116 protein-coding genes, 3 pseudogenes and 1 riboswitch (2 of these 120 running past the window's edge) are annotated in these 115343 nt (G+C 40.0%); of the genes and pseudogenes, 39 read left to right on the top strand and 80 right to left on the bottom strand.

Annotated features, from left to right (window positions below; genetic code table 11):
• Nucleotides 1-74 carry the 5' portion of a copper resistance CopC family protein gene (locus BM126_RS16980; protein ID WP_177201471.1) on the bottom strand. 457 nt of this gene lie to the left of the window's left edge, so 74 of the gene's 531 nt are visible here — the first part of the coding sequence; it begins with the start codon at nucleotides 72-74; its stop codon lies off the left edge, out of view.
• A 157-nt stretch (nucleotides 75-231) separates the two neighbouring features.
• A complete protein-coding gene (locus BM126_RS16975) occupies nucleotides 232-2343 on the bottom strand; it encodes a heavy metal translocating P-type ATPase (RefSeq protein WP_090990613.1) in 2112 nt (703 codons plus the stop codon).
• Nucleotides 2344-2853: 510 nt separating this feature from the next.
• Between BM126_RS16975 and BM126_RS16970 the strand changes: the two genes are divergently transcribed.
• Nucleotides 2854-3174 carry an ArsR/SmtB family transcription factor gene (locus BM126_RS16970; protein WP_071351507.1) on the top strand — a complete coding sequence of 107 codons (321 nt, stop codon included), beginning with the start codon at nucleotides 2854-2856 and terminating at the stop codon, nucleotides 3172-3174.
• 47 nt (nucleotides 3175-3221) lie between these two features.
• Here BM126_RS16970 and BM126_RS16965 read toward each other — a convergent pair whose 3' ends face one another.
• The 4 genes from BM126_RS16965 to BM126_RS16950 form a co-directional block, all read right to left on the bottom strand.
• Complete coding sequence (locus BM126_RS16965) at nucleotides 3222-4136, bottom strand: cation diffusion facilitator family transporter (protein ID WP_090990612.1); 915 nt, start codon at nucleotides 4134-4136, stop codon at nucleotides 3222-3224.
• Between the two features lie 543 nt (nucleotides 4137-4679).
• On the bottom strand, nucleotides 4680-4820 hold the full coding sequence (locus tag BM126_RS22535; RefSeq protein ID WP_177201470.1) for a hypothetical protein: 141 nt from the start codon (nucleotides 4818-4820) through the stop codon (nucleotides 4680-4682).
• A gap of 477 nt (nucleotides 4821-5297) precedes the next feature.
• On the bottom strand, nucleotides 5298-6488 hold the full coding sequence (locus BM126_RS16955; protein ID WP_090990644.1) for an exo-beta-N-acetylmuramidase NamZ family protein: 1191 nt from the start codon (nucleotides 6486-6488) through the stop codon (nucleotides 5298-5300).
• 78 nt (nucleotides 6489-6566) lie between these two features.
• The gene (locus BM126_RS16950; protein ID WP_090990610.1) at nucleotides 6567-8639 is read right to left on the bottom strand and encodes a glycoside hydrolase family 3 protein; all 2073 of its coding nucleotides are present in this window, start codon (nucleotides 8637-8639) and stop codon (nucleotides 6567-6569) included.
• A gap of 834 nt (nucleotides 8640-9473) precedes the next feature.
• Here BM126_RS16950 and BM126_RS22530 point away from each other — a divergent pair.
• The 4 genes from BM126_RS22530 to crcB all read left to right on the top strand — a co-directional run bounded on the left by BM126_RS22530 (nucleotide 9474) and on the right by crcB (nucleotide 11218).
• Nucleotides 9474-9617 (top strand): hypothetical protein, encoded by a 144-nt coding sequence (locus BM126_RS22530; protein ID WP_177201469.1) that lies wholly within the window; start codon nucleotides 9474-9476, stop codon nucleotides 9615-9617.
• A gap of 141 nt (nucleotides 9618-9758) precedes the next feature.
• Nucleotides 9759-10259: a GNAT family N-acetyltransferase gene (locus tag BM126_RS16945; protein ID WP_090990609.1), complete on the top strand. Its 501-nt coding sequence runs from the start codon at nucleotides 9759-9761 to the stop codon at nucleotides 10257-10259.
• A gap of 222 nt (nucleotides 10260-10481) precedes the next feature.
• A complete protein-coding gene (locus BM126_RS16940) occupies nucleotides 10482-10856 on the top strand; it encodes a fluoride efflux transporter FluC (protein ID WP_090990608.1) in 375 nt (124 codons plus the stop codon).
• Nucleotides 10853-11218: a fluoride efflux transporter CrcB gene (crcB, locus tag BM126_RS16935; protein ID WP_090990607.1), complete on the top strand. Its 366-nt coding sequence runs from the start codon at nucleotides 10853-10855 to the stop codon at nucleotides 11216-11218. The genes BM126_RS16940 and crcB overlap by 4 nt, the downstream gene beginning before the upstream one ends.
• A gap of 34 nt (nucleotides 11219-11252) precedes the next feature.
• Here the strand turns inward: crcB and BM126_RS16930 are convergent, their stop codons facing one another.
• From BM126_RS16930 to BM126_RS16915, 4 genes are all read right to left on the bottom strand, one after another.
• Nucleotides 11253-11732 carry a DUF4306 domain-containing protein gene (locus tag BM126_RS16930; protein ID WP_256213164.1) on the bottom strand — a complete coding sequence of 160 codons (480 nt, stop codon included), beginning with the start codon at nucleotides 11730-11732 and terminating at the stop codon, nucleotides 11253-11255.
• Between the two features lie 474 nt (nucleotides 11733-12206).
• Nucleotides 12207-12968 carry an alpha/beta hydrolase gene (locus tag BM126_RS16925; protein ID WP_090990605.1) on the bottom strand — a complete coding sequence of 254 codons (762 nt, stop codon included), beginning with the start codon at nucleotides 12966-12968 and terminating at the stop codon, nucleotides 12207-12209.
• A 395-nt stretch (nucleotides 12969-13363) separates the two neighbouring features.
• Complete coding sequence (locus BM126_RS16920) at nucleotides 13364-13690, bottom strand: replicative helicase loader/inhibitor (RefSeq protein WP_090990604.1); 327 nt, start codon at nucleotides 13688-13690, stop codon at nucleotides 13364-13366.
• Nucleotides 13691-14160: 470 nt separating this feature from the next.
• Nucleotides 14161-14970, bottom strand: coding sequence for a Cof-type HAD-IIB family hydrolase (locus tag BM126_RS16915; RefSeq protein ID WP_090990603.1), 810 nt, complete (start codon nucleotides 14968-14970; stop codon nucleotides 14161-14163).
• A gap of 183 nt (nucleotides 14971-15153) precedes the next feature.
• Between BM126_RS16915 and BM126_RS16910 the strand changes: the two genes are divergently transcribed.
• The 4 genes from BM126_RS16910 to BM126_RS22525 all read left to right on the top strand — a co-directional run bounded on the left by BM126_RS16910 (nucleotide 15154) and on the right by BM126_RS22525 (nucleotide 17579).
• Nucleotides 15154-15561, top strand: coding sequence for a (deoxy)nucleoside triphosphate pyrophosphohydrolase (locus tag BM126_RS16910; RefSeq protein WP_090990602.1), 408 nt, complete (start codon nucleotides 15154-15156; stop codon nucleotides 15559-15561).
• Nucleotides 15562-15824: 263 nt separating this feature from the next.
• On the top strand, nucleotides 15825-16064 hold the full coding sequence (locus BM126_RS16900; protein ID WP_090990600.1) for a hypothetical protein: 240 nt from the start codon (nucleotides 15825-15827) through the stop codon (nucleotides 16062-16064).
• 346 nt (nucleotides 16065-16410) lie between these two features.
• Complete coding sequence (locus BM126_RS16895; RefSeq protein ID WP_090990599.1) at nucleotides 16411-17166, top strand: YqcI/YcgG family protein; 756 nt, start codon at nucleotides 16411-16413, stop codon at nucleotides 17164-17166.
• A 203-nt stretch (nucleotides 17167-17369) separates the two neighbouring features.
• Nucleotides 17370-17579: a hypothetical protein gene (locus BM126_RS22525; RefSeq protein ID WP_090990598.1), complete on the top strand. Its 210-nt coding sequence runs from the start codon at nucleotides 17370-17372 to the stop codon at nucleotides 17577-17579.
• A gap of 431 nt (nucleotides 17580-18010) precedes the next feature.
• On the opposite strand, the gene BM126_RS16885 is transcribed toward BM126_RS22525, so the two are convergent.
• From BM126_RS16885 to BM126_RS16850, 8 genes and pseudogenes are all read right to left on the bottom strand, one after another.
• The gene (locus BM126_RS16885) at nucleotides 18011-18220 is read right to left on the bottom strand and encodes a hypothetical protein (protein ID WP_218154478.1); all 210 of its coding nucleotides are present in this window, start codon (nucleotides 18218-18220) and stop codon (nucleotides 18011-18013) included.
• 14 nt (nucleotides 18221-18234) lie between these two features.
• Nucleotides 18235-19854 carry a sodium:solute symporter family protein gene (locus tag BM126_RS16880; RefSeq protein WP_090990597.1) on the bottom strand — a complete coding sequence of 540 codons (1620 nt, stop codon included), beginning with the start codon at nucleotides 19852-19854 and terminating at the stop codon, nucleotides 18235-18237.
• A 230-nt stretch (nucleotides 19855-20084) separates the two neighbouring features.
• Nucleotides 20085-20507, bottom strand: a pseudogene (locus BM126_RS16875) (heme-degrading domain-containing protein); the annotation flags it as partial.
• A 52-nt stretch (nucleotides 20508-20559) separates the two neighbouring features.
• Nucleotides 20560-21609, bottom strand: a complete 1050-nt coding sequence (locus tag BM126_RS16870; RefSeq protein WP_090990596.1) for an oxidoreductase — start codon at nucleotides 21607-21609, stop codon at nucleotides 20560-20562.
• Nucleotides 21610-21628: 19 nt separating this feature from the next.
• Nucleotides 21629-22360: a DeoR/GlpR family DNA-binding transcription regulator gene (locus BM126_RS16865; protein WP_090990595.1), complete on the bottom strand. Its 732-nt coding sequence runs from the start codon at nucleotides 22358-22360 to the stop codon at nucleotides 21629-21631.
• A 175-nt stretch (nucleotides 22361-22535) separates the two neighbouring features.
• Nucleotides 22536-23570: a threonine aldolase family protein gene (locus BM126_RS16860; RefSeq protein ID WP_090990594.1), complete on the bottom strand. Its 1035-nt coding sequence runs from the start codon at nucleotides 23568-23570 to the stop codon at nucleotides 22536-22538.
• A gap of 167 nt (nucleotides 23571-23737) precedes the next feature.
• The gene (locus BM126_RS16855; protein ID WP_071351489.1) at nucleotides 23738-23854 is read right to left on the bottom strand and encodes a YjcZ family sporulation protein; all 117 of its coding nucleotides are present in this window, start codon (nucleotides 23852-23854) and stop codon (nucleotides 23738-23740) included.
• A 125-nt stretch (nucleotides 23855-23979) separates the two neighbouring features.
• Nucleotides 23980-24384, bottom strand: a complete 405-nt coding sequence (locus tag BM126_RS16850; protein WP_141770093.1) for a hypothetical protein — start codon at nucleotides 24382-24384, stop codon at nucleotides 23980-23982.
• Between the two features lie 307 nt (nucleotides 24385-24691).
• Here BM126_RS16850 and BM126_RS16845 point away from each other — a divergent pair, with 307 nt between their 5' ends.
• Nucleotides 24692-24874 (top strand): DUF8096 family protein, encoded by a 183-nt coding sequence (locus BM126_RS16845; protein ID WP_090990592.1) that lies wholly within the window; start codon nucleotides 24692-24694, stop codon nucleotides 24872-24874.
• A 120-nt stretch (nucleotides 24875-24994) separates the two neighbouring features.
• Here the strand turns inward: BM126_RS16845 and BM126_RS16840 are convergent, their stop codons facing one another.
• A complete protein-coding gene (locus BM126_RS16840; RefSeq protein WP_090990591.1) occupies nucleotides 24995-25834 on the bottom strand; it encodes a methyl-accepting chemotaxis protein in 840 nt (279 codons plus the stop codon).
• Nucleotides 25835-26010: 176 nt separating this feature from the next.
• Between BM126_RS16840 and BM126_RS16835 the strand changes: the two genes are divergently transcribed.
• Both BM126_RS16835 and BM126_RS16830 read left to right on the top strand, forming a co-directional pair.
• Nucleotides 26011-26268: a hypothetical protein gene (locus BM126_RS16835; protein ID WP_256213157.1), complete on the top strand. Its 258-nt coding sequence runs from the start codon at nucleotides 26011-26013 to the stop codon at nucleotides 26266-26268.
• A 66-nt stretch (nucleotides 26269-26334) separates the two neighbouring features.
• On the top strand, nucleotides 26335-26568 hold the full coding sequence (locus BM126_RS16830) for a hypothetical protein (protein WP_090990590.1): 234 nt from the start codon (nucleotides 26335-26337) through the stop codon (nucleotides 26566-26568).
• Nucleotides 26569-26613: 45 nt separating this feature from the next.
• Here the strand turns inward: BM126_RS16830 and msrA are convergent, their stop codons facing one another.
• Complete coding sequence (gene msrA / locus BM126_RS16825) at nucleotides 26614-27141, bottom strand: peptide-methionine (S)-S-oxide reductase MsrA (RefSeq protein WP_090990589.1); 528 nt, start codon at nucleotides 27139-27141, stop codon at nucleotides 26614-26616.
• A 513-nt stretch (nucleotides 27142-27654) separates the two neighbouring features.
• Nucleotides 27655-28524 (bottom strand): STAS domain-containing protein, encoded by an 870-nt coding sequence (locus BM126_RS16815; RefSeq protein WP_090990587.1) that lies wholly within the window; start codon nucleotides 28522-28524, stop codon nucleotides 27655-27657.
• Between the two features lie 240 nt (nucleotides 28525-28764).
• Here BM126_RS16815 and BM126_RS16810 point away from each other — a divergent pair, with 240 nt between their 5' ends.
• Nucleotides 28765-29544 (top strand): hypothetical protein, encoded by a 780-nt coding sequence (locus BM126_RS16810; RefSeq protein ID WP_090990641.1) that lies wholly within the window; start codon nucleotides 28765-28767, stop codon nucleotides 29542-29544.
• A gap of 141 nt (nucleotides 29545-29685) precedes the next feature.
• On the opposite strand, the gene BM126_RS16805 is transcribed toward BM126_RS16810, so the two are convergent.
• Nucleotides 29686-30483, bottom strand: a complete 798-nt coding sequence (locus tag BM126_RS16805) for a phosphotransferase (RefSeq protein ID WP_090990586.1) — start codon at nucleotides 30481-30483, stop codon at nucleotides 29686-29688.
• Between the two features lie 281 nt (nucleotides 30484-30764).
• On the opposite strand from BM126_RS16805, the gene BM126_RS16800 reads away from it, so the two are divergent.
• Nucleotides 30765-31292 (top strand): shikimate kinase, encoded by a 528-nt coding sequence (locus BM126_RS16800; protein ID WP_090990585.1) that lies wholly within the window; start codon nucleotides 30765-30767, stop codon nucleotides 31290-31292.
• 842 nt (nucleotides 31293-32134) lie between these two features.
• Nucleotides 32135-32608, top strand: a complete 474-nt coding sequence (locus BM126_RS16790; RefSeq protein WP_090990583.1) for a DinB family protein — start codon at nucleotides 32135-32137, stop codon at nucleotides 32606-32608.
• Between the two features lie 526 nt (nucleotides 32609-33134).
• Here the strand turns inward: BM126_RS16790 and BM126_RS16785 are convergent.
• Nucleotides 33135-33344 (bottom strand): hypothetical protein, encoded by a 210-nt coding sequence (locus BM126_RS16785; protein WP_141770092.1) that lies wholly within the window; start codon nucleotides 33342-33344, stop codon nucleotides 33135-33137.
• Between the two features lie 196 nt (nucleotides 33345-33540).
• Here BM126_RS16785 and BM126_RS16780 point away from each other — a divergent pair, with 196 nt between their 5' ends.
• Together BM126_RS16780 and BM126_RS16775 are read left to right on the top strand one after the other, a co-directional pair.
• The gene (locus tag BM126_RS16780) at nucleotides 33541-34161 is read left to right on the top strand and encodes a LysE/ArgO family amino acid transporter (RefSeq protein WP_090990581.1); all 621 of its coding nucleotides are present in this window, start codon (nucleotides 33541-33543) and stop codon (nucleotides 34159-34161) included.
• Nucleotides 34162-34875: 714 nt separating this feature from the next.
• Nucleotides 34876-35499, top strand: a pseudogene (locus BM126_RS16775) (LrgB family protein).
• 168 nt (nucleotides 35500-35667) lie between these two features.
• On the opposite strand, the gene BM126_RS16770 reads toward BM126_RS16775, so the two are convergent.
• The 5 genes from BM126_RS16770 to BM126_RS16750 form a co-directional block, all read right to left on the bottom strand.
• On the bottom strand, nucleotides 35668-36879 hold the full coding sequence (locus tag BM126_RS16770; protein WP_090990579.1) for an ROK family transcriptional regulator: 1212 nt from the start codon (nucleotides 36877-36879) through the stop codon (nucleotides 35668-35670).
• A gap of 183 nt (nucleotides 36880-37062) precedes the next feature.
• Entirely contained in the window at nucleotides 37063-38826 is a 1764-nt protein-coding gene (locus BM126_RS16765) for a glycoside hydrolase family 2 protein (RefSeq protein WP_090990578.1), read from the bottom strand.
• 16 nt (nucleotides 38827-38842) lie between these two features.
• Entirely contained in the window at nucleotides 38843-39673 is an 831-nt protein-coding gene (locus tag BM126_RS16760) for a carbohydrate ABC transporter permease (protein ID WP_090990577.1), read from the bottom strand.
• A gap of 6 nt (nucleotides 39674-39679) precedes the next feature.
• Entirely contained in the window at nucleotides 39680-40570 is an 891-nt protein-coding gene (locus BM126_RS16755; protein ID WP_090990576.1) for a carbohydrate ABC transporter permease, read from the bottom strand.
• Between the two features lie 97 nt (nucleotides 40571-40667).
• Complete coding sequence (locus tag BM126_RS16750; protein WP_090990575.1) at nucleotides 40668-41933, bottom strand: ABC transporter substrate-binding protein; 1266 nt, start codon at nucleotides 41931-41933, stop codon at nucleotides 40668-40670.
• A 321-nt stretch (nucleotides 41934-42254) separates the two neighbouring features.
• On the opposite strand from BM126_RS16750, the gene BM126_RS16745 reads away from it, so the two are divergent.
• The gene (locus BM126_RS16745; protein ID WP_090990574.1) at nucleotides 42255-42539 is read left to right on the top strand and encodes a hypothetical protein; all 285 of its coding nucleotides are present in this window, start codon (nucleotides 42255-42257) and stop codon (nucleotides 42537-42539) included.
• A gap of 490 nt (nucleotides 42540-43029) precedes the next feature.
• Here BM126_RS16745 and BM126_RS16740 read toward each other — a convergent pair whose 3' ends face one another.
• Nucleotides 43030-43395, bottom strand: a complete 366-nt coding sequence (locus tag BM126_RS16740) for a transcriptional activator HxlR (protein ID WP_090990573.1) — start codon at nucleotides 43393-43395, stop codon at nucleotides 43030-43032.
• A gap of 240 nt (nucleotides 43396-43635) precedes the next feature.
• Here BM126_RS16740 and BM126_RS23000 point away from each other — a divergent pair, with 240 nt between their 5' ends.
• Nucleotides 43636-43767, top strand: a complete 132-nt coding sequence (locus BM126_RS23000; RefSeq protein WP_256213156.1) for a hypothetical protein — start codon at nucleotides 43636-43638, stop codon at nucleotides 43765-43767.
• A 39-nt stretch (nucleotides 43768-43806) separates the two neighbouring features.
• On the opposite strand, the gene BM126_RS16735 is transcribed toward BM126_RS23000, so the two are convergent.
• Nucleotides 43807-44181: a nucleotide excision repair endonuclease gene (locus BM126_RS16735; RefSeq protein WP_090990572.1), complete on the bottom strand. Its 375-nt coding sequence runs from the start codon at nucleotides 44179-44181 to the stop codon at nucleotides 43807-43809.
• A gap of 432 nt (nucleotides 44182-44613) precedes the next feature.
• Here BM126_RS16735 and BM126_RS16730 point away from each other — a divergent pair, with 432 nt between their 5' ends.
• Nucleotides 44614-45162, top strand: coding sequence for a DUF6141 family protein (locus tag BM126_RS16730; protein ID WP_371261470.1), 549 nt, complete (start codon nucleotides 44614-44616; stop codon nucleotides 45160-45162).
• 163 nt (nucleotides 45163-45325) lie between these two features.
• On the opposite strand, the gene BM126_RS16725 is transcribed toward BM126_RS16730, so the two are convergent.
• The 3 genes from BM126_RS16725 to BM126_RS16715 form a co-directional block, all read right to left on the bottom strand.
• A complete protein-coding gene (locus tag BM126_RS16725; RefSeq protein ID WP_071349743.1) occupies nucleotides 45326-45766 on the bottom strand; it encodes a peptidylprolyl isomerase in 441 nt (146 codons plus the stop codon).
• A gap of 163 nt (nucleotides 45767-45929) precedes the next feature.
• The gene (locus BM126_RS16720; RefSeq protein WP_090990570.1) at nucleotides 45930-46907 is read right to left on the bottom strand and encodes a carbohydrate kinase family protein; all 978 of its coding nucleotides are present in this window, start codon (nucleotides 46905-46907) and stop codon (nucleotides 45930-45932) included.
• A 104-nt stretch (nucleotides 46908-47011) separates the two neighbouring features.
• Complete coding sequence (locus tag BM126_RS16715; protein ID WP_177201468.1) at nucleotides 47012-47215, bottom strand: spore germination protein; 204 nt, start codon at nucleotides 47213-47215, stop codon at nucleotides 47012-47014.
• Between the two features lie 523 nt (nucleotides 47216-47738).
• Between BM126_RS16715 and BM126_RS16705 the strand changes: the two genes are divergently transcribed.
• From BM126_RS16705 to BM126_RS16695, 3 genes are all read left to right on the top strand, one after another.
• Nucleotides 47739-48164, top strand: coding sequence for a DUF4064 domain-containing protein (locus BM126_RS16705; RefSeq protein WP_090990567.1), 426 nt, complete (start codon nucleotides 47739-47741; stop codon nucleotides 48162-48164).
• 331 nt (nucleotides 48165-48495) lie between these two features.
• Complete coding sequence (locus BM126_RS16700) at nucleotides 48496-48984, top strand: hypothetical protein (protein ID WP_090990566.1); 489 nt, start codon at nucleotides 48496-48498, stop codon at nucleotides 48982-48984.
• Nucleotides 48985-49628: 644 nt separating this feature from the next.
• Nucleotides 49629-50504, top strand: a complete 876-nt coding sequence (locus BM126_RS16695; protein ID WP_090990565.1) for a proline iminopeptidase-family hydrolase — start codon at nucleotides 49629-49631, stop codon at nucleotides 50502-50504.
• A 61-nt stretch (nucleotides 50505-50565) separates the two neighbouring features.
• Here BM126_RS16695 and BM126_RS16690 read toward each other — a convergent pair whose 3' ends face one another.
• Nucleotides 50566-50895, bottom strand: coding sequence for a hypothetical protein (locus BM126_RS16690; protein WP_090990564.1), 330 nt, complete (start codon nucleotides 50893-50895; stop codon nucleotides 50566-50568).
• A 282-nt stretch (nucleotides 50896-51177) separates the two neighbouring features.
• Nucleotides 51178-52020: an STAS domain-containing protein gene (locus BM126_RS16685; RefSeq protein ID WP_090990563.1), complete on the bottom strand. Its 843-nt coding sequence runs from the start codon at nucleotides 52018-52020 to the stop codon at nucleotides 51178-51180.
• 284 nt (nucleotides 52021-52304) lie between these two features.
• Here BM126_RS16685 and BM126_RS16680 point away from each other — a divergent pair, with 284 nt between their 5' ends.
• On the top strand, nucleotides 52305-53723 hold the full coding sequence (locus tag BM126_RS16680) for an amino acid permease (RefSeq protein ID WP_090990562.1): 1419 nt from the start codon (nucleotides 52305-52307) through the stop codon (nucleotides 53721-53723).
• Between the two features lie 267 nt (nucleotides 53724-53990).
• On the opposite strand, the gene BM126_RS22995 is transcribed toward BM126_RS16680, so the two are convergent.
• The 3 genes from BM126_RS22995 to BM126_RS16670 form a co-directional block, all read right to left on the bottom strand.
• Nucleotides 53991-54191, bottom strand: coding sequence for an STAS domain-containing protein (locus BM126_RS22995; protein WP_256213155.1), 201 nt, complete (start codon nucleotides 54189-54191; stop codon nucleotides 53991-53993).
• 42 nt (nucleotides 54192-54233) lie between these two features.
• Nucleotides 54234-54671 (bottom strand): PAS domain-containing protein, encoded by a 438-nt coding sequence (locus tag BM126_RS22990; RefSeq protein WP_256213163.1) that lies wholly within the window; start codon nucleotides 54669-54671, stop codon nucleotides 54234-54236.
• 252 nt (nucleotides 54672-54923) lie between these two features.
• Entirely contained in the window at nucleotides 54924-55586 is a 663-nt protein-coding gene (locus tag BM126_RS16670) for a phosphatase PAP2 family protein (protein ID WP_090990561.1), read from the bottom strand.
• A gap of 338 nt (nucleotides 55587-55924) precedes the next feature.
• Here BM126_RS16670 and BM126_RS16665 point away from each other — a divergent pair, with 338 nt between their 5' ends.
• Nucleotides 55925-56059 (top strand): YjcZ family sporulation protein, encoded by a 135-nt coding sequence (locus BM126_RS16665; protein WP_090990560.1) that lies wholly within the window; start codon nucleotides 55925-55927, stop codon nucleotides 56057-56059.
• Nucleotides 56060-56113: 54 nt separating this feature from the next.
• On the opposite strand, the gene BM126_RS22985 is transcribed toward BM126_RS16665, so the two are convergent.
• Both BM126_RS22985 and BM126_RS16655 read right to left on the bottom strand, forming a co-directional pair.
• Nucleotides 56114-56968, bottom strand: a complete 855-nt coding sequence (locus tag BM126_RS22985; RefSeq protein ID WP_090990559.1) for a LysM peptidoglycan-binding domain-containing protein — start codon at nucleotides 56966-56968, stop codon at nucleotides 56114-56116.
• A gap of 338 nt (nucleotides 56969-57306) precedes the next feature.
• Entirely contained in the window at nucleotides 57307-58191 is an 885-nt protein-coding gene (locus BM126_RS16655) for a LysR family transcriptional regulator (protein WP_090990558.1), read from the bottom strand.
• Between the two features lie 95 nt (nucleotides 58192-58286).
• Here BM126_RS16655 and BM126_RS16650 point away from each other — a divergent pair, with 95 nt between their 5' ends.
• On the top strand, nucleotides 58287-59333 hold the full coding sequence (locus tag BM126_RS16650; RefSeq protein ID WP_090990557.1) for a YeiH family protein: 1047 nt from the start codon (nucleotides 58287-58289) through the stop codon (nucleotides 59331-59333).
• 334 nt (nucleotides 59334-59667) lie between these two features.
• Here the strand turns inward: BM126_RS16650 and BM126_RS16645 are convergent, their stop codons facing one another.
• The gene (locus tag BM126_RS16645) at nucleotides 59668-59823 is read right to left on the bottom strand and encodes a Fur-regulated basic protein FbpA (protein WP_083392006.1); all 156 of its coding nucleotides are present in this window, start codon (nucleotides 59821-59823) and stop codon (nucleotides 59668-59670) included.
• Between the two features lie 109 nt (nucleotides 59824-59932).
• A riboswitch (SAM riboswitch) is annotated at nucleotides 59933-60040 on the bottom strand.
• Nucleotides 60041-60212: 172 nt separating this feature from the next.
• Between BM126_RS16645 and BM126_RS22520 the strand changes: the two genes are divergently transcribed.
• Both BM126_RS22520 and BM126_RS23395 read left to right on the top strand, forming a co-directional pair.
• On the top strand, nucleotides 60213-60722 hold the full coding sequence (locus tag BM126_RS22520) for a hypothetical protein (protein WP_090990556.1): 510 nt from the start codon (nucleotides 60213-60215) through the stop codon (nucleotides 60720-60722).
• Between the two features lie 494 nt (nucleotides 60723-61216).
• Entirely contained in the window at nucleotides 61217-61399 is a 183-nt protein-coding gene (locus tag BM126_RS23395) for a hypothetical protein (protein WP_371261469.1), read from the top strand.
• 111 nt (nucleotides 61400-61510) lie between these two features.
• Here the strand turns inward: BM126_RS23395 and BM126_RS23390 are convergent.
• Together BM126_RS23390 and BM126_RS16630 are read right to left on the bottom strand one after the other, a co-directional pair.
• Nucleotides 61511-61714: pseudogene (locus BM126_RS23390) on the bottom strand (NAD-dependent epimerase/dehydratase family protein); the annotation flags it as partial.
• Between the two features lie 240 nt (nucleotides 61715-61954).
• A complete protein-coding gene (locus tag BM126_RS16630; RefSeq protein ID WP_090990554.1) occupies nucleotides 61955-62467 on the bottom strand; it encodes a hypothetical protein in 513 nt (170 codons plus the stop codon).
• Nucleotides 62468-62982: 515 nt separating this feature from the next.
• Between BM126_RS16630 and BM126_RS22515 the strand changes: the two genes are divergently transcribed.
• The 3 genes from BM126_RS22515 (at nucleotide 62983) to BM126_RS16620 (ending at nucleotide 65200) form a co-directional block, all read left to right on the top strand.
• Nucleotides 62983-63132 carry a hypothetical protein gene (locus BM126_RS22515; protein WP_177201467.1) on the top strand — a complete coding sequence of 50 codons (150 nt, stop codon included), beginning with the start codon at nucleotides 62983-62985 and terminating at the stop codon, nucleotides 63130-63132.
• Nucleotides 63116-63955, top strand: coding sequence for a prohibitin family protein (locus tag BM126_RS16625; protein ID WP_090990553.1), 840 nt, complete (start codon nucleotides 63116-63118; stop codon nucleotides 63953-63955). The genes BM126_RS22515 and BM126_RS16625 overlap by 17 nt, the downstream gene beginning before the upstream one ends.
• 291 nt (nucleotides 63956-64246) lie before the next feature.
• Complete coding sequence (locus tag BM126_RS16620; RefSeq protein WP_256213154.1) at nucleotides 64247-65200, top strand: TRM11 family SAM-dependent methyltransferase; 954 nt, start codon at nucleotides 64247-64249, stop codon at nucleotides 65198-65200.
• Nucleotides 65201-65237: 37 nt separating this feature from the next.
• Here the strand turns inward: BM126_RS16620 and BM126_RS16615 are convergent, their stop codons facing one another.
• Entirely contained in the window at nucleotides 65238-66161 is a 924-nt protein-coding gene (locus tag BM126_RS16615; RefSeq protein WP_090990551.1) for a metal ABC transporter substrate-binding protein, read from the bottom strand.
• Between the two features lie 315 nt (nucleotides 66162-66476).
• The gene (locus tag BM126_RS16610; RefSeq protein ID WP_090990550.1) at nucleotides 66477-67670 is read right to left on the bottom strand and encodes an MFS transporter; all 1194 of its coding nucleotides are present in this window, start codon (nucleotides 67668-67670) and stop codon (nucleotides 66477-66479) included.
• A gap of 179 nt (nucleotides 67671-67849) precedes the next feature.
• Here BM126_RS16610 and BM126_RS16605 point away from each other — a divergent pair, with 179 nt between their 5' ends.
• Complete coding sequence (locus BM126_RS16605) at nucleotides 67850-68221, top strand: winged helix-turn-helix transcriptional regulator (RefSeq protein ID WP_071349765.1); 372 nt, start codon at nucleotides 67850-67852, stop codon at nucleotides 68219-68221.
• 94 nt (nucleotides 68222-68315) lie between these two features.
• Here BM126_RS16605 and BM126_RS16600 read toward each other — a convergent pair whose 3' ends face one another.
• The 4 genes from BM126_RS16600 to BM126_RS16585 form a co-directional block, all read right to left on the bottom strand.
• Nucleotides 68316-68672 carry a DUF2243 domain-containing protein gene (locus BM126_RS16600; RefSeq protein ID WP_090990549.1) on the bottom strand — a complete coding sequence of 119 codons (357 nt, stop codon included), beginning with the start codon at nucleotides 68670-68672 and terminating at the stop codon, nucleotides 68316-68318.
• A 14-nt stretch (nucleotides 68673-68686) separates the two neighbouring features.
• A complete protein-coding gene (locus tag BM126_RS16595) occupies nucleotides 68687-69241 on the bottom strand; it encodes a competence protein ComK (RefSeq protein WP_090990548.1) in 555 nt (184 codons plus the stop codon).
• 237 nt (nucleotides 69242-69478) lie between these two features.
• On the bottom strand, nucleotides 69479-69859 hold the full coding sequence (locus BM126_RS16590) for a hypothetical protein (RefSeq protein WP_090990547.1): 381 nt from the start codon (nucleotides 69857-69859) through the stop codon (nucleotides 69479-69481).
• Nucleotides 69819-70805 (bottom strand): glycosyltransferase family A protein, encoded by a 987-nt coding sequence (locus BM126_RS16585; RefSeq protein ID WP_141770091.1) that lies wholly within the window; start codon nucleotides 70803-70805, stop codon nucleotides 69819-69821. The genes BM126_RS16590 and BM126_RS16585 overlap by 41 nt, the downstream gene beginning before the upstream one ends.
• A gap of 413 nt (nucleotides 70806-71218) precedes the next feature.
• On the opposite strand from BM126_RS16585, the gene yppF reads away from it, so the two are divergent.
• Nucleotides 71219-71434 (top strand): YppF family protein, encoded by a 216-nt coding sequence (gene yppF / locus BM126_RS16575; RefSeq protein ID WP_090990544.1) that lies wholly within the window; start codon nucleotides 71219-71221, stop codon nucleotides 71432-71434.
• 183 nt (nucleotides 71435-71617) lie between these two features.
• Here the strand turns inward: yppF and BM126_RS16570 are convergent, their stop codons facing one another.
• Nucleotides 71618-73762 (bottom strand): ATP-dependent Clp protease ATP-binding subunit, encoded by a 2145-nt coding sequence (locus tag BM126_RS16570; protein WP_090990543.1) that lies wholly within the window; start codon nucleotides 73760-73762, stop codon nucleotides 71618-71620.
• A gap of 512 nt (nucleotides 73763-74274) precedes the next feature.
• Nucleotides 74275-76197 (bottom strand): endonuclease MutS2, encoded by a 1923-nt coding sequence (locus BM126_RS16565; protein WP_090990542.1) that lies wholly within the window; start codon nucleotides 76195-76197, stop codon nucleotides 74275-74277.
• Between the two features lie 556 nt (nucleotides 76198-76753).
• On the opposite strand from BM126_RS16565, the gene BM126_RS16560 reads away from it, so the two are divergent.
• Complete coding sequence (locus BM126_RS16560; protein ID WP_090990541.1) at nucleotides 76754-76969, top strand: helix-turn-helix domain-containing protein; 216 nt, start codon at nucleotides 76754-76756, stop codon at nucleotides 76967-76969.
• Nucleotides 76970-77038: 69 nt separating this feature from the next.
• Here the strand turns inward: BM126_RS16560 and BM126_RS16555 are convergent, their stop codons facing one another.
• The 8 genes from BM126_RS16555 to BM126_RS16520 form a co-directional block, all read right to left on the bottom strand.
• Nucleotides 77039-77638 (bottom strand): response regulator transcription factor, encoded by a 600-nt coding sequence (locus BM126_RS16555; protein ID WP_090990540.1) that lies wholly within the window; start codon nucleotides 77636-77638, stop codon nucleotides 77039-77041.
• On the bottom strand, nucleotides 77638-78768 hold the full coding sequence (locus tag BM126_RS16550; protein WP_090990539.1) for a sensor histidine kinase: 1131 nt from the start codon (nucleotides 78766-78768) through the stop codon (nucleotides 77638-77640). Before BM126_RS16550 ends, BM126_RS16555 begins: the two co-directional genes overlap by 1 nt.
• A gap of 331 nt (nucleotides 78769-79099) precedes the next feature.
• Nucleotides 79100-80146, bottom strand: coding sequence for a Delta(5) desaturase DesA (locus tag BM126_RS16545; protein WP_090990640.1), 1047 nt, complete (start codon nucleotides 80144-80146; stop codon nucleotides 79100-79102).
• A gap of 316 nt (nucleotides 80147-80462) precedes the next feature.
• Nucleotides 80463-80663: a cold-shock protein gene (locus BM126_RS16540; RefSeq protein WP_071349777.1), complete on the bottom strand. Its 201-nt coding sequence runs from the start codon at nucleotides 80661-80663 to the stop codon at nucleotides 80463-80465.
• 201 nt (nucleotides 80664-80864) lie between these two features.
• On the bottom strand, nucleotides 80865-81095 hold the full coding sequence (locus BM126_RS16535; RefSeq protein ID WP_090990538.1) for a hypothetical protein: 231 nt from the start codon (nucleotides 81093-81095) through the stop codon (nucleotides 80865-80867).
• A gap of 702 nt (nucleotides 81096-81797) precedes the next feature.
• Nucleotides 81798-82451, bottom strand: coding sequence for an RNA polymerase sporulation sigma factor SigH (sigH, locus tag BM126_RS16530; protein WP_090990537.1), 654 nt, complete (start codon nucleotides 82449-82451; stop codon nucleotides 81798-81800).
• A gap of 451 nt (nucleotides 82452-82902) precedes the next feature.
• Nucleotides 82903-85296, bottom strand: a complete 2394-nt coding sequence (locus tag BM126_RS16525) for a YhgE/Pip domain-containing protein (RefSeq protein WP_090990536.1) — start codon at nucleotides 85294-85296, stop codon at nucleotides 82903-82905.
• A 108-nt stretch (nucleotides 85297-85404) separates the two neighbouring features.
• Nucleotides 85405-85977, bottom strand: coding sequence for a TetR/AcrR family transcriptional regulator (locus BM126_RS16520; RefSeq protein WP_090990535.1), 573 nt, complete (start codon nucleotides 85975-85977; stop codon nucleotides 85405-85407).
• A gap of 201 nt (nucleotides 85978-86178) precedes the next feature.
• On the opposite strand from BM126_RS16520, the gene BM126_RS16515 reads away from it, so the two are divergent.
• Nucleotides 86179-87141, top strand: a complete 963-nt coding sequence (locus BM126_RS16515) for a bile acid:sodium symporter family protein (RefSeq protein WP_090990534.1) — start codon at nucleotides 86179-86181, stop codon at nucleotides 87139-87141.
• Nucleotides 87142-87304: 163 nt separating this feature from the next.
• Complete coding sequence (locus BM126_RS16510; RefSeq protein WP_090990533.1) at nucleotides 87305-87514, top strand: hypothetical protein; 210 nt, start codon at nucleotides 87305-87307, stop codon at nucleotides 87512-87514.
• Nucleotides 87515-87721: 207 nt separating this feature from the next.
• On the opposite strand, the gene BM126_RS16505 is transcribed toward BM126_RS16510, so the two are convergent.
• The 3 genes from BM126_RS16505 to BM126_RS16495 form a co-directional block, all read right to left on the bottom strand.
• A complete protein-coding gene (locus tag BM126_RS16505) occupies nucleotides 87722-88471 on the bottom strand; it encodes an SDR family NAD(P)-dependent oxidoreductase (RefSeq protein ID WP_256213162.1) in 750 nt (249 codons plus the stop codon).
• Nucleotides 88472-88802: 331 nt separating this feature from the next.
• Nucleotides 88803-89555: a nucleotidyltransferase family protein gene (locus tag BM126_RS16500; RefSeq protein WP_090990531.1), complete on the bottom strand. Its 753-nt coding sequence runs from the start codon at nucleotides 89553-89555 to the stop codon at nucleotides 88803-88805.
• 13 nt (nucleotides 89556-89568) lie between these two features.
• Nucleotides 89569-90645 carry an XdhC family protein gene (locus BM126_RS16495; RefSeq protein WP_090990530.1) on the bottom strand — a complete coding sequence of 359 codons (1077 nt, stop codon included), beginning with the start codon at nucleotides 90643-90645 and terminating at the stop codon, nucleotides 89569-89571.
• A 521-nt stretch (nucleotides 90646-91166) separates the two neighbouring features.
• On the opposite strand from BM126_RS16495, the gene BM126_RS16490 reads away from it, so the two are divergent.
• On the top strand, nucleotides 91167-91364 hold the full coding sequence (locus tag BM126_RS16490; RefSeq protein ID WP_090990529.1) for a hypothetical protein: 198 nt from the start codon (nucleotides 91167-91169) through the stop codon (nucleotides 91362-91364).
• Nucleotides 91365-91418: 54 nt separating this feature from the next.
• Here the strand turns inward: BM126_RS16490 and BM126_RS16485 are convergent, their stop codons facing one another.
• The 8 genes from BM126_RS16485 to BM126_RS16445 form a co-directional block, all read right to left on the bottom strand.
• On the bottom strand, nucleotides 91419-92153 hold the full coding sequence (locus BM126_RS16485; protein ID WP_090990528.1) for an MBL fold metallo-hydrolase: 735 nt from the start codon (nucleotides 92151-92153) through the stop codon (nucleotides 91419-91421).
• Nucleotides 92154-92192: 39 nt separating this feature from the next.
• Nucleotides 92193-93197 (bottom strand): NAD(P)H-dependent flavin oxidoreductase, encoded by a 1005-nt coding sequence (locus tag BM126_RS16480; RefSeq protein WP_256213153.1) that lies wholly within the window; start codon nucleotides 93195-93197, stop codon nucleotides 92193-92195.
• Nucleotides 93198-93859: 662 nt separating this feature from the next.
• Entirely contained in the window at nucleotides 93860-94261 is a 402-nt protein-coding gene (locus BM126_RS16475; protein WP_090990526.1) for a thiol-disulfide oxidoreductase DCC family protein, read from the bottom strand.
• A gap of 275 nt (nucleotides 94262-94536) precedes the next feature.
• Complete coding sequence (locus BM126_RS16470) at nucleotides 94537-95295, bottom strand: Cof-type HAD-IIB family hydrolase (RefSeq protein WP_090990525.1); 759 nt, start codon at nucleotides 95293-95295, stop codon at nucleotides 94537-94539.
• Between the two features lie 171 nt (nucleotides 95296-95466).
• Complete coding sequence (locus tag BM126_RS16465) at nucleotides 95467-96012, bottom strand: helical membrane plugin domain-containing protein (protein ID WP_090990524.1); 546 nt, start codon at nucleotides 96010-96012, stop codon at nucleotides 95467-95469.
• On the bottom strand, nucleotides 96005-98974 hold the full coding sequence (gene fdhF / locus BM126_RS16460) for a formate dehydrogenase subunit alpha (RefSeq protein WP_090990523.1): 2970 nt from the start codon (nucleotides 98972-98974) through the stop codon (nucleotides 96005-96007). The genes BM126_RS16465 and fdhF overlap by 8 nt, the downstream gene beginning before the upstream one ends.
• Nucleotides 98975-99804: 830 nt before the next feature.
• Nucleotides 99805-101145 (bottom strand): Nramp family divalent metal transporter, encoded by a 1341-nt coding sequence (locus tag BM126_RS16455; protein ID WP_090990522.1) that lies wholly within the window; start codon nucleotides 101143-101145, stop codon nucleotides 99805-99807.
• A 275-nt stretch (nucleotides 101146-101420) separates the two neighbouring features.
• On the bottom strand, nucleotides 101421-102446 hold the full coding sequence (locus BM126_RS16445) for an NADH:flavin oxidoreductase/NADH oxidase (RefSeq protein WP_090990520.1): 1026 nt from the start codon (nucleotides 102444-102446) through the stop codon (nucleotides 101421-101423).
• A gap of 312 nt (nucleotides 102447-102758) precedes the next feature.
• Between BM126_RS16445 and hxlA the strand changes: the two genes are divergently transcribed.
• Nucleotides 102759-103391: a 3-hexulose-6-phosphate synthase gene (gene hxlA / locus BM126_RS16440; protein ID WP_090990519.1), complete on the top strand. Its 633-nt coding sequence runs from the start codon at nucleotides 102759-102761 to the stop codon at nucleotides 103389-103391.
• Between the two features lie 52 nt (nucleotides 103392-103443).
• A complete protein-coding gene (locus tag BM126_RS16435) occupies nucleotides 103444-104160 on the top strand; it encodes a 3-ketoacyl-ACP reductase (protein ID WP_090990518.1) in 717 nt (238 codons plus the stop codon).
• A 71-nt stretch (nucleotides 104161-104231) separates the two neighbouring features.
• On the opposite strand, the gene BM126_RS16430 is transcribed toward BM126_RS16435, so the two are convergent.
• The 10 genes from BM126_RS16430 to BM126_RS16385 form a co-directional block, all read right to left on the bottom strand.
• Nucleotides 104232-105644 carry a sigma-54 interaction domain-containing protein gene (locus tag BM126_RS16430; protein ID WP_090990517.1) on the bottom strand — a complete coding sequence of 471 codons (1413 nt, stop codon included), beginning with the start codon at nucleotides 105642-105644 and terminating at the stop codon, nucleotides 104232-104234.
• A gap of 121 nt (nucleotides 105645-105765) precedes the next feature.
• Nucleotides 105766-106485 carry a 3-hydroxybutyrate dehydrogenase gene (locus BM126_RS16425; protein ID WP_371261468.1) on the bottom strand — a complete coding sequence of 240 codons (720 nt, stop codon included), beginning with the start codon at nucleotides 106483-106485 and terminating at the stop codon, nucleotides 105766-105768.
• A 124-nt stretch (nucleotides 106486-106609) separates the two neighbouring features.
• Nucleotides 106610-108049, bottom strand: coding sequence for a GntP family permease (locus BM126_RS16420; RefSeq protein ID WP_090990515.1), 1440 nt, complete (start codon nucleotides 108047-108049; stop codon nucleotides 106610-106612).
• A gap of 222 nt (nucleotides 108050-108271) precedes the next feature.
• On the bottom strand, nucleotides 108272-108433 hold the full coding sequence (locus BM126_RS22510) for a hypothetical protein (protein ID WP_177201466.1): 162 nt from the start codon (nucleotides 108431-108433) through the stop codon (nucleotides 108272-108274).
• A 74-nt stretch (nucleotides 108434-108507) separates the two neighbouring features.
• Nucleotides 108508-109383, bottom strand: a complete 876-nt coding sequence (locus tag BM126_RS16410; RefSeq protein ID WP_090990513.1) for a carbon-nitrogen hydrolase family protein — start codon at nucleotides 109381-109383, stop codon at nucleotides 108508-108510.
• A gap of 195 nt (nucleotides 109384-109578) precedes the next feature.
• The gene (locus BM126_RS16405; protein WP_090990512.1) at nucleotides 109579-110397 is read right to left on the bottom strand and encodes a hypothetical protein; all 819 of its coding nucleotides are present in this window, start codon (nucleotides 110395-110397) and stop codon (nucleotides 109579-109581) included.
• A gap of 364 nt (nucleotides 110398-110761) precedes the next feature.
• The gene (locus BM126_RS16400; protein ID WP_090990511.1) at nucleotides 110762-112480 is read right to left on the bottom strand and encodes an ABC transporter ATP-binding protein; all 1719 of its coding nucleotides are present in this window, start codon (nucleotides 112478-112480) and stop codon (nucleotides 110762-110764) included.
• 87 nt (nucleotides 112481-112567) lie between these two features.
• On the bottom strand, nucleotides 112568-113833 hold the full coding sequence (locus tag BM126_RS16395) for a glycoside hydrolase family 18 protein (protein ID WP_090990510.1): 1266 nt from the start codon (nucleotides 113831-113833) through the stop codon (nucleotides 112568-112570).
• 290 nt (nucleotides 113834-114123) lie between these two features.
• A complete protein-coding gene (locus BM126_RS16390) occupies nucleotides 114124-114873 on the bottom strand; it encodes a (S)-benzoin forming benzil reductase (RefSeq protein WP_090990509.1) in 750 nt (249 codons plus the stop codon).
• A gap of 147 nt (nucleotides 114874-115020) precedes the next feature.
• On the bottom strand, nucleotides 115021-115343 hold the 3' end of the coding sequence (locus BM126_RS16385) for an aldo/keto reductase (protein WP_090990508.1). It continues 664 nt past the right edge of the window; only the last 323 of its 987 coding nucleotides appear in the window; the start codon falls outside the window, past its right edge — the gene reads right to left on this strand; the stop codon is at nucleotides 115021-115023.

Here is a 115343-nt window from a genome sequence, read left to right as displayed (position 1 = left end):
AAACCCGTATGGGCCGATGCCGCCAGCGGCACCATTAAAAATAATCCTGCCAAAAAGAACAATACCTTTTTCATATGTATTCCACCTTTCTTCCTGCGAAACTGCCATTCCATCATACCATTTAATAGAATAAGAAATTTGTATGTACTTTTAACAACTTTGTGAATGTATCATTTTATCCATAAAGTAAAAATTCCACCAGTGCAGGCATTCCCGCACTGATGGTTAAAGCTAATCTTTTTTCTCCTGTACTCTAAGCAGTCGCAGGCTATTTGCAGTGACAATCAATGTAGCTCCCATGTCGGCAAAAATGGCAATCCAGAGCGTCAGCCAGCCTGGAATGACAAGCAATAGGGCAAGAAGCTTGATACCGATGGAAAATGCGATATTCTGTTTGATCACCCATAACGTTTTTCTGCTTAGTTTAATTGCAAAGGGCAGTTTGATTAAGTCATCAGCCATTAGCACAACATCAGCTGTTTCAAGCGCTGTATCTGTCCCTGCTCCCCCAAGACTGATTCCTACTGCAGCGGCTGCGAGAGCAGGAGCATCGTTCACCCCGTCGCCTACCATGGCAGTTTTTCCAGTTTTTTGCAGTTTATTAATATAATCCATTTTCTCCTGCGGCATCAGTTCCGCTTTGGATTCAGAGATTCCAGCTTCAGCGGCAATAACAGATGCTGCGGAGGAATTATCACCTGTCAGCATTACTGTTTTTTCAATACCCAATTCCTTTAGCTTTTGTATCACTTCTCTGACGTTGTCACGTACTTCATCTTTAGCAGCGATAATGGCTAAAATGCTGGTTTGGCTTCCCATCAGCATTACGGTTTTTCCTTGTTTCTGCATTTTGAGAATCCTGTCTTCCAGCTGTTGTAATAAGCCTTTATGAAATATGTCCGGCTTGCCCGCGATATACTTTTCACCATTTATGGTTCCATAGATGCCTTTTCCTGCTTGTGCAGAAAACTCTTCTACCTCAATGCCCTGAAAATCAAGATTCAACTCTTTTGCTTTTTTCAGGATGGCTGAGGAAAGAGGATGCTGTGACCTGTACTCTAGTGCTGCCAGATTTGAAAAAATTTCATTTGCATCAAATTCTTCGTTCAAGATCATTATGTCAGTAACAGCAGGATGTCCCTTGGTAAGGGTCCCTGTTTTATCAAAGGCTATGCTCTTTAATGATCCCATTTCCTCAAGGAAAACTCCGCCTTTTATCAAAACACCTTTTTTGGCTGCGTTTCCGATTGCAGTCACTATTGCTACCGGGGTCGAAATGACCAGGGCGCACGGACATCCTACAACAAGAACCGATAATCCCTGATACACCCATTCGCCCCATGAACCGCCAGCTATGAGGGGCGGCAGTGTCATTACCAGCAAGCTGATGAACATGATGATTGGAGTGTAGTATTTTGCGAATTTTTCGATAAATGACTGTGAAGGTGCACGTTCGCCCTGGGCTTCTTCTACGAGATGAATGATTTTGGCAATAGCAGTATCTTCTGCCCGCTTTGTAATCTTAATTTCCAGCAAACCTTCACTGTTCAGGGAACCGGCAAAAACTTCATCTGATACGGTTTTGCTGACTGGCAAAGACTCACCGGTAATCGCAGCCTGATTCACTGAAGATGTTCCTTTTAATATGATTCCGTCCATCGGGATTTTTTGCCCCGGCTTGACGATCATCACATCTCCCACTTCAATATCTTCCACGTCAATTGTTATTTCTATATCATTTCTTTTGACAACTGCTTTTTTAGGAGCAATTTCCATCAGGGAACGAATGGATTGGCGTGCTTTTATCATAGAATAAGATTCCAGCACCTCACTGACAGCAAAAAGGATTACCACTACAGCCCCTTCGCGCCAATCTCCTATGACGGCAGCTCCTATAATAGCAATTGTCATCAATGTTTTCATGTCAAAATCCAGCTTAAAGAGATTTTTTAAACCAGCGTTAAAAAGCCTGTATCCCCCTAAAAGTATGCCTGCACCATATGCAGTTACAGCAGCCATGCTATTTTCGCCGTAAATGCCCTGAAAAAAATAACCTATTAAGGCAAATAAAATGGAGAGCATAACAGCAGCATGCCGTTTATAAAAAGGAACTCTTTGATTTTCTGCCTTTTCTCCTTCCGGAACAACCTTTATTTGTTCAAAAGACCCCGCTTTTTCAATTTCTGAAATTGTTGCCTGTCCGTATACGGTAATCTTCAAGGCGCCAAAATTCACTTTTGCATCTTCTACTCCATCAATGCGCCGGACGTTCTTTTCGAATGTATTCGCACATCCAGCACAGGTAAATCCTGATACCCGGTATATCTGTTTTTCAGCTTCCATCAACTTTCCTCCCCTGAAGCGGCAAGAGCTGCATTAACAACGTTCAACTAATAATATTTATATAGATGAATAAAAACAATTGTCGTTTTTTGGTGTCTAAGTCGGCAAAACCTTAAAAAATATAACCTCAGCACTACCAAGGTATATTGCTTTCTAATACCTGAAAACGTATAAGTAATTACAGTTTACTTCAATGCGGTTTGCTTCCTCTCTGCAACAAGCATCTATTTGACTATTAGTATATGAGCTGCCCGTAAAGCGGTCAAATAATTTTTCAGTTCAGCTCTGTTAAGCTCCTTGCTGAAGTTGGCTTGGAATGTTAGATGGTGCAGATATCCTAGCTGGAGGTTAAATACATTTTTAAGTATTCGAGGAAGACTTTATGGTGATGCAGTTTATTACATGATTGCTCAAATAGCTGTTCCCGAGAAGTCCTTAATCCAATCAATTGAGAAAAATACCGGCTTTTTCTATACTATAATAGAAGGAGTATAAGGGAAGGAGCCTGATATGATTGACAAAGATAAAAATATACCCTATGAAGAGCTAGACGAAGAAACTGTATTTATTGTGACACAGACTTTTAAAGCACTATCGGATCCAACACGCCTGCGCATTCTTCAGCTTCTTTTTCAGGGAGAACATTCTGTAAATGAAATTGCAGAAACATTATCGCTGCTTCAATCCACTGTTTCCCATCAGCTCAGGTTTTTAAAAAATCTGCGGTTAGTAAAATTCAGAAGAGAAGGAACCACGATGTTTTACTCTCATGATGATCAGCATGTCATCGATGTCTTGAAGCAAATGATCGAGCATTCACAGCATATGTAAAAAAAGCAGCGAATGCTGCTTTTTTATACATGCTTAAGATTAAATTATTAAATAACATCGTGCGGCGCAAATGAACAGGCAAAGGTCCCTTTTTCAATTTGGATTGTCGGATGCTCAATTTCAAATTTATCATGCAGCTCCTTGTTCATTCTTAGAATTAATTCATCATTATCTTCAATCTTTGAACGCACAAGATGGACTGTCATTGCTGCCTCTGTGGTACTCATGGCCCATACATGCAGATCATGAACATCAATCACATCCGGAAGATTCATCAGATATTTTTTGATTTCCTCTGTTTCTATACCTGACGGAACAGCATCAAGCGACAAATTGACAGACTCCTTTAGCAAGCTCCATGTGCCAATAAAAATGACTGCTGCAATTATCAGGCTCACTGTCGGATCAAGCCATTCCCAGCCAGTATAGATCATGATGAATCCGGCAATGACGACTCCGAGAGACACTAAGGTATCTGCTGCCATATGCATGTATGCTCCTCGAATGTTCAAATCCTTTTTTCTGCCTGACATAAATAAAAATGCAGTAAAACCATTAATAACTATTCCGATAACAGCTACAATAATTACTGTGGCTCCTGCCGCCGGAGACGGTGCAGAAAAACGCTGAACCGCCTCCCAGGCTATGCCGCCTATTGCAATCAATAAAAATACGGCATTGAGCATGGCTGCAAGAATGGAGCTTCTCTTCAATCCGTATGTTCTTGTTTTGCTTGGCGCCTTTTTTCCCAGCCAAACCGCAATCCAGGCAATGGCCAAACCAAATACATCACTTAAATTATGTCCCGCGTCTGCTAGCAGTGCCAGAGAATTACTGGTAATTCCGTACACTGTTTCAACCGCAATAAAAATCACGTTAAGAATAATTCCAACTGCAAATGCTTTGCCGAAGTTTGCAGGCTGATGTGAGTGGCTATGTTCATGGCTATGTGTGTGCCCCATGCTTCCATCCTCCTTTATATGAATATATGCTCATATATAATATTATGTATCAAGCCTCATAGGAACTCAATCTTTATTTACCCTAAATAGCCGATATCATACACGCTAAAGCTTAGCGAGCCAGACCTATTTACAACTGAAGATTTTTAAAAAGAAAATTCGCGTAAATATTCCTCTTCAAGCGTTTTATGTCGTATTCTGCGGTTTCCCAAGAAATAATGGAAATATTCTAATTAATCCACTTTTAGAGTAATAAATAATCTTCACCTATCCAGAATCAATATTTTAAATAAATAGCTATTTTTTAAAAATTGTTGTTTTTAATAAGTAATGTGAAGCGAATCTATTATAAAATGAGGTTGGATGTAGCGAAAGGTGTGACACTCTTGCTTTGCTTAACAGGAGGCGAGACCCCGCAGACATGCTAGAGAATGAGTGTTCACCCCTTGTCCCGCGGAAAGCGAGCATCCTGGAGCAATAATCAACCCCTCTTTCTAAAGCATCAAAGTTTACAAAAACAGCCAATAAAAAACAGTCGTTCCATTAGGAAATAGCTGTAATGTTTACTATATACGATTGTTGCCCCAATAAAGAAGAAACCAGCATCAGTTTGATTAACTCATCCCATTTCAGAAGTTCAGCAATAACATCAAAACTGCCTGGAAGCAATAAAACAAGCTCCATAACTATAAATAGAATTCCAATTATAAAAAGAAAAATAACGATCTAAACTGAGGCTTGGTTAAAGTACATTTTCAGGGTGCTGTTTGGGAGTTGAATTCTCTTGGCGGAACAACCCAAGTAAGTGAGACAGGTTTATCAAAAAATAATTGTTAAAATAAGGAATAATACTGTTATAATAAAAAAAATAATGCTTTTTTTAAGGATGTGAACTTTATCACAAATTCTAAAGGGCTGTTATGGGGACATAGTTTAAAAATCACTGTATGCATTTTATTAATTGTTTTCATACTTAACACCATAAATGAACCCATTATAAAAAATGTGATGGCCGTTTTCCTTGCATTATCGGCAGGCAGCAGCGGAGACAGATTGCTTTTGCTGTACAGTGATAGATAAAAAAAATCAATGCCGCATTTAAGTACTGCTGTTTTCAAGAATGAAAAAATCCTGGCATCAACAGCCAGGATTTTTTCATTTTTACTTATACAATAAATATTTTTCCCTTACTTTCATGAACTCTTTTAATTTCCCTTGCCACTCTCTCTCCATTTGATCCACACTTTTTCCTTGTTCGATTCCCCTTCGTATGTCGCCCGTGCCTGCAAGATTATCAAAGTATGAAATTCCTTTGCTGTCAGGTGTTCTAAATGCAAACTTATCTGGATACATGTCATGTATCGTTTTAACAATATATAATCCGGCTTCAAAAGGCTTAAAGGCTTTTCTGTCGGTCACATGTATTTGGACGCCGTGTGCCAGCTCATTTACATACTTGGAGGTGGTCGGGATAAAGGATGAGGCTCTGAAAATGACTCCAGGAAGTTTTAGGGCATTTAATTTTTCAGCCAAATCATCTCCATTAATAAATGGAGCTCCTATTGTTTCAAATGGCCTTGTTGTACCCCTCCCTTCTGACAAATTTGTGCCTTCTATCAATGCTGCGCCCGGATAGACAATAGCGGTATCCAAAGTTGGCATATTTGGAGAAGGCGGAACAAACTGGAGCTTAGTATCATCATAAAGCATCTTCCTCTTCCATCCATCCATTTTTACTACTGTTAAATCTGCGCCAATATTAAATTCTTTATTAAAAAGTCTGGAAAGTTCCCCAATCGTCATGCCGTGCCTTACCGGGATCGGATATTCACCGACAAAAGACGAATATTTATCTTCAAGAACCGGTCCTTCCACCTTTACCCCGCCAATCGGATTCGGCCGGTCAAGGACAATTATGGGTATATGGTTTTCCTTTGCGGCCTCCATTGCCAATGCCATTGTGTAAATATAGGTATAAAATCTGCTGCCGGCATCCTGGATGTCGAATACGATAACATCCACGTTTTTCAGCATCTCACTTGTCGGTTTTTTGGTCGGCCCATATAGACTGTATACAGGAAGCCCTGTTTTTTCATCTTTATAATACTCCACATACTTTCCCGCCTGCTCGCTTCCGCGGATACCATGTTCAGGACCGAATAATGCAGTCAGTTTCACCTCTGGATTTCTATACATCAAATCAGCGATGCTGTTTAGCTGCTGATCGACTCCTGTTGGATTTGTGATCAAACCTACTCTTTTTCCTTTTATCAGGCTAAGCTTATCCTTTAATAACACATCTTCACCTATTCGCAGCTTTGAATGAGTATTGTTGTAGCCTTTATGGGCCATAGTAATGCTGATAGTCGAAGAAATGAGCAGCACAGCAAAAATAATAGTGAGAAGTTTTTTCACATTTGACCCTCCTCTCTAGTAGCTTAATCCGTGGCCAAAGGCATATAACACACTGCCATTTTGATTATATATTGTTACAGGAAGCTTGCCGGACGGATTCAGGCTTCCGAATGCGGCATTCACAGCCGCTTCAAAGCTTGCTGTTCTAAAGCCATATTGTGCCAGATAAGCATCAGCATCCGGGTAAGACATGATGTCATATGGATTGCGGATACCTATGCCTATGACAGGTATATTTCCTGCTGTCAGCTGATTAGCCAGCATCATTTGATCGCTCGCCGGAAGTCTTCCAGAAACGGTGGATGTATTTGTCCCCAATATAATATATTTAGCGTCCTTGATACTGCTTAATTGCTGTTCAGACAGCGGTTTAGCGGTTTTTATTACCATGACATTTTCATGATGTTTTTTAACCTGCAGCGCCAAATCTTCCACATAGCTGCTGCCTATTACGGCGATTTTGTCTTCCTTAGCTGCTTTTAAAGGAAGGGCACCATTATTCTTTACAAGAGTTACCGATTTTTCTGCTGCCTCCTTTTCGACAGTTTTATGCTGCGGTGATCCTACTACTTTCAATGCGTTCTGAATCTCTGCTTGAACAGAAGCTTTATGTTCAGATTTTAGAATGCCGCGGTTCAGCTTTAAGGCTAAAATCCGCTCATCTGATTTCTCAATGCGCGATACTGGAATTTCTCCCTTTTTCACAGCACTATATAATCCCTCTGCAACATCCTTAAGACCTACTGGCATTAACACAATATCCGTGCCTGCCTTTACAGCCCGGATAGCTGAATCAACTGGTCCAAAATTGTCGCTGATGGCCTGCATGTTCATTGCATCTGTGATGATGACTCCTTTATATTTCATTTGATTTCTCATAAGACCAGTCAGCACTTTTTCGGAAAGGGTAGCGGGTATGGAGATTTCTGTTCCGTCTTTTTTTGAAATTGCTTTTGTAGAATCGATTTTAGGAAATGTGACATGTGCTGTCATAATCGCATCAATTCCTGCGTTCATAGCCTGCTGAAATGGATATAGTTCCACCTTTATCAGCCGGTCCATATCATATGGTACTTCCGGAAGCCCCAAGTGAGAGTCCACTGCTGTATCTCCATGGCCTGGAAAGTGCTTGGCTGTAGCAGCGATCCCGCTGTTTTGCAGTCCCTTAATGTAAGAATTCCCCAAAGAAGATACAAGCTCAGGATCTTCTCCAAAAGAACGGACGCCGATGACTGGATTATCCGGATTGTTATTCACATCAAGATCAGGAGCCAAATTCATATTTATCCCAAGAGCCTTCAATTCTTCCCCGATGGCCTGACCCACTTTTTGAGTTATTTCATTTGACCTTGCTGCGCCTAAGGCCATATTACCAGGCATATCTGTTCCGGACTGAAGTCTGGTTATTACTCCGCCTTCCTGATCAATGCTCATTAACAGCCCATATTTGCTTGATGCTTCCTGATAGTCATGCACAAGCCTTGTGGTTTGTTCGGTATTTACAACATTTTCACGAAATAAGATGACTCCGCCCAAGTGGTAATCTTTTACCTGCTGTTGTATTTCCGGCAGCATGCTTGTCACATCTTTGCCGTTTTGTGTTCTGAAATCCGGCATCAGCATCTGGCCTACCTTCTCCTCCAGGGTCATGTGTTTAATGGCTTGCTCAATTACACGATAGCGACTGCTTTTATTTTTATGAATTTCTATGCTGTCCCCTTTTTTCTGGATGGATATTTTATCAAAGCTATTTCCAGATGTAACGGTAATTAGTGCTGTTCCTTTTTTTCCTGTAAACGTTATTTGCCCGTTTTGGTCAATCTCAGCAACTCTTTTATTGGCCGAAAGCCAGCGCACGTTTTTTTCGGCACTTGTAAAATGCCCGTCCCGATACACGTATAGTGCTTTTAGCTGCAGTTTATTATTGACAAGATCCCTCTTTACCTGAGGAATATTTGCATCTATTATGAGGTGTTTAAGCCCAAAAGATTGTGGCATTTGTGCGTTTACGGTAAAAGTTGAATTCGGCGAAAACATGATTACTGAAACAGCAATTGAAACCAGCATGATTTTAATAATACCTTTCATATGTTCCCCTCCCGTTACTATTATTCCGAGTTTAAGCGCCTTAAAGCAGTTTTTTTAATGTTATCCAATCTTGCGGATCACCTTGATTTTCGATAATGATATCTTTGGGATTACAGTGCATAGCGGTTCCGCACTTTTTTGATGACTGTATGGCTGCAAGCTATACTGCTGTTATTATACATACGTTTTATTTCATATCTGCCCTCCCAATTATAAAATATGTAAACCCTTACATAATCAGGTTATATGGTATACAAACCGCAGTCTATGCACCTTAAGTCACAAACCTGATGATCTCATTGCTATAACACTATCCTTTGTAGGATAACGATTGACTTATTTTTATAATTTTTAGAAATCTTAACTGTTATCGAAGTTTTGAAACAAAAATGTATAAAAGACTTCTGCAGCTGTTATGAAAGGCAAGAAAATGAAGTTTGCTTTCGTTAACTTTGCTGCTATGAAACAAGGTGGCTGATTTCCTCTCCAGGATGCTCAAATCAACCTGACTTGACAATGGGAACGCCTCACATAACAAATTAAACAAACAACAATCTTTAAGAAAAGAGCCTAACAGAAAGACATGTTGTATGTCTGCCACGATGTGCAGCTATTTTAATTTTGTGCAAAGGGACAGTTTAGCGGAAATAATTTATAAAATCATATAATTATCCAGGAGGTTGTATTAAGTTAATTTCGGCATCAAACGAAAAAGCTAGTTCACTATCTCCAGCATATTGAAAATTGAACGCCCACTTCACTAAAATGTGAGCCTTATGGTAGGATTTAAAGGAAAACTATTATGTGATAAAAATGAGGGTGGGGAACATCGGAATGGATATCAAATTTAATGGGTTTACCATTAAGATCAAAGACTTTGCGGAAATGGAAATGCATCCGGGGATTGTGTTTGTAAGTGATTGTGAAATAACAGCCGATGAATTTGATATTTTCATGAGATTTTGGCCAGTGAAGTGAGTGATTTATCTGTTTATCTTAAAACAAACGAAGAAACTTTATATATCTAAGAAATCAAATTGAAAACTTTTAAGGTCTTTTTATAAGGCTTATTTCTTAAAGATTGTTGTTTATTATGCAGTGCACCTGAGGAGGTGAAGTATGTTTACTTTTCGAAATATAGAATTGCCAAATGACAGCAGTACAATAATTTCATTTAGAAAAGATTCTTATGAGGTAAGCTTTGGCGATACCAGCCAGTTCGGTAATGCACGGGATTATTTAAGAAAAATTGAAAACCGGCTTCAGTTATTTCCCGGCGGGCTTGTTATTGTGGAACATAACAATCAAGCTGTAGGGCAAATAGAAATGCAGATCAAGGAATACGAATTTGAAAATATCGGCTATGTTAATTTATTTTATTTAATACCTGAATATAGGGGCAAGGGTATGGGAAGTGAACTTATTGGCTATGCAGAAAGGTATTTTGCTTCCTATAATATAATGGAATACCAGCTAAGGGCAGCCATTACAAATACAGGTGCACTAAATTTTTATAAAAAACATGGCTTCCGCATTCTGCGGACCGAAGAAACTGCAACACCCCATCCACGATACAGGCTAGGCAAAGCACTCTTCAATGAAAATGGGGTAATTTTGTAATACACTGCTGTGGAACGGATATAAAAAATGGAGACTGATTCTTTAAAGCAAATTTTCTAAACTATGGAATTCTATTATCCCCCATCAATTAAATTGAAAGATTTCATTAAAAAGAATTTGGTTTTATAAATAGAAAGACTTAAACGGCCAAACAATTGATGGCTTCTTCCGGTTGGCCCGGCTGGGGTCTTTTTTTTTACATATAAGTTTGGAGGCTAGTAAATGGTGTATTTATACGTGGGGTTCGGCGGAATCTTAGGTGCAATTTTACGATATGTAATTGGCGGATGGATATTTGAAGAAACAGTATTCCCCTTTGCGACATTATCCATAAATCTGGCTGGCAGCTTTTTGTTAGCCTGGCTGACTGCCTCCCTATTCAAGAAAACCAGCATTCCTTCCGAGCTAAAAACCGCTATAGGAACAGGATTTGTCGGATCTTTCACTACATTTTCAACATTAAGCATAGAAACGGTCACATTATTTAAAAATGGCCATGGTTATATGGGAGGTTTGTATATAGCAATAAGCATAATCGGAGGCGTTCTTATGAGCCGCCTTGGCTTCATGGCAAGCGGAGAGGAGCAAAAATCATGACGTTATTCCACTTGGCCATGGTGGGCCTCGGAGGTTTTTTTGGGGCAATATCCCGATATTCATTAAGCAAATTTATTAACGGACAGCACAGCTCATCCATTCCTTATGGAACAATGGCGGTAAACTTGGCCGGGGCCTTTTTGCTTGGTTTCATAACAGGCTCACAAGCAAATCTTACTCTTACTCTCTTATTAGGAACAGGCTTCATGGGGGCATTTACCACCTTCTCAACCCTTAAACTTGAAATCATTCAGCTACAGATGAAGAAATATATAAAAGTACTCATCCTATACATTGTAATCACTTATGGAGCGGGTATTTTTCTTGCATACCTGGGCTATCACATCGGCAGCCTGATTTAGAGCTAAAGTACAATAGGGCAGAGCATGACCATATTTATAATCTCGACTGCTCTGCCCTCATAAAGAAGTTTGCTCCTTTATATCCTGCGAAAACTATATTCAGAAGCCCTATGCTGAAGAATAGCAGCATAAATAACTTTGTGCCTGCTGTCACAGGTACGAAATAGGAAAAACATCCATAACTGATGATAAGAAAAAAAGTCCCTAAGGTTCCAAGAAGAATAATTGCATATATCCCCCTTTTTTTCAATTCCTTATAGATAGCTGTGTACAAAACCAGCAGGAAACTGAGCAAAGAGACAGCCGGAAAAATAGGCGAGTATTTGATCGCCAGGATTAACAGGGTGAGCTGCGGTACTGGTTCAGGATTTATGCTTGTCTGCTGTACATTTAAATAGTCAACAGCTGTTTTGGTATCTTCGTGAAAACCGCTTCCTTCATAAAGAGAGAAAAACAAAGATATGCCAAAAATGATTAAAGCACTGCACAAGACAACGGGTTTTATAATTTTCATAGCCACATACCCAGCCTTCTTTCATACGTTTTAATTTTCAATTTACCGTTGTGAAACTATCAGGAATTTTTTTAGATCCGTTTTCAGACGCTGCACTTCTTTTTACAAACCAGTTACACCCGAAGGCTCTGAAATGGGCAACCAAGCTTTCACTTCAAAGAAACCTTGCCTTCTCAAAAAACTAATTGGGATCCTGAGATCTCTGATTTTGATCCACCCTCATTTTAACATATTTATCCATAAACTGATAAGCATGAAACGAAAAATAAATGCTCTATTCTTAAAGTTTATTAATATGTTCTGTTGATCAGGCCACGTGCAGCTGAGGAGACTTACCGCGTGCATGCTGAATCGGAAATCAGCCAACTTGTAGCATAGCGGCAAAGTTTACGAAAACAGCTAAAATAAAAAAAGCTGAAAAAGTACATCAGCTTTTAGAAGGGGATTTCCAGTTCTTTGTCTATATAACGCACATCATAAAAAAGTAAATAATTCTGGCACTCTTTTTCTAAAATCACTATAAGTGTGCCCTCCCCCTTGAATGGCACAAAACCTCGCAGAATGAATTTTCTTCTTTATAAGTTCAAAAACAGCTTGATTGGAAGCTGAAAATAGTTTGCTGAGTGTTTCATCTTCTCCTGCCTCTTCTGTGCCGCAGTCACCATAAAAGCTTTTTATTGAACTCAGATCAGAGCGTTCCACCAGTTTTTCTATTTCCTCCTGATTTCTGAAAAAAGCAGATGACAGCACGATTATATGCCTGAAAATTTCGGGATACATGCATGCTGAGTATAATGATATCAAGCCTCCCAGTGATATGCCGGCAAGCGCGGCCTCATTAGGCAGCGTTCTGAAAGTTGTATCTATATATGGCTTCAGCTCTTTCACGATGAATTCCGCATATTTCCCCCCTTCTCCTCCTAAATCACTGTCTTTTCCCATTATCTCTTTACTGTACCTGCCAATAGGCCATGGACAATATTCATTCATACGCTGCTCGCTATTCTGATATATCGCGGCTACGATGACTTCGAGTTTATTATTTTCCAAGTATTCCTCCAGACCTAACGAAACCCCGCCAATCGCTTCTTTATCATGAAAAACATTTTGTCCGTCATGCATATAAAGGACAGGATATTCCCTCTTTTCTTCTTCATAGCTGCAGGGCAGATATATGTTTACATGTCGGGCTTTGTCTTTAAGCAAATTTGACGGTATATGTATTTTTTTTATCACTTTGAACCCCCACTTTTATAATAGATCATTATCATTACAATTTTATAGTACCAACACAATCCCTTTGTTATATTTTTAAATGGCTGTTTTCTTAAACTTTATTGCTGTGGAACAAAGGGTTGATTTCCGCTTCAGGATGCTCGCTTTCAGTAGGGCGGGAAGTATGCTCCTCAGCTGCGCTTGCGGGGTCTCACCTCCCCTCAAATCCCACAGGAGTCTCGCTCCTTACACTCCAATCAACCCGGTTAAACAACAGGATTGCCTCACAGAATATATAAAAAAACAACAATCTTTAAGAAAAGAACCTTTCAATTTTTTTATCTTAGCATTTATTTCAATTTTTACATGTCAGGATATTAATAGGACAAATAATCCCAAAATCAGACAAAAAGATTTTACCTGTGAATGCCAAGAATATTTCTTAGATTTGCTAATTCCTGCTGTACCACGTCAAGTGTCGAAGGAATTCCCACTGTTTTTATGCTATCCTTGGTTTCTCTTGCATCAGCTATATCCCTCGATTTCTCTTGGCGCAGCAAATCAGCTATTTTTGGAGGGTCAGAGTAATTTTTCACATAATGATGCAGATTTTCTTCCACCCTTTTTGCATCTGCATCCTTTAAAACGTCATGCCAGCTTTCAATTTTTCTTTTGTTGAAGGAAAACGATTCATAGAAATCGGCTATTTTGTTCAAAATCTGAAATAATTCTATTTTAGTCATATTCTCTTTACTCCTCCTATTATTTAGAATAACTTGCTGAGGGTATTTAAAAACATTTATTAATCATGAATGTCTCCGTTAAGGCTTCCGTAACTAAGAAAATTGTTTCATACTTCTTATATCTTTCCGGATGAGAAAAGTAGCATCCTAAGAAAGATTTTAGATAATTCCCACATTACACTTAAAAATGTTAGAATTCACATGTTACATGTCCAATTTCACTTTGCATAACTACTTGTTTATAAAGAAAAGGGTCTTTTCTTATAGATTTTAATGCGTTCTGAGAGGTGATCTCATTATTAAATGAGGTTGAAGGAGTGCAAGGTGCGAGACTCCTGTTTAGATTAGCGGGAAGCGGGCATCCTAGAGCGGAAATCAACCTCTCGTTCCATAGTAAAAAAGTTTACACGGCAAAAAGCCTTTGCTAAGGCTTAGCAAAGGCTTTCTTCAGTTTGAGGCATTTTTGCATCTTATACTTTCTGAACAGAGGATACGGCTTCATTTTTTTGTATTAAGCCAAGCTTGAGCAGAGCATTGTAAATGCCGTCTTCTGAGCAGGAATCTGTGACCATATCAGCGGCTTCCTTGGCTTCAGCCACCCCATTTCCCATAGCAATGCCTGTGCCGATTGCTTCAAGCATTTCAATATCATTATAGCCGTCACCAAAGGCGAAGCTGTTTTCATTCTTTATGCCGGCTGCTTTGAGAATTTTTTCGATTCCGATTGCCTTGGATGCTCCTTCCGGAAGAACATCAAAGGCATTTTCACCCCATCTTACAAATTTATAGCCGGGATATAATTCTGAGTACAATTTATCATCTTCAGTGCCGCAATACAGATGCGCCTGATATACAGGTGTGTGTCTATAAAATTCACGGTCAACAACCGGATAGCCCAATTTCATTGTTTTAAGGCCTTCAGCCAGCCATTCATGTTTTTCTTCACTTGCATTTACCGCATGGCTGCCGCAATAAGCGATAGCATGGCCTTTGCCTGAAGCAGCATTTGTCAGGTCAGCAAGCATTTCTCCATCCATCGGGTTTGTAAAAATTTCGCTGCCTTCATATACAACATACTGGCCGTTTATAGAAACAAAGGAATCTATATTCAGTTCTTTTAAAATCCATTCAAACATTATAGGCACGCGGCCAGTTGCAATCACTGTTGAAATTCCATTCTGTTGAAGCATCTGTACAGCTTTCTTGGTGGATTCCGGTATTTGCTTATTTTCATTTAAAATAGTGCCATCCAAATCAAAAAAGACAATCTTCTTTTCCATATTATAACCCCCGGTCATTGTCGGTGATGCTTTATCAATAAGTCTCATTGCAAGGATAATATATGGAAAGGGTTTCAAGTCAATAAGAAATTTCAATTACTTTCCGGAGCGGTGAAAAAAAGACAGTTACCCGATTAAAAATGATAAAATAAAGACTCAGTTTCACTAAGGAGGATTTTAACATTGAAAAAACAAATCAAAGTTGTGGCGGCCATAATAGAAAATGATCAAAACGAAATCCTTTGTGCTCTGCGGTCACCAGAAATGTCCATTCCAAATTTGTGGGAATTTCCAGGGGGCAAGGTGGAAGTAAATGAAGACATTTATTCTGCATTAAAGAGGGAAATTAATGAGGAACTATATTGTACCATTGAAACAAAAGAATTTTACCATGAAAATATCCATGAATATGAAGATTTTACCATACAGCTCATTTGCATAATCTCTAAAATTATTGATGGCGAACCAAAACCTAGTGAGCATTCCAAACTGATTTGGCTTCACAGACGAAATCTCCCCTCTTTAAAATGGGCTCCAGCTGATATTCCAGCTGTAAATAAGCTTTTTACAGATATTCAGCCTTCCGATTGAGAAGGCTTTTTCCTTTGCTCAAAATCATTTCCAGGGGGAAGGCAGGCGATTACGGCAATTACTATATCTGAAAGGGTATAACCGGGAATAAAAGTTCCAGCAGTTTCAGCTGATATAATAAACCGTGGAATGAATAAAAAGACTGCATCCCTATCTTAAATAGCATATCTATGTTATGATTAGTTCTATTAGCAATAATATGGGGTTCTACCAGACTTTTCTTAGTCACCTTCCCTCTGTAAAAGAAGGGAGACATAGAATACATGTCCAAAGACCACATTAAAACCATGCTAGAAACCTTGAAGCAATATCATGAATGTCAAATATCCCTGACCTTTAATGATGACGGCCAACAGCCGCTATTGTCTGTGTGCTATAAAACTAGCTGTTACGAGTTAACATATATAAAAACACTTAAAATAGAAAGTTATAATAATATAGAATCAACCATTTCGGCTATTGAAGCGGCCATACAAAACAGCAAGAAAGAAACTTCTATATAGTATTGGTTTCTAAAATAGAATATAGCAGTAATACAATGAAGCAGCCCTCACTAAGGATTTCCTATCCCCCTTGATGGCTGCTTTTATACCATATGGCAACTCCACTTTTGCCCCTAATGTCCTCTTTCCCCCTAATTTTCTTCATTTTAATAACTTTTAACTAAAACGAAATTACTTAGATGTACTCCTCCTGCTCTCTTACCATTTTCACTCTCTTTTTCCTTATGAGCTCGCGCTTAATATGCTTCCGTTATTCTGAAAAAAATGGAATTATAGAAATTCCAAATGGACATTCACCTGCCGGCAGCTTGCTTGAATATAATATTCAAGCAATTGCGAGGTGATTATGATTAAAGGTCTATTTACTGATGAGCCCTCCCTAAGGAGCCAGCTGGCTGATTGGGAGAAAACAGCGCTTTTAAAGTTTGAGGAAAAAATGACAGACAAAAAGAACCCTTTTCCATGTATTCCTGCAACAATCGGCTTTTCTTTAAATCATCTGAGATATGGATTTGCAGGTGATCCAAGAAAAGAATGCTCAGCCCGTGAGCTGGCACTACTATTAGAAGATTTCAGCAAGAACTCAAGACATTTCGGGAATTACACATCTCTTATTATTTTTTTTAAAACACCACAAAGCATGATTAAAACGTTTAATATCCAGCAATATGAACAGCTGTTTTGGCAGCATCTGAACATGCTGAGCGAATTGGATAGCAGCAAGTGGCCTGAAAATATACCTGATAATCCGCATAATCCCATTTGGGAATTCTGCTTTCATGGTGAACCATATTTCATGTACTGTGCTACTCCAGCCCATATTAATAGAAAAAGCAGGCATTTTGATTTTATGATGTTCGCCATTACACCAAGATGGGTATTAAAGGAGTTTAATAAATCAGAATCACATGCAGACAGAATCAAGCTGCATGTGCGAAAAAGATTGGCAGATTACGATACTATAGGAATCCATAAAGATTTAAATCTTTATGGAAAGAAAGACAATTACGAATGGAAGCAATATTTTTTAAGGGATGATGATACTTCGCTATCTAAATGTCCTTTTCATCGTTTTATGAACTATTTCAAGCAAGACCCTTAACGGGGGTTTCCTTTAGAGATTTCCTTTAGAGGCTTTCTTTATCTGCATAATGGAGTCCTCGATGCAAGCCATACCGGCGAATGGTGCAAACTTCTACAAAAAGCTCCAGACATCTTAATACCCCATATTGCATAAAAACAGCATTGAGAAATTTCATTGACTTTATATAAAGACTGTATTTTTGCGGAACCTAAGATACAATGATGAACGTCATTGTATCAAATATTTATTACTGCTTTAAGGGACAAATAGATACAATAAGCAGCTGCTGCGAAGAAGATTATGGCGATTTTTTGATTGCTCCTCATTCTAATTCCATATGCGCAAAAAAAGATGCAAGCAGCCAATTTAGATACACTTTGAAAGTAGGGATTATAAGAAAAATAGGAATTGCTGAAAATAACCGAAGATAATAATGAAGCACAAATTAAAGCTTTAAACCATAAGGGTTCATTGAGAAACATCAAAATTAACCACTTTATCCTCTGCATATCTTAATAACTCCCTTCAAAGGCATTATTGCTTTAGGCTGTTTTCGTAAACTTAGCTGCTATTAACAAGGGGTTGATTTCCGCTAGAGGATGCCCGTTTTCAGTGAACGGGCGGTGAGCCTCTAAAGCAATGCTTGCAGGGTCACAGCTTCCCGCTAATCTAAGCAGGAATCTCGCACCTTACACTCCAATCAAACGGGTTTAACATCAGAATCGCTTCACAGAACATATTAAAAAACGACAATCTTTAAGAAATGAGCCTTACTTTAAATATATGCCATGCTTCTGCAAAACACTATAAAATTCGCAAACTAAAAAAAACCCATCCAATTAAGGATAGGCTTTTTAAAATATTAGTCGATATTCGGCCTTTTTACATACAGCAGCAAAAATATCACGCCAATGACTGCCGTTACAGCGCCCCAGATCAGGTTGATATTTAGTCCATGAAGCGACTTCAAGGTTGGCGGAGATATGATTCCTGAAATGATAAGAATAAGCCCAATAATTAAGAAAATGAGTCCGATATTAATACGGATATCCAGGAAAATATTTTTTTTCATGATATTTTTCCTCCCTAAAAGAACCAAATGTTAATAATGATAAAAATAATCAATGAAATGACAGCCAATATTTTCGGATTTCTGTACCATGAAAGATGTTTGTGTGAAAGCTTATCGCCGAGCCCGTATACAAGACCTTTCAATTCGGAATGCGATTTTGGCTTAGTAAGAAGGCTTACGATGATTTCCACCACAATGGCTCCAAAGAAAGCCCACCAAGCTCTCCAGAAGTTTCCTGCTGCAGGACTTGCAAAGAAGTCTTCAGGAAGGCCATAGTACAAGACGCAGGCCGTCAGTGTTCCGGTAACAAGACCAAAGAATCCGCCCCATGCGCTTGCTCTTTTCCAGAACATCCCAAGAAGGAATACAGCAAATAATGGTGCATTGAAGAAGCCAAAAAGCGTTTGCATATAATCCATTATGCTTGGGAAGCCCATTACAATATAAGCTGTTCCAATACTGATGATTACTCCGACAATCGTTGAAAGCCTGCCCATAAACAAGTAGTGCTTATCACTAGCTTCTTTTTTAAGGTAAGCCTGGTATATATCATATGTCCAAATAGTAGTGAAAGCTGTTACATTTCCTGCCATGCCTGACATGAATGATGCCAGCAGTGCTGTAATTCCAAGCCCTAGCAGTCCGGTCGGATAATATTTTGCCATCAAAAGCGGCAATGCCATATCAAAATTTCCAGCATGGCTTGTCGGTCCAAGCTTAGGAAGTAAAGCAAGTGCTGCAAGTCCTGGCACCACAGTCAAAATAGGCATCGCCATTTTAAAGAAGGATGCAATGATCGGCGTGTTTTGGGCCGCAGTCATATCCTTTGCAGCCATCGCACGCTGCACCACTAGAAAATCGGTTGTCCAGTATCCAAAGGAAAGCACGAATCCAAGGCCAAGCGTAATTCCGATCCACTCCACATGCATACCATTTCCGGCAGCTGTTGAAGTGCCCTGCCAGATGTGTGTATATGTTTCCGGCAGCTTTGCCATCAAGCCTTTCCATCCACCCATGTCAATCAGTGATAAAATGGTGACCGGAAGCAAACCGATCCAGATAAGGAAGAATTGAATGACTTCATTGTAGATAGATGAGGTTAATCCGCCAATTCCTACATATACCAAAACTATTGCTGCAGCAAGAATAATACTGAAATTCATCGACCAGCCAAGAAGCACTTTAAGGATCAATGCCATAGCATAGAGGGATATACCTGACATCAGTACAGTCATGACTGCAAAAGAAATGGCGTTGAATCCCCTTGTCGCTTCATTATAGCGGAATTTTAAATACTCCGGTACTGACCGGGCTTTTGATCCATAATAAAACGGCATCATAAATACACCGAGAAAGAGCATCGCAGGAATCGCCCCGATCCAGTAATAATGAATCGTCATCATTCCATATTGATAGCCGCTTGCCGCCATCCCCAGCATTTCTATCGCACCCAGATTCGCAGATAAAAATGCCAGGGAGGTAATCCAGCCAGGTATTGAACGGCCGGATAGAAAAAAATCGCTGCCTGTTTTCATTTTGCTTTTCAAAGCAAAACCTACTAAAATTACAAAAGCGAAGTAGACCAAAATAATCAAATAATCAATTAATTTGGGATGAAAGATTGCATGTTCCATATGTAAGGCCCCTTTCTAGTTAAACATTCTTTTTTACCCTATTCTAAAATAATAAAACATGCAAGTAAAATTTTAGTAAATTTTTATCAATCTAGCAATTTTCTGTTTTTTTCTCATAAAAATCCGAGGATTTCACTATGCCGCTTCATAATGGGTTAATATCCAGAGCTTTGAGTGCTGCGAAAACAAAAAAATAGTGCCATCTCTGTTTGGTAGAGATGGCACTTCTATCAGGAGTGAAGAATTCTTTTAAGGCCATCTACAATCAGCTGATGATCTTCCTCCTGAGTTAGGCCGGATACAGTAATGGTCCCTATCACACCGGCACTTTTCACAGCTAGAGGAAAGGAGCCCCCATGCACCGCATATTCCTCAGGGCTTACAGAAAACGCCTCAAAATAGGAACGATTCTTCGACTCATTATATAATCTGATATAATACGAGCTGTGGTTATGCCGTGCAGTAACATTTGATTTTCTTCTGATCCAATGCTCCTGGTCAGGGCTAGTGCCGTCCATGGCATGATAAAATAGCTTTTGCCCATTTTTTGAAATTTGTACCGCAATTGATTTTCTTCCCTTTTTGGCCAAATCTATCAGGATCTGCCCTAGTACGAGGGCCGTATCATGGGAAAATTGTTCAAACTGCAATTCTTGCTCCTGCTTTCAAATCTCTGCTAATTTTTCACTGGTTTCCATTTTACTTTCATTCACCATTCAGATATACCGCTCTTTTCTCCCGATTGCTGTCTAGGGCAGCTTGAATGATTTTAATCGTCTTTAGTCCGTCTTCACCCCTGACAGGGCTTGGTTTCCCTTCTCTGATGGCTTCTGCTGCACTTTGATAATAAGTGCTGTAGGACCCTGGAATGGTTTCCACGCTTTCTTTAATCTCCTGTCCATCCCTGATCACAGTAAGCTCTCCATACCATTCTTTTTTATCTTTTCCCCAATTTTCGTTCGCCGGCGCTTTCCCTGCTTTTAAATCATCTTCCTGGCAGTCTATGCCAAATTTTATGAAGCTCCCCTTGCTGCCGTGCACCTTATAACGTGGTCCCTGGTCAGCTACAAGCGAGCCTGAGTGCAAAATTACCCTCAAGGTTTCATAACCCAAAATAATGTGAAAGTAGTCATCTGTTTCTGCGTTTTCTCTTTGTGCAAAAACATCAGCCATTACAAATTGGGGCTCCCCGAATAAATGCAAAGCTTGATCGATTAAGTGCGACCCGAGATCATACAGCATGCCAGATCCTTTACCGGCTTTCTCTCTCCAGCGGTCACGGACTTCAGGCCTAAAACGGTCGAAATGAGCTTCATAGGTTGAAATTTCCCCTAATGTGCCTTCAGCTATCAATTTTTTGATCGTCAGAAAATCATTATCCCAGCGTCTATTATGGTATACACTAAGCATCAGCTTATTTTCTTCAGCAAGAGCAATGAGTTCCTCTGCCTCTGCCGGATCGATGACCATTGGCTTCTCTATAATCACATGCTTATGGTGCTGCAGGGATTTTTTTGCCATACTGTAGTGAAGCTGATTGGGTGTTGTAATGACTATAAGCTCAATATCAGGATCTTCCACAAGGCTATCAAAGTCTTTAACTACTTCTATATCTCCTAAATTTTCTCTTACTTTCTCAGGATTGGAGGACATTACTTTAACAATATCAAACTCCTCCATTGTTTTTAAAAAAGGACCGTGAAACGTAGCTCCCGAAAATCCGTAACCTGCCAAACCCGTTTTAATTGCATTCATCCCTTCATCCTCCTTCTATTTATGTAATAATCAGTTCAATTCCTAATAAATCAAGCTTCTGTTTCAACTCATGATGAGGAACTGTATTTGTAATTAAAATATCGATATCAGACAGTCCGCAAACACGATGAAAAAATCTTTTTTGAAATTTAGTGGAGTCAGCAAGAACAACCACTTTCTCAGATGATGCAATCATGCTCTTTTTCACATGCGCCTCTTCTTCGCCGGGAGAAGTCAGCCCATCTACTCCTATTCCGCATGCGCCAAGAAATAAAACATTTGTTTTATATTTTTTCAAATCTTCAGAGGCGGAAAACCCGGTAAAATTCCTGTTAAACCCATTGAATTTACCTCCTGCCATATAAGTGGTATATCCCTCTCTTTCACTTAGTATCTGAACAATATCAATTGAATTTGTAACAGCGGTAATATTTTTGCTATTCATAAAGCGTGCTGTCATCTCGACTGTAGTAGAGGTATCGAAAAGGACATAATCATCATCTCTTATTAGTTTGCTTGCTTCTTTGGCAATGCTTTCTTTGGATTTCGGCATTTCTCTTTCCCGGTATGGAGCGACCGCAGACATATGAGAAGATAAAATGGCTCCCCCTCTTACCCGGACAATATCCCCGTCTTCCTCTAGCTTTACTAAATCCCGCCTTGCTGTATCCCGGGAAACCTTAAACTCATCCATAATATCTTCAGCAGTAATCTCATATTGCACGTTAAGCCAATCAAGTATTTTTTCCAAACGCTGTTTTTGTGTCAGCTATACCACCTCCCTGCTCCATTAAAGAATAAATTATTAATACCTATTTAACAAGTAAAAAACTTATATTTTTATTCATTATAAGTTTTTTACTTAATTATTATCAATCAAAAAGGCTTAAGGAAATTCCTTAAGCCTTTTGATGGTATATAAGCAGTCAGCTTATTTCTTCTGAAATTTCCTTAATTGCTTTTCTCACCTTTTCAATATCATCGTCAGAGGTATCAAATGAAGCAACCCAGCGCACTTCTGATGAATCAGGATTCCAAATGCTGAACGCAATTTTTTCCTGCAGTTTATTCATCCACATATCCGGCATGACAGCAAACACGGCATTGGATTCAACTGGATGTAAAAGCCTGAATTCCGGGATTGCTGAAAGCTCTTCAGCAAGCTTTACAGCCATGGCATTAGCGTGGTTCGCGTTCTCGAGCCACAGATTTTCATTCAGATAGCACTCAAATTGAGCTGCGATAAAGCGCATTTTAGAAGCAAGCTGTAATCCGTGTTTTCTTATGTATAAGAAATCCTGTGCTAAGTGCTGATTAAAGAATATAACGGCTTCTCCTGCCATCAAACCATTTTTAGTGCCTCCAAATGAAAGCACATCTACACCGCAGCCGGCAGTGATTTCTTTTAAACTGCACTGAAGATGTGCTGCTGCATTGCTTAAGCGTGCTCCATCAACATGCAGGTACATGCCGTTTTCGTGGACAAAATCGGCAATGGTTTCGATTTCCTCTTTGGTATACACCGTTCCAAGCTCCGTACATTGCGAGATGGATACCGCTATCGGCTTGCTGCGGTGAGGGGAATCCGCCTGCTTTAAGAGTTCCTTTATCCCGCTGACAGTAATCTTTCCGTCTGCAGAAGGGCATGTGATCAGCTTGCCGCCAGTGAAATTTTCAAACGCTCCTGTTTCATCTCCGTTAATGTGAGACACGGAACTGCAAATCACCGAATGATAAGACCGGGTCATTGACTTCAAAGCCAGCACATTTGCTCCAGTTCCATTAAAAACATAATACACCGAAATATTTTCGCCAAAATGCTTTTTAAATGCATCAAGTGATTTCTTTGTGTATAAGTCTCCGCCATATGAAGCTGCATGTCCTTCATTTGCTTCACAAATGCTCTTAAGTATTTTGGGATGAATTCCAGAATTATTATCACTTGCAAACATTTTATTCATCATTCAAACTCCTTTTGATTAAGTCACCTAATGTAAATTTACTTTAAGCTCCTCCTTCTGTCCACATAAAGTCTTAGATAAACCATTAAGGCCGCATAGGTATTCAGGAGTATAAATAAACAGGCAAAAAGCAGCTGAATAAAAATCAAGCTGCTTTTAAACATTTATTAATATCCGTAGCCGCCGTAGCCTCCACAGCTGCATCCGACAATAATTAGCAATATGAATAGAACGACCACAAAAGCAAAGCCGCCTCCATATCCAATTCCTGCTCCATCACCCATTACAAATCCCTCCCGGCTGTTTTGTTTAGGAGATAAATCTTCCAACACTTTATCGTATGTATTTTGACAATATAGGTTCACCCATTTTTTAGCCATAAGCGGGAGCTTTTTCCTCTGTGATTTTATTATTTAATTTGCGCCGGGCGGTTTTGCAGCGCCAAGACCCTTAGCAGGCAATTACGGTTATACCGCTGGATGGCAATCAGCGGAATGTTAAAGCATATTGCGTATCCAATTATGATGCAGCCAGCCCAAAAATCATTAAAAGCAAAAACAAGCGGATACCTTCTTTGTTTTTTATGAAGCGGAAATAATAGAGCATCACCAAATGTGAAATTCCCTATCTTCTTTAAGGTGCGGCTAAGCAAAAGTGTGATAACCAGGTAATTCAGGCAATATGCGACCGGTTCTTCTGCTGCAGTATCAGCACTGTCAGCTAAAAAGGAAAAGGAGAAAGCAATCCAGAAAATGATTAATACAGCTGACCTGGCCCAGTCAGCATAAATCCTGAAGAAAAACTCTTTCCCCATCCAAATATCACACTTGATAATCCCGCATTGTACATACTCATATTCAGGATACTTTTTCCGCTGATTGCGAAGGCAGGATATCATCTAGAAACAGCCCGTTTAATAAGAGATAAATTTTCTACTACTCGTTCTTTAAAAGCTTCACCTCCTGTTTCAAAGTAGGCATCCCGGCTTGTACAGGCTGCTAGATACTAGGGTATACCACATAGCTGCAGCAATTAAAAGTCAATAAGATGGATTATTGCCGGTACATTTGAAATTGTAAGGCAGAAAATATGTTAACATAGAACCTGAAGAGGTGAGTCAATTGACTGAAGAAGCAGAAGAATTTAATGGTGTCGATACGTCTGTAATCTACGATTACAGTGATTATCCAGATGCCATTAGCGGCCGGTGCGACAATTGCAAAAATGCAACTTTCAAAAGTTCTGTTAAGGAATTCGTGTTTATCCGCGAGTGCCGTACCTGTGGAATGAAAAAAAGCATCTAAAAAAATCAGCGGGCATGATTTTTCATGCCCTGATTAAAAAATATACCCGAACACACTAAGGACATATCATTCTTAAATAATCGCCTATTTCCTGCTGCAGGGGAAAATTTCATAATGATTTTAGCCTAGAATTTTTATGTATTCACTTAACACTTCTATAATGTCAGAAAGGCTTTCAAGAGTTGCTGCTACATCACCAATCACCCCGGACTGCATACTGTTTAGCTGCCTGATCTGTGATACACCTTCTGTAATTTCGTTTATATTATCCTTGACCACCTGGATGAATTCATTAATTTCACCTGAGGAATTCTCCGTTTCCTTCGAAATTTTCCGGATTTCTTCTGCCACAATTTTAAAGCCTTTGCCTGCCTCGCCTGCACGTGCAGCCTCAATATTGGCATTAAGCCCTAAGATGTTTGATTGCCGTGATATCTGCTGAATCACCTTTAAGATACTGTCAATATTTTCGGAGTTTTCCCTTGCTTTTTCAGTAAACGAGTATAATTGGCTGTTTGTATCAGAAAGATTCTCCGCTTGAGCTACAATCCTTGTGATTAGATTCTTAATCCTTCTTGTAATAGAATTCAGTTTTTCAATGCAATCTTCCAATTTTAATATTATATCAATATTATAAGCCATGCCCATGGCGCCGATAATTCTATTTCCATTAAAAATTGGTGTTGTTTTTCCAAAAAAGTGAATGCCATAAACTTCAAATGGGGGCCTGCCTGCGCCCTTGTTACCGCGTAAAGCACTTTGAATGACTTCATCTTCCTTTGAAACTGGATCACCAGCCTTTATGCCGAGTTTGATATTGTGATGATCCAGCTGCAGCAGCCACTTTTCCCTGTCGCATATGGATATGGCAATATCTTCTTTAGCTGCTGTTTGAAAAAAAGCAGCACTATCAACAAGAGACTGTAAGATTTCATGGTCGTTTTTTAGAGTAGTTATCATATTTATTCTCCTAGTGGTAATTTAGTCTCGAGTCTATATTCCCATAGTAGCATGTGAACGTTTTTATAACAGCTTTATTTTGGCAGGAATGTGCTGCTTTTCACGTTTTTAAGAAAATTCATCCTATAAACATCTTTCCCTTGGAAAAGGAATAGGGTAATAAGAAGGAGATTTCCATGTTCCGCATGAAGGGAGTAAATATGATGAGCATAAAACCGGATCAGCTTAATATCAGCTGCGTTAACATCATCAACATGGATCAGTCCAGCTCAGTATCTGTCGGTTCCACAATAAAAGCCGGCAGATATGTCTGTGCCAAGAAAAATCAAACCTTTGGCCAGCAGGGAGGATGCGGATGCATGCTTACCCATTTTAAAACCATTTTATCTGATAATGATATGCTTGACTCTGCAGCAGAAAAGTTTACTCCTTAAAGTAAATATTCCCGATTAAAGGGGTTTCTGAGAGAAAGCGGAGTGAATGGAAATGGAGGAATAAAGATGATTTTTTCACCTATGGTGGTAAACCTCTTTGCATTAAAAGTCAATACAATAGATAATTCGTCCTTCATCTCAATGGGACCCAACCAGCAATTTGACATTTTTGTATCCTACAAGAGGAATCAGGGGATTGGCGAGCAAAATGGTGATTTTTCACCGATTGTCACTCCAATATCCTGGTTAGTTGACACAGATGCAGCAGATTCCAACTCTGTTAAAAACAGTGTAATTTAATGCTTCAAAGAAAACAGCCGGATTTCAGTCCGGCTGTTTTCTTTGTTATTTAGATGGAGTTTTCCAGTTTTCTGCGATAAATTCATCACGGCCGGACTGTTTCCGGTCTTCTTTATAATGCTTGGGATTTTTTTTATGGAAATCCTGATGATATTCTTCTGCAGGGTAAAAGACAGCTGCCGGAAGGATTTCCGTTACAATTGGTTTCTTAAAGATTCCGCTGCCGGCCACTTTTTCTCTTGAAGCCACTGCCTGCTGTTTTTGTTCTTCATTATAGTAAAATATCGCTGTCCGATACTGAGGGCCGCGGTCCTGAAATTGCCCTTCATCGTCAGTGGGATCGATCTGCGGCCAAAATAGATCCAGGAGTTTTTGATAGGGAAAAAGTTCAGGATCAAAGGTGATTTTTACCGCCTCATAATGCCCGGTTGTCCCCTCTTTTACTTCCTCATATGCCGGATTTTCCACATGCCCTCCAGTATAGCCGGATATAATGCTCTCAATGCCGGGCAATTCCTCAAATGGGCTTACCATGCACCAAAAACAGCCCCCGGCAAACGTCGCTACTTGCATTCGTTTTTCCTCCTCTTTTCTTTCACTTTATTCCTGATTCATAATAACGCCTATTATACGATAAACTTGCTGTTATGCCTACCATTCAGATTTAAACTTAATGCCGTTTTACTTTCCTGTATATTCATATAAGGTTTGGCTGCCCTTCTGGCTAAACGGCAACATGCCTGATTTTTTGCTGCTCTTCCATTCACATTCCGTTAATTTGGCATCATTCTTTTCACCGCTAGGCTATATTAACGGTTGGAACCTGCCTTCTTCGGAGTATAAAAATTCAGAAAAACAGATATCATCAGGAATTCCATTTTCCTTTGGCTAATCTTCTCATCGAAGCTTCCTACATCCCAGATAATTCACATTAATAAATATAGTGTACGGCCTTAACCTTAAGAAATTCTTAACAGCCTATTGGCATTTAAAAAAGCCCGAGTTCGGGGAGTCAGGCTTTTGTTCATCAATATTTAATTTATTGTTGTCTATTCTTTAAATGAAGCAAACCTGCTTCCGCTGTACTCACTTTGCTTTAAATGTAATGCCAATCCTGTCCAGCGCCTGCTTAAGGTTAGAAAATATTTTAACATCTCCCATTTCGGCATCCAATTGAACGGTCTTAATCGCCATCTCTGGCCGGAATCCTGTCAATATTGGTTCCACCCCAACAAGCCTCAGCATTTTCACCAGGCTTAATAAGTAACTCTGTATCATTTCATCAATTTTAGATATGCCGGACAAATCAATTAATAAAAACTCTAAATCTTCCTGCTGAGTAAATTGAAGTGCAGCTGCAATAATCGAATTTGCCCGTGCTTCCCCTATATCACCGATAATTGGCAATATAGCGATTCCATTAGTTAGCGGAACGATGGGGGCAGAAAGGTTTTCAATCTGCTTATGTGCTTTATCGAGCTCAAGCACATATGAAAGCAGCGAAGCCATCTGATAGAAAAGCTCCCGGTGTTCCTCCGTAAACGTATAGCTTCTGGAATCAAGTCCGCAAATGGTTCCATAATTTTCGCCATCTTCATAATAAATCGGGCTGCCAATAAAAGAGCCTCCGCCCAAATTCATTGTGACACCAAGATCTCTTGTTAACTCGCTGCGCGTTAAATCAGGAATGATCAGCGGCTCTCTCCCATTATCCACACTCAATTTGCAGAAAGTTTCTTCAAATGGCAAAGATGATCCTGCTTCAAGCAAAAGATTTTTTTTGTTTATTATGACCTTCAGAATGTTATTTGTGCTTTTATCATTTTTTGCTATGAAAAGGGTATTGATTCCGATAAATCGGCTCATTAAACCAAGGATGGCTGATGAAGCTTCATCAAAATTACGGAAATGTTTTTTTACATTCGCATTGAAACCAGAGTATGCTTGCAGAGTCATTTGTACCTAGCTTCAATCCTGAATATATTATTGAAAAATTTTACACCATAAACATCAGTTATGTAAATTTACCATTCTTAATTGAAGCATGTTAAAATGAATGCACAATGTAAAGTAAGAGTATGAGGATATTCTTCTGTTCTATTGTAAGAGATAAAGAGTCAATTAAACAAGCAATACGTAATATAAAAGATTGTTGTGAACAATTCCAATTTAAATAGAAGGAAAGGGATGGAAATTATGGCAATCACCCTGCCGCATATTGAAGATTCCAGCTTAACGGGCTATATACCTCCAAAAGAAGAATACATAATCTTCACAGATGAGTCCCACTACGAGGAAAAGGTGAGAGAATGGGGGCTAAGCTCCACCAAAGAAGTAAAAAGGGAATTTTGGTATAAGGATAAAACTTACCAGCGCCTTGTAACAATTAAAGGCTATGAGGAATTCGGTGTAACTGCCCAATATAATACCCTCGTTGTTGAATTTCAGGATGGAAACCTGACATGCATTTTCCCAGACTTTCTAAAGGACATGCAGTCTCCTAATTTCGGGAAGGAAACCAAAGAATCTCCTGATGAAGAAACAGTTAAGCCAGTCCGTGCAAAGGCTGCGCCTGCTAAAACGGCGCCAAAGGAAAAAACGGTTAACGCTGCCTCTCCTTCATCTAAAAAAGAGAAAACACCCAAACTTGAGCTACCTGAAGAGAAGGTCCACTTTACAGCTCGTGTAAAACAATTTGCTCTTTCATATAATCATTTTAAAGAAGAAAATGAGGAAGTTGTCATACTTGAAAATGTTATTATTCAGCAGGATGAACCTATAGAAGCGGGAATTGCCTGGTGCTCCTACAGCAAAACCCTGAAAAAATTTGAGCTCTCACCTGGCGAATCACTTTCCTTTGACGGAAAAATTGTCGCTAAAACACTTCCTAAGGGAAAAGACGCTGAAGAAGAATTCATCCTGGATGTGCCAGCTAAATATAAAATTAATAACCCTTCCAAGATTGTCAAAGATTGAATGCAAAACCCGGCTATGGGTATAGCCGGGTTTATTAATATGACAAAAGCTTGCCGCTGCCCACCTGCATTTTCAAGTATTTTCAAAGGTTACTTTTATTATATTTACTTAAAGCCTTTAGCCAGCTAATGAAATCCTCCCTTACGTCCACTCTTTTCCATGTTCTTGAATAAATTGAATATCTTTTTGATAATGCTCAAGATGTCCTTGTTCTATCATTTTTTGAAAAGCAATGTCACCTTCACCGGCTTTTCTTATCATGTGTTTACATATTCCTTCTAACCGCAGCAACACCATCTCTAAATAATCCTCTTTCAATTTTTCAATTCCATAAGATTCAAAAAATAGCTTAACTCTTTGTTTTTTACCTTCTGCATCTAGTGAAGAATTATAAATAACAGCCTCACCTGTTTCGGTATGATAATGTCTGCTTAAAGGAACGCAAGTGTAAAGAGTATAAGCTATGTCCCAAATTCTTGGACCAGGACCAGCAGCATCGAAATCAATTATACCCACTGGTCTTTTGTGATTAAAAATAATATTGTATATGGCAAAGTCATTGTGGCATACAACCTCTATTTTGTTTGGAGTCTGATCCATCCGTTCCCAGTCATCTGATAAAGGAAAGTCACTCACAGCATCATGATAATGACGAAGCATTTTCGCTATTTCTATTAAGGCATCATTTGACCACATGTATCCTTGTAAAGGATAATTACCAGCTTCACCTTCAATATATGTTAATATCTCTCTTCCTTTTTCATCAACACCTAAAAATTTTGGTGCACTACTGTAACCCTTGTTCTCCAAATGCTTTAATAACTTATGAATTTTTGGACTATTTGGCTTTAAATCCCGTCTAACAGTATCTCCCGAACGGTATACGTTTGAAATATTCCCTCCACTTAACAATTCTTCAGTTTGGTTATGACTTTTCATTAATATTCCCCCAGTACTGGGACACACTGATTACCCCAATAGAGATGTATTTTTCTTTGCACATCAACGCCTGGACATCTGCAGCACATTGAAATGCTGATCGGTGCTTCCTGGTTACCTTCCTGTTTCCAGTTCGGCTGAAACATGTTATCTTTTAAAATTATTAATCACTCACTTAACAGGAATAATTTTTATCACTTAAGGCTTTTACAAAATCCAGAGGATATACTATACTTTTATTACTTTAAAGTGCTGATGGAATATGGAAAAGAGGGTTTTGAATGATAAAAAATATAATCCCTGCGGGGGTAAAAAGTATTGTTTTAATAGGATTTATGGGTGCCGGCAAAACCACAGCCGGCAAAAAACTGGCTGAAATGCTTCACAGGAATTTTGTTGATATTGATGAAGAAATAGAAAAAGAATTTCAAATGCCGGCTTCAGAGATTTTCAGTAAATTCGGTGAGCAGACGTTTCGTGAAAAAGAAAAAGAGATGATAAGACGGTTAACCCAAAAAGAGATGTACATTATCTCTGTCGGGGGCGGAGCTTTTTTGCAGAAAGAAATACGGGATATTTGCCTGGCACATTGCACTGTAATTTTTATTGAAATGTCCTGGGACAGCTGGCAAGAAAGAATTCCTTTAATTATCGCCAGCAGGCCTGTCCTTCAAGACAAATCGATGGACCAAATCTTCGAGCTGTTTAAAGCACGCCAGGAAATATACAACTATCACCATAAGAAAATTTCTGCTGATACATTGGACCCTGAAGAAACAGCAGCTGCCATTGCAAAAATAATAGAATAGCAGTTATTAGCGGGGGCAATGGGCTATCCTTGCTCCCGCTATTAAATAATTTTAAATAAATGGCAGCCGATATATCACCGGCTTTTTTTCAGTTGCAGAAAGTTATATATGGGTATTTCGGCCTTCTTGCGATACTTCATTAATTTTTACATTCATTAGTGTATCTGTGATAACTATCGTGAAACTATCAAAGTATAAAAGATAGGAAGTAATAACATCAATGCAAAACATATTACTGCTGCTTGTTTTGATTGTTTAATTTCCCGCTCCTCTCCATTGCGCAAATGCTGGAAAAAAGTAAGGGTAAAATAAAAACAGCAGATAATCAGAATAAAAGTAAAAAGTGTTATCCAGAAAGTTGAAGCATCAAAGCTTAAATCAGGCATAAAGACACCCCGCCGTTTAAAGTATGTATTCCAGAACTTTTTCATGCTCCCTGCCAAAGTCACACTATGTAAGCACTGCATAGAGGTTCCCAGCAGGTATTAAACCTGCATGATTGGCCAGCTTCTTAATTATACAGAATATTCCAATGTAATTACATAAAAACTCACTAACCCGGTTCTCTTTTTTTGGCTGATTTCCGCTCCAGGATGCCAGTATTACACTAGCCGGGCAGTGTGTCTTTTCGGCTGCGCTTAATTAGGCACATCTGTTCCGCTAATCAAAACAGAAGTCCCGCACCTTTCGCCCCAATTAACCTAGTAACAATGGAACATATTAAAAAAACAACAAACTTTAAGAAAAGATCCTTCCTTTTTCTTTTGAATGAATTCGTCATTATGTTATATTCAATCTTGCAGACAGGATTGAATACAACCTAATTATCAGGAGGGATTTTTTTGGAAGATTTGATTTTCCGCCACATGGAAACCGTTCGGGGCATTACTGAGAACTTGATAAAAAAATTCCCAGAAGAAACAGCAGATATTGTCCCAGAGGGATTTAATAACAGCATCAGATGGAACTTCGGGCACATTGCCTTTATTCAGGAAAAACTTGTTTTTGGGATATTAGGCAAAGATGGCAGCCTGCCCAAAGAATATGAAGAATTTTTCAAAGCCGGTTCAAAGCCCGCTGACTGGACGGATACCCCGCCATCAATGGCAGAGATTGCTGATGAACTTTCAAAGCAAAAAAGCAGAATCCGCTCTTTCCTTGAAAGCAGCATGGATGTAAAATTACCTGAACCATTTACAAATAAAGCAGGTATCAGCCTTTATACATCCGGAGAAGCTTTCTTATTTAGTTTCTTTCATGAAGCAATGCATATCGAAACAATTAAACTCATTTACAGAAAAATAACTTCACAATAATTTATTAATTGAAAGTATGTTAACCAATGCCCACTTTTGCATTGCTCCAATATTGGTGAACATCCAGAAAGAACTTTACTAAGCGTTTCATAAAAGGCAGCCTCTTTTCATGGCTGCCTTTTCTATTTATTATATTGGTACTGAATATTAAAACGTATCAGAAGCTATAGAAAAGCAGAGATTCAGAGGAACGAAAAAAAATTTATTTCTTTCCTAAAGGCTCTTTTCTTAAAGGTTGTTGTTTTTTAATGTGTTCTTTGAAGCCATCCCATTGTTTAGTCAGGTTGATTGGAGCGTAAGGTGCGAGACTCCTGCGGGATTAGCGGAACAGGTGAGACCCCGCAGGCGAAGCCGAGGAGGCTCACCGCCCGCCCCGCGGAAAGGGAGCATCCTGGAGCGGAAATCAACCACCTTGTTCCGTAGCAACAAAGTTTACGAAAACAGCCTTCATAAAAAACTACCTATCAGCCAAACACGGGCAGGTAATTAGATCAGCGGCTGCTCCCTTCCCTATACTGCATGCTATTTAAAAAGGCAGATTATCCGGAAAAACAGGCTTTAGCTGTTTGACAATCCTGGTGATGTCATGCTCACCATTGTACATTACTTTCTCTACAGTGAATTCTGTATGCTCTTCTTTAATCCTCTGAATCCACTCATATGCAGCAATCGCAGCCGCTTCATCAGGATTTTTTTTATAATCAGAGGGCTTTACTGAAAAAGAGCTTTTTCTCATAAACCTTCCTCCCTTGCTGTTCATGTAAACTTCAAGACTAACTTCCATTTTTTCACCTGCTTTAGATTTTTCTCCTTATGTTCATTTTAGGAAATAAAAGTGTTTTTATTCTTCGATTACATTTATTTATTATCTTAAAGACATATCCCCATCCATCCTTTACACTATAAGCATCATAAAATTCGGAGGTTCATTTATGCTTGCAGCAATGATACATAGTTTTATCCTGTCATTTGGCTTAATCCTTCCATTGGGAGTCCAAAATATATTTGTATTTAATCAAGGTGCCATTCAGCCCAGATTTTCAAAAGCTTTGCCTGCCATTTTCACAGCCGCAATATGTGATACCTTGCTCATCTCAATGTCAATACTGGGTGTCTCCGTCATGGTTTTCGAATACACCCCTATTAAGCTTGCACTTTATTCTGGGGGCATTTTCTTCTTGATTTTTATGGGGTTTGTAACCTGGAAAAGCAAATCTAAACAAGCTGATAGCGTCACTGATGTAAAATTAAGTGCTAAAAAACAGATAACTTTTGCTTTATCTGTTTCGCTGCTGAATCCTCACGCCTTACTGGATACAGCCGGAGTGATCGGTACCAGCTCCATGCATTATGACGGGGCATCAAAACTGGCTTTTGGCTTTACAAGCATCCTGGTTTCCTGGCTTTGGTTCAATGGACTAGGCATAGCCGGCAGATTAACAGGCAAAATGGATCCATCGGGGAATTTCCTGAACCTGCTTAACAAAGCTTCTGCACTTGTCATGTGGACTACTGCCATTTATCTTTGTATTTTACTTTTTAAACAGATATAAACTTATCTAGTGAGATCTGCAGCCCGAACTCACTGAATCACTTAAAAAGCTATAGTGAAAGAAAAACATTTCTCATTCCTTTTGACTATTTCTTTTCTTAAACTTTTTACTATGAAACTAGGGCTGCAGCCTAACGCACCATTCAAAACAGATATAACAATGAAATCGCCTCGAAAAATTCATTAATAAACAACAATCTTAAAGAAAGGCTCATTTCTTAAAGATTGTTGTTTATTAATAGGTTCTGTAGAAATATATCGTTGTTAAACCGGGTTGACTGGAGTGTAAGGTACGCGACTCCTGTAGGATTAGCGGGAAGGTAAGACCCCGCAGGCAGCTTTAGAGGCTCACCGGCCGCTCCGAGGAAAGCGAGCATCCTGAGCGGAGATCAAACCCTTGTTCAAGGGCAACAAAGGTTTACGAAAACACCAAAGAGGCTTCCTGCTCATTCACTCATTACCTAAATGAATAGTTTTTATATATTATATGTATTTTACGAATATCAGAAATAAGAGTACATTAGTAACAGCAGAATTATGGTAATTTCTATTAAAGCTCCTCAATAGTTTTATTGAAGGAAAATCAGACATCAAGCTACCGTTCACTTTGAAACTGTGTATCTATATCACATGATTAATGAAAAGATTTAAAAGGACTACCGCATCTCTTGTGAACTTCTTCACATAAAAAAAGAAAGTTGGGTTATAAAATGAAATGGCTATGCAAAGTGCCGCAAATCATTTTTATTTCACTTTTTCAGTCAGCCGGAGAGATTATATCCGGAGTCTGCAGCTGCCTACATCATTTCATAGTTCATATTCTGCTTATAATGAAGGGGCTCAGTGGCTGACAAAATTATTGGGGCCAGCCACTGTCGCTTTTGCAGTCCCTATGCATACACATTTTCAGCTGCTGAAAAAACATGGAGCTGAAATCATTCTTAGCCTGGCCGTCGGGGTGCTTACGGCAATTAGCTCTTCATTCTTATTGGCACAATGGATGAAACTCAGCCCTTTTCTTATAAAAAGCCTTGTCCCACGTTCAATCACCACTCAAATTGCTATGAATATATCGTCGTCCATTGGCGGAGCACCTGCCATGACAGCAGTATTTGTCATCATTCCAGGATTGACCGGAACCATGTTAGGGCCAGTATTAATCCGGTTAACTTCTATCAAGACTCCTCAGGCAATGGGACTGCTGCTAGGAATGTGAGCACACGGTGCAGGAGCATCAAAGGTTTATGAAATTGGAGAACTGGAAGGTAAATTTGCCAGCTTGGCCATTGTAATGGCTGCCATTATCAGCATTATAATTGTTTCTGTTGTTTTCCATTAAACCAGGGACAGCTGCCGGGGGGCACACAGACCCTCTTTACATCTTTGCACTTATAAGGTTCTTCCTGTATCATGACCCGGCATTTTTAAAGAGATGTTTTTCTTTTAGCTACTGCCCTTCATATAAACCAGTAATGAACTTTTGAAGAGAGCTATTAGTCAAAGATCATTATTCAGCTGCAAACAGTTTACGCAGGATAATGGTAACTGCACCGAGGACCATTCCCTTTTTTCCTAATTTTGAGCAGACGACGGGAATTTCTTCATTTGAACGACTGAATGAATATTTTCCAATCATATCTTTAAGAGGCGACAATATAAAATTACCTTCTTCAAAAACGCTGCCTTCCAGGATAATCTTTGAAGGTTTTAGTATATTAATTAAATTGGCCGTAGCCAGTCCCAGTGATCTGCCACTTTCCTCCAGTATGGACAGTGCGAGTTGATCTCCATCTCCTGCTGCCTTAAAAATCATCTTGACAGTAATTTCGCTGTCCTTTTTCCACTCACGCAAAATCGTATCACTTTCGGGATCCGATTCTTTTTCTGCCTTTTTGATAATAGCCAGTTCAGAAGCGTATGCTTCAAGACATCCATTATTGCCGCACTGGCAGCGGGGCCCGTTAATATCTACAATGGTATGCCCTATTTCCCCTGCAGTATTATATGAGCTTTTATAAATATCATTATTTATGAAGATCCCTGAACCGATTCCCCTTCCGACACTAAGGCATACAAAATCAGAGACACCCTTTCCTTCCCCGAACCAGCTTTCTGCATATGCCAAAGCACGGACATCATTTTCCACCATTACAGGCAAGCTGAATTCCTTTTCCAAAATTTCTTTTATGGGAATATTTTCAAGATGCAAGTGAGGAGAAAAAATGGCCAGACCTTGTTCGGGATCTACAAGGCCATGCATAGCAAAACCAATACCAATTATAAGATCGCGCTGTGCAGAGGTTTCATCCAGCACATGCTGGATGCATTCTTTAACCATGTGCATAAATTGTTCTGTGGAAGGGAGCTTATTGATTTCCTTCCTGTATTCAAAAATTACACTGCCATTCATTGTAGTTAGGATAACACTAATGACTTCAGCAGCAGCATATACGCCTATAATAAAATGTGCACTATAATTAATTCGAAGCATTATGGGCCTTCTTCCCCCTGCTTTCGAACTGATTGATTGTTCCTCAGTGATGAGATTTTGATCGATTAATTCATTTACGAGCGACCCTACTGTCGGGGGTGTCAGCTTTGTTATTTTCGCAATTTCTGCTCTAGAGATTGGTTCTCTTAAGCGAATCACATTTAAGACGATGGATTGATTCAGTAATTTCATTCCTTCAAAGCTTCCTGTTTTCGGAATATAATTCATATCTATCACACCTTTTTCTTTTATTAGCCAAATTATATTCTGAAGCAATGAACACCTGTGTTATCAGAAAATAAGTCCCTTTCTGAGGATACTGCACTTCTGTAAAAGTGGCAATTACTTATGAAAAACTAATAACAGGATTTCTAAAAAAACCTTGTGCACTTTAGACACAAGGTTTTGTCATTACTTATGGTCATTGATTTCTTTTATTTTGCTTAAATCGCATTTAGGTTCACGATCATATGTAAGCAATCCGTTGATTTCCTGTTCTACATCTGTTAATTGTGTGTAGCAGAAACCCTGGATAACCGGACTTTTAAATAAAGCTTCAGTGACTTTTCGATATTCTTCAATTAAATCGCCGGAAGTTTGCACCGCAGAATATCCCCATCCGTCCTGCTGGTCTTTTTTATAGGCGATTCCTCCATACTCTGTAATCAGAATAGGCTCTCCTCCATAAGAGAAACCGTTTGCATAAATGACACGGTCAGCCGGTGTTGTGCTAACGGCGTTTTCAGCTGAGGTGTATGCCTTTTCCATTTCTTCAGCACTTCTGTAATTATGAATACCGCAAATATCTGAAATGGTATGTTCCCATCCGTCATTAGATAGAACAGGGCGTGTTTGGTCAATTGATTTAGTTTGCCAGTACATCGAGGTAGCATGTGCCTGCTGCTGCTTATCATATGCCACTCTTGATATTCCCCAGCTTTCATTTAAAGGAAGCCAGACAATTATGGATGGATGATTGTAATCACGCTTTACAACATCAAACCACTCAGTCGCCAGGCGCCTTGCAGCTTCTTCACTGTATTCAGAAGCATTGGCCATCTCCCCCCAAACAAGGAAACCCAGCTTATCAGCCCAATATAAAAAGCGGGGGTCTTCAACTTTTTGGTGTTTTCTGGCACCATTAAAGCCCATTTCCTTTGCAAGCTCGATATCCTTCTTTAAGGCATCTTCATCAGGAGCTGTTAAAAGGCCTCCAGGGAAGTATCCCTGATCCAGTACAAGCTTTTGATAATATGGCATATTGTTGAGCATAAATACTCCATTTTCAATCGATACCTTACGCATTCCAAAGTAGCTGTAAATTTTATCTAAAATCTTTTCACCGTCTTTTAAAATCAGTGTTACATCAAATAAGTTAGGGTTTTCCGGGGTCCAGTACCAGCCCGGGCCATGTATGTTGCTTCGGTCTGTAGACCGGTTCCTAAGGTTATAACTGCGTTTATTGTAGGAGTTAACCACATGTGTCTGGTCAAATACGATTTTTTCATTATTGAAAGAAATCTCTGCAGTCAAATTCAGATTTTCCGGCAGGTCACCTGTTATTTCAAACTCAAGTTCAATGTCACCCCGGTCAATTTGGGGAGTCCATCGTAATGTGTCAATTCTCGAAGTATCTGCAGGTTCCATCCAGACGGTCTGCCAGATGCCTGTAGTCCTTGTATAGAAAATAGATTCAGACTTTTCATGCCAATATTGCTTTCCCCTAGGGATAGTAACATCTTCAGAAGGATCCTCAACACGGACTGTCAGGTCATTCATACCGGAATGTCCATCTAAGAGGTGCGTGATATCGGCAGAGAACGGTGTATTTCCGCCTTCATGAAAAACAGCCATTTCACCATTAATATACACCCAGGAACGATAATCCACTGCACCAAAATGAAGGATGATTTTCTTTTCTTTCCATTCATCAGGAACAGAAAAAACTCTATGATACCAAACAACATCATGAAAAGAGGAATCGTGGATGCCGCTTAATTCGGTCTGGTATGCAAAGGGTACTTTGATTTCAGTCCCCATTGGAAAATCCTTATACCATTGTTTTAATAGTCCTTGATTTTCATCATCAAAGGCAAAGTCCCATTGACCGTTTAAATTTAACCAATTTTCCCTGACCAGCTGCGGTCTTGGATATTCATTACGAGGTATAGTCATGTTTTTCAATCCTTCCTTACTTAATTCCTGATTGTGTAACTCCCTTAATAAAGGAGCGCTGGCCGATAATAAACAGTACGACTGCCGGAACGGTTGCAATGGATGTCAAGGCCATTAGTTTACCAGGCGAGGAAACAAAGCTTCCCTGCTGCATGATTGCTATTCCTGTTGTGATTGTCCTCATTTCAGGAGAATTCGTTGTAACAAGCGGCCATAAGAAGTCATTATAAATCCCCATAAATGTAAAGATGGCTAAAGTCCAAATGACTGGCCTTGCGGATGGCAATACTACTTTCATGAATACCTGCCATTTATTTGCGCCATCAAGAAATGCTGCCTCTTCCAATTCCTTGGGGAATCCTCTGAAATATTGAAATAACAGAAATACACCAAAGGCATTTGCTGAATACGGAAGAATTAATACGGCATATGTATCCAGAAGCCCCATTTTATTAAATTCCATGTAAAGCGGCAAAAATGTTATGACCCATGGAATGGTTAAAGAACCGATAAACAATCCAATCAATAGTTTTTTAAATGGAACGTCTAAACGCGCGAGTCCATAGGCAGCCATGGTATCAATAACAAGGACAATAAGCGTCCCGGCTATACCGACGAAAAGGGAATTGCCCATCCACTGGAGAACTGGGGTGTCTGAATTTTCTCCCCCCATGCTATATTGATAGTTTTCCAGAGTAAATACTTTCGGGAGCCACTTTATACCTGCTGTAAATGCTTCCTGGTCACTTTTGAAAGAAGTAGCCAGCATCCAAAAGAGCGGGATTAAAAACAGCAGCGCAATTATAATTGCCAATATGACAATAAGGGGTTTAAACCATTTTTGCATGCCAATCTACTCCTTCCCTCTGGTAACTTTTAGCTGAATGACCGAAATAATGATCATAATCAGTGCCATCATTAATGACATGGCAGCAGATGTGCCTAATTGCCTTTGTTTAAATGCTTCATCCACAATGTTCATTAAAAGGACCTTTGTGGATGTACCAGGTCCGCCCCTAGTCATCAGGAAAGGCTGTCCGTAGACATTAAAAGAAGCAATAGTGGAAGTAATGATTACAAATATCATCGTGGGTTTAATACTTGGCAATGTTATATGGCGAAATCTTTGCCAGCGATTAGCACCATCCAAAGAACCAGCTTCATAGAGTTCCTCGGAAACATCATTAAGTGCATTGATAAAAATTACCATATTGAATCCTATTGTCCACCATAGTGTTGCGGCAACAATGGAAATCCAGGCCCAAGGCATATCTGTCAGCCAAGGGATGCCGGGTATATGCATTTTTTGCAGATATTGATTGATCAAGCCGCTGTTTGTGTCAAGAAGCCACAGCCAGATGATACCGACAACGGAAACAGAAACAGAATAAGGGATAAAATAAAAGGTTCTGAAGAGGCCTTTTATTTTCCCAGGAAGAGTATTGACCAGCAATGCCAGGCCAAGACCGATGAGAACTAATAATGGTACACTGTAAACTACGAATTGAAGCGTGTTTTTAAGGCCTTCAAAAAATAATTTATTTACATAGGAAGAAGGATCAAATATTTTTGCGTAATTTGCAAAACCAACGAACTTATGAACGGGATCTAATAAATCCCAGTTATGCAAACTCATCCATGCTCCATAAACAATTGGAATTAACAGAAATATGATAAACAGCAGGAAATATGGTAGTACAAACAAGCTCGATGTGAGCTGTGATTTCCAGGTGGTTTTTTGCATCTGCCTCTCCCCCTCTCCTTAATATGACAGCAATTGCTTTGGAACTAAATTATGAGGGGAGATAAACAGACATCAATCTGTTCACCTCCCTCATTCATCATTTATTCAGTATTTGCTCAGCTTTTTTATTGGCATCATCCAAAGCCTTTTTAGGATCTTTCTTGCCCAGCAGTGCAAGATTTACTTCTGCCCATAATGGATCAGAGATTTGTCCCCAGTTATCAATGCGCGGGGCAAATTTGGCATAATCGAATTCTTTTGCTACCTGTGGCTGCTGCTTCATTTTTTTGAATTCTTCACTTTGCTCGTAAATCGCTTTAGACGCCGGTGCTTGTCCTGATTTTGCCCATTCTATTGTGTTATTTGCTACATATTTTAAGAAATCTGTAGTTCCATCCAATTTCTTGGTATCCTTCACAGAAGCCGGGATAACAAAGTTATGGCCATTAGCATACACGGCTTTTTCTTTTGTGCCCAGCTGCGGCACAGGAGCTACACCATAATTAATACCGGCTTTGTCCCATTGCTCCATCATCCAAGGTCCGTTTAACTGCATTGCATTTTTGCCCTGAAGGAACAGTGTGACTTCACCGTCCTGCTGAACGTTTGCAGGAGATACTTTATCTTTTTTGATTAAATCACTTAAAAAGGTCAAGGCTTCTACACCTTCAGGACTGTTGTAATTTGGCTTGCCGTCTTTAAGCAATTCTCCCCCATTCTGGAAAAAGACAGTAGGATATATAAATTGATTCGGCCATAATGTAGGAACAACAAATCCATACTGGTTTTTAGTAGTGTCTGTCAGTTTCTTCGCATCGGCAACAAATTCTTCCCGGTTAACCGGCGGCTTATTAGGATCAAGTCCAGCTGCTTTAAACAAATCCTTATTGTAATACATGATAAGAGGATGTATATCCAAAGGAATTGAATACTGCTTGCCTTTTATGGAACCTGCTTTCCATGCCGTATCAGAATAGTTTTCTTCTTTCAGGTCTGCTTTTGTTGCTATATCCTTAATATCCTTCAATAAATGCTTGTCTGCATAATTTGTCAGCTGGTCTGTATGCATAATTAATACATCAGGTGTATTCTTCTGTCCTGAGAAAGCTAAATCCACCGTCTTATAATAATCATTTTGCGGAACAATTTGCATATCCACCTGATATTTTGACTGCGATTTATTGTAGCTGGCCACAATGTTTTTCATACGCGGACCGTCCGCACCAGAAAATGGAGCCCAGAATGTAATTTTTTCCCCGCTTCCTGACTGTCCATTACTGTCATCCTTGCTTGAACATCCAGCTAGAGAACCAAGAGCAAGAGCTGCAGTTAAAGCAAGACCCATCCATTTTTTCTTCTTCATTATTTCTCCCCCTTTGCCAAATTCAAGTTACTATGTAACAATTTTTTGCCGAAATCTCTTAAAAAATGATAGTTAATTAAATTAATTAATTTACTATTCTCATTTATATTATTATTGGATTAATATTTTGTCAACGTTTTCATTTCATTTTTTTAGCAAAGTACTGCGCTTTACTTTTGCTTTACTTTTGCTTTACTTTTGCTTTATTATGCCACTTTTTTGTTAAAACAGAATAAAAGATTCTATTATTCCTGAAATAAGAATGTATCCCTATCTTTTTGAATAGTAATAATTACAAATCAAAAAAGGAGGCCGTTAAATATGAACATCTCTTTTTCTGAACTCCAAACAGCAGCCAAAAGGCTTGATAATCTTCATTCACTAATATCTACTTGGGAAACCATGTCAAATGCTAGTGATACAGAAGTAGAATTATTAAATGTCATAGATCATCTAACTAGAATTTCTTCTATGCTTTGTACGGTTCTTAAAGATGAGCAGGGTGATGAAACAGAAAATCCAGCAGGCTACATTGCCAAGAAAATAACAATTTCCGAAGAAGCTATAAACTGTTACCTTCTGCAAAAACAGAAATTCCAGCTTTAAAATGCCATTGAAGCTCTTAAGGGCTTCTTTTTTATGGTGATTATACTGCCTGCTATTAATAAAAGGCTCTTTTCTTAAAGATTGTTGTTTTTTTATGTTCTGTCAAGCATCCCGGTATTAAGTCAGGTTGATTGGAGCGTAAGGTGCGAGACTCCTTCGGGATTAGCGGAATAGGTTAGACCCCGAAGGCGCAGCCGAGGAGGCTCACCGGCCGCCCCGCGGAAAGCGAGCATCCTGGAGCGGAAATCAGCCACCTTGTTCCATACCAACAAAGTTTACGAAAATAGCCTAATAAAAATATATTGCCTATCAATAGGGCGATAAAAAGTCTTTAAAGATTAATACTGGCCGGCTGATTGAATCACTATAATTCTTCACTTTCTGCGGCAGTCTCTCCTGCCCTTCAATTATGCCCTTTTGCAAATCTCAAAAATGATTTAACAAAGCCAAAATAAAAAAATCTCCGCATGCAGAGATTTTCCTTTGTTATCTATTTAATTGACTTTGATGTGTCAATACTGTTTTCCAGTACTGTTTCCATATAATTTTTTCCCCAGCTGTACATGGAGTCAAGGATTGGCATAAGTGTCCAGCCCTGCTCTGTCAGCGAATATTCCACTTTAGGAGGGACGACTGGATAAACCTTCCTTGAAACAATTAAATCTTCTTCCAGCTCGCGAAGCTGATTAACAAGCATTCTTTGGGTTATACCGGGCATGAGGGCCTTAAGCTCACCGAACCTCTTTGTTCCCTGTTTCCCCAAATGCCACAGTATCAGCATTTTCCACTTTCCGCCTATTACAGAAAGAGTAAGCTCTTTTTCACAGTTAAACATTTTATCTTGCATCCGGGACATATCTGCACCTCCAGCTATGATGATACCATATAACAGCGATTATGGCGCTGTATAAGAACTGCCCCTTGAATTGTCCAGTTTTGTAAGTTAATCAGGGACGTGTTCCGGGATAAGGATATAGGTTCAATTGTCCAGCTGAGAGACAAAAGAAAATACAAAAAACTTTAAGCAGGATATGAAATAGAGGTATAATGAAGAGGCAACACCTTTAACGATTTCAAAAAAGGGTGGTGACTTTCCATGAAGAATCGAGAGAGAAAGCGTAAAAAGAAACGTTACATTCTAAAAGATTATTTGAATGGAAAACTGAAAAACTGGAAGCCTAAAGCAGATAAAGCGCCTTTGTCAAACAATAAAACAATCGATGAATAGAAACCAGGGAGATGCCTTAGCATCTCCCTGGTTTTTTTATTATCTGAAAAATACTTTATCGATGTTGTATTTCGCTTTTAATTCATTAATAATGTAGGTTTCATATATTTCTCTGTCTGTCGGATCATCCACAATGCATACATCAATTCTGTAAATTTCAGCACGATGGTTTTTTACTGGCGAAACTGAATCTTCAAGATGCTTTTTTACACGCTGGCGCAGCTTTCTTGCTTTCCCTGTGAAAAGGAGCTCGTCATCTTTATTGAAAAACATGAATATACCGGCTTTGTCCCTTGGTATTTCATGAAGATCAATAAAGCCGCAGATGCTTGGTATTTCATGTTCTCCCTCTTCTGCCTGCTGCTTCCTTTGTTTAATTGAAATATCGGTTTGTGGTATTTGTATTTTTATCAATCTGTTCACGTCCTCTTATTAGTTAAGGATTTATAGTAACACATGACAGCATGAAAATCCATTCGCGCCTAAAGGTTTTCCTTCATAAAAGGTTTTTTCTTTAGGATCTTTTCGTAATGATTATTGCTGCCTTAATAACACAGTTTTTACTTTTTGTGGTATTTTATTTTATAGTAGCCTTTTAACTAAAGGCTGTAAACTTTGTTGCTATTGAACAAGGGGTTGATTTCCGCTCCAGGATGCTCGCTTTCCGTGGGGCGGGCGGTGAGCCTCCTCAGCTGCGCTTGCGGGGTCTCACCTTCCCGCTAATCCCACAGGAGTCTCGCACCTTACACTCCAATCAACCCGGTTAAACAACAGGATCGCCTCACAGAATATATAAAAAAACAACAATCTTTAAGAATAGAGCCTTACTAAAAGAGCAGATTTTTTATAACAAGAAAGGAGTGGATAAAAATTAGTAAAGACTGTGATTCTGTTTTATATCGGGAAGTTCAACGACCAAGACAATTATTATATATCATAGTGATAATTTTTGTTTCAGGCATTTTTTGGTGGGGGTTTATCCAGCAGATTATTTATGGAATTCAATTCGGAGACAAACCGGCTTCGGATATTGAGTTGGTAATAGCTTGGGTTTTGTTTGGTCTGATAATACCCTTGTTAGCGTCCCAAGTTAAGTTAATAACTGAAGTCCGTATAGATGGGTTATATATAAAATTTGTCCCCTTCCATTTTGGATACCGGGTTTTTCATTTTCAAAGTATTCGGGATTATAAAAGTGTTTCTTTTAGTTCGCTAATACGTTTTGGAGGCTGGGGGATTCGCATTAATCTAAATGGAGAACGCCTTTATAATATTACAGGGAGCGAGGGTGTCGAATTAAGGTTAACTTCTGGAGACATTGTGATAATAGGCTCAAAAAATTCTGATGAACTCAAAAAGGCATTAGATTTATCTTCCATAGGTAATCCTAAATAAATAACCTTCGTAATTCTTCTAAGTAAAATTTTTTTATCGATTGAATACAGCTGTTTCGTAATGAAATTGCTGTGCGGAAATCCACCCTTTGTTCCAATACAGAAAAGTTTACGGAAACAGCCTAAAAAAAGAGGAAGCATCTGCTCCCTCTTATTAACTCGGATTATTCAGCATCAAAAACTTCAACTTTTTCCATTTTGTCTCCGTTTTTCATGTTTCTTGCTGTTTCAAGTCCGGACGTCACTTTTCCGAATACAGTATGAACACCGTTCAAATGCGGCTGTGGCTCATGTACTACGAAAAATTGGCTTGATCCAGTGTCTTTGCCTGCATGTGCCATTGATAAGCTCCCTGCTTCATGCTTATGGGGATTGCCTTCTGTTTCACACTTGATTGTAGTGCCGCTGCCTCCCATTCCAGTTCCAGTCGGATCTCCTCCCTGGCTGACAAAGCCCGGAATGACGCGGTGGAAGATTACTCCATTATAAAATCCTGAATTTGCAAGGTTTTCAAAGTTTGCTACCGTATTAGGCGCTTCATTAGGGAACAAGTCAAACTCGATTTTTTCTCCATTTTCCATCAATATGTATCCTTTTTTAGCCATTAAAAACATCTCCTTTATAATTGAATCAGTCCCTATAATACCATTATTTTTCGAGGAAAGAAAAGTCTAGAGCCTTCCTTTGGAAGAATACTGTTTGAAAAACTCTTTTTTAATGTATTTCAAAAAAACCACACCTTAACAATCCATTCTCCCAAAAAAACGCTTAATATGCCCTTCCGCGGATAAGCTTTTCAATATTTGCTTTGTCTGGAAGTGCTGAAATAGCACCTTTTCCTGTCGTTGTAAGTGCACCTGCAGCATTGGAAAAATCCAGGATTTCTTTATGATGGTCTGCAAATATTTGTCCGAGGTTCCCGCATTCTGCCTTTTGTTCCAAAAGTTTATAAAGAAGTCCTGCTATGAAAGCATCGCCTGCACCTGTTGTATCCATAACATCAACAGCAAACCCGGTTGAAGTGAATTGGTTGTTTTTTAGATACAGGTCTGCACCGCTGCCTCCCTTTGTAAATACTACAGCTTGTACATCTCCTTTGAATAAAGAAGCAATTCCTTGTTCAACATCTGATATTCCCGTAATAAACTCCAATTCTTCATCAGATAATTTCACAATATGTGCCATCGGGATAAAATCTAGGATAGCTGACCTGCACTCTTCAGGATCATCCCAAAGAGGCAGGCGCACATTTGGGTCAAAACTGATTAAACTTCCTGCAGTTTTCGCCTGCTGAATCGCGTGAAAATGGGCCTGCTTCATAGGACTTTCAACCAAATCAACAGAGCAAAAATGAAGTATATCACCCTTGTTATAGACAATACCGCTTATTTCATCTTTATTAAGAAGCAAGTCTGCAGATGGTTTGCGGTAAAAAGAAAAGTCTCTTTCCCCGTCTTCCCTCAATGATACAAATGCAAGGCCGGTATTGGCTTCATGTGTCCTTTTGATATACTCTGTCTCTACACCTGCTTCTTTCAAAGTTTCAAGCAGGAAATCTCCAAAAGCATCTTCACCGAGTTTGGTAATCATCGATGACCTGCCTCCCCATTTAGCTGCTGCAGCAGCGACATTTGCAGGAGCACCGCCCGGAGCACGTTCAAATGCTGCTACGTCTTTAAGCTCCCTCCCTTTTTGAATTGGGATAAAGTCAATTAACAGTTCACCGATTGAAAATAATGTTCCCATATTTTACACCCCGCCTGAATATTCTTTTGTTAGGTACAACTATAAGTCAAATATTCATATGTGTAAATTAACAGAGCTTTTACCAAAAATATTTTCAGGATTGCTTATCCGTCCACTTTTTTTAGAAATTCAGAAATGAACGTTTTCGTGCAGAAATACACTGGTGAATGACTCCCGAATGTCTGGCATAAGCCAGCAATTTTAAAATTAGCTGTATGGCTGTTTTGGACTGTTCGGCCAAAATTGATATTCGCATTTCCGGAAATCTTATTAACAATAAAATTCTCAACTTGTATGCTGTTTTTCATAAAATTCCCCTTCTTTTTCATTGGCTATTTCGTAAACTTTGCTGCTATGGAACACGATGGCTGATTCCTCTCCAGAATGCTCGCTTTCTTAGTTCAGGCGGTGAGCCTCCTTTAGCTTTAACAATGAGAACGCCTCATAGAAGCATTAATAAACAGCATTTTTTAGAAAAGAGCCTTTCCATTAGTGTATGTACAACTTAACAATCTGTTTGATGAACATGTCTGTATATTTATAAAAATCATACAAGTAATGATACTTCCCCATTGTTTTGCATATACATGCTTGGACAGCCAAAATCAAAACTCATCATAGGCTGCTGAAACGGAATCTTCCCTTGCTGAAATCTTTTGACAGTATCAAATCTTATTACGAAATTTGGTGGTGTAAAATTATGGTTATAATCAGAAAATTTCATTCTATAAGATTTGCTGATTAGCTTCATGAGTTCAATTTCCGTTCAAATCGCCATCAAAAACAAAACCGTTCCACGCTTTAAAACAGTCATAAAGGAGGAATCAACGAATGAAACGAAAAGCTGAATCTATTTTAGGAATCATAGGGATTGTCTTATCTGTACTTTTAGCCCTTTTAGGCATTTTGATGCTGGTCATCGATATTAATACGGATATTTTGCAAAATCGAATTGACACAGCGGTCTCAAGCAACCCTTCCATTGATACTGCTAATCTGAATGAGACACTTTCTTTAGTGAATAAAATGGGCTGGATGCTTACAATTTCCTCTATATTAGGAGCAGGCGCTGGCCTGGCGGGGCTTCTGTTTCTTAAAAAGCAGCGAATAAAAGCAGCTGGATCGTGCTTTCTAATAGGAACTGCGGCTATTGGGCTTATCTCATTGGGAGTCGGCTTCCTTCCTGCTCTTTTGTTCTTAATTGCAGGAATTCTGACCTTTGCCAAGAAAGATAATAACCCTAATTTTCAAACTTAAAGTTGTTTTAATAAATAGTCTGCATAACTCTGAAAAGTAAGAAAGCCTCTGCCGCACCTGCTGGCAAGAGGCTTATATTTATTCCCCTGGATAATCAGGAAGCAAATCCGTGGGAAGAATCAGCATTCAAGTGAAGGACAATGCTTCGTAATGCAGTCTGAACTGAGGGGTCTCTTTTTACGAGATGATATGCTCATTTCCAGAATCACTTCCAGGATTGTTTATGATCTCACAGCAGCCCAAAGCAAAGACTTATAAATCTTTTCTTGCATGCTGCATATAATGTAGCGTTCTACTGCCTAACCAAGTTTTTTAAAAGGAGAGATTACATTTGCCGAATCCTCAAGCATCGAATGTCAGCCTGCCTTCACCCTCGAATTGGTCTATACATGCTGACATCGCCGGAAGGCCAGTCATTTGGGGTTTTCTCACTATTAACTCGATTAGCGGCCGCAAGGTAAGCGGCACAATCAATTTCCGCGGCCAACCCCAGCCCATCGAAGGGAATTGGAATGAAGGAAATCTTCAGATCACGTTTAATTCTCCATATGCCTTCTTCACAGGAAATCTTACCATGTTTGATGACGCTCCTATCAGCACCCGCCATTTTCTCTTAAGCGGCCGTCTCGTCATGAAGCAGCCATCGCCTCAAGCAGGGCAATCTGGCACATGGGTGGCTTCGGCTGATGTCAATACAAAACTTTATCCTGAGGCTGGAAAAAAACTTTTAGCTCAATCACGCAAAAGCCTTCCTCCTGTTGGCGTCTTTTTAACATCAGATTTAAGATATCGTCTTCCGCAGCAAAGCTCACGGATTTAACCGCTGTACATCAAGGCTATAAGAAAAAGTATATTGCGGGGTAATAAAAATAAAATATCTGCCCGCCAAATACTTTTTCTTTTTTATTATTTAGTTTCTTTTCAATTCAAAAGGCTCTTTTCTTAAGGAATATTGTGTTTTTATGTGTACTGTGGGGCGGTCCCATAGTTAAGTCAGGTTGATTGGAGCGTTAGGTGCGAGACTCCTGCTTAGATTAGCGGTAAGGTGAGACCCCGCAGGCAGGGGAAGGCTCACCCGCCCGTCCCGCGGGAACGGTCATCCTGGAGCGGAAATCAGCTATCGGTTTCATAGCTGCAACGTTTACGAAAAGCCATTAAAAAACAGCTGGATTTTACATACTCTCTCCTGCTTGTCTTCTTAAAGTTTTCCCTGTTATGATAGAAAAGAACATTTCCATATCTCCGGTGAATAACAAGTTTACATAATTAAATTATGAAATACCCTTTACACAAACCTGTACTTCTAACAGCTTCTATTTGACGGAATTGAAAACCTGAGAAATAGACAAGAAAAAACACTTGAGCTTGTGAAGGCAAATTTTAAACATTAATCTAATTTGAATGAAAATTCATTGGTAATGGATTGCCAAAGCAAAGTAAAAAAAAGGTAAAGGAGCGGATATTATGAATATTGATGCAGGATTTATAGAAGTACCAGGGGGCAAAGTCTGGTATCGTATAGCCGGCGGAGACAGCAGCAGTACCCCTCTTTTAGTTCTCCACGGCGGACCTGGTTCTGTACATGATCCCTTGACTGCTCTTGATGCAATCACTGCAGATAGACCAGTTATATATTATGATCAGCTGGGGTCCGGGAAGTCAGATCGGCCTTCAGAGCCTGAATTATGGAATTTGGACCGATTTATCGAGGAACTTGATTGTGTCATTACTGCTCTCGGTTTCACCCAAGTCCACCTCCTGGGACATTCATGGGGTACAATGCTTGCAGCTGCTTATTTATTAGAACGAAAGCCAGCCGCAGTCCAGAGTGTCATATTCTCCAGCCCCTGCCTAAGTGCAAAGCTTTGGAAAAGCGATGCCGAACGGCTGCTGAAAAAGCTGCCAGATGAAATTACGAATACCCTCGCATACTGTGAAGAAAACGGGACAACAGAATCAGAAGAATACAAAAAAGCGATGAAAGCTTATTACCAGGAATTTGTATGCCGGATATCACCATGGCCGGCAGTTTTAAAGAAAAGCTCTGAAGGATCGAACAATGAAGTGTATACAAGCATGTGGGGATCTTCTGAATTTTCCCCGACAGGCACACTGAAACACTTTGATGTAACATCAAAACTTCATGAAATCAGCATACCTGCACTATTTACCTGCGGAAGATATGATGAAGCAACACCTGAATCTACGGCATATTACCATACACTTGTGGAAGGGTCACAATTTCATGTATTTGAAAAAAGCGCACATATGCCATATCTTGAGGAAAATGAAGATTATTTAAGGGCTGTTAAAGAATTTTTAAAATATGTTGAAAAATAAAAACAAAAGCAGGCCGGTTTTGTTATAGTAAAAATATGGCCTGCTCTTACGATTAAATTTTTCAAGTTGTCTTGATTTTCAGCACATAGCAGGATCCGTCACTGGCAAAATATAAATGCTCTCCTGCTGTCAGGTTAAACCAAACTCTTTGCCTATCATATAACAGTTTTTCCTCTTGTTCGAAATTTTCCAGCAGTTCATCCGCAGGATTTATTATAATATTTTCGCTGTAAGGCGTCGAAACAAAGCCTTTTGGGTTAGATGTTCTCCAAGGTTTCACTTCAGTAAGCCATTCACCTTGAAGAAGCACCGTTTGGGCTGTAATTTTAGATTTTCTGTTTTGAACCGACCATAACTGCTGGCAATTGCACCGATGTATTTTCCCCTTCATCTACCGATACCTGCTTTCCTGAAATGAAAAAAACTCTTACTACATCCTATTCGGCAGTTTGTTAAAATATTATGAAACATACTTTACTATTAATTCTGTCGCTGAATTGAGCTTTTGGCTTCATTCATGATGTATGGGGCAAATGGCCCCCCTGTCCCAGTTTTTAAAGAAATCCGTTTAAAAGGAACCTGCTATGAAGGTTTTTTTTAGATAGCAGGAATCTCTATGCTGCCTAAATTTGATAAACAAAAAAGCTGACAGGAAAAATGTCAGCTTTTTTGTTTATATCTCTTCTTTCTGTATTGTTATAATATTTTTAACGGCAAGATGCAGACTGGAAAAGGTATGGATATCCTTGAAATCTATACCAAGATTCACCATGGTTTGTGCAATCTCTGGACGGATTCCAGTTAATCTTGCTGAAATTCCAATAAGCTTCAGGGAAGCGATGACTTTAAAAATCTGGTCGGCAACCATGGTGTCGATAATAGGTACGCCTGATAAATCGATAATGATGACCTTTAAATTATATTCCATTCCCAGCGATAAGGCCCGCTCCATAAGCTGCTGAGCTCTTCTGGTATCCAAGTCTCCCACAAGGGGAAGAACACCAATTTCCTCAGTGACCCGAACCAGCGGAATGGAAAGTTCATAAACCGCTTTTTCGGCCACAATCAAGCTTGCAGCATGGCTCCTGGCATAAGAAAGGCTCAGCCAGTGTATAGCCTGGTCTACGACTGAATCAAACCTGGAAATAATTTCAAAAAAGGAATTTAAATCAAATTGATAGGCAATACATTCATCTTTTATTATTACACCTATGGTTTTCCGGTAATACCGCACCTCTTCTATGGCTAAATCCAGCGGGAGCTGCATGTCTACAAGCAGATGGACTACATTGTCTCCCCACTTTTTCAGCTGTTCAAATGTATTTTGCTTATCTTTAAAAATAGAATTTGCATATATTTCTATTAAATTTTCTCTCCATTTTTTCAAAGCTTCATTTGCTTTTACAGTGTATGTTCCTGAATTATCATTTTTCCGCTCCAAGGCAAGATCTTCTTTATTGCTTAAAATGGTGTCTGTAATTCTTTGCAATTGCTTATCCAGATTTATCAAATTCATCATATCACCTCTAATATGTACATTCATTTTAACATATTTGACTATAGAGTAGCCACTGATTGACCTGTCCGCTGGCCCTGCAGCTTTCTGCCAATATCCCCTTCATTCCTTCATCACTCTGCCAGACTAAAATATTTCCATTGACTTAAAAGCATCAGCGCCGTATATTATTACAGGTAAATGAATAAATTCACACTCATTCAAACCATATACTATACTATTTGAACCAAATTGATAAATCTCCTGCTGCTTACGATAAAAACACTTAGAAAGGGAGAAGACAGATGAATAATAAAAAACTTGGATTTTGGATTTTATCAGCTCTTGTCATCGGAAATATGGTGGGTTCAGGCATATTTATGCTGCCCCGTTCATTAAGCGAAGCTGCAAGCCCAGCCGGAGTTATGTCTGCCTGGCTGATTACTGGGTTAGGCGTGCTTATGACTGCCCTTGTATTTGGAAATCTTGCCATTCGGAAACCCCAATTATCCGGAGGTCCTCAAATTTATGCAAAGGAACTTTTCAAGCCTGGTTCTCAAGCGTCAACACTATCAGGTTTTATGTCTTCCTGGGGTTATTGGATAGGAAACTGGGCAGGAAATGTTGCCATAGTCACCACATTTGCCGGCTATCTGAGCACGTTTTTTCCAGTCATGGTGAATCAGAAATCTTTATTTTCAGTAGGAAGCTTTACACTAAAGACTGGAAATGCCATTACTTTTGCAGTCTGCACCATCCTTTTATGGGGAGTTCACTTCATTATTTTAAAAGGGCTTGAAACGGCTGGAAAGCTTAACTTCCTGGCAACAGCAGCAAAGGTTGCGGGATTTCTTCTTTTCATTATTATCGGACTATTTGCTTTCCAAAAAGCTAATTTAACTCCATTTTCAGCTCCAATCACCGGTGAAAATGGACAGGCAGTCGGGATTTTCGGCCAAATCAACCACGCCGCTGTCAAAACACTTTGGGCATTCATCGGCGTGGAATCTGCTGTTGTTTTTGCATCACGGGCCAAAAGGCAATTGGATGTTAAAAGAGCCACTACACTCGGCATGCTTGTTGCTCTTGCCATTTATATTGGCATCAGTACATTAGTTATGGGTATATTGCAAAATGATGTGCTTGTTTCTTCCAATAAGCCTTTAATAGATGCAATGACGGCCATTTGCGGCCCTTGGGGCGGAAAAGTGCTTGCAGGCATCGGATTAATCAGCTTATTCGGCTCAACCATCGGCTGGGTGATGCTGAGTGCAGAGGTGCCATATCAGGCAGCACGCCAGGGATTGTTTTTGCCTGCTTTCATGAAAGTGAATAAAAAGGGAATTCCTGTATTCGCATTGGTTGTTAATAACATTTTGGGACAGTTGTTTATTTTTTCTACCGTATCTAATACGATCTCTTCCGCCTTTGATTTTATTATTATCATTGCGACACTATCTTACCTTGTTCCTTATTTTATTTCTTCCGTATTTCAGCTGAAACTGGTGCTGACTGGTGAAACCTATCAAACACTAAAAAGCAGAATACAAGATGGTATCATAGCAGGATTATCGACAATTTACTCCCTTTGGGTCATCTATGCAGGTACAGCTGACCTTAAAACCTTCATACTTGGAATGGCACTGCTTGCCAGCGGCATTGTCTTTTATAAACGGATAAAACCAAAAGCAGCTCCAGCCCCATCTACAAAGCTTTCTGCATGAACATTAAGCGAAAGGGGCTGAGTTCTGAAGCTGAACGATGTAACCTATGCTCAATAGGCTTTGTAAAAATTTATGGCAGATTGGAACATGTACTGCTCCTGAGGAATTAGCTTTACATCCGGACAAGTGCAATACAAGCTGTCAGGAGGCCCGGGGGAACGCCACCTGAGTTCTCCGCCTTTAGAGCTAAGTTTTAGCAGTATTTAAAAAGATAAAAAGCCTCTCGGGAGCGGGAGGCTTTTCATGCTGCAAACCTTCAAAATATCATCAATTATTGCTCTGCAGCTGCTTAATGTTTTCCAGTGCATCTTGGACTGTCTTGAAAGTTTTCAGGTCTCTGAAGGTAATTCCCAATTCTATCAATTTAATGGCAACGGTTGATTTAATTCCGGTCAGTATTAGCTTTGTGCCGAGCAGGGAAATGGATTTATCCATCTTATACAATGAGCTTGCTACAAATGTGTCCACTTCATAAAAGACAAGTCTACAATCAGATACTCAGTCTGGCTGTCAGCTATATAAGAAAGCACAGTTGTAATTATAGTCATAACGGTTACTGTCAAGGACGCCAATAATCGGCAGAATGGATACTTCCTTCCTCAGCGGGACAATGGGAGCAGATAGCTGCCTGTTCTCCTTCATTGATTCAATTAACAGCATTTCTTTTTCTCTCTCAGACGAGATATTCTTCTGTACACCTGTGAAATAAAGCTTGTTTTCTTCCTCCACCCATAATGGTTCTATTAATAATTCGTTCCAAAACCCAGAACCGCCCTTCCGGTAATTATAAAGCTCAATGGTTATAGGCTCATGTTTGCTGATGGCGTCGCGAATTTGCTGAACAGAGTCTTCATCCGTTTCCGGCCCCTGTAAAAAACGGCAATTCTTCCCTGCTACTTCTTCTTTTTCATAGCCTGTAAGGTCTAAAAAGCCTTTATTTACATATATAATTGGATGGTCAGGCAGCGTATGATTAAGCCTACCTTCGTATTATCAAGCGCTTTTTCAAATAAAAATAACTCAGAACCCTTTTTAACATTAACCATATTTTATTATGTCATCTCCTTTGCTAATCAGCTGCTGCCGAAACAAATATTATCAACAATCAAGCTTATTGCTCTTAAACCAGAGCCAAGAGGAATCTTAAATAAAATATTTGGGTGTCTGTAAGCCCATGCAGATAGGTATGTTTCTTTAGTATCACTCAAGTTCTTTGTTCTTAATTCCCGCTTGGCGGTCCTTATATCTTTGAAAGATCCAAATAGAAACAGTAAGCCAAAAAATGCTGGCAAAATAGGCGCCAATTACATCACTTGGATAGTGGACACCCAGGTAGATCCTGCTTATGCCAATTGCTAATATCATACAAGTACTGAGGAAAGCAAGAATTCTCCTTCCCCATGCAGAAGGAATATGCCGCCACAGCAAAAATGCCAAAACACCATACAATGCTACAGCCTCCATGCTATGTCCGCTTGGAAAACTAAAGCCCTGGGCATCCGCCAGCCTATGCAGGCTTGGACGGGAACGATGAAATAACATTTTCAAAACCTGGTTCAATACAGCTGTGCCGCCAATGACTGCAATAAACAGAATAAGTTCAAGCCTATGGTGCAGAAACTTATATAATACTAATAAAATAATGATGGAAAGAATCGCGACGATTTCAGTAGAACCAATCCAGGAAAAGAATTTCATGATTACAGTCAGGCTCGGTGCTTCGAATCCCTGGACGAAGGAAATAATGGAATCATCAAACCCTTTTACCTTATCTCCATGAACAAAAATGGAAATCAGTCCAAATACAATAATTGAAAAAATGCTCACTGCATACCCTTTTGCTAATAATTTCTTTAAATTCATACTATCTCCTTCAAATTTGCATATTTCTATACAGGATTTTTTTGTGAATCTTGCCTGCAGATTTCCGCTTCCGGCAGGCGGCTATGCTGCTGCATAGCCGCCTGCCCCTTAATATCAGATGCTGCTTTTCAGGAGCCAATTAAATATCAGCACCGAAAAAACTGATACATTCAGTATAGCCGTTACAGCAGCTCCCTGCACCTTTTAGCTTTCTAAATAGAATACACTGAAAAAAATAAAAATAGGTCAAAGTCCAATCCGGATCTCTGTTTCTGACATAGGGTATATTGAGGAATCGCATAAGGCATTCTTCAAAAACTAATTAGGAGGAATTTATTATGTGCTTTGGCGGATGCGGATATGGGTATACTGCTCCAGCAGCAACTGGCGGTTATGGAAGCGGATTTGCACTTATCGTGGTATTGTTCATTCTTTTGATCATTATTGGTGCGGTGTGCTGGTCTGGTTATTAATGAATAAAAATCAACTGGACATGGAAGAACCCATGTCCAGTTTTTTTTAGCCTTTTATCTTAATTTTAAAACCTGTCCTATGGATAAATGATCAGTTTTCAAAGAATTTATTTTGATTAAAGCTGCAACTGATACCTGCACTTTTTTGCTGATTGCACTTAGGGTGTCCCCTTTTTTTACGGTATATGTCTTTACTGGCGCAGTCTGGACAGGAACCTTTAATACCTGTCCAATTTTAAGAACATCGCTTTTAAGAGAGTTGAGCTTCTTTAATTCTGCAGAAGTTGTATGATATTTTTTTGCAATCTGATACAGGGAGTCTCCTTTTTTAACGGTATAGGTATTTTTTTCCGCAGGTGTACCTGAAGTTTCATCGTCAAGTAAATATTTCATATCTTTGCTGAAACTTATATGATGCTTTGCTTTATATATATTTGCCTCTTTTTTAAACAAGCTGTCTTGCTTTGCTATAAAGGCAACTCCTTTATCGCTTGCTTTTTTATATTCTTCTTTTGATAAATCTTTTTGCAGATAATTAATTGTGTCAACTTCAAGGTTGTAGATGGTAACCAATGTGTCATACAAATAGCCGTCCATTTTCTGCAGATCATGTTTCAATCCGAGTAAGTCTGACTCGTCGTCTATAGCATTGTCCAAATAATTCATGTAGGCACCATAAATACTGTCAGCCTCTTTTTCACTTTTTGCAGCGTCTAGCTTGATTTTATAGCTTTCAACTTTATGGAGAATTTTTGCATAATGAGCGGCAAACGTATTTATATCATTTTGATATTTTGAAGCTGAAACAGCTGCCGCAGAGGCATCAGCAAGCTTTACAACAGCCCCCCCTGCAAAAAATATAGACGCAGCTATTGCTGAGGCAGCCACTTTTTGAGACATTTTTTTCATAATTAAAACTCCTTTATAGATACAGAATGTTTTTAGCAGCAATCATTCTCCAACACTAAAATCACTATTACTCTGAAACTGACGCGCGCATCAACCTGCTATTACCTTAGCTTTCTTCTTTTTGATATCAAAAACCCGGCTTGAACCTGCCAAGACTGCAGATTAACATTCCAAGATAAGATTCAGCCGCATGGGAAATTCGCTATATTACTTTATTAGTTTATATAAAATAAACATGATCTTTTAATTATGGAAAATGATTCAAACTGACGATACCATGTGGAAAAACATTTGAATATAGGAAAGTTATTCATATTCACTGATATTGGTTTTCTATCTTATAAAGACAAGTTAAATACTTTTTCCCTGAACATTTCCATCGCTTTGGAAGGTGCATGCTTCTTATACTGAACAAAAGACAAATGCCGATTCAAAGGGCAGCCTTTAATACGGCAAATACTCAGCTCTCCCATTTCCAGCTCTCTGCCTACTGTCCAGCGGGATAACAGCGATATGCCCAGACCAGCCATAACCGCTTCTTTAACTCCCTGGCTGCTGCTGAAAATAAAGGACCGCTGCACAGTAATATTACCTTCCTCTATAAATCTGTCTGTGAAGGTCCTCGTTCCTGAACCTTGTTCTCTCATTATCCAAATCTGGTTTTGGAGAAGTCCCTTTTCAATCACCCTCTTTTGCGACAAAGGGTGTGAGGAAGGAAGCAGCAAAATCATTTCATCATCTAGGAAAAACTCTGTTTGGAGTTCATCATAAGAAGAATCACCTTCAATCAGCCCCAAATCCAATGAGCTCTCACTCACTCCGTTAAGTACTTCTTCTGTATTTGAAATCATGATTTCAAAATCTACTTTGGGATATTGCCCGGCGTATTCTGCAACAATCTTCGGGAGTATATATTCTCCGATGGTAAAGCTTGCTCCTACTCTAATCATTCCTGTCACCTGGTTTGTCAGATCATCAATTTCCTGTTTCGCCTGCTGATGAAGGAAAAGGATTTGTTTGGCATGCTTATACAGAATTTCACCTGCTTCTGTCATTTGGACACGCTTCGGTGAACGCTGAATTAATTTGGCGCCCATTTCATGTTCAAGGTTTTTAATATGAACACTGACACTTGGCTGAGATAATTTCAGAAGCTCTGCAGCCCGGGAAAAATTCCTTAGTTCAACTACAGCTGTAAAAACCTTCATGGATTCTGTAATCAAAGCAGCTCCTCCCTTCATTTTATTTTATCATTAACATTTTTAATGATTACGATAGAATAAATATATTTAACTTATGATACTGATACGTTTAGAGTATGATTATAAACATCTGTTTGGAGTGGTCAATATTGAAAAAATTACATTGCCGAAGCACATCAGGATTTTTCCTGGGTATTGGGCTTACACTGTTTATTGCCATAGCTGCGAAATACCTATCACAGCTTCCATTTTTGAGTATATTAGGACAATTAGTTATTAGCATCCTGATTGGCGTCCTCTGGAGGGCGTCCGCTGCAGTTCCGCCATCTATCAGAGCAGGGACTAATTTTTCAAGCAAAAAATTGCTCAGGACTGGAATCATCCTGCTCGGCATGAGATTAAACCTGGCAGATATCCTGCATGCAGGGCCATTGGTGTTCTTGCTTGCTGCCATACATATTGCTTTCACGCTAGCCGCTGTTTACTCGTTTTCTCGGTGGTTCAAAGCAGGGAAGGAGCTTGCCATACTGACTGCTTGCGGGACGGCCATATGCGGTGCTGCTGCAGTAGTTGCAATCGCAGCCCAAATTAAAGCAAAAGATGAGGTAACTGCCATAGCAGCTGCTTCTGTTGCCATTTTAGGCACCATTTTCACTTTGATTTATACCTTACTTTATCCAGTACTTGGGCTCTCGCCTCATGCTTATGGAATATTTGCCGGAAGCACCCTGCACGAAATTGCCCATGTTATTGCTGCAGCCGCCCCGGCGGGAAAGAATGCTATAGATTTAGCTGTCATTGTAAAGTTGACCAGGGTAGCCTTACTCGTTCCTGTTGCTCTTCTGATCGGTTTTTTTATGAAAAGCAAAGCTCCTGAAAAGAGTAAGAGAGACTGGAGAAAACTTCCTGTTCCATGGTTTATTATCGGCTTTATAGCCGCAAGCTCCGTCCATACATTAGGGGTTTTTCCTGATTATATATCAAATTTTGCTGTTTTGGCAGCTTATATGCTGATTGCAATGGCAATGGCAGGCCTCGGTCTTAGTGTTGATCTCTCAGCATTCAGGCGGTTAGGGCTTCCTTCTTTTGCAGCTGGTTTAATTGGGTCCGTCTTGCTTTCATTTCTTGGATATTATTTAATACATCTTTTCCATTTAGTATAATTGCTCTTGCCTGCACAGATTAACCTGTACTGTTGATTTAGCCTTTTTAAATCTGTCTTGCCATAAACGGCGGAAAGAAGGAACAGAGCGGCTGAAACAACTGGCCTGCTGGGCTATCCCAAGAAAATTGACAAATGGCGGGGAGCAGTGAAAATGGGTTCAACGAGGCCTTATGGAGTCAAAAACATAGCAGAAATGCGCGCTAAATAACTGAATTCCTGCAAAACCCTTCTATATCTCTACGTGAAGGGTTCCAGCTTACTGGAAACACAACATTAATTACTGTGCCAGCTAATAATGACACAGTAAAACAGGCATGTATCCAGTGAGCCCGTTATTCCGCACTTTTTCCGAAAATATTAGCATATTCATCTTCGAGTTCCAAAAGTGTCAGCTGAAATAAATGTACGTTGTTTTTCTTATATATACCATGATTGATTAAGGTATCAATCAAACAGCTTTTCCTCGCTTCTGCTGTTTGGTTAGCCATAGTGTTTCCAGCTCCTTTCAATGTTTTACATGTTTTTGGGGCTTGGTGGGCAAAATAAAAGCCTCTTCTTACAAAATGTAAGAAGAGGCGGATGCACAATGATATTCTCTTCTTATCTTTCAAGCATACGCTTGCTGGAATTGGCACAGTACTCCTATAAAGGAGTCCGCTGCCGAGGTTTCACAGGGCCTAGTCCCTCCGCCTCTCTTGATAAGCCGATATGAAATTATGGAGCAAAAAAATTCTTATGTTTTGCTTTTCTTGAAAGCTGCTGCAAAGGGAAAGCATCTTCACTATGTAAGAATAAAGATTTGCTTTCTTTGATCTTCATTCTCTTTGTCTTGATTGTTTGAGGAGAAAATCCCGTATTATATTATTTCTTTTTATCTTTGTTAGAAGAAAAAAGCATATATATAATATTAAAGACTAACTCGAATGCCATTGTATTTTACCCCTTTGCGTTTTGGAATTTCTTAGTATGCGTTTTTACATTTCTTATAATAAAAGCACGGCATGAATCTGTCAATACTTTTTGGCACGACTTTTTATCCTGTAAATTTTCCCACTCAATAACAGCCTTCATTAACCGCGCCGCTGCTGGGATATTTTTTATTAGCTTTAATATAAAAGGCAGTTATCGTAAACTTTGTTGCTATGAAACAAGGTGGCTGATTTCCGCTCCAGGATGCTCGCTTTCCGCAGTGCAGCCGGTGAGCCTCCTGGTCTCACCTGTTCTGCTAATCCCGCAGGAGTATCACACCTTACGCTCCAATCAACCTGACTTGACATTTGGAACGCCTCACATAACAAATCAACAATCTTTAAAAAAAGAGCCACATAAAAAGACTATTTTCATATTTTTTGCTGCTGGAGCGAGGAGGCTGTTTTCCGCTCCATAAACTCGAATTAATCATCCAATCGAATAAAAAACTCATTAAAGAACAGTAATCATAAAAAAAGAACATGAAAAAGCCGGAAATCTCCTTTTTTTGAAATCCAGCTTTATTCTTATACTTATTTATTTTCGGTGTACCTCATGAATCAGGCCCGGCATCCATTCATTTATATCAGTAAATGCAAATCCCAGTTCTTTTGCTTTTTTATTGCTCATTACCCATGTGACAGGTGAATTATAAGGTGATTCATTATCCTGATTTTTTTCATTTGCCAAAATAAAGCTTTTTCCAGTTTCGTTTTCGATAAGCCCCAGCATATCCCTTAGTGTAAGAAGGCCGTTTGATACCGCATTAATTGGGCCTTCAATCCCTGCATTTGCGGCCCAGCATAGAAATTCCCCGGCCTCTTCTTCTGTGATGAAAGAAATAGCGGCTTCGGGATTACTGAAATATATCTCTTTCCCTGCCTCAATCCGGTCAATATGAAAGGTTAGCCGATTGGTATAATCGTTTATTCCCTGTACAATAGGAAACCTGACACAAACGGTTTTGAATGGTGCTTCCTGGCAAAACACAGATTCTGCCAGCCTCTTCCCTTCGCCATAAGAAACATCCTGGTGTTCTTGCGGAATATTATAATGATAAGGATCAAAATCACCTTCAGAAAGCATGTCTTCTGAAAACTCATACACCGACATGGAAGATGTGAATATGTACTGTTCTGTTTTACCAGCAAACACACTGATTGCTTCCCTGGCATCTTTGGCTGTATAACAAATCTGATCAAAAACAACATCCCACTTGCCATCCTTGAAGGCACTAAAAAAACTGCTTTCATCATTTCTGTCAAAAGAAATAGTTTTAACTTTATCTCCAAAAGGAATATCGTTTTTACCCCTTGTGGCAACCGTAACATCCACTCCTTTTTCCAAAAGAGCGTTTACCAGGTGCTTTCCAAAAAAACGTGTGCCGCCAAGTACCAATGCTTTTTCCATATCCTTCTCCCCTGCTTTCTGCTTTATTGTATTTCATGCATCCATATAAACACTGTATATTCAGTTTATTCAAAAAAAGGGTCTATGTCCAATGAGATCATATTCCGGCGGCGATGAACAACCATAAGCTTGCAGTGGATTGGTAATTCTTCATGTCAGCTTGCTTGAAAATACTTCAGAAGTATTTTCAAGATGGCAAAAAAAAATCCCGGCTGCACCAGGATTTTTCAAGCTTTATAATCAGCCGTTAACTTCTTTATTCAAGCTCGGCTTTAGCAGCTTTGCATCCTCAAATACTTTGCCCATTTTATCTTCGCCCTTTGTGAATGTTGCATTTGCTCCATCAAGTGCAGGTGCAGATTTTTTCAGCTCGTCTGCTTTAGTTTGATAAGAATCTGTAAAATCTTTAATAGCTGCTTCTAAATCACTGCTTTGATTTTTTAATTCAGCCGGTATTTTTACTTTTTTCAGTTCTTCAGCAACAGCTGCTGCAGAGACTTGTGCGCTTGTTTTCATCTTTGCATCAGTATTATCTCCTGATGCTTCGTATGTATTCAAGTCAGTATCTTTGCTATTAATAGTGTTTGCTAGCTCAGAGTAAAGATGAACAAGAGATTTTTTTACTTTTTGCTGATCTGCAGCGCTGTCTGCAGAAGATTTCTTTTTGCCGGAATTTCCTTCACCCTCCGAAGAACAAGCCATTAAACCAATAGACATCATAAATGCTGAAAACAAAATTAAAAACTTCCTCATTTTGCAGCTCCTTTTTAACGTAGTATGTATAAGGCAAAATACCGTCCATTGCTACTTTTTAAGGGATATCGAATTCGGAAAATTATATTTATTATTCTGGAATAAAAATTTTTATAATTCATCACAGAATTTTCTTAATATTCTACCCTCTTTATCTGTCAAAACAGTATGTAAACCTTTACTTCATTATTATAGAAGGTAGAATTCACAATTTCAATCAAAACTTTGATAATATAGTAATTTTGGAACTTTTCGATAATTCTTGTTCTTCCTTCTTGGTCACCATTTACTACTGAACATTGTAATTTTCACTGACTCAATGTTTTTTCTGTAAACCATTAGAATAACTATTCCATTGTAATTCTGTGATTTTCTCACATAAATACATGTTCTCTGCATATCTCTTAATCTAGCCATAATTATCCTGAATGATTACTGCCCTTTTATTAACAATTTTCTTATGCTAATGACTTTTTTTCCAATTAATGCAAGAATAATAGAAGGGGGCGATTTCATTGAAGGTGCTGATTGGCTCAATAATTGTTGTTTTGCTGTTATGTTTGGGAGTTTGGCTGATCATTTCTCCTGCTTTCACAAAAGTCGGGGATACAGCAAAGAAGATGAAAAAAAAATTAGAGGAGGACAAAAATGGAATCGAAAAATAAAAAAGGATTAAACCGCAAAGCACTTGGCGGAATCATTGTTGCTGTCGCTTTAGTCCTTGCGCTTGGAGTTACCGCACTATTTATTCAAAAAATACCAAATGGATATGTAGGTGTTGTATACAGCCCTAATGGCGGCGTACAAAATAAAACGCTTGGGCAAGGCTGGCACTTAGTAGGGCTGTTCGACAAGGTTACTGTTTATCCTGTCAGAATGCAGACAGTAAATTACAGGGATATTCAGGTTGCTACATCCGACGGAAAAAATGTCACCATTGATTTTGCATATAATTACAATATCCAGCCAGACAAAGTGGTAGGGGTTTTCAACAAATTCGGACCGATAGATGTGGAGCAAATAGAACAATCTTATTTAAGAACAAGACTATGGGATGCAGGACGGAAAGCAATCGCAAAGTATTCTGTCATCGATACATACGGAGAGAAATCGTCTGAAGCAGCCGTAAACGTCCAGAAAATATTTTCTGAAGATATTGGGCGGCTGGGTTTTTCTGTAGACAATCTAACACTTGGTGTTCCAAAACCTGATAAATCAACACAGGCAGCCATTGATAAACGGGTTGAAGCTGCACAGGAATTAGAAAGAAAGCAGATTGAGCTTAAGATTGCCAAAGCAGAAGCACAGAAAAAACAAATACAGGCGAAAGCAATTGCTGAATATAATGAAACAATTAAAAAGTCAATCAGCAAGGAAGTTATTCAAAATAGCTGGATTGAAAAATGGGATGGGAAAATGCCAAATGCCATGGGCTCTAATCAGCTCATTTCCATACCGATTGACGATAACAGCAGTTCAAAAAAATAACATGCAAAAAAGCCGTACATGTTCCCTACTTCTGGATCATTACGGCAATTTTTATGTCTTAATTCGCCTATGGCACTGTTTCTTCCTCCAGCTTCTGCTGTTATTTTAGGTAATTATGGCCGCTCTATGTATTAGTACTGCTTTTTCATTGCGATCCCTGCTCATTCCTGCAAACTTTGCATGTAAGCCAGTATTGTCTGCTATACTGTTATAACGTATAGTACTAGTAATTCAGCTAAAATAAATCAGCAGTAATTTTAAAGAAAACATGTAAAAAGGATGAAATATATTTTGGATAAACTAGAAAACAGCCATAATTACATATATACCTATGTCTGCAATGCAGAAGAAAGGTCTCTATGCCACTTAGAAATGCGCTCTTTTTTCGGGCATGATAGTCAAAAAAATGTCATTAAAAGCAATGTTAAAATTGATCCGAGCAGGAGCCCTTTTATCAAGGAAAGAATTGACATACTATTTGAAGGAGAAACACTGTCAGACATTCTTTTGCATGCAGAAACCATACATATGCATGACGAAACTTTCAGGGTGGTTTTCATCAAAATCAATGATCTTGATAAAGAAGAAAAAATAGAATACCAGGAACGTTTGAAAATTGAACGAGATGTCGGCTGGCGGATCAACGGAAAAGCAGATCTCAGAAAGCCCATGCAAATTTTTGGTGTAGGGGTATTTGAAGGCCGCTGGTATCTTGGTAAATATACGAAAAGTGAAGCGGTTTGGCTGCGCCATTTAAAAAAGCCAAGAGAATATTCTACAGCGCTAAGCACCCGTGTAGCCAGGGCAGCCGCCAACATTGCCGTGCCTCATCCGGCAGGCAAAAAGGCGATTGATCCATGCTGCGGAATCGGAACTGTTTTAGTAGAGGCACTGTCCATGGGCATTGATATTATTGGACGGGATATCAATCCATTAGTCACAAACGGCTCAAGGGAAAACATTGCTTATTTTGGATTAACTGGTGATGTGACAACAGGTCCTATCTCAGAAATAAATGAGTATTTCGATGCTGCTATTATTGATATGCCGTACAATCTCTATACACATGCAACACCAGAATCTCAATTATCCATCTTGAAGCATGCACGAAGAATAGCCGCTAAAGCTGTAATTATCACCATTGATAATATTGACAATATGGCAGATGAAGCAGGCTTTATAATTTCAGACCGCTGTGTTGCCAAAAAAGGGCTGTTTGAAAGGCAAATTCTTGTTTGTATATAAAAATGTGAGCGGAAGCCTAATGGTTTCCGCTCACATTTCATTCATTTAAGGCATGCTCTAATGCTTTTCTGTTTTTTTCCATGACGGCAATATAGTCCAGACCTTGTTTTTGCTCTTTATCTGTTAAGCCTTCCAAGGGATTCAGCACATCTGTTTTAGCATGCACTTCCTTGGCAAGTGTGTGTGCGACCTTCGGACTTGTGAGCGTCTCAAAAAACACAGTTTTTATATGGCGTTTTTGAACTTCATTGGCAATTTCCTCAAGGCCCTTCAAGGATGGCTCCTGATCTGGCGACAGTCCTGCCACCGCAATTTGCTTCAGGCCATATTGTTTAGCTAAATACGAAAACGCTGTATGCTGGGTAACAAATTCTTTTCTTTTTGCATGTTTTGCTGTCTTTTTAAAATTTGCATCGAGCACATCCAGTTTTTTGCTGAATGTCAGATAATTTTTTTCATAATCTTTTTTATGGGCCGGATCTTTTTTTACTAGCCCTCTATAAATATGTTCTGCTTCTTTTTTTGCCAGAGCAGGATCGAGCCAAACATGAGGATCAAGCGACTGGACATTGCTGTCTCCTTCTTCTTTTCCGTCAGCAAGCGGAAGACCCTTGCTTGCTTCGATGACAGTAAGGTTTTTTTGATTAATGGATTGCAGGACCTTATTCACCCAATTTTCCATAGATGCTCCGTTATATATAAAAACATCAGCGTTTTGTATATCGATTAAATCCTTTGTCGATGGCTCCCAATCATGCGGCTCCACTCCAGCAGGAATCAGGATTTTCACTGAAGCATTATTACCTGCAATATTTTTGGCAAAATCGTACATGGGATAAAAAGTTGTAACGATCTTTAATTTCCCATTGCCTTTTCTCCCGTTTTCATCACTGCTGGATTGGCAGCCCGAAAGAGTAAACAGGACAGCAGCCAATACAACAGGCAGCATTTTTTTAATCATTGTATTTCCTCCCTTAAGAAATCGTAACAATTACGATTTGACTTTCATAGTGTAATATAAAACAATGAGGTTTGTAAATAAATATATACCGTTTTTTCTTTTACCATGCCCTTTTAAACGTCATTTATACATGAAGAAAGGCCGCATATGTGCGGCCTTTCACGATTTAAGTTATTCCTTTTTACTCCGAATGGCCTTTATCAGCACTTTTTGCGTTCAATTGCGGCATAGGTTTTCTGATCGATTCGGAAAAAATCTTTTTTTATCAATAAGTAAAAACCAAAATGAACTGCCTGCTATTAACAAACCTGCAGATTAAGCAGACATTTTGCTGTCCTTGTTTTCAAGAGCCCAGCTCCAGCCTGTTAAAATTACAGCTGCAATCACCATCAAGCCGCCAATCCAGCTAGTGTGAATCAATCCAATTGAATCAGTAATGATTCCGCCAAGATATGAGCCGATGGCGATGCCTGCATTAAAGGCAGCAATGTTTATTGCTGAGGCTACATCCACCGCACCCGGCACGAAGCGCTCTGCCAGCATAACTGCATAGACCTGAAGGCCCGGGACATTCATGAAGGCAAATAAACCCATAACAATAATAGTAATAAGTCCAGCAATTTTAAATGGCGCAGTGAAGGCTAAAATAAATAACACGACTGCCTGGATTAAAAACATATAAAATAAAGCTTTGATTGGTTTATGGTTTGAAAGTTTACCTCCAACCATGTTTCCAATTGCGATTGCAATTCCATAAACAAGAAGAATTCCTGCAACCGTTCCTTGTTTGAATCCTGTAATATTTTGCAGCAAAGGAGACAGATAAGTGAACACTACAAATGTTCCTCCATATCCAAGGGCTGTAATGATAAACAATAGAAGCAGTCGTCCATTTGTCACCAGTTTGAATTGATCACGGAAAGTGGATTTAGCCCCTTTCTTTAAGTCAGATGGAACTAAAATGCTGTTTGCTATCAGGGCAATGACTCCAATTAGCACAATGATTATGAATGAATACCTCCAGCCAAATTGCTGTCCGATGAAAGTGCCGAGCGGAACACCCGTCACAGTAGCTACGGTCAAACCGGTAAACATGATGGAAATGGCACTGGCTCTTTTATTTTCCGGAACTAAATCAGCCGCGATTGTGGAACCTATGGACATGAACACACCATGTGAAAAAGCCGCAACGACTCTGGCAGCTAACAAAATTCCGATTGTCGAAGCACTGGCTGCAATGCTATTGCCGATAATGAATACAATCATGATCAGCAGCAATAATGTCTTTCTTGGAATATTTGAGGTCAAAGAAGTCAAAATCGGGGCTCCAAAAGTAACCCCAAGTGCATATAAGGAAACCGTAAGACCCGCTGTTGTTACGGATATGTGCATATCATTTGATATAAGCGGCAGAAGGCCAACAGAAATAAATTCCGTAGTCCCTATGGCAAAGGCGCTTACTGCGAGTGCCAATAATGCCAAGGTGCTTCTTTTTTTATCGTTAATCATTTGTATCCCCCTAAAAAATTGTTATAGTGTATGAAACATTGCTGCAAGCTAAAAGAAATGCTCATCTAGACCTTTTAACCGGCAAATGTTATTATGCTCTATATCAACCATTATTAAAAGTACGCACTTTTAAGTGATATAGGCACTTTTTAGTACCTGTCTTTTTAGGAGGAATAAACATGCAAGCTAAGAAATATAATATATCCGTTGAAGCAACTCTTGAGGTAATCGGCGGGAAATGGAAATGTGTCATTCTTTGCCACCTGACTCATGGAAAAAAACGGACAAGCGAACTTAAGCGCCTGATGCCAAATATCACGCAAAAAATGCTGACACAGCAGCTTCGTGAATTAGAGGATGATGGAGTGATCAACCGTATCATTTACCAGCAGATCCCCCCTAAAGTGGAATATGAGCTGAGTGAATACGGATGGAGCCTTAAGGAAATTTTAGACTCTCTTTGCTTATGGGGTGAAAATCACATTACCAGAGTTTATGGAGATAAGTTTTCAGTACTTGAGGAAAGTGTTTTGAATGACCAGTTAAAATAATTTTATAAGCTCTATGCTGATCGGGCCTTGCCCAAATCACTGTCACAGTAAAATAGCCGATAAAAAAAATCCAGCTGAAAGAAGCTGGATTTCTTTATTGTGAAAGGATATTATCCTTTCCTGTTTCAATTTTCCATTCATTCCTGATTCCAAGGAACATAATTATTGTGCCGCAAACCACAAATATCGGATCAAGCCAATTAGCTTCCGGTCCATTAGTGATTCGGTGCAGCCCGAAAAGCCAATGAAACACCACAATATCGAAGCTAAGAAGAAGACCAGTGGATACAAGGAAGCCGTGAAAAAAGGAACGGGAAAATACCTTCTCTATGAATATTGCCAATATAATCAGGATCACGATCCCTGTACCCACAGCTCCTAACCTTCCCCCCATGGATTCCAGCTTAATCCCCATTGCATGTGCATGAATACTGTGAAAAAACAGATTCATGGTTAAATAGCCTGCTATTTTTTCTTAACCGTGTAATTGACTTCCCCTGCTTCTTTAACAAAGTGAAAACCCTGCTGCGGCTCGAAAAGAAAGCTGTACTTTTCCCTGCTTCGTTTATTTAAATAATATTGAAGGTGGGCTGTGCGGGATACCCTTTCTTTAATGGTCTGTTCCTTCACATCCAGAATGACACTGTGTCCATATTTCAGCAAAATGAGAGTCCGCTTAGGAGAAAGCTTATTCACTTCGTCAATATGGTGGTGTGCAAGCCATACACAATCATCTCTTTTCATAGACACAGAAGGAAACCAATAGATATCCTGTTTCAAGTTAATCGGAATTGGACTCATTTTAATGTTTCCCAAGATAGAGTGCGAGCTTTTAATTGCTCCAGACATACTGCTTCCGTAATAAATAATGCTTTCCTCAACAATTCGGTATGGCGGCATAGCCACATAAAAGATATGTTTCCCTTCCATAACTTTAGAATACCAATTGCTTAAAGAGTCAAAATGCGAGGCAATTAAAATGGTATCTTCATTAATTACATAGTTAGGCAATAACAGCATAGCTTTGTCCCCTTTTCTCAAAACTCATTTATCAGGAAATCTGCATGACAAGCCGCTATGTTTTACCTTAATTTCCCATATAATATAATCTATTATACCTATTACTTATGTACTATGTAAATTGTTTTTTATAAATTCTGAAAAAACTTAAAATATGTATTTCCCTTGGCCCCAGTATTGTAAAATGAGATTTTAAATTGGAACTCCCGATTTCTCCAGGAGTTCCTTTTAAACATTTTACAGTTTTGCAAGCTTTTCAAAGGCATCTGCAAGCATGTGCCATCTATGATCCCTGATTACACTCAGCTGATCGAGTATTTCATTTTCCTGAAAATCGATATCTCTGACAAGCCGCGTCACTGTCTGTCTATCCCTCAGAAGCTCTACAACCTTAAACATCATTGAAATAAAAGCAGACTTAAAGGCAGCATATTGATTAGGGAACCTTGCTTCCATCTCCTTATATTGTGAAACAACATAATGGATTTCGAGACAATTCAGTCCACGGCGCTGCTCTAGGGCTAGGGCCAGTACTTCAATTTCAGGTGACTTATATATAAATTGCCCATTGCCTCCCTTAAGTTTCCTGAAGAGGTAGGATGCTCCTGGTGATAACAAAATGCGGCGGGGTCCACCCGGAATTTTGCTCCATTTTTAAACAGTCTGTATCCCAGCTCCCAAACTTCTGCCCCATATCCTTGAAAAGATTCATCAAAACTGTCTGGTATAACATCGCTTTTTTCACACTAACATCACCAGTTAAAAAAGCTATATATGGCAGGGCAAAACCGTTAAGATTTTCACCAAAATGTGAAAGACCGCTATTTAAAATACTTGTTAAATACCAATTGGGAAAAGATATATCATGAATTCTTCCCTCGTGGATATCCTCTTTGCCTGCCAGCGGAAAATAGGTTAATTCATTCCGGTGTGTTGCCTTGTATTCGTAATAGCGGCCTGCAAAGTATGCACTCCTAGGCAGGAATCCATCAATATACGACCACTGGCTTTCATTAAATAGAGGAGTCAAAAACGTATAGACACCACGGTAATGCATGGCACCTGTAACGACTACATTGCTTTCATGAATATGGTGTTTATAATGTTCTTCAATGAAGTTTCTTTCTGTCAGCATTTCTGCATCCATAAAAATCACAACTTCACCTTCACTGTTTTCAATTCCCAGATTCCGGGCTCGTGAACGGCCCAAATTTGTATGAGGGCGGATATATTTAAACGTAAAATCAGAAACAAATTCATTCTTAAGGCGCGGTGTTTCATCTGTTGAACAATCGTCGATTAATATGACTTCAAATTGTGCCGAGTGAAAGGTTTGCCTTGTTAAGCAGTGAAGAGATAAACAAACATACTCATATTTATTATATGAGGGTATAATGACACTCACTTTAATATTTTTATCCCCGCTTTTTTGGTTTACCGGTTCAGCTTGCTGCCTTTCTTCTTGTTTTTCTTCTTCCACAATTAAATATGCGGATTCCTGTACTGCCTTGTCCATAATTTCCTCGTGTGAAATTCCGCCATTCGGCTCCAATTTCTCCTGCACGTGTACAGCTTCTGGCTGTTTAGGATGAGTTTCAGCGACCTCTACCTCATCCTGCGCGGTGTTCGGTAATTCTCGTTGCCAATTTTTGAATAGTTTCCTTACTAAAAATCTCTAGACAACCATTTTGCCTCCCTATATGTGTTTTTCTGTCAAAGTGAAATTCTTTATAGGTTATGACAAGCATGGCAAATGTGTCTGGACAAACTAACGTGTCATTTAGCTCATTTTTAATGATTGGCCATTTTTTCATTCTTTCATTCCATTTCGGCTGTAAAGTTTATTTGACAAATATTATAAAAAGACTGTAAGAATTTGTCTGAAGTTAAAATTTTCTAAAAAAACAATTCTAGACGTTAATCATGTTATATTTCTCAAGGAGTTATTTACTGGAAAAAACCAAACGGAGGGCGATCATGGTTTTAGAAATATTGATTCAGCATTTTATCTCTTATAAAAACCGAAAACCTCAACATGCCAATGAGCTTTTAGATTATATACAGGAAAAATATCTGCTAGGTGAACTATCATTTTCAAATTATAAAAACCTATTCGGCGAGCTGGAAAAACGAGGAGCAAAAAAACCCTTCTTGGCCGCTGAAAGGTCCCTTAGATGCGCCGATTCACCATGATGTTTTATTCCCTTATGAAGTAATGGCGGAAAGCTGAACTTGGGGGAACACCTTTTTAAAAAATTGGGATAATTCCATAAAACAATAGGACATATAAAATATTAGGAGTACTACTGAGTTTTACATGATTTACTTGTCCTCTCATAAAAAAACCTTCTGGACTGAGACGTCCAGAAGGTTCTTTTAATGAGCCGCCGTTATTTTTATTTCTCCATTTTCTTCGACTGCTTTAAAGTTTTTCACATCAGGCTTTTCAAAGATAAAGTCTGCTATTGCATCCTCAAGCTGCTCCTGAATGACCCTACGAAGCGGTCTTGCCCCAAAAGCAGGATGGTAGCCAAGATCAGCAAGTTTATCCTTAGCTTCTTTTGTAACTTCCAGGGACAATCCCTGAACACGGATTGTTTCGTAAAGATCCGCCAGCATTAAGTCTACAATCTGCAGCAAGTCTTCTTTTTCCAATGATGAAAATTCAATGATGCTATCGAATCTGTTCAGGAATTCCGGTTTAAAGAAATTGCCCAAAGATTGAAGGATATTTACTTCTTCAACGGCAGAGCTTGCGCCAAATCCCATGACCTTAGGCTTCTCTGCTGCACCTGCATTGCTAGTCATGATAATGACGGTATCTTTGAAATTAACAGTCCGCCCTTGGGCGTCAGTCAAGCGGCCATCCTCAAGGATTTGCAGGAACATATGCATAACCTCAGGATGAGCCTTCTCAATTTCATCCAGCAAGAGAATGCTGTAAGGTCTGCGGCGCACCTTTTCTGTTAACTGTCCAGCTTCCTCATGGCCGACATACCCAGGAGGTGAGCCAATCAATTTTGATACACTGTGTTTTTCCATGTATTCACTCATATCCAAGCGGATCATTGACTCTTTATCGCCAAATAATTCCGCGGCAAGTGTTTTAGATAATTCGGTTTTACCTACACCTGTTGGGCCTACAAACAGGAAGGAACCAATCGGACGGCTTTTTGATTTCAATCCGGCCCTGCTTCTGCGAATGGCTTTAGCTACCTTTTTAACTGCTTCTTTCTGTCCGATGACTTTCTTGCCAAGCTCTTCTTGAAGATGAATCATTCTTTCCTGTTCATCTTCCTGTAGTTTTCCGACAGGAATTCCTGTTTTTTGCTCGATGATTTTCTGGATATCTTCAACCGTTACCATCGGACGCTCTGCATTTGCTCCATTTTCAAGAAGCTGTTCGAGTTTCACTTCTTCAGAGCGCAGTGCAGCTGCCTTTTCGTAGGCTTCCTCTTTAAGCGCCTGCTCTTTTTCTTTGTAAATTTCAGAAAGCCGCTCTTTCACATTTTCCTCCTGCCCGCTTTCGATGGTCAAGTTAAGTTTAGAACCTGCTTCATCAATCAAGTCGATAGCTTTATCTGGAAGGAACCGATCCTGGATATAGCGGTGTGAAAGCTCTACAGCTGCTTCGAGGGCTTCTGGACTATATGAAACTTCATGAAATTTTTCATAATGCTCTTTTAAGCCCTGCAGAATCATTAGCGCTTCTTTAGTTGAGGGCTCATCCACATGCACTGGCTGGAATCTGCGTTCCAGTGCTCCATCTTTTTCAATCTTTCTGTATTCTGCAAGAGTTGTAGCTCCGACAAGCTGCAATTCTCCGCGGGCAAGAGCAGGCTTGAGGATATTTCCCGCATCCATGGAGCCTTCAGCAGATCCTGCACCGACAAGCTGATGTATTTCATCGATAAACAAAATTACATTCTTGCGCTCCTGGAGCTCAGCGATCAGCTGTTTCATGCGCTCTTCAAATTGTCCGCGGATCCCTGTGTTGCTGACTAGCGAAGCTACATCAAGCATATAAACCAATTTTGAGCGCAGTTTAACTGGAACCTCACCTTCAGCAATTTTAAGCGCCAGTCCTTCTGCTATTGCGGTTTTACCTACACCTGGTTCACCAATCAGCACTGGGTTATTTTTATTTCTTCTATTTATTATTTCAATTACTCTGCTTACTTCTTTATCGCGGCCGATAACAGGATCAATCAATCCCGCTTTTGCAGCCGAAGTGAGGTTGCGGCCAAATTGATCCAGCAGGCCGCCTCCCTGCTGCTCTGTTTGCCTTTGTTCTTGGCGTTTATCCGTGCTATTGGGGTTAAAAGGATTTTCTCCATTATTATTAGGAAAGAAACTGCCAAAAGGAAATTGTCCCATGTTCATTCCATTCATGGCTGCACCTAATTTATTTCGTTCTTCTTTATAGCAAACGGAGCACAAGTTTAATTCATGCGCCTGGCCGTTATAAGTCATTTTAACTGCAATGCTAGCTTGATTTTGATGGCATTTTTCACAAAACATAAAGTACTCCTCCTTAAGGTTCTTTTAAAGTTTGATACAATCATTTATTTTTTTCAATCAGCAAGGTTCATTTTTCGCTTTGACTTTGACTTTGACTTTCTTTGACCTTGTACATTTATTATACTCTGACCTTTTTTGACTTTCAACTATTTTGCTTCTGCTTTTTAATCCATGATTATAACGTAATGGTTATTTACCCATGACATTCTTTTTATAACCCTATAGCATATTTTCCTTCTCTTCAAAAAATTTGCTCACACTTTTAAATTAAAACTTGCTCCTCCAGCTGCGACACTGCCCCTGATGTCCGCCAGAAATACAGCAAGCAGTCATGCCACGATCCAATCAGCATTGTGCAAAAATCTAATGGGCTTTATCGTCCGTTATAAAAAGCGCCAGATTACAGAGCATCTGACGCCATACTATTATTTATCAATCGGTACATTCAGCCGTTTTTCACCTCTCCCAGACTGTTTTTCAATCCCGGCTTTATGTTGCGTCAGGGATTTTATTCAGTCTTCTAATTCAATAGATGCACCTTCCATATGGCCTTTTTCCATTAACTTGGACATTTTCCTATTTTCCTTGCTGTCAAAAACAATAGAGAAATCATAATTTTCCGGATATAGCTCTTGAGCAGAGATATAAAGCTTGAGGCGCTTATGATTGATGCTATGTTTTTCACCTTTAACCAGCACTGAAAAATTGCCTCTGATATCCGGCCCTTTCTCCACGATCCCGATCTCCCCCTGAGGTGAAATTTTTACATTATCCCCCATTTCAAACTGTATTGACTCTGTTATCAGCGGTTCTTTTTCTTTTTTTAAGCGGTGTGCATGCCTTCCAGCAAGCTGTTTGTCTAACGAACGTACTGGAGAATCTGATAGGCCTTTATAATCTTTCTCTTCTTGATAGGTGATACGATGTGCTTTGGATATAAGCTCAGGATGCATGCCCAGTTTTAAAGCGATGGCAAAAGCCTGGCTTTCTCCTCCTTTTCCGATCAGCAGCTTATAAGTTGGCTTCAGAGACTCAAGGTCGAATTCCATCGATCCATTGATAAACCCTTCATGCTCTTCTGCGAACTGTTTGATTTCATTATAATGAGTAGTGGCAAGAAGGGATGCTCCTTTTTTATGAAGCTGTTCCAGTATCACTGCAGCCAGCCCCATTCCTTCTGCCGGATCCGTCCCGGAGCCCAATTCATCCAGAAGGACCAGTGTGCTGTCATTCGTTTCTTCAAGAATAGAAATGATATTTACAATATGTGAGCTGAAGGTACTTAAATTTTGTTCAAGGCTTTGGCCGTCGCCTATATCTGCCAGAATTTTATCATACACGGCAATGACACTGCCTTCTCTTACAGGTATATGAAAACCAGATTGAGCCATGGCTGTTAAAAGACCTACTGTTTTAATGGATACAGTTTTACCGCCTGTATTGGGTCCAGTAATCACAAGGGCATGTTTGCCGCCTCCCATTTCCAGATTTAGTGGAACAGCTTTATCCCCTAATAGAGGATGTCTTGCTTCAACAAGTTTGATGCGGTGTGAATGATTGATTTCCGCGCTTCTTCCATTTATCGAAAAACTGTATTTAGCCTTGGCAAATAGCACATCATAGTGAATCATGATTTCTGAGGCCAGGATGATTTTAGCTTCATTTTCCATTACAGCTTCTGTAAGCACAGCTAGAACTTTATCTTCCTCCACTCCCTCCTGCACCTTAAGGAGCGTAATGGCATCCTGAAGCGCAGCAGCTTCTTCAGGTTCAATAAATAAAGTAGAGCCAGAAGCCGAAGTATCAAGTATGGCTCCCCGGATTTTCCCTTTATATTCCTTTTTTACAGAAAGAACATAGCGCCCATTCCGTTCGCTCACAGTATAGTCTTGAAGCATGTTCTTATATTTCGAGGACTTCAGCATGTTCTGAAGTTTGTCTTTTAACCGCTCTTTGCTAATCGTGATTTGTTTCCTGACCCTGGCTAGCTCATTAGATGCCAGGTCAGCGACCATCCCATTCCGGATGCAGCGGTATATTTCTCCAGCTAAATCACTAAGGTCCTCTAAAGAATAAATATAGGAAGAAACACGAGGTGCCATATACTCCTTATCCCTCATAAAGGCCTTCATTTTACTGCAGCTTTCCAGAAATAACAGCAGTTTAGCAAATTGTTCCGGACGAAGAATATTTCCGCCCTTGAGCAGCTTTAAAATTTGTTCCATACCATCCAATCCTGATAAAGGAACACTCGCACTTTTTTTAATGATTACAGTTGCCTCATCAAGTTCTTCAAGCAGTGCTCGTATCCTTTTTACTTCACTTATTGGCTCTGCAGCGAGAATTTTTTGATTTCCTGAGTCAGTAAGAGCGTATTCTGAAATTATGCCTTTAATACTGTCATAACCTAAAATTTTCAATGTTTGTTCGTTCAATTCTGGTTCCTCCTAATTTTTTGACCGCAAAAAACCGCAATGAACAATTGTTCATTGCGGTCGGGCAGCAGCCAGGATAGTTTCTTCCTGCACTTTTATTGGATTCTGCTCAACAAAAAAACTGCGTGAAAACACACAGCAGCAGAATTCCATCTACCTTATGCCATGATAATGTTCTTAACCTTCATCCCCCGCATACCTAAACAAGCCTTCCGATTTCTAAAAAATCGCGGCTTAACGGGAATGACCGTATGAAATTACGGATTAGTTAAGAACAGCACCTAACATAAAATAAACCCCTTTTCAGGAAAATATTTGTAAAACCTTCTCTACTCCAATATATTCAATGCATAAGGAATTGTCAATGCAATCCAATCAAGGGAAGCCGTAAAAAATATAAATCATCGTTATTTCAGTTCTAAATGCATTCTGCTTTGCATATCTTTTTATGAATGCTGTTTCCCGGGTTAAAATTCATGATTCAAGGGGTGTTTTCCAGCGGAACTTTCTTTTTCCCGGGCTTCGTGCTATCATTGATGAAAGTGAGGTGTGATTTTTGACAATTTATAAAGCGAAAAAAAGCAAGCTTAAAGAACTTTTGATTAAAAACAACACTGCACTTGATGAACTTTCTGCTAAAACTGGTATTTCCACAGCCCAGCTTACAGAATATCAAAGCAAACAAATTATGTCCGTTAATAACGCAATGACTATTTCTAAAGAGTTAAACTGCAGCATAGAGGATTTATATATCTGGAATACAAAAGAGTGATTTATTCACTCTTTTTGTTTTGTCCAAAGTGTCTTTATACATTTTTTGGTTACCATAACAGGAAGGTCATTACTTAAACCATCCTTTTTCCTTAAAGCGGGTTATTGCTTCTATTCTGTTTGTAACTTCAAGCTTTTCAAGAATTGCCGAAATGTAATTGCGGACCGTGCCCGCTTTTATTGAAAGCTGATCGGCAATCTCCTTAGTATTTTTTCCGTCAGCAACAAGCCCTAAAACTTCTTTCTCCCGTTCAGTGAGCGGATTTTCTTCCCCGTATACATCATCCACTAGCTCTGGAGCATAAATTCTTCTTCCCTCCATGATTCGGCGGATAGATCCGGCAAGCTCCTCGCTTGGGCTGTCTTTCAGCAGATACCCGCTGACACCTGCCTTTAAAGCGCGCTGAAAATAACCAGAGCGGGCGAAGGTGGTTAATATAATCACTTTAATCCCGCTGTCCTTTAGTTCCTCTGCAGCCTCCAGCCCGCTTTTCTCCGGCATTTCAATATCCATTATACATACATCAGGTTTTTGGGAGGCTGCCAGACATATGGCTTCTTTTCCATTTGATGCTTTCCCGACGACTTCCATATCTTCTTCAAGGTCAAGCAGCAAGCCGAGTGCACCCAGCATCATTCGCTGATCTTCAGCAAGTACAATCCGTATCATTAAGGTCTCTCCTTTTCCGCAGTTTTGACAATAGGCACTTTTATGATTAAAGAAGTCCCATTTCCAGATAAAATCTGCAGTGTTCCATTGACAAACTCCAGTCTTTCTTTCATGCCAAGCAGGCCGTGGCCTTTGATAAAATCCGTCTCAGTGATAACAGAAGTTCCATTATCATACACGGTCACACAAACTTCATTCCCTTTTTGCACTGCATGGACGCTGCATTCTGTTGCACCGCTGTGTTTTACAACGTTTGTGACAGCTTCCTTCAAACACATGCTGACAATGTTCTCAATAAGCGGAGGGACATTTGACAGTTCAGCATCCTGTTTATATTGAAAGTGAATCTGGGCAGCATCCAGGATTTGATTCACGCGGATAATTTCTTCCTTTAATTTAATGCCCCGCATATGCGATACCATTTTTCTTACTTCATTTAAAGCAGTTCTTGCTGTCTGCTGCACATCCTTCAGTTCATTTTTCACTTGTTCAGGATCTTTATAAATTAATTTTCTTGCAAGATCACTTTTTAAACCGATCAAAGAAAGCTTTTGCCCCAATGTGTCATGCAGGTCCCTTGCAATTCTCTGCCTCTCTTCGAGGATAACCAGTTCCGAAATGCGTTTTTGGGCATCTACCAGTTTTTCTTCAAGCTCACCGCGTTCTTTTTTGTTGTATATCGTCAAAGGAATGAGAATGACACTGATCCAGGTAATAATGATAAATGGCAGCTGCATTAAAAACAACTTATCCTGAAGGATCATATTATAGTTAATAGAAACGGATGTAGTGACTAGATGTAAGAAATACCAGGTGATAAACGCTGGCCGTTTTTTAATGTTTCCTATAAAATGCGCCAGGAAGAACGCAAAATACACATAATTAAATATGATGGTCAAGGCAAGGGAAATGCCTATCAAGATTGTGAGCCAAAAGTAAACCTGCCACCCTTTTGAAAGAAACGCAATACGATATGAAATAAAAAATAGTAACGTAAGGGAAATTCCCAGGATGATCTGGTGAATGGATGAAGCGGGGAAAATGAAATAAAAGGGCAATATGCTTAATACGCACCATATGTATGGTGAAACCCCTGAGTTTTTTTGTGTAATTGCTTCTCTAATTTTCATCGTATAACCCTCATTTGCTTAGGCTGTTTTCGTAAACTATATTGCTATGTAACAGGGTTGCTGATTTCCGCTGAGCGGGATGAGCCTTCTTAGGCTGCGCCTGCGGGGTCTCCGCTTGTCCCGTCATCTAAGCAGGAGTAACGCACCTTACAATCCAATCAGCCTGGCTTAAGAATAGGATCGCCTCACAGATTTGAAAAACAACAATCTATAAGAAAATAACCTATGCTTATAATCTCAAAGTTTCCGGGTATGCTTATATTACCACAACAAGGCACACCAGAACGAATACCCTTAAAGGAATATCCGTCCCAATCTGCCTTTTGTAAATTTAACTCAAATCAGCTTTCCCGCTGATTATGCGGTTTGAAGCGTTTATGTTCCTTCTTTTTTCATATGCTGCTTTGTATCCTACAAACTTTTTATTTTTTGCATCCCAAAGCCTGAAGCGCAAAGAAGTTAAACTTGTCATCAAAGTAATTGTTGGAACATTATGCAATGGCAGAGTATTTTCATGTACCGCTTCCAGCTTATAATTAGGCACCCTCGGACTTAAATGATGGACATGATGATAGCCTATATTGCCTGTCAGCCATTGCATGATTTTAGGGAGCCTGTAAAATGAACTTCCTTCAACTGCAGCCTTTACATAATCCCAATTTTCATCTTCTTCAAAGTAGGAATCTTCAAATTGGTGCTGAACATAAAACAGCCATATTCCCATCGAGCCAGAAAGCATAAAAATCGGTCCCTGCACCAAAAGAAACGCTTTCCACCCGAGTGCCCAGCAGAAAAAAGCGACGGCTGATGCAATTAAAATATTCGTTAAATAAGTATTCATGCGTTCTTTCATTCTTGCGCCTTTTCTGTTGAATCTGTTTTTTATAAGAAACTCATAAACAGGGCCAATGCCAAACATGATAAATGGGTTGCGGTAAATTCTATAAGCAAAGCGTTTTGATAAGGGAGCAGCTGCATATTCATCAACAGTCAGTACCCAAATGTCTCCAGTCCCGCGTTTATCTAAGTTACTGCTCGTGGCATGATGAACGGAGTGGCTGTGTTTCCACTGGTTATAAGGGAAAAGTGTCAATACTCCGGTTATAGTTCCCAAAATTTTATTATATTTTTTATTTTTAAAGAAAGACTGATGGCAGCAATCATGGAAAATAATGAAGATCCGTGTTAAAAATCCTGCTGCAGGAATAGCAATAATTAGTGTCAGCCAAAAAGATAAGCTCAAGCTTTTGTATGCTAATATCCATAAAACAAAAAATGGAACAAAGGTATTGATCATCTGCAAAACACTGTTTTTTATATCTGCTTTTTCATATGGAGCAATTTGCTTTCTTAAGTTTCTTTGATTTTCTTTTATCATCAGCATATTCCTTCCTTATTCTTTCTGATGTTTTTATTATAAAGAAATAAAGAAGGCTTTTGCAGACATAGGTATCATGTCTAAACCATGATACTTGTCATGCTTATGGGCGGAAATTGCTGACTCAAATAGTCTTTGCTAAGAAATAAAAGCATATAGCCTGTATGACATTTGTATCCCCCTGCTGCTGAGCGTTTGGTCTATCCCCGCCCGCTTTCTGCCAAAGCCAGCATGAAGCTTAATTAAGCATTGCAACTTAACAATGCAAAAAAAAGACTCTGAAGAATCAGAGTCTTTTTATATATGGTCTGTCTTATTATGCTTTTTGAACGTTAGTAGCTTGAGGTCCGCGTTGGCCTTGTTCTACTTCAAAAGTTACTGATTGGCCTTCGTCAAGAGACTTAAAGCCTTCGCTTTGGATAGCTGAAAAATGAACGAATACATCATCTCCGTTTTCGCGTTCAATAAATCCAAAACCTTTTTCTGCATTAAACCATTTTACTTTACCTTGTTCCATTTGTGTTTCCTCCTCGTGCACCAGGCACAATATAATACTATCCTTGCTCTGTTGGAACATCGAGACGTAAAGTTAACTTTTACTATCTAAAGTACCGAACAAAAATAATTCTTCTATAGAATAACAGATACGATAATAGAAAGCAAATAGATCATCCAGTTTTTCTGCTTCTAAATCTGCGGGGATGCAACAGTAACCATACTAGAGGAAAATGGTAAGAATAATGGAAAATATCATAGTCACCACAATAAAAAACACAAAAAAATAACCAATGATCCTGATACCCTTTGGAAAGGACCCGATATCCATGCTGTCACGTTTAAACGGCCCACCAGCAGTTATTTTCTGATAATCTTCTATCGGCGTATAAATCTCATTTTCCCGTCCATGATAAAGTTTGTCATCAGGCTGTGTTTCATGAGTTTCTTTCATTTCCTGCACCCTCCCTCTTTCGGAAATATGATAAATTACCGGACGCTATACCTCATTTAATTGTAAAACCCCATCCTGCTAATTACAAGATAATTTCTAACATTTTCCTTTTTGTTCAAAATGTATATGATCTCCCGGTTACATGATTAGCCAGTTTTAAGGACTTCCTGCAATATCCACACAAAAAAAGCAAATACATGTGTATTTGCCCACCTATATCACGGCTCTTGGATATTTAAAGATGCAGTAATTCACTGTCAGCAATATTACACTGAAATTCATTAATATGGGGCATCTTTTTTATTAAAAGGCCTTTTTCATAAAGAATGCTGTTTTTTAATATGTTCTGTTAAGCGGTCCCGTTGTTAAAACGGGTTGATTGGAGTGTACGGCGCGAGACTCCTGCTTAGATTAGAGCAGGCCACTTAAAAACTATATGTTTTGGAAAAAAGATGAGTTTATAGGGGGTCAAAAATGATTCCTGACCCTCTTATCGTCGCTTAGAAGCGATTCTAGAGCGTCGTTTTTTGTACATCATTTTTCACTTTTAAAATTCCTGACTTTTTCAGTGGCTTCGATTAGAGGGAAGGTGAGACACCGCAAGCGTAGCTGTGGAAGCTCACCGCCCGCCTTACGGAAAGCGGGCATCCTAGGCTGAGATCAACCCCTCGTTCCCTAGTCAGCAAGGCTTACGAAAACTGCCTAAACAATAGCCTCACTCATCAGTAAATATCTTTCTAGTTTCTTCTTAACCCGCTGAAGTGCATTATCTATAGATTTAACATGTTTATTCAGCTCCACTGAAATTTCCTGATAGGTTTGGCCGTCCATATACAGTGACAGCGCCTTTCTTTCAAGATCACTCAGAAGCTCGCCCATCTTAAGCTGAATATCATCTGCTTTTTCACGATTAACAATCAGCTCAGCAGGATCACTGATTTTGGATCCGGATATTACATCCATTAATGTGTGATCCAGTTCATCTTCATAAATAGGCTTGTCCAGGGAAATGTAAGAGTTAAGAGGTGTATGCTTTTGACGTGTGGCTGTTTTGATGGCGGTTATGATTTGTCTTGTTATGCAAAGTTCGGCAAAGGCCCTGAAGGAGGTAAGCTTTTCTTCCTTAAAATCTCGAATGGCTTTATAAAGCCCAATCATGCCTTCCTGAAAGATATCCTCTTTATCTCCCCCAATCAGAAAGTAGCGGCTGGCTTTCGCTCGTACAAAATTCCTGTATCTTTGGATAAGCATTTCCGTGGACTCTCCATCACCGCTATGAGCTCTTCCAACTAAAACTTCATCCTCTATCTTCAAGCTATTTTCAACTGGTTTTTCTATACAGAATATTTTCAACATCTATCCCTCCGCCTCTTTTAATCGGGCTGCAAGCATAAAATAATATCAAACGATTGTAACAAATATCCTGGCAGCTTTATTTCCTGATGCAACCAAAGTAAAAGGTATGCAATGTTTATCTTTCTTTATAGTAACTGAGATAGTACCGCAATAATATAAACAAATATCGACGATGAATTACAATCCCTGCGTAATTCTTTAGGAAACCTCATTTTCTATTCATTCTCCAAGGACAAAGATGTCCAGATTGGCAAATCGCTGTCGATATCTCCCTATTTTTTTTTTGCATATTTGTGTTTCTATGGTGCTGTTTTGGGTAAAAGATTTTTTTCTAATCCCGCCTTCTGTTTCCTCTTTACTTGAGCCAAATAATGACCATTATGCATTTAAAAATGTCTTTTTAAAGCATAAAAAAACAGTGCCCTCATTCTGGGACACTGTTTTTATTCAATTATTCTGCAGCTTCACGGCCGGTATGAATTTTTCCGCTTTTTCTAAAAGAAAGCTGAAAATAAGCAAAAGCTGCCGCTAATGCAACCACAAGGAAAATGGACAGACTGCCGATGTTATGCCACATAAAGGCATAATCGCCTGAAGCCACAATGGCTCTAAAGCCTGCAATACTATACGTCATTGGCAAAAATGCATTAGCATGCTGCAGTATGCCCGGCACTAATTCTATCGGATAAGTGCCTGCTGAGCTTGTCAGCTGAAGAATGAGTATAAGAATGGCAATAAAACGCCCTGGATTATCAAAGGCTGCCACAAGGAAGAATACCATGGACAAAAATGTCCAGCTTGCAAACACGCTTAACATGATAAAATATCCGAGACTTTTCACTTCTAACCCAAGCATCAAGATTAAAGCTGCATCTACAAGAAGAGCCTGTAATATGCCGACAGTAAAAATCACTCCGACTTTTCCGAAGAACCAGCTTGCTCCGCTATTTGGGCTGACTGCCGGCTTTCTCATCGGGAAAATGACCGAAAACATCAGTGCACCGACGAACAAGCTCAATGATAAGAAGTATGGAGTAAAACCTGTTCCGTAGTTTTTGACAGGATTCACTTTTTGTTCATCCACTTTGACAGGCTGTGCAAACATATCATATACTTTATTATTTGCCTTGACGCTTCCAGCATCATCGGCACCATTTTTAAGCTGATTTTTAAGATCCTTAGATCCATTTTCAAGCTTCCCGACGCCCTTCTCCAGGTCGCTTGAACCATTCGATAATTTATCTATGCCATTTACCAGGCTGGATGAACCGCTCGACAGCTTTGAAGTGCCGGCTTCAAGCTGCTTAGATCCTTCTGATAGCTTGGATGTTCCATCTTTCAATTGAACGGAGCCCCCTGCAAGCTGATTAAGGCCTGCTGAAAGATTGGAGCTGCCAGTTAATAGCTTATCGGCACTTGATTGGGCAGTTCCAATTTTATTTCCAAACTCCGTTAAACCTGCAACAAGCTGACCCTGGCCTGACTCAAGATTTTTAGCTCCTTCGGAAAGTTTTTCCTGCCCGCCTGCAAGCTGATCAAACCCGCTGCTCAGTGCTTTCTGTCCTTCTTGAAGGCTGGCTGCACCTGTATTAAAGGCCTTTCCTTTCTCAGCGATTGTGCCGGCTCCATCAGAAATCTTGCCGATGCCGGTTTCCACACCCTGGCTTCCTTGAAGTATAGCATTTAAAGTTTGCTCAAGCTTCTCCAATGAAGCTTTTTGGGCTGGATCTGCCGCTGCGTTTTTCATTGTGTCAACATTGCTGATAACTTTCTCCAAGTTATCGTTTACAGCAGCTGACCCTTGTTTAGTCTGGGAGGCACCGTACTGAAGTTGATTCAGCGACGAAGCTAACGTATTGGCTCCATCTGCAAGTGAACTTGCACCTTGAGTGAATTGAGGCAGCTTTTCCTGAATGGCTCCAATGCCAATCAAAGATTGATCGAGGCCATTAGATAATGCTTTTGTACCTGCCTCTGATTTTTGTGCACCTTCAAGAAGGCGGGATTGGCCTTCCTTCATTTTGCCGATACCTGTGCTGAATTGCTCCAAACCCTTAGTCAGCTGATTGGATCCTTCCGCTGCTGATTGAATTCCATTTGAAAAGGTGACTGATTTTTGAGCTAATGTTTCAAGATTTTTCCGGATTTCTGCAGCACCGGAATGAACGGAACCCGCGCCGCTGTTTAATTGATCAGCACCGGTTTTTGCTGTCCCTATACCCTCATGCAGATTACCGGCCCCTTTTTTGGCATCTGAAAGGCCGTTATTCAGTTTTCCTGCACCCTTGCTTGCTTTATCCAAACCGCCTGCAACATCCTTAAGATTATCAAACATACTTTCTGCATATGTTTTCGTAACAGCTGCGGATACTTCATTTTTAATTTTTTCAATGGCAGAATCGCCTATTTTTGTAGATAGGTAGTTTTCACCTTCATTTGGTGTATATATTAAATTCAGGCTTTTTGGCTGATCATCCTGCAGGGTTGTTGCATTTTTAGAGAAATCCTCAGGAATTTCAATCTTCATATAGTACTTTTGGTTCTGTAAGCCGCGATTGGCTTCTTTTTCAGTGATAAAATGAAAATCAAAAGTTTTCTTTTCTTTTAACTTTTCTGCCAGATCCTTACCCACTGTTAATTTTTTGTTATTATAGTCCGCTCCCTTATCAAGGTTAACAATAGCCACAGGAAGCTTATCGACATTTCCATAAGGATTCCAAAAGGCCCATAAGAAAGTTCCTCCATATAAAAATGGGATAAATAAAATAGCGATAACAGCAATGAGCAGTTTCGGGGTTTTATAGATGTTCCTATATTCTCCTTTAACCGATTTAAATATATTCATAATTTCCTCCTTAAAGCACCTGTTGCTCCATGTACATATTAATCGAGATTAACACTATATGACTGAATTCTTCAATCAGTCATTTTTAAACAAGAATGAAAGGATCATCTATTTTGATAATCCTTTCATTAGGTAGAACTCCATCAATTCCGTAATTTGCTCTGAAGAAAGCTGCGGATGATTTCTTTCCCAGTCGGAAACAAGAGATACATAAGTTTTCAGTAAGATAAACGAAGCAATTTCAGGGTCGCACTGCACGATATGCCCCTTCGCAATTGCCGTCTCAATTTTTGTTTTCAAATAGCCGATGATTTCGTCTTCAATATGATTCAGCATTCCGTGAACCGTTGGTGTACCTATTTTTTTTTCTTCCTGCAGAAGCTTAATCATTAAAACATGCTCGGTACGGAAATCAAGCAGCCTCCTCAGCAGCCGGTGTACATTTTCAGAAAAAGGGGCATCAGGGATAATGGCGCTTTCCGCTTCCTGGATCATTTCTTTCACCATGCTGTGAACAATATCGTCAAACAGCTCTTCTTTATTTTTAAAAAAGGTATAAATCGTCCCTTTCCCTACATTCGCAAGCTTTGCTACCTGATCCATTGTTGTAGCTTTATAGCCGAACATAGAAAACGATTTTGCGGCAGCATCCGTAATCTGCCTTTTTCGATTCACGGCCAAATGTTCTGCCTCCTTTTTGACCAAATGATGATTATGGTCATTTTGTCTGACCTCATAGTATCACATTCATATAAAGTTAACAATGTAATATACCCATTTCCCCGATTATATTTCAAAATTTCAGCAGGAATAAAAATATATTTGTAAAATTCTGATAATGTAGTACAATTATTTTTATTTCACATATTTGGGAGGCACAACATGCAGACAATTGAAAAAATAGGGAACTTTGCAGGTAAAACATTCACCTTATGGGTCTTATTGGCAGCGATATTAGCTTATTTATATCCAGGGAATTTCAAAGGCATTGGTGCCTATGTAGTTCCTTTGCTCGGCCTTGTTATGTTCGGTATGGGTCTTTCGCTTTCGGCGGAAGATTTTAAGGAAGTTTTCAGAAGGCCGAAGGAAGTAGCGCTTGGTGTAGCCGGCCATTTTATCATCATGCCATTACTGGCTTTTGGTCTTTCGGCAGGTTTAAATCTTCCATCAGAGGTCGCTGTCGGTGTAATTTTGGTTGGATGCTGTCCTAGCGGCACTTCTTCCAATGTTATGGTTTTCCTTGCAAAAGGAAATGTCGCTCTTGCTGTATCCATTGCTTCAGTTTCAACTCTGCTTGCACCCATTATAACCCCTCTTCTTATTTTGCTTTTTGCAAGCAAGTGGGTTGACATAAGCGTTGGTTCTTTATTTTTATCTATTGTACAAGTTGTTATTATTCCATTGGTACTCGGGTTTATTATTAAAAAGTTTTTTGCCAAAGGAGCAAAAGGCGGCCAAAAGGCCATGCCGCTCGTTTCTGTAATCAGCATCGTTCTTATCGTCTCTGCTGTTGTGGCAGGGAGCCAGGAGCAGATTGCCAAAACTGGCTGGCTGATTTTTGCTGTTGTCGTGCTTCACAATACTCTGGGATTTGTTCTCGGCTTCTTTTTCTCGCGTTTATGCGGCATGGATTTGGCGAAACAAAAGGCAGTCGCCATGGAGGTCGGAATGCAGAACTCCGGCTTGGGAGTCGCAATCGCTTCTGCAAATTTCTCGCCGCTCGCCGCTGTTCCAAGTGCCATTTTCAGTGTTTGGCACAACATCTCCGGCTCAGTCCTTGCCTACATATTCAGCAGGATGAAAGACGGAAAAAGCGGGGAACATGCAAAAAAAATAGCAAGCTAAGAATGGTTTCTTTTGAATTTAATATGTGATATTCTCTATGCATAGACTGCCGCAAACATTCCCTGGAAAAAAACACAGCCCAAAGAAATCATTTCCATATTACATATTTTAGGATTTATCCGATAAAATATGTAATAGACATACAAGAATTGGGGGAATCATGATGATTGATTTCGATAGCGGTTCAATGGAAGAAGTTTTAATCCACCTTCAAAATATTGGCCTTCAGCTGAATGAATTCGAAAAAACCAATCAATCCATTTCAATAGAAAAATATAAAGAACTTTTGGAGTTCAGTATTTCAATTGCCCGGCGCACAAACGATGTTTCCCTGACCATTGACGAAATTATTGAAGACATGGAAAAGCTCTAAAAAGAAAGCGATCATCCTCCATCATGGAGATGATCGCTTTTTTAATATTCCCCTTTATCTGGTAAAACAAAAGACATTCTCTATAAACGAAATTTAGTACAGCCCGCAGAGATAGCAGGCATCAATTACGTCTGTTTTTAACTTTCCCAGACTGGATCTCTTTGCTCGATAAGAGAAATAATATAATGATATTTGTTCCCATTACTTTTATCTCTTTTCCTTCAGCCACTGATCAAATTCAGCAGCAATAATCCGTTCTCCTGTGATCCCATCACTTTTTTCAGATGCGAGAAAAACAATTCCATCCCTCATCACCTCGGGTTCCAGCAGGCTACCGCTTCCTTCAAAGGCTTTTCTTGCTTCATCAGGTATCATGCCCGTTAATGTAGCTCCTCCCGGCAAAAGCATGTTTACGGTAATTCCATGCTCCTTGAGGTCTTCAGCCATTATGTACGACAATGACTCAGTAGCTGCACGTGAGGGGCCATATGGCACGAAGCCTTTCCGCTTCATCGTCTCATGGTTCATTGAAATATTAATGATTTTTCCTTTTCCTTTTTTCAGCATTAAAGAAACAAACCCCCGGGCAGCAAGAAAATAACCGGTTAGATTTGTATCAACCAAATTACGGAATGAGTCAGGGCTCACTTCATAAAAAGGCTGAGGCTCTGTCAGAAACTTAGCATTCACAGTCCGCATTCCGATTCCTGCATTATTCACAAGCACATCCAGATCGCCCCATGTCTCGCGGACCCAATCGACCGCTGCCTGTACTGATTCTTCCGAACGCACGTCCATCGGCAGCTTGTACACATCATACCCCTTCTCAGAAAGCTGCTGCACGGCCTTGTCTAGTTTTTCTCCAGGACGCGATCCGATGGCCACAGATGCTCCTTCTTCAAGCAGCGATTCTGCCATGGAATAACCTAGACCGCTCGATCCTCCAGTTACAACAATATGTTTGCCAGATAAAAGTTGAATAACTCTTCCTCTCCTTCCAATACTGCATCTACCTTTAAGTTTGTTATTTATAAGAAACTTATACCTATTTTCTTACGTTTGCTTTCAGGAAGCAATAGATGTGCTCAGCAAAAAAGCCGTCCATCCAGTGGACCGCTCTCCTATAGCTTTAAACTATCAAACATTTCCTGAATTGTTTCGGCACTAACTGGCAGAGAGGAATACTCATGAATAATGCGCCGCGAATCAATAAATTTTTTCCAGCCCTGACGTGAACCTGTTCATCAATCCTTTGATTCCCACATCATTAAAATGGACTTTGAGGGGGTCACATTCCTCCACTTAAACCATCTAGCCATCCCTGCACTGATTCCTTCCAATTTTCAATACCCGTGCATTCCCAATCATTCCAGTTATCAAAGAAAGGAGATCTTTGACATACGCGGACCAAACGCTCATCATCTTTATCATATATGGCAAGGTTTTCATAGTCACTCACTGTATCAATATCAGGCTCAATACTTTTGCCCATATCCGCATATACAACCTGGTTTTTATAATTCTGGAGGATCACCTTCCCTCCCCTTTCTCCTGTAAGGCTGTTAAACTCTAAAAATAATGACCTATGAAAAAGCACAGGATGCCCCTTTTGATTGTGATAGCTTGCCTGGACAATTAATGGACGGGTCTTGTCTCTATAGAAGCGGCCAATAACCCGATTAATATCACAGCAAGTGAGCAAAGGCTGGTCAGCAAGCAAAAACAGCGCACCCTCCGCCTCTTTAGGAATAGTACTTAATCCAGCTTTAATTGAGGAAGATAGCCCCTCAGAGGTATTAAAATTATGGATGACTTTTTCAATATCCGGGAGTGAAGCTGCCTCCATTAATCCTGGTATATAGGGATTTACTACAATGGTTCTTCCCATTAATGCCGATTTTCTGCTGTTATCTAAAACGTGCCTGAGGATTGGTTTATTTTGATATGGAAGAAGGAGCTTTGGAGACCCCATTCTTTTTGAACTTCCGGCAGCTAAAATTATCCCCCATACTGTGCTTTTTAATTGTTCGATAGCATTCACCCCCTTTCATCCTTCATGTAATCCGCCCCACTTCATATAGCCTTGATCCGCTTCCTCCCCTGTATACCATTAAAATTTCCGCTAAAATGCTTAAAGCGATTTCTTCAGGAGACTTTGAACCGATATCCAGGCCGATTGGACTGCAGATTGCCCGGCTTTTAGGATCATGGCGGAGCTGCTCACTTGTCATGATTAATTTCTTTGTTCTTTTTTTAGGACCAAGGACTCCCACATAGCGGTGATTGAAACTCATTATTTTCTCAAGGATTTTTTGATCCTGATGAAAATGATGAGTCATCACCACAGTAAATGTATTTTTATTGCCGCCAACTTCCGGAACTTCCCCTGTTGGATAAACAATTATTTCATCTGCGAAGGGAAATTTTTCACCTGCAGCGTAAGCTGGGCGGAAATCCAGCAGAATCACCTTCCAGTTAAGGATTTTAGCCAACTCTGATAAAGGTATCGCATCAGGTCCTGCACCAAAAATGACTAACTGTGGCGGAGGTTCCAATATTTCAAAAAAAATTTGTGTGTTCCATTCATCCATTATCTGCGAAATGCCGTTTTTCCTGCTATTCCTCCGAATCAAATAATCTGCTGCTATTTCTTTTGGCAATGTTACAGGCAATTCATTGCTGCAGGGGTCCAAAAGCCACTTTACCCCTATCTGGGATTTATCATCACAATGCAGAATGGTAATAAGGTGCATTTCTTTTTTTTCACCGGCTTCAAAGTTCCGGAACATCAAATTGGCTTCTTTTTTATTTTCCGGGCAGAAGGCTTCAAGAAGAATCTTCATCTTTCCCTGACAGCCAGAACCAAGTCCCCAAAGAATATCCTCAGGATCCCGAAAGTCATACTCCATTAACTGTGGTGTTCCATTGTCCATGATTTTTTTCAGGTGCGTCTTTATATCTTCTTCAAGGCAGCCGCCGCTCAGCTGTCCTGTAACAAATCCATCTTCCGAAAAAAAACACTTTGCACCCGCTTTTTGATAGGATGAACCTTCTGTTGAAATAATTGTCCCTAGAACACCTCTGATTCCCAACTCCCTGCATCTTCTAAGCTCCTTCAGAATAGCTGCCAATTAATTTCACCCTCTTGTTTTTATCAACTAATGGTTTCACTTTATAAATATGATGATGGAAGCAAGGAAAATGCCAGACGTGATTTTTATATAAATGCTTCGAAAACTTTGTTGATATGGAACAAGGCGAGTGATTTGAAAATGAGAGCGCTCCGAAGAACTCATTAGAAACAACATTCTTTATGAAAGGTTCTTTTCTTAAAGATTATTGTTTTTTAATATGTCTGTGAAGCGATACCGTTGTTAAACCGGGTTGATTGGAGTGTAAGGTGCGAGACTCCTCTGGGATTATCGGGAAGGTGAGACCCCGCAAGCGAAGCTGAAGGAGGCTCAACGCCTGTCCCACGGAAAGCGAGCATCCTGGAGCGGAAATCAACCCCTTGTTCAGGTAGCAACAAAGTTTACGAAAACAGCCTTAAGATAAGAGCCATAAATAAAGGATCAGCGGTTTTCCGGTACAGAATAATGAGGGCAAAAATCGAACAGACTATTTTTGACTTTATATATAAAGGAGAATGACCATGGTTAATCAAGATTTCAGCAAATTCAACAAAATCCAGCAAAAGCATAAATCCTATAGCGGGGATGGAACAAATGAGCATCAAGAGCGGGGAATGAATGATGAAAGCTACAACAACCGTTCTGAAACAGATCAGGCACCTGGAGCAGAAGGCCGCATCACATCTGAGATAAATCGCGATAGGGAGATTCAGGAATAAGGAGCTTCAGCAAAAAGCAGAAGCACTCCCCAGTAGGATGTGCTTCTGCTTTTTTTATTTATTTTGTTCAAGCAATTTCTTGATTGTTTCATGCGGACTGCCCCGGAATAAGCCTCCATGATAGCAGATGACCTGTTCAATATCATAATCCAACATTTTTTCCAGAGACCCAATAGCTTCTTTCATATTCGGAGTGTTTTGTTCAATCGGTCCTCTTAACACACCATCAAGGATGACCATTGCATCTCCTGCAATCAAAGTTTTTGTTTTCTCCAGATACAAAGAAATGTGTCCCGGCGTATGTCCAGGTGTATGAATGACTTCTATGCCTCCAAAAAAATCAAGTGTTTCTCTATCTTCAACCGTTTTATCAATCTTCACTTTTGGCAGATTTTCATATAAGGATATCATCTGCTTAGGCATTGAACGCTTTTTCTCATCAGAGATTTTGCTCAAATCTGCCTTAATAAGCGTTTTATCACCTTCAATATAAGGCTTATCCAAAGCGTGGGCAAATACTTGAATGCTTCCATCACCTTTATTTAAAATGGATGGTGCGCCGCCGATATGATCTAGATCCTGATGTGTGAATATAATGGTTTTAAGCTTAGAAAAAGGGATTCCCTCTTTTTCAAATGCCTGAAGGATTTCTTCTGATTGAAATGGCATGCCTGCATCTATTAGCAGTACAGATTCTTCATCTATCAATAAAACCGGATTAAATGTAAATGTATTTTCGCTGCTTTTCACAGTCAATTCAATGATTTCAATTCTTTTTCCCGCTTCCATGATATCCCTCCATTCGCTTTGAACATCCTTGTAAAACGCTTACATATCAGTCAGTGTCAAAGACTGCAGCCTTCCAGCCTGCTCATTCAATTTCTTTAAGCTTTCCTGATATTCCTGTTTAAGCTCGGAAATGATGCCAGCTGCACTATCTATTTTTTTAATAGCTCCTACACCATGGCCTGCAGACCAGATATCTTTCCAGGCTTTTGAATTAGTTTCTTTTTGCATGCTGTCAAATTCCACTTTATCCTTCTTCACGAGTGTTTCCGGATCAATTCCAGCTTTGCTGATACTAGGTTTAAGCATATTGCAATTAACTCCTGAGAATGCATTTGTAAGAATAATATCCTCCTGGGACGCTTCAACAAGCATCTCGCGGTACTCCATTGCTGCCATGCTCTCTTTCGCAACAATAAAACGGGTACCCATATACGCCAGATCAGCTCCAGCGGCCTGTGCCGCCAATATGCTGCGGCCGGTTGTAATTGATCCGGCAAGAATAATGATTCCATCCCAAAAGGTCCGGATACTGTCGACAAAAGCAAAGCTGTTAATGTCCCCGGCATGCCCTCCTGCTCCAGATGCCACAGCAATCAGTCCATCAACCCCTGCTTCTGCTGCTTTCTTTGCAAACAGCACTGAGCTGACATCTGAAAATACGGTACCGCCATAGCTATGGACGATGTCAACTACAGCTTTTGGCGAACCCAATGATGTAATGACCAAAGGCGGTTTATGCTTCTTCACTAATTCAAGCTCTTCTTCCAGGCGGCTATATGTACTGTGAACTACCATGTTCATGGCCCATGGAGCTATTTTCCTTTGTGGATCATTTTGTTTAGCCTCATCCAAAGCACTGCTGATTTCCCCCATCCATTGATCCAGCACCTCGATTGGCCTTGCATTCGGAGCAGGAAAAGAGCCAATCACACCATTCAGGCAGCATGCTTTAACAAGCTCTGGCCCTGATATTAAAAACATGGGTGCAGAGATGACAGGCAATTCCAATTCATTCCACCATGATTCCGGGATACTTTTTCTCAAAGTAAACGCCTCCATTTTATTAAATTTTCAGATAAAATATATCTATTTCATCATACGTTTCCACTAGTAATAGTTCAAGTTTTTCTTTAGCTAGCAAACTCTCAATGAAAATATGAAATATAATACAGGTGCTGATAGGATAACAGTTTGCACTCACTGCAAAAAAACCTGGACCGTATGGCAGGCTTACACTTTTCTATTTTCTTGGCTATTTTCATAAACTTTGTTGCTATGGAACAAGGTTGTTGATTTACGCTCCAGGATGCTCGCTTTCCGCGGGGCGGGCGGTGAGCCTCACAAGCAATGCTTGCGGGGTCTCACCTTCCCGCTAATCCCGCAGGGGTCTCGCACCTTATACTCCAATCAACCCGGTTTAACAATAGGATCGCTGCACAAAACATATTAAAAAACAACTATCTTTAAGAAATGAGCAAATAAAAAAAAGCATGTTTATCATGCGGGCATTTTCAGTATATTTCCCTGAAATCACGAAAAAAGTTGTCTGCTTTATTTATCGCTCCATTAATATTGGATTTTCCATTATTAATTTTTGATTTCCATGCTGATTCATATCTCTTCCCTTATGCTGTCTTTTTTGAGTGCGGGGCTATGGGCGGCCATCAGTCTCAGCCTTTCCGGCGAGGAAGAACCTTTATGGTAGTTTATAAAAAACGGGTTCTTTCCTCTTTGGTTGGAATGCGGCATGTCTCTCTTTTGCCGAACCATTTATATCGGTTTTTGGCCAGAATGTTATAAAAGTAATCGCGAAAATGTCTCGGTACGATGAATAGAAGAGCAGCCGCTTTAATGATTCCATCCATTTTACCGGCAATTCTTAATGCAGCTGAACTATGTGTATACGTTTTTCCTCCCCGGAGGAGGATTATAGAGTCCACTTTTTTCAGATGTGGATGCTGATCTAAAAGCTGTTCCCCGTAGTGAGACTGCAGAGAGGCAAATTTAAACCGTGAGCGGGAATCGTGCCTTATGATGAAGTTCACGGCCCCATTGCAGAAATTGCAGACCCCGTCAAACAAAATCACATCATACTCATCCTTTGTCATCATGTTCCCCCCTTAGTCATTACCTGCCGACTTATTTCACCTTTGAATGATATTAGAATGCTTTGTTTTATAAAAGCGAATGCTGTTAGCATCCACCTCATTATTAGCTGGCAATATCAAGACGGTTATTACCGAGGGCGGGCGGTGAGTCTCCTTCAGGCTTTCTCAACTGTCCCACTAATCACGCAGAAGACTCGCACACTACACCCTGCCCTTTTAACAATGGAATCTCCCGCAGATCACAATAAAAATAACAATCTTCAAAAACCTTCTCATTATTTTACGTCAAGCACCCATTTATGAATGGCTTTAGCCACACCGTCTTCCCGGTTGGTAGCAGTCACCCAATCAGCCGTATCTTTGACTGTTTTCTGTGCATTTCCCATGGCAACGCCAATGCCTGCTTCTTTAATCATCGCAATGTCATTCAAGCTGTCTCCGCAAGCCATGACATTTTCCATCGTTAGTCCCATAAAGCTGCACACTTTTTCTATCGCTACAGCTTTATTGACACCCAATGCATTTACTTCAATATTTGTCGGACTGGAGTTGCTGATTTCCAATGTGCCATCGTTTCTGAGCTCTTGCAGAATTTCTTCCCTTACTGCGTCATCATCGATATCAAAGCCAAATTTAATCCACTCTGAATCATGGATATTTTCTGGCATATTTGCACGATATACTTGGTCTGAGCTTACCGCCCAATAATGTGTTTTATGCTTTTGACTTAAATCCCACATCCATTGCACAAGGTCTGTATTTACGGATGTCCTCTCGATGAGTTTACCCGAGCTGTCAAAAATTTCGCCGCCGTTTACCGTTATCAGATAAGATGAAAGTTCTAAAGCCTTTGCATATTCACTGCAGCGGGGATATGATCTTCCTGTACTTAAAATTACTTTAACTCCCTTGGCTTCCGCTGCTTTAATCGCCTTCCGGTTTTCTTCGGAAACCTCATTATTTTCATTAAGCAGTGTTCCGTCCATATCTAAAGCAATTAACTTTATTTCTTTATAGGATAATTCCTGATTCATGCATGTACCTGCCTTTCATCACTTTACTACCTTACTCTTACAAAAATGTAACGCATTTTGCAGCAAAAATGGATCTGGTTGTATTTATGATGCAAAAAATGATTTCTTTCAAATTGCTGCATAGTTTTAAGCTAATCAAAAAAGAAGGAGGAAGTACCTCCTCCTACTTCATTATCTTAAATCCCGGTTCTTTCTTTTTTCATGTTCCTGATGATGAGGCTCCATCGTATTTCTTTCCTGTTCCTTTGTATCCTGCCCCATTCCTTTTAAGAAGGTAAGCATGAAAGTAAGTGCCCGGTTGATTTCCGGATCCTTCAGGGAACGCACCAGATCAAAATAGCTTGTTTTTTCTTCTGTGTCCTTCGCTTCAGCCACTCTCGCAATCCCTGAATTCACTTTTAAAATGACTGGCTCCAATTGCTTAACATCAAGTACACCCAGTGTTCCGACCATAAGCAGGAGATTTTTCAGCATATTGGTTGTTTCAGGCCTGTCAGCTGTTTTTACAAGAATATCAAGCACCTTATCGCTTTGGCCAAGCAAGCCGTTCATCATGGCTAATACCCCGCGGCTTTGCATATATTCCATAACCTGCAAAGACTCTAAAATGGCATCCTTATTTTTCAGAAGTGCGTGTTCTATTTCCTCGAGGTCTCTTTTCCGCTTATCCTCTTCTGAAATTTTAATTCTTTCAATATTCCTGATTGCTTTAGCCATTATGCCCAACCTCCTCTTTTCTGTGCCGCTTCACAGCATCACCCGGGAATGTATAATCCTTCCTTGCCCATTTTTTCTGAACCTGGACACCGATTTGCGGCTGAGGATTTCCATTTCTATGATTTACTCTAGGCAATGGATTGACTCCTTCTACTTTCAAAATCTCCATTTTGGCTGAGGTTTCTTTATAAGCAGGTGTATCTGTATCTTTATCGGCATGGCTGCTTGTCAGCAGATTAATGGCCGCATCTCCAGAGTCATTCATAGGAAGATATACTTCTTTTCCTTTTACCCTGTCGGTGATTAGGCACTTTACCTTCGCATTTCCATAAGGAGAGGTCAATCTGACAAGTGTTCCATCCTTTATTCCTCTTTCCTCCGCAAGCTCAGGAGAAATTTCGAGGAATACACTTGGCGTTTTTGAAGAAATCCCTTTGGATTTGTAAGTCATATTGCCTTCATGGAAATGTTCGAGAAGGCGTCCGTTGTTGACATGAATATCATACTCTTCACCGAACTCTACAGGTTTAGTCCATTCTACAGGGAATAGGCGGGCCTTCCCATCATCAAACGGGAATTTATCCAAAAATAGAACAGGAGTATCTGTTCCATCTGCAGCAACTGGCCACTGAAGACTCTTATATCCTTCTAATCTTTCATATGCCACACCTGAATAGATTGGAGAAAGCATGGCTGCTTCTGCCATAATATCAGCAGGATGATCATAGTTCCATCCTGCACCAAGGCGATTGGCGACTTCCATGATAATCTTCCAGTCCGGCTTCGAATCGCCAAGCGGCTCCAATACCTCGTAAAGACGTTGGATCCTGCGTTCTGTATTGGTAAATGTTCCTTCTTTTTCAAGGCTTGGACTTGCCGGGAGAACAACATCCGCATATTCCGCTGTACGTGACAGGAACATATCCTGTACTACGAAGAAATCAAGCTCCTGGTATGCTGCATGGACATGATTGATGTTGGAATCAACCAATCCCATTTCTTCTCCTTTAACATACATAGCCTTTAATTTGCCTGAATGGATGGCTTCAATCATTTCGTGGTTGTTCATCCCTGGTTTCGCAGGGAGATTTACGCCCCATCCTTTTTCAAATTTAGCACGCACAGCGTCATCTGTTACCAGCTGATATCCTGGCAGCGCGTCCGGCATTGATCCAAAGTCACTTGCACCCTGCACATTATTATGGCCGCGCAGCGGATAAGAACCTGTATGCGGACGTGCATAGTTTCCAGTGATCAGCAGCAGGTTCGAAATGGCTGTACTGGTATCACTGCCTCCAACATGCTGGGTAACCCCCATAGCCCAAAGAATACATGAGGACTTTGCTTCATGAATCATTTCGGCAATTTGAATCAGCACTTCCTGTGACAAACCAGTTTCACGTGCGGCGTATTCCAGTGTAAAGCCCTGGATGCTTTCTATATATTTCTCCAGGCCGTTTACTTTTTTATCGAGGAATTCCTGATCTGCCCAGCCTTGGTCAAGGATATACTTCGTTACAGCCGACAGCCAGACAAGATCAGATCCTGCCCGAGGCTGGAAGAATAAATCTGAACGCTCTGCCATTTCGTGCTTTCTGATATCTGCTACGATCAGTTTTTGGTTTCGTAATTTATGCGAGCTTTTCACTCTTGTGGAAAGCACAGGATGGGCTTCTGAAGTATTGGAGCCAATTATGATGACAAGCTCAGAATTCTGAATATCCGTAATGGATCCTGAATCCCCTCCGTAGCCTACAGTCCTCATCAATCCCTTGGTAGCAGGGCTTTGGCAGTACCTTGAGCAATTATCCACATTGTTTGTGCCTATTACAGCCCTTGCCAGTTTTTGCATTAAATAAGACTCTTCATTAGTGCACTTTGAAGAAGTAATAAATGCGAGAGAATCAGGACCATGCTGTGTTTTGATTTCAGTGAACTTGCCTGCAATCAATGTCAGAGCTTCATCCCATTCTGCTTCCCTGAAAGAATCTCCTTCCCGGATAAGCGGCTTTGTAAGGCGTTCTTCACTATTGACGAAATCCCAGCCGAATTTTCCTTTCACACAGGTGGAAATTCCATTGGCCGGTGCTTCTGCATGTGGTTCAACTTTCAGGATCTTCCTGTCTTTTGTCCAAATATCAAAGCTGCAGCCTACTCCGCAGAATGTGCAGACAGTCTTTGTTTTTTTGATGCGTTCTTCCCTCATAGCTGATTCCATATCTGAAATGGCAAGAATGGAACCGTAGCCAGTTTCAACACCCTTAGTCACTTCAATCATGGGCCGAAGGGTTTGTTTAGCAATATTGGTCAGATAGCCCGCTTCACCTACCATGCCTTTTTCAAGCATCGCATTGCATGGGCACACCGTCGAACAATGTCCGCAAGAAACACAAGAAGATTCATTGATAGGAACATTTTTATCCCAAATGACACGAGGCCGTTCAAGTTCCCAGTCAATGGATAGAGTCTCAGTCACCTGAACATCCTGGCATGCTTCTACACAGCGGCCGCAAAGAATGCACTGGTCCGGATCATAGCGGTAAAATGGATTGGAATTGTCTTCAACATATGGTTTATGATCAAAAGGAATACTTTGATGGTTAACTTTCATCTCCTTAACGGTGTTATGTATTTCACATCCTCCATTGTTATAATCACAAACCGTACAATACAGCTCATGGTTATAAAGAATCTTATCCATGGCGATGATCCGGGCTTCTTTAACATCCGGAGCATTGGTATCAATTATATCTCCATCATTTATATGTGAAGAACAAGATCTTACAAGCTCGCCGTTCACTTTTACTATACACGTATCACATGTTTCAATTGGCCCTAAGCTGGGGTGATAGCAAACATGCGGCACTTCGACTGAACTGTTCAAGAGAACTTCTAGTACACTCTTCTCCCTATCTGTTTCCATTTCGACTCCATTTACCGTTATGCGAAAGCTTTCCTGCACATTAACCTCCCCTTTCTATTACACTATAACTTTTAGTCACTTTTAATTACCCTTCCGCTGAATCAGCTAAACTTCCTTAAGTGATAAAATGCATCAGGCCGCGTTTCCGCCGCAGGACGCTGAAGCCGAATTGAGCCACAGGCCTTACATGCCGTTTGTTCCAATTTCTGATGCTATTTAAAATATCAATATAGTCTCGGGAGGACTGACCTATATTTTTAGGATTATGCCATTAAATTCATATCATTATTGTGCACAGCAGGTTATGGTGAGACAACAGGATACTTAATAAAGAGAGAACCGTGAACAAAAAAAGCTGTACTTATTCAAAATATTGAATAAGTACAGCTTTTTTTATTTAAGCACTTTTCTTAAATTCTGCTGTTTTTGCTCTGTGAGGCGATTCCATTGTTTAGGAAGATTAATTGGCGAGTAAGATGCAAAATTTGGCGCCGCCCCACGGAAAGCGGGCAACCTGGAGCGGAATTCAACTCCCATGTTCCATAGCAGCAAAGTTTACGAAAACAGCCTATAAAGACTGGATGGACTTTATAGGCTGTTTTCATAGGCTGCACAATAATAGGGATTTTCGCCACTTTATAAAAGGCTCTTTTCTTAAAGATTGTTGTTTTTAATAAGTTCTGTGAAGTGATCCCGTTGTTAAACCGGGTTGATTGGAGTGTAAGGTGCGAGACTCCTGTGGGATTAGCGGGAAGGTGAGACCCCGCAGGCAAAGCCGAGGAGGCTCACCGCCCGCCCCACGGAAAGCGAGCATCCTGGAGCGGAAATCAACCACTTGTTCCATAGCAGCAATGTTTACGAAAACAGCCTTATAAAAAGAATGTTCCCCAAAGCAGATAAACATTCAAGATAGCGATTATAGCAGCCGTAAACCAGGCCAGCCATTTGATCCAGGGTTTATTGACGAACTCGCCCATTTTATTTTTATCACTGGTAAACATAACAAGAGGAATGACAGCAAAGGATAGCTGAAGTGATAAGATAACCTGGCTTAAAATTAAAAGCTGCCCTGTTCCTTTTTCACCTGAAATCAAAGTTACAATGACGGCCGGGATAATCGCGATCATCCTGGTGATTAAACGGCGCAGCCATGGCTTTAATTTAATATTGAGAAAGCCCTCCATCACAATCTGGCCGGCAAGTGTGCCTGTCAAAGTGGAATTCTGGCCGGAAGCGAGCAGCGCCACCCCAAATAATATGGCCGCAATCCCTGTTCCAAGCAATGAATCCAATAAATGATAAGCATCCTGTATTTCGGCTACATCATGATGCCCTGTACTGTGAAAGGCCGCAGCTGATAGTATGAGGATGCTAGCATTTACAAATAGTGCAAGCATGAGGGCAATAGTGGAATCTATTGTTGCAAACCTGATGGCAGACCTCTTTCCTTCCTTTGTATTATCAAAATTCCTTGTCTGGACAATAGATGAATGTAGGTACAGATTGTGGGGCATAACAGTAGCTCCAAGAATTCCAAGAGCAATATATAGCATAGCCGGGTTTGATACGATTTCCGAACTTGGCACAAAGCCTGTTAAAACACCGCCCATATCAGGCTTTGATAAAAATAATTCAATGCCAAAACAAACGGCTATAGTGACGATTAGGGATATAACAAAGGCCTCCATATATCTGAATCCTTTATTCTGGAGAAGCAGAATCAGCAGGATATCAAAGGCCGTAATGCACACACCGTACACGAGCGGAATACCAAACAGCAAATTTAAAGCTATGGCAGCCCCTATTACTTCTGCCAGATCACAGGCAGCTATGGCAAGTTCGCATAAAAGCCATAAAACAAAGGAAACCGGCTTGCTGAAATGGTCCCTGCACGCCTGTGCCAAATCCCTGCCGGATACTATCCCCAATTTAGCAGAAAGCGCCTGCAGGAGGATAGCCATTAAATTAGAAATTAAAATGACTGAAAGCAGGGAATATCCATATGCTGATCCTCCTGCAATGGACGTAGCCCAATTCCCGGGATCCATATATCCCACTGCAACCAGGTAACCAGGTCCGATAAATCCAAGCAATTTCCTGAAAAAACTGCCTGTTTTTTTTATGGGTATCGTTTTATGAACTTCTTCAAGGCTGGCCCGGCTGTTTTCTTTTTTCCAGGCTTTTTCTTCAATCCTTCCTGTACTGTTCATTCTTCATTCACTCCATCCCCTGAATTAAGTTTCTCTTATAAACAAATTTTGCATTGAGGAAACATTTTAGTTAAAAATTTTTGCCTTTGCTTATTTATATTCTACAATCTAAAAATGTTTCCTACAAGCAAAACTATTGGGAGGAAAAAATATTCATAAAAAAACACCAGGCCGCCATTTTTGGCAGCCCGGTGTACATTCTTATTTTTTTAAATCAGAAATCTGTAAGGCATATTGTTTTTTGCAGCTTTCTGTTTTAATGGACTTCGGCAGAATTAATCTCTGATACTGTAGGCTGCAAGATATTGCTTAGGAGTCAGCGCATCTCCGCCAAGTGCTAATGATGCTTCATTGGCCCAGTATGGATTACGGAGCATTCCCCTTCCCACTGCAACTAGATCTGCTTTGTTTTCTTTTATTGCCTCATTGCTGACTTCAAAGCCTTCCATTCTGCCGACTGCAATAACAGGGACCTGCAGCTGCTTACGGATTTCATCAGCCAGGTCGAGCTGATAGGCAGGGCCCGCAGATGCTGGCCCAGTAGTGCTTTCTCCGCCAGAAGAAACGTGGAAGATATCCACTCCTGCTTCTTTATAGCGTTCAGCGAGTTTTATGCTATATTCCAAATCATATCCATCTTCTGCATATTCAATTGCGGATAGTCGCATAATGAGCGGCATGTTTTCAGGCATAGCACGCCGTGCAGCTTTAACGATTTCCTCGCCAAAAAGGCCTCTGTCCTGGCCATATATATCTTCTCTTATATTTGTCCGTGGTGACTGGAATTGCTGAATCAAATAACCATGTGCCGCATGGATTTCAATAACGTCCACTCCTGCTTTAACAGCACGGCTGAAAGAAGCTTCGAACTTTTCCACCATTTCTTTTACTTCTTTTGTACTTAATTCGCGGGGCACTTTATACTGGTCAGAAAATTGGATCGCGGAAGAAGAAACTGGCTGCTGGGCATCTTCTGCTTTACGTCCTGCATGTGCAATCTGGATACCAACCTTCGCTCCGTAACTTTGGCAAGATTGAATAATTTTTTTAAAAGCCGGTATTTGTTCGTCAGACCATAAGCCAAGATCGAAATCAGTAATTCTGCCATCAGGCTCTACATCTGTCATTTCCATGATAATAAGGCCTGCTCCCCCGATTGCACGGCTAGTATAATGGGAGAAATGCCAATCATTAGGTTTTCCGTCTTTCTCTGTTACAGAATACTGGCACATAGGAGGCATTACAATCCGGTTTTTCAATTGTAAATCCTTTAAATTAAATGTGTCTAATAAAGTTGTCATCTACATCTTTCCTTCCTCTGCTCATATTCCCGTTTTATTGCATGGGATGTTCACATTTTTACCTCTAAGAAACACTGCAGTCAAACAAAACGGCTTGGCATCCAAAATTATCACTATAAATTTTTTCTTTCCACAGCTATTTTTGCCGCAGTCTGCAAACAATACTACTGATAATTCTTCCCTGCTTCAGACAGTATACTTTTTAGCACTATGTAAAATAAAAGTGCGTACTTCCCAAGAGAAGTATCACGCGTTACACTTACATCTATTCCGCAGAAAGATTTTACAAAACAAATTAGAGGAGTGTTATAAATGGAACTTCAATTAGCATTAGACTTAGTAAATATTGAGGAAGCAAAACAATTAATAAAAGAGGTAGAAGAACATATAGATATCGTTGAAATCGGTACGCCTGTTGTAATCAACGAAGGATTAAGGGCAGTAAAGGAAATTAAAGAAGCTTTTCCTTCATTGAAGGTTTTGGCTGACTTAAAGATCATGGATGCTGCCGGATATGAGGTTATGAAAGCATCTGAAGCAGGAGCTGATATCATCACAATTCTTGGTGCAGCGGAAAACGAATCAATCAAGGGCGCAGTGGCAGAAGCAAAAAAACAAGGAAAAAAAATCCTTGTTGATATGATCGCCGTAAAAGATATAGAAGCGCGTGCGAAAGAGCTTGATGAACTTGGTGCAGATTATATTTGTGTTCATACAGGCTACGACCTTCAGGCAGTCGGACAGAACTCTTTCAAAGATCTAATGGCTATCAAACGTGTTGTCAAGAATGCTAAAACAGCTGTTGCAGGAGGAATTAAATTAGAAACGCTTCCTGAGGTTCTCAATGCACAGCCTGATCTTGTCATTGTTGGCGGCGGAATCACTGGACAGGATGACAAAAAAGCTGCTGCAGCAAAAATGCAGGAATTAGTAAAGAAGGCCTAAGTACAATGGCTGCAGAGGCAGCTTCAAATATAAAAAAGGCAGGAGTGTCAATATGGCTTCATTAAAAGGAAAAACAGCATTAATCACTGGAGCAGGACGGGGAATCGGGCGTGCGGCTGCTATTGCCCTTGCAAAAGAAGGTGTTAATATCGGCATGATTGGCACGACAATGAGCAATCTTGAAAATACTGCAGCAGAGCTTGAGCAGTATGGGGTTGAATATTCTGCCGCTGCAGCAGATGTTACTGATCTTGTGTCGGTTACTTCCGCTGTGGAACATATCAAAAATGATATCGGCTCCATTGATATCCTGATTAATAATGCCGGAATTGCAAAATTCGGCGGATTCCTTGAATTATCAGCTGAAGAATGGGAACGCATCATTCAAGTTAATGTAATGGGTGTTTACAACGTTACCAGAGCAATACTGCCCGGCTTAATTGAACAAAAATCAGGAGATATTATAAATATTTCTTCATCTGCCGGCCAAAAAGGAGCACCAGTGACAAGTGCCTATAGTGCATCGAAATTTGCTGTATTAGGACTGACTGAGTCGCTTATGCTTGAGGTCAGGAAACATAATATACGTGTCAGTGCCCTTACTCCAAGCACAGTAGCAACTGATCTTGCCATCGAAACAAACCTGACAGACGGAAACCCTGAAAAAGTCATGCAGCCTGAAGATCTTGCTGAATTCATTGTGTCACAGTTGAAACTCAATCCCCGTGTATTTGTAAAAACTGCAGGTATGTGGTCTACAAATCCTTAAGCACAAGAAATAATTTTAAAAAGAGCTTGGTCAAACCCAAAACGGCTATTCAAATGAATAGCCGTTTTTATTTAATCCTCCAGGATACCGTAACTCCTGCATTTATCATACAAACTGGTTTTGCCGATTTTCAGCAGTTTGCTGGCTTTGAGTTTATTGCCCCCTGCAAGCTTCAAGGCATGCATGATAGCTTTTTTTTCTGCTGCAGCAACTGTTTCTTTAAGCGGCAACACATCCTGGAGTAATGGCATGGCTGATGAATACTGCCCGCTGTCCATTACGTACAGTTCTGGATCCTGAAGATATAATGGCAAATGCTCATGGCGAATTTCCTGCCCATCCAAAATGTTGATTGCTCTTTCAAGCACATTTTCCAATTCCCTGATATTTCCTGGCCAGCTGTGGTTTTCAAGCAAAGTAATTACTTCTGCTGAGACAGAAATATCTGGCCGGCCAAAATTTTTTTGGAGTTTTTTCAGTAGAATATCTCCAATCTTCCAGATATCCTCCCTCCTCTCCCTTAAAGGAGGGATCTCCACTTTCAATACATTCAGCCTGTAATAAAGATCTTTCCTGAATTCACCGTTTTCTACCATCTTTTCAAGATCGCGGTGGGTAGCCGCAATAATTCGGACATCTACTGTTTTCGGAACATTCCCGCCCAGCCTCTCGATTTCTTTTTCCTGCAATACCCTTAAAAGCTTGCTTTGCATTGGCAGTGGCATATCGCCGATTTCATCAAGAAAAACAGTTCCTAAATGCCCCTGCTCGAACTTCCCTTTTTTGCCGCCTTTTTTTGCACCTGTAAAAGCTCCCTCTTCATATCCGAATAGCTCTGATTCCAAAAGATGCTCTGGAATTGATGCACAGTTCATCCGAATGAATGGGTACCTTGATCTGCTACTGTTCTGGTGGATGGCGTGTGCAAACAGCTCCTTCCCAGTGCCAGATTCACCGAGAATCAAGATGGACGAGCTGCTGCAGGACCCTTTTTCAGCAAGTTTTTTCGCTTCAATGAATTGAAGGTTTGATCCAATCAGGTCCTTGAACGAATATTTGCTTTGCAGTTCTTTTTCCAGCCTGTTTTTGTAATAATGCAGCTCTTCCAATAGTGGCTGAATCTTCCTTGAGTAATCCAGCCACTCCTGTGGATTTCTGAACATAACGGTACCGACCGAGCCTACAAGTTCATCATCAACTACCAGGGGATAACGGTTGGCAATCATTTCACTCCCTTTAATCGCCTGTACCGCTGATAATTCCGCAATTCCCGTTTTAGCTACGATGTGCATCCTCGAGTTTTCTATAACTTCCTGGACATGGCGTCCTATTGCATCCTCCTCGCATATTCCGAGAAATTCACAATAGGCACTGTCCATATACCGAATGTATCCAGTCCGGTCTACTACTACTAGCCTTTCCGCCACTAAATGGACGACTTCTCTGATCCATTCTGCCGGAAGTATTTCAATGCCAACCTTCATGATAAACTTCATCCTTTATCCATAAAATGATATAAGTGTATTCATTATAACAAAATATGGAGCCATGCCTTTGTTAATATCAAAAAATTCAAATAATTTTAAACAGTTTACAGCAGGATAACTATTGAACGGTATATCCTCCATCCAAAACCGCTGCCTGCCCAGTGATTCCCCTTGCTTTATCACTTGCTAAAAAAATGGCATAATCTGCAATTTCAGATACTTCTATCAATCTTTTTTGAGGCACTAATGGAAAAATCACTTCTTCAAGCACTTTACCGGCATCCACATTTCTTGTTGATGCCAAATCCTTCAATTGATTGCGGACAAGAGGGGTATCCACATAACCCGGGCAAATTGCGTTGACAGTTATTCCATGGCCTGCCCCTTCTAGGGCTGCAACCTTTGTTAATCCGATTACACCATGTTTCGCGCTATTATATGCAGCTTTTCCGGCAAAACCGACCAATCCATTGATCGAAGCCATATTGAGGATCCTTCCAAACTTCTGCTCCTTCATGATGGGGAAAGCATGCTTGATTGCCATAAAAGGAGCCGTAAGCATGACGCTTATCAGTTTTTCAAAAGTCTCAGTGGGAAATTCCTCGATTGGTGAAACATGCTGTAAGCCAGCGTTGTTAATCAAAATATCCAGTCTTCCGAATCTGTCAATCGCTGATCGAATTCCTTCCTTTATATCATTTTCATTGGCCACATTGCAGGTAAGTGCCATTGTTTCATGTCCCTTTTCCTGAAGGTCCAAAGAAGCCTGCATGCTTGCCTCCTCATTTAAATCCGCTAGTATGACACTTGCCCCTTCTTTGGCAAAGGCCTGTGCCATTGCCAGCCCTATACCGCTTCCTGCTCCCGTTATAAATGCCACTTTGTTTTTTAAAGAATTCACCTTTATGCCTCCGCCTTTGCTCCCCTGCCATTTTCTGCAGCGGGCGAATGTATTTGTGGAATTACATGATTCCAGTCAAGCTGTAAAGACCAATAATCAAAAACACGGTCACTGTTTTTAAAATGGTAATCGCAAATATATCTTTATAGGATTGCCTGTGAGTCAGACCTGTAACAGCAAGCAATGTTATGACAGCACCGTTATGAGGCAGTGTATCCATTCCCCCTGATGCCATAGCAATAACTCTATGCATCACTTCTGGAGGAATTCCGTATTTAGCCATTGCGGCAATATACTTTTCAGACATTGCACTAAGTGCGATTCCCATACCGCCAGAAGCAGAACCGGTTACGCCCGCTAATGCTGTCGTCGTAACAGCACCATTCACTAAAGGATTGGTAAACGTTTCTGATATCCCTTTGCTGACTGCCCCGAAGCCTGGCAGAGAAGAAATCACTCCTCCAAACCCATATTCAGCTCCTGTATTCATGACCGCAAGCAGGGCACCGCTGATACTCATGTTTAAACCGCTCTGGAAATTCGCTCTGATTTTTTTCCAATCATACAAAATGGCCCCTACAATCCCGATAGCAAGTGCCAGCTCTACGGACCACACTGCAGCAACAGCTGATGTCTCTACTTTACCGAATAATGGCAGATTAATTTTGGTGAAATCGAAGCCTTGCGGATACCATTTTGGAATGTATATAGTGAAAACTTTATTCATCACTCCTACAAGTACGAGCGGAACAAAAGCAAGTATTTGCCTTCCGGCAGGCAGTGTACCTGGAGATAGAACATGATCCGGCTCATTTAAGACTTCTTTTTGTGCTTCGGCTGCAGCAGCTGAGGAATCAAATCCATAATAGCCTTCTCCAGCTTTCTGAGCCTTTTTCTTCCTGTATTCCAGGTAAAACAGGCCGACAATTAAAATAAAAACGCCTCCTGCTGTTCCGAGGATAGGTGCCGCATAAATGTCTGTTTTAAAGAAAGCAGTTGGAATGACATTCTGAATCTGCGGTGTACCAGGAAGAGCATCCATCGTGAAAGTGAATGCGCCTAAAGCAATGGTTCCAGGAATCAGCCGCTTCGGAATATTAGCTTCCCTGAATAAATTTGCGGCAAAAGGATATACAGCAAACACAACAACAAACAAGCTGACTCCGCTGTAGGTTAAGATGGCGCCAAGGAGGACAATGGCCAGTATAGCGCGCTTAGCTCCCACCAATTTAATGATAGTCTTAGCAATTGTTTCGGCAATGCCAGACATTTCTACAACTTTTCCGAAGATGGCACCGAGCAGGAATACAGGAAAATAAAGCTTAATGAATCCGACCATTTTCTCCATGAACACATTAGAAAAAAACGGAAGGACATAATCAGGATTCGTCAGTAAAACTGCAAATAGCGCACAAATCGGCGCAAAAAGAATGACCGAAAACCCTCTGTAAGCTACAAACATAAGCAAAGCTAATGCTAAAAGAATGACAACTAACTCCATATAGTTCCTCCTTCTTCAATTTTTATAGAAAGCGTTTTCATAAAATATGATAAAATTGCATAGGCTATTTCCCTGTCCTCCCTCCATTTCATGTCAGGCTTTGTTAAAGCAGAATATTGATTTAATCATGAGATTCGCTTATTGGCGTTGGGGCCCGGCAAACACACCCGGATTGAAACTGTCTTAAGCGAAAATCAGCTGGCTAGTTAACAAGGCCGATTTTTAAAGGATATCACTATTATAACTTGCAAGTTTCATGCCAACATTTGCTTGCCTGAAAATCGAGGCAAATAAACCGTCTATTAATGGAATTTCCGCATTCACGGAAAAAATCAGGGTGAAAAGCTTTCCGGAATTACGGAATTTTCCGTTTTTGTGGAACAAGGAAATAGATGCCGGAACCTTGATATGAAAAAAAGCCTGCATGCAAGCCCTGAAGCCGCAAACAAGCCCATTGTCTAAAAGTGTATATTCTTATTTTCCCAGTCAGGATAAAGATCAGTTCTGCGGTCACGCCATGTAGTAACAGAACCTCTTTCACGGACTTTATACAGCAGTTCTAAATCCAGGTCTGCAGTTACAATCATATCATAATTCATTTCACCCTCAGCTAAAATCCCGCCCGGAGGAAAAGGTATATCATTAGGAGTCAATATTGCAGCACTTCCGAAGTTCGCTCTCATAAAGTCAACTGTAGGGAGCGATCCAATGGTTCCTGCTCCTACTACATAAACTTGGTTTTCAATGGCACGGGCATGGCTTGTAAAGCGTACACGGTGAAAACCGTGCCTGTCATCTGTGCAGGAAGGACAAAAAATTACATCTGCCCCTTCTGCCCTGGCCATCCTCACAATTTCCGGAAACTCGATGTCATAGCAGGTAATGATAGCAATTCTTCCCTTTTCGGTATCAAAAACCCGCAGCTTCTCCCCAGGAGCCATATTCCATTCTTCGACCTCTGTGGGGGTCATATGCAGCTTGGCCTGTTCTTCAATATGTCCGTCCGGGTAAAAAAGATGGGCGGTATTGTACAATTTCCCTTCCTTTTGAATAACATGCGTACCGCCGATGATATGCATCTGATAATCGCCTGCAAGCCGCATAAATAGGCTTTTATATTGCTCTGTAAAACCCGGCAGTTCATTTATCGTAAGCGAAGTGCCATCTTCGCTGCCGATGGAAAGGAGCTGAGTTGTGAAAAATTCCGGAAATAAAACAAACTCCGAACCAAATTCTTCAGCAGTTTTTATATAATGTTCGCACTGTCTTGCGAACTCTTCAAAGGATGAAATGGTATGCAGATGATACTGCACGGCAGAAACACGCAATTTCATTGTACTCCCCCTATGCATTTTTTTGCAGGAGGGGCTCACAAACATGCCCTCATGCAGCAAGTAAACAGTCTAGAAAGTAATATATAACATTACCGCCTTAGCTGTAAAGCAATACATTTAGTTGAGTTAAAAAAATTCAGCATTACAAGCAATGCACTCTTATTCTCCTATCTGCCGCATAACTGGACTCGGGTTTTAAAGGGCAGAAAATCCCCGATGTTCAAGGGAATACAGGGAATCACAAAAAAAGTCATATAGGCTTTTTTCAGATCTCATAAATGAAAATTGCCAATTTCTATAGAGGGCATCAAGAAGGAAACACATAAGCATGCCAGAGCAGGCACAGCTTTTCTTTAAATGAAAAAGAGATTGCCCCTGTTCAAAAAGGATGCTTGTGTATTGATTAAGAAGAGTCCTTTCTGCATTTCTGCTGCATCTACTATGTGCCTTAAATTGAACATACGATGCTGGACCTTTAACGGTTTCAAGGCTGAATTCGTAAGCAGCAAATTCCTTGATCAGCTTGGTTCTGCGATTTCTGAAAGATATAAATTCAAAGATCTTTTTTTCTTTTACAGCTGCATCTTCTTCCATGCAGGCGTCATGCAGACATACTCTCTCCTTTATTTTCAAATCAATGGCATCCAGATAAATAGGATAACGAAATCCAGCCCATGTATCCGGAAATCGGGCTTCCCCCAATAAAAACTGATAGCCGCGGAACAGCTCATGCATTAAACGCGGGTACAGGAAGTCTATTTCGGGATAATGATCTGTAGATACGATAGCAGTTGGATAATCACGGTAAAAAATTAAGTCGTCTCCGCTGAATTGTGAATTCCAGGGAAAGAAGGTTATGTTGTCATCAAAGTTATCAGGATGATTCCAAAGATAAACTTTTTCCTTATCATAGATAGCAAATGCAACAGGCTCAAAGCCTTGCCATAATCCGTTAAAGTCCGTCTTTTCCACCATTTCGTCAACTTGCTTCCACAAGTCCTCAATCTGCTGCATGTTTTTACACCGCTCCCTCATATAAAGAACACTATTTTATTCACTTGCCCGGATCTCTTATTTCAATCACAATAGTGTAAATCTAACACAAATATCTGAATTTTTAAATTAAAACACCATGCATTTCCTCTCAATTTTTTCGACATAAACCTCCACTGTGAGCGGCACGTTTTTTTATTACGCTGCTCTTCACCTATCACACAAGATTTAACATCAGCTGCATGATTCCAGGTCCGTAAAGCTCAAGCGGGGTCCGCCAGTATTGCGGATTCCCCATGAATCCTGAGGAATGTGCAGAAATCAGTTAAATCTTTTTGATATTCCTGTCAAAAAAACAGCAATCCAAATGGAATGCTGTTTAAGTCTATGCCTGCTGAAATTGTACACGGTGGAGCTTTGCAAAGATCCCTCCTTGCTGAAGCAGTTCCTCATGATTGCCCTGCTCAGCAATTCCTTCTTCTGTAACAACCACAATCCGGTCAGCATTCCTGATTGTTGCCAATCGATGGGCTATTACCAGGGTCGTCCTATTCTTGGCAAGCTCGGATAGCGCGTTCTGGATGATCATTTCAGTTTCCGTATCAAGAGCAGAGGTAGCTTCATCAAGGATCAAGATGGGCGGATTTTTCAAGAACATTCTAGCAATCGCTATTCTTTGCTTTTGCCCTCCCGAAAGCTTTAGGCCCCGTTCGCCGATTTGAGTTTCATAGCCTTCCGGAAGACCTTCTATAAAACTCTCGAGATGGGCCCGCCGTGCTGCTTCTTCTATTTGTTCCGCTGTAGCATCAAGCATTCCGTATCCAATATTTTCTCTTAGCGTTCCGGTAAAAAGAAAGACATCCTGCTGGACAATGCCAATCTGTGAACGAAGAGATGTTTTGGACATATCCCTTATATCAATCCCATCGATGGATATACTGCCTTCATCTACATCGTAGAAGCGGGGAATCAGGGAACAAATAGTCGTTTTCCCTGCTCCTGAAGGTCCAACAAAAGCAACCGTTTCTCCAGCGGATATGGTTAAATCAATGCCATTTAAAATTCTTTTGCCAGCGTCATAGCCGAATGAAACAGAATGGAAATCAATATCGCCGTGAAGCGAAACCATTTCAATTGCATCCAGTTTATCTTCAACATCAGGATGGATATCAATCATTTCTGTAAATCTCTTGAAACCTGCCATGCCTTTTGGGTAAAGCTCCATTAATGCATTAATTTTATCGATAGGCTTAAATAAAACATTCACATAAAGCACAAAACTTACAAGCTCGCCGCTGGTAAGCCGGCCTTTATAGCAGAGCCATGCACCATAAATCAAAACCGCAATCGTCATAAAACGGGTCATCATATAGATGGCCGAAGCTGTATAGCTCATTGTTTTGTAGGCTCGAAGCTTTGCATTGCGAAAATTTTTGTTATTTAATGAAAATCTGTTAATTTCAAATTTTTCATTTGTGAAAGATTGCACCACACGAATGCCGGATACACTGTCTTCCACCCGCGCGTTCACTTCAGCGATTTGTGTGTACATGTTTTTCCACGCTTTATTCATGCTTAAATTACTGAAGATGATTAATGCAATCAAAAAGGGGGTGATGGCAATCGCGAGCAGCGCCATTTTCACATTTACCGCGAGCATGATGAAGAATGCCCCAATAAATGTCATAACCGCTATGAACATGTCCTCAGGACCATGGTGCGCCAATTCGCCTATATCTAAAAGATCATTCGTTATCCGGCTCATGATATGCCCTGTTTTTGTATTGTCAAAAAAACGGAAGGACTGCTTTTGGACATGCTGAAAAAGCTGCTGCCTCATATCCGTTTCAATATTGATTCCGAGCTTATGGCCAAGATAATTTACAATGTACTGAAGCAGGGTGCTTAATATATATAATAGAAGCAATCCGGCACTTACTGAAACAATCGATTCCCAATCCCCTCCTGGAAGCAGATCATCAATAAACCACTGTACTGCCAGCGGAAAAGCTAGCTCCAATAAGGCGACGATGACAGCGCTGCTAAAGTCAAGCAAAAACAATTTTTTATGCGGAATATAATAGGAATAAAAACGACGAATCATGGTGTTTCTCCTTTTATTGGTTAATCCAAAGATACTAGGATTATAAACGCATCTCGCCAAACATTCAATATTTTCTGAAAAAAATCATTACTTTAAGACTAAAATATTTTGCTTTATGTAGGCATCATTTTGTGGAAACTCCAGGCCTAATCTCCAAAAAGTCGTACCTGCTATTTCATATTCATCCATGAGCTGATATTTAGCTGTTATGCTTCTGATATCTTCATACCAGACATCATGCTGCTTTTTCTTGGGCCAATATTGATACCAGGGTGATGCTGCCTTCAAGTCATAATGAATATCGCTTTTTTCTTCGATCGCCCGGTTTTGGGCGCGCAGCATGGAACTTGCTGCAGTTTTGTTGCTCGGAACCTCCCAATCATAGCTGTATAGCGGGAGAGCAGTAAGAATTTTTCTCGCTGGAATCTTTGAAACTGCATAGTCAAGAACATCTTTCATCCACCAAATCGGTGATATTGGATTAGGCGGTCCTGTCGGGTACCCATAATCAATAGTCATTACAGCAGTAATATCAGCTATCTTCCCAATCTCCTTATAATCATGTCCCCCAACAATCCGGTTATTCGGGAGATCTCCCGTTTTAGCATGGACATTTACCTGCAAAACCAGGCGGCCTAACGCCTTTTTCAGTTCCCTAAGCAGCAAAACATAATTTGCCCGGCTCGCAGGCGGAACGAATTCGATATCCATGCTTACCCCGGCGTAGCCTTTTTCCGCCACATATGACATGATGCTTCTCACCAGACGCTGCCGGTACTCTGTATTATCCAGCACGCCTCCTGCAAGCTCCGGGCTGAATTCATCATTAAGAAAATTTCTGATCATCAAAAGCGGCATGACACCAAGCTGTTTGCTTTTGGCAATCATTGAGCTGTCATCGCCAATGACATAAACATATCCCTCTTTTGTAAAGGAATAAGCGACGATAGCAAGATAGGTGAGCTGCTCTGCAGATTTTTCAAGTGCCGAAAAAACCGCGCCTCCGTTGGCAGGAAATGAAAATGATAGAGTTTTTAGGCGAAGCTTATACCGGGTTGGAATCTTCAGCAGCTGCCCTATTTTTATAACATCAGGCTTTAACCCTGGATTGGCTTTAAGGATGGCAGGGATTTTCACATCGAACCTTGCCGCAATTTCCCCAAGGTAATCTCCCCGCTTCACTTTATATATTCGATCCTCCACTTTTGATGCAGGGATATATAAGGCAAGTCCCGGGATAATTTCATCTCCGGATGGCAAGCCATTCAATGTCCTGATTTCCGCAGCGTCTGTCCGGTATTTTTTTGCGATTTCAAACAAAGTATCACCCGCTTCAACAACATGGATCCCCAAAGTATCACCTCCTAGTAATAGGTATTATTTAAGTTTATGGATAAAGTGGCCAGGGGTATGACAAGAACTTGGATTAAACGGGGGGATAATATTGCAGCGGTAAACCCCATTTATGTAATGTTTTCGAATTCTCCGTTCTTATGTTTCTTTATTGCTTTTGTATTTGTATCTATTTCTCAGAAGGAATCTGCCTCCTGACACGAATCAAGAAAGACTGTATCTCTTTAAAAAAGCAATTATGCACATAAGGCATAATTGCTTGATTTCTGGCATTTGGCTGTTGCTTCTTGTTAAAGCATTTCTTTGATATCGTAAAACTTTCCATTTTGCAGCTGCGTCCATTGAAGCAGGTCCATTACTTTTTCGGCTACAAGGGCAGGTGTCCTGAGCATGCCGCTTTCCTTATAATCTTTGAAACGGGAGGACTCTGCGAAATCCTTCTCGTCAGCTTCACGAATGTCAGCTTGCATTTCTGTATCCATGATGCCTGGCGAAAAGGATATCAGGACGGTTGGATTCGGTTCTCCGGTTTGTTCTAATGCTGCAGTTCTTGTGAACATCTCAAGTCCTGCCTTCGTGCTGCAATAGGCTGACCAGCCATGATAAGGATTTTTGGCAGCCCCGGATGAGATATTCACAATGATTTTTTTGATATCCAAATTCCTCGTTCTATTTATAAAGCTGTTCGACAGAATAACAGGAGCAAGAAAATTCACCTTCATGCTAAGCTCCATTTTTTCCTGCTCCAAGAATCCTGCAGGTTTAATCGGGTTTACAATGCCTGCATTATTAATTAAATATAATTCCTTTGTATTGTTCACTTCAGAAAAGACGATATCCATGAGTGCTTCCAGCTTTTCCGTCTCTTTAAGATCAGCAGCTATGTACGTAATCTTCGTTCCTTTTTGTCGGGCTTTTTGTTCTAATTCCGAATTGTTTGTCCGAGATATTAAAATGCAATGATTGCCCTCATTGAAGCATTGCTCTGCAATAGCAGCACCCAGGCCTTTTGAGGCTCCCGTAATGATATAGGTTTTCATAAACATATCCCCCACCTTTCAATTTTTTTCAAATGATTCTTTCCTTCATGCTTCAATGGTAACATTAACATTCCATGCATGTAAAAAATTCATTAGCCTTACACAAGAACACCTCCCTGAATCACCGTCCAGGGAGGTTATCAATGACTATATGTTAACACCCTTCATTGTTGCCTCAGGATAACGCTGTCCTGCTGCAGCTCCCTTTGGGGCAGCTTCATTGATGGCATCAAGCTCATCATGGCTAAGCTTGATATTAACAGCTTCAACATTTTCCTTTAAGTATTTTCTTCTTTTTGTTCCCGGAATCGGAACAATATGCTCGCCTTGTGCAAGGATCCAGGCCAACGCAAGCTGTGAAGCTTCACAGCCTTTGTCATTGGCAATGTCCTGGATTTTTTTCACTAAACTAATATTTTTGTTGAAATTTTCGCCCTGAAACCTTGGTGAAAATCTGCGATAATCATCCT

This window comes from Bacillus sp. OV322 (assembly GCF_900112495.1).
Lineage (GTDB): Bacteria > Bacillota > Bacilli > Bacillales > DSM-1321 > Peribacillus.
The sequence above is the reverse complement of the archived record's forward strand: the minus strand, read 5'-3'. Positions and strand labels throughout refer to the sequence as shown.

Excerpts from the sequence above, each read along its gene's own strand:
- BM126_RS16595 (WP_090990548.1), bottom strand. The coding sequence starts at position 69,241 with ATGCTGTTATTGCCTAACTATGTAATTAATGAAGATACCATTTTAATT.
- BM126_RS16600 (WP_090990549.1), bottom strand. The coding sequence starts at position 68,672 with ATGAATCTGTTTTTTCACAGTATTCATGCACATGCAATGGGGATTAAG.
- BM126_RS16410 (WP_090990513.1), bottom strand. The coding sequence starts at position 109,383 with ATGAAATTGCGTGTTTCTGCCGTGCAGTATCATCTGCATACCATTTCA.
- BM126_RS16535 (WP_090990538.1), bottom strand. The coding sequence starts at position 81,095 with ATGAAAGAAACTCATGAAACACAGCCTGATGACAAACTTTATCATGGA.
- BM126_RS16805 (WP_090990586.1), bottom strand. The coding sequence starts at position 30,483 with ATGAAAAGTCATAACCAAACTGAAGAATTGTTAAGTGGAGGGAATATT.
- BM126_RS16955 (WP_090990644.1), bottom strand. The coding sequence starts at position 6,488 with ATGGCCCATAAAGGCTACAACAATACTCATTCAAAGCTGCGAATAGGT.
- BM126_RS16550 (WP_090990539.1), bottom strand. The coding sequence starts at position 78,768 with ATGAAAATTAGAGAAGCAATTACACAAAAAAACTCAGGGGTTTCACCA.
- BM126_RS16515 (WP_090990534.1), top strand. The coding sequence starts at position 86,179 with ATGCAGACAATTGAAAAAATAGGGAACTTTGCAGGTAAAACATTCACC.
- BM126_RS22525 (WP_090990598.1), top strand. The coding sequence starts at position 17,370 with ATGAACGTCATTGTATCAAATATTTATTACTGCTTTAAGGGACAAATA.
- BM126_RS16670 (WP_090990561.1), bottom strand. The coding sequence starts at position 55,586 with ATGAATTTAAAGAAATTATTAGCAAAAGGGTATGCAGTGAGCATTTTT.
- BM126_RS16810 (WP_090990641.1), top strand. The coding sequence starts at position 28,765 with ATGGCAATCACCCTGCCGCATATTGAAGATTCCAGCTTAACGGGCTAT.
- BM126_RS16915 (WP_090990603.1), bottom strand. The coding sequence starts at position 14,970 with ATGGAAAAGAAGATTGTCTTTTTTGATTTGGATGGCACTATTTTAAAT.
- BM126_RS16615 (WP_090990551.1), bottom strand. The coding sequence starts at position 66,161 with ATGATTAAAAAAATGCTGCCTGTTGTATTGGCTGCTGTCCTGTTTACT.
- BM126_RS16555 (WP_090990540.1), bottom strand. The coding sequence starts at position 77,638 with ATGATACGGATTGTACTTGCTGAAGATCAGCGAATGATGCTGGGTGCA.
- BM126_RS16665 (WP_090990560.1), top strand. The coding sequence starts at position 55,925 with ATGTGCTTTGGCGGATGCGGATATGGGTATACTGCTCCAGCAGCAACT.
- BM126_RS16540 (WP_071349777.1), bottom strand. The coding sequence starts at position 80,663 with ATGGAACAAGGTAAAGTAAAATGGTTTAATGCAGAAAAAGGTTTTGGA.
- BM126_RS16475 (WP_090990526.1), bottom strand. The coding sequence starts at position 94,261 with ATGACAAAGGATGAGTATGATGTGATTTTGTTTGACGGGGTCTGCAAT.
- BM126_RS16900 (WP_090990600.1), top strand. The coding sequence starts at position 15,825 with ATGTCCAAAGACCACATTAAAACCATGCTAGAAACCTTGAAGCAATAT.
- BM126_RS16650 (WP_090990557.1), top strand. The coding sequence starts at position 58,287 with ATGATTATAAACATCTGTTTGGAGTGGTCAATATTGAAAAAATTACAT.
- BM126_RS16780 (WP_090990581.1), top strand. The coding sequence starts at position 33,541 with ATGCTTGCAGCAATGATACATAGTTTTATCCTGTCATTTGGCTTAATC.
- BM126_RS16870 (WP_090990596.1), bottom strand. The coding sequence starts at position 21,609 with ATGAATGCAATTAAAACGGGTTTGGCAGGTTACGGATTTTCGGGAGCT.
- BM126_RS16705 (WP_090990567.1), top strand. The coding sequence starts at position 47,739 with ATGAAACGAAAAGCTGAATCTATTTTAGGAATCATAGGGATTGTCTTA.
- BM126_RS16930 (WP_256213164.1), bottom strand. The coding sequence starts at position 11,732 with ATGAAAATTATAAAACCCGTTGTCTTGTGCAGTGCTTTAATCATTTTT.
- BM126_RS16785 (WP_141770092.1), bottom strand. The coding sequence starts at position 33,344 with ATGAGAAAAAGCTCTTTTTCAGTAAAGCCCTCTGATTATAAAAAAAAT.
- BM126_RS16815 (WP_090990587.1), bottom strand. The coding sequence starts at position 28,524 with ATGACTCTGCAAGCATACTCTGGTTTCAATGCGAATGTAAAAAAACAT.
- hxlA (WP_090990519.1), top strand. The coding sequence starts at position 102,759 with ATGGAACTTCAATTAGCATTAGACTTAGTAAATATTGAGGAAGCAAAA.
- BM126_RS16745 (WP_090990574.1), top strand. The coding sequence starts at position 42,255 with ATGAACATCTCTTTTTCTGAACTCCAAACAGCAGCCAAAAGGCTTGAT.
- BM126_RS16715 (WP_177201468.1), bottom strand. The coding sequence starts at position 47,215 with ATGAAAAACAGCATACAAGTTGAGAATTTTATTGTTAATAAGATTTCC.
- BM126_RS16465 (WP_090990524.1), bottom strand. The coding sequence starts at position 96,012 with ATGGCTAAAGCAATCAGGAATATTGAAAGAATTAAAATTTCAGAAGAG.
- BM126_RS16570 (WP_090990543.1), bottom strand. The coding sequence starts at position 73,762 with ATGTTTTGTGAAAAATGCCATCAAAATCAAGCTAGCATTGCAGTTAAA.
- BM126_RS16755 (WP_090990576.1), bottom strand. The coding sequence starts at position 40,570 with ATGCAAAAAACCACCTGGAAATCACAGCTCACATCGAGCTTGTTTGTA.
- BM126_RS16770 (WP_090990579.1), bottom strand. The coding sequence starts at position 36,879 with ATGAATTATATTCCGAAAACAGGAAGCTTTGAAGGAATGAAATTACTG.
- BM126_RS16830 (WP_090990590.1), top strand. The coding sequence starts at position 26,335 with ATGATTTTTTCACCTATGGTGGTAAACCTCTTTGCATTAAAAGTCAAT.
- BM126_RS16970 (WP_071351507.1), top strand. The coding sequence starts at position 2,854 with ATGATTGACAAAGATAAAAATATACCCTATGAAGAGCTAGACGAAGAA.
- BM126_RS16690 (WP_090990564.1), bottom strand. The coding sequence starts at position 50,895 with ATGAAGGGGAAAATACATCGGTGCAATTGCCAGCAGTTATGGTCGGTT.
- BM126_RS23000 (WP_256213156.1), top strand. The coding sequence starts at position 43,636 with ATGAAGAATCGAGAGAGAAAGCGTAAAAAGAAACGTTACATTCTAAAA.
- sigH (WP_090990537.1), bottom strand. The coding sequence starts at position 82,451 with ATGTTGAAAATATTCTGTATAGAAAAACCAGTTGAAAATAGCTTGAAG.
- BM126_RS16880 (WP_090990597.1), bottom strand. The coding sequence starts at position 19,854 with ATGGAACATGCAATCTTTCATCCCAAATTAATTGATTATTTGATTATT.
- BM126_RS16680 (WP_090990562.1), top strand. The coding sequence starts at position 52,305 with ATGAATAATAAAAAACTTGGATTTTGGATTTTATCAGCTCTTGTCATC.
- BM126_RS16750 (WP_090990575.1), bottom strand. The coding sequence starts at position 41,933 with ATGAAGAAGAAAAAATGGATGGGTCTTGCTTTAACTGCAGCTCTTGCT.
- BM126_RS16920 (WP_090990604.1), bottom strand. The coding sequence starts at position 13,690 with ATGACTAAAATAGAATTATTTCAGATTTTGAACAAAATAGCCGATTTC.
- msrA (WP_090990589.1), bottom strand. The coding sequence starts at position 27,141 with ATGCAAGTAGCGACGTTTGCCGGGGGCTGTTTTTGGTGCATGGTAAGC.
- BM126_RS16605 (WP_071349765.1), top strand. The coding sequence starts at position 67,850 with ATGCAAGCTAAGAAATATAATATATCCGTTGAAGCAACTCTTGAGGTA.
- BM126_RS16800 (WP_090990585.1), top strand. The coding sequence starts at position 30,765 with ATGATAAAAAATATAATCCCTGCGGGGGTAAAAAGTATTGTTTTAATA.
- BM126_RS16645 (WP_083392006.1), bottom strand. The coding sequence starts at position 59,823 with ATGGCTAACCAAACAGCAGAAGCGAGGAAAAGCTGTTTGATTGATACC.
- BM126_RS16405 (WP_090990512.1), bottom strand. The coding sequence starts at position 110,397 with ATGCAGCAGATTGAGGACTTGTGGAAGCAAGTTGACGAAATGGTGGAA.
- BM126_RS16765 (WP_090990578.1), bottom strand. The coding sequence starts at position 38,826 with ATGACTATACCTCGTAATGAATATCCAAGACCGCAGCTGGTCAGGGAA.
- BM126_RS16485 (WP_090990528.1), bottom strand. The coding sequence starts at position 92,153 with ATGGAAGCGGGAAAAAGAATTGAAATCATTGAATTGACTGTGAAAAGC.
- BM126_RS22985 (WP_090990559.1), bottom strand. The coding sequence starts at position 56,968 with ATGAAAAAAATGTCTCAAAAAGTGGCTGCCTCAGCAATAGCTGCGTCT.
- BM126_RS16425 (WP_371261468.1), bottom strand. The coding sequence starts at position 106,485 with ATGGCACAGGCCTTTGCCAAAGAAGGGGCAAGTGTCATACTAGCGGAT.
- BM126_RS16945 (WP_090990609.1), top strand. The coding sequence starts at position 9,759 with ATGTTTACTTTTCGAAATATAGAATTGCCAAATGACAGCAGTACAATA.
- BM126_RS16850 (WP_141770093.1), bottom strand. The coding sequence starts at position 24,384 with ATGGGGAAAGAGTTTTTCTTCAGGATTTATGCTGACTGGGCCAGGTCA.
- crcB (WP_090990607.1), top strand. The coding sequence starts at position 10,853 with ATGACGTTATTCCACTTGGCCATGGTGGGCCTCGGAGGTTTTTTTGGG.
- BM126_RS16940 (WP_090990608.1), top strand. The coding sequence starts at position 10,482 with ATGGTGTATTTATACGTGGGGTTCGGCGGAATCTTAGGTGCAATTTTA.
- BM126_RS16855 (WP_071351489.1), bottom strand. The coding sequence starts at position 23,854 with ATGGGTGATGGAGCAGGAATTGGATATGGAGGCGGCTTTGCTTTTGTG.
- BM126_RS16685 (WP_090990563.1), bottom strand. The coding sequence starts at position 52,020 with ATGAATTTGATAAATCTGGATAAGCAATTGCAAAGAATTACAGACACC.
- BM126_RS16975 (WP_090990613.1), bottom strand. The coding sequence starts at position 2,343 with ATGGAAGCTGAAAAACAGATATACCGGGTATCAGGATTTACCTGTGCT.
- BM126_RS16625 (WP_090990553.1), top strand. The coding sequence starts at position 63,116 with ATGGAATCGAAAAATAAAAAAGGATTAAACCGCAAAGCACTTGGCGGA.
- BM126_RS16400 (WP_090990511.1), bottom strand. The coding sequence starts at position 112,480 with ATGATTCGTCGTTTTTATTCCTATTATATTCCGCATAAAAAATTGTTT.
- BM126_RS16950 (WP_090990610.1), bottom strand. The coding sequence starts at position 8,639 with ATGAAAGGTATTATTAAAATCATGCTGGTTTCAATTGCTGTTTCAGTA.
- BM126_RS16725 (WP_071349743.1), bottom strand. The coding sequence starts at position 45,766 with ATGGCTAAAAAAGGATACATATTGATGGAAAATGGAGAAAAAATCGAG.
- BM126_RS16835 (WP_256213157.1), top strand. The coding sequence starts at position 26,011 with ATGTTCCGCATGAAGGGAGTAAATATGATGAGCATAAAACCGGATCAG.
- BM126_RS16760 (WP_090990577.1), bottom strand. The coding sequence starts at position 39,673 with ATGCAAAAATGGTTTAAACCCCTTATTGTCATATTGGCAATTATAATT.
- yppF (WP_090990544.1), top strand. The coding sequence starts at position 71,219 with ATGGTTTTAGAAATATTGATTCAGCATTTTATCTCTTATAAAAACCGA.
- BM126_RS16545 (WP_090990640.1), bottom strand. The coding sequence starts at position 80,146 with ATGATAAAAGAAAATCAAAGAAACTTAAGAAAGCAAATTGCTCCATAT.
- BM126_RS16455 (WP_090990522.1), bottom strand. The coding sequence starts at position 101,145 with ATGAACAGTACAGGAAGGATTGAAGAAAAAGCCTGGAAAAAAGAAAAC.
- BM126_RS16740 (WP_090990573.1), bottom strand. The coding sequence starts at position 43,395 with ATGTCCCGGATGCAAGATAAAATGTTTAACTGTGAAAAAGAGCTTACT.
- BM126_RS16965 (WP_090990612.1), bottom strand. The coding sequence starts at position 4,136 with ATGGGGCACACACATAGCCATGAACATAGCCACTCACATCAGCCTGCA.
- BM126_RS16840 (WP_090990591.1), bottom strand. The coding sequence starts at position 25,834 with ATGATAACTACTCTAAAAAACGACCATGAAATCTTACAGTCTCTTGTT.
- BM126_RS16720 (WP_090990570.1), bottom strand. The coding sequence starts at position 46,907 with ATGGGAACATTATTTTCAATCGGTGAACTGTTAATTGACTTTATCCCA.
- BM126_RS22530 (WP_177201469.1), top strand. The coding sequence starts at position 9,474 with ATGGATATCAAATTTAATGGGTTTACCATTAAGATCAAAGACTTTGCG.
- BM126_RS16895 (WP_090990599.1), top strand. The coding sequence starts at position 16,411 with ATGATTAAAGGTCTATTTACTGATGAGCCCTCCCTAAGGAGCCAGCTG.
- BM126_RS16435 (WP_090990518.1), top strand. The coding sequence starts at position 103,444 with ATGGCTTCATTAAAAGGAAAAACAGCATTAATCACTGGAGCAGGACGG.
- BM126_RS16510 (WP_090990533.1), top strand. The coding sequence starts at position 87,305 with ATGATTGATTTCGATAGCGGTTCAATGGAAGAAGTTTTAATCCACCTT.
- BM126_RS16885 (WP_218154478.1), bottom strand. The coding sequence starts at position 18,220 with ATGAAAAAAAATATTTTCCTGGATATCCGTATTAATATCGGACTCATT.
- BM126_RS16525 (WP_090990536.1), bottom strand. The coding sequence starts at position 85,296 with ATGAATATATTTAAATCGGTTAAAGGAGAATATAGGAACATCTATAAA.
- BM126_RS16490 (WP_090990529.1), top strand. The coding sequence starts at position 91,167 with ATGGTTAATCAAGATTTCAGCAAATTCAACAAAATCCAGCAAAAGCAT.
- BM126_RS16695 (WP_090990565.1), top strand. The coding sequence starts at position 49,629 with ATGAATATTGATGCAGGATTTATAGAAGTACCAGGGGGCAAAGTCTGG.
- BM126_RS16445 (WP_090990520.1), bottom strand. The coding sequence starts at position 102,446 with ATGACAACTTTATTAGACACATTTAATTTAAAGGATTTACAATTGAAA.
- BM126_RS16470 (WP_090990525.1), bottom strand. The coding sequence starts at position 95,295 with ATGAATCAGGAATTATCCTATAAAGAAATAAAGTTAATTGCTTTAGAT.
- BM126_RS16630 (WP_090990554.1), bottom strand. The coding sequence starts at position 62,467 with ATGAGGAAGTTTTTAATTTTGTTTTCAGCATTTATGATGTCTATTGGT.
- BM126_RS16390 (WP_090990509.1), bottom strand. The coding sequence starts at position 114,873 with ATGAAAACCTATATCATTACGGGAGCCTCAAAAGGCCTGGGTGCTGCT.
- BM126_RS16860 (WP_090990594.1), bottom strand. The coding sequence starts at position 23,570 with ATGAATAAAATGTTTGCAAGTGATAATAATTCTGGAATTCATCCCAAA.
- BM126_RS16420 (WP_090990515.1), bottom strand. The coding sequence starts at position 108,049 with ATGGAGTTAGTTGTCATTCTTTTAGCATTAGCTTTGCTTATGTTTGTA.
- BM126_RS22535 (WP_177201470.1), bottom strand. The coding sequence starts at position 4,820 with ATGGAGCTTGTTTTATTGCTTCCAGGCAGTTTTGATGTTATTGCTGAA.
- BM126_RS16430 (WP_090990517.1), bottom strand. The coding sequence starts at position 105,644 with ATGAAGGTTGGCATTGAAATACTTCCGGCAGAATGGATCAGAGAAGTC.
- BM126_RS16610 (WP_090990550.1), bottom strand. The coding sequence starts at position 67,670 with ATGATTAACGATAAAAAAAGAAGCACCTTGGCATTATTGGCACTCGCA.